Annotated in this window: 101 protein-coding genes and 3 pseudogenes (2 of these 104 running past the window's edge); 50 read left to right on the top strand and 54 right to left on the bottom strand. The window is 65.1% G+C overall.

From position 1 onward, the window contains the following. On the top strand, positions 1-267 hold the 3' portion of the coding sequence (locus NH14_RS05325) for a MarR family winged helix-turn-helix transcriptional regulator (protein WP_035520961.1). The gene continues 183 nt to the left of window position 1, outside the view; 267 of the gene's 450 nt are visible here — the last part of the coding sequence; its start codon lies beyond the left edge, outside the window; the stop codon is at positions 265-267. A gap of 19 nt (positions 268-286) precedes the next feature. On the opposite strand, the gene NH14_RS05320 is transcribed toward NH14_RS05325, so the two are convergent. From NH14_RS05320 to NH14_RS05305, 4 genes are all read right to left on the bottom strand, one after another. Next, positions 287-739: an acyl-CoA thioesterase gene (locus NH14_RS05320; protein ID WP_035521714.1), complete on the bottom strand. Its 453-nt coding sequence runs from the start codon at positions 737-739 to the stop codon at positions 287-289. 31 nt (positions 740-770) lie between these two features. Continuing rightward, complete coding sequence (locus tag NH14_RS05315; protein ID WP_035520963.1) at positions 771-2291, bottom strand: indolepyruvate oxidoreductase subunit beta family protein; 1521 nt, start codon at positions 2289-2291, stop codon at positions 771-773. A 15-nt stretch (positions 2292-2306) separates the two neighbouring features. Next, positions 2307-4481, bottom strand: a complete 2175-nt coding sequence (locus tag NH14_RS05310; RefSeq protein WP_035520965.1) for a thiamine pyrophosphate-dependent enzyme — start codon at positions 4479-4481, stop codon at positions 2307-2309. 116 nt (positions 4482-4597) lie between these two features. Continuing rightward, positions 4598-5188 (bottom strand): BPSL1445 family SYLF domain-containing lipoprotein, encoded by a 591-nt coding sequence (locus NH14_RS05305; RefSeq protein ID WP_035520968.1) that lies wholly within the window; start codon positions 5186-5188, stop codon positions 4598-4600. A gap of 365 nt (positions 5189-5553) precedes the next feature. Between NH14_RS05305 and NH14_RS05300 the strand changes: the two genes are divergently transcribed. The 3 genes from NH14_RS05300 (at position 5554) to NH14_RS05290 (ending at position 10343) form a co-directional block, all read left to right on the top strand. Then, positions 5554-6036, top strand: a complete 483-nt coding sequence (locus NH14_RS05300; protein WP_035520970.1) for a hypothetical protein — start codon at positions 5554-5556, stop codon at positions 6034-6036. Between the two features lie 213 nt (positions 6037-6249). Further along, entirely contained in the window at positions 6250-6912 is a 663-nt protein-coding gene (locus NH14_RS05295; RefSeq protein WP_035521716.1) for a response regulator, read from the top strand. Further along, positions 6912-10343, top strand: a complete 3432-nt coding sequence (locus NH14_RS05290) for a hybrid sensor histidine kinase/response regulator (protein WP_035520972.1) — start codon at positions 6912-6914, stop codon at positions 10341-10343. Before NH14_RS05295 ends, NH14_RS05290 begins: the two co-directional genes overlap by 1 nt. A gap of 58 nt (positions 10344-10401) precedes the next feature. On the opposite strand, the gene NH14_RS05285 is transcribed toward NH14_RS05290, so the two are convergent. After that, positions 10402-10740 carry a hypothetical protein gene (locus tag NH14_RS05285; protein WP_152617030.1) on the bottom strand — a complete coding sequence of 113 codons (339 nt, stop codon included), beginning with the start codon at positions 10738-10740 and terminating at the stop codon, positions 10402-10404. Positions 10741-10961: 221 nt separating this feature from the next. On the opposite strand from NH14_RS05285, the gene NH14_RS05280 reads away from it, so the two are divergent. The 4 genes from NH14_RS05280 (at position 10962) to NH14_RS05265 (ending at position 16213) form a co-directional block, all read left to right on the top strand. Then, positions 10962-11327, top strand: coding sequence for a DUF2946 domain-containing protein (locus NH14_RS05280; RefSeq protein ID WP_035521718.1), 366 nt, complete (start codon positions 10962-10964; stop codon positions 11325-11327). A gap of 241 nt (positions 11328-11568) precedes the next feature. Beyond that, complete coding sequence (locus NH14_RS05275; protein ID WP_084224938.1) at positions 11569-13977, top strand: TonB-dependent receptor; 2409 nt, start codon at positions 11569-11571, stop codon at positions 13975-13977. A gap of 104 nt (positions 13978-14081) precedes the next feature. After that, on the top strand, positions 14082-15671 hold the full coding sequence (locus NH14_RS05270) for a PepSY-associated TM helix domain-containing protein (RefSeq protein WP_035520976.1): 1590 nt from the start codon (positions 14082-14084) through the stop codon (positions 15669-15671). A gap of 119 nt (positions 15672-15790) precedes the next feature. Continuing rightward, positions 15791-16213: a hypothetical protein gene (locus NH14_RS05265; RefSeq protein WP_176329250.1), complete on the top strand. Its 423-nt coding sequence runs from the start codon at positions 15791-15793 to the stop codon at positions 16211-16213. Positions 16214-16243: 30 nt separating this feature from the next. Here the strand turns inward: NH14_RS05265 and NH14_RS05260 are convergent, their stop codons facing one another. Both NH14_RS05260 and NH14_RS05255 read right to left on the bottom strand, forming a co-directional pair. After that, entirely contained in the window at positions 16244-16954 is a 711-nt protein-coding gene (locus tag NH14_RS05260; protein ID WP_035520980.1) for an SDR family NAD(P)-dependent oxidoreductase, read from the bottom strand. 68 nt (positions 16955-17022) lie between these two features. After that, positions 17023-17937, bottom strand: a complete 915-nt coding sequence (locus tag NH14_RS05255) for a sterol desaturase family protein (RefSeq protein ID WP_035521721.1) — start codon at positions 17935-17937, stop codon at positions 17023-17025. 265 nt (positions 17938-18202) lie between these two features. On the opposite strand from NH14_RS05255, the gene NH14_RS05250 reads away from it, so the two are divergent. From NH14_RS05250 to NH14_RS05235, 4 genes are all read left to right on the top strand, one after another. Beyond that, positions 18203-19171, top strand: a complete 969-nt coding sequence (locus tag NH14_RS05250; RefSeq protein ID WP_035520982.1) for a hypothetical protein — start codon at positions 18203-18205, stop codon at positions 19169-19171. A gap of 406 nt (positions 19172-19577) precedes the next feature. After that, a complete protein-coding gene (locus NH14_RS05245; RefSeq protein ID WP_035520986.1) occupies positions 19578-20291 on the top strand; it encodes a response regulator in 714 nt (237 codons plus the stop codon). Positions 20292-20312: 21 nt separating this feature from the next. After that, complete coding sequence (locus NH14_RS05240) at positions 20313-21677, top strand: ATP-binding protein (protein ID WP_035520988.1); 1365 nt, start codon at positions 20313-20315, stop codon at positions 21675-21677. A gap of 198 nt (positions 21678-21875) precedes the next feature. After that, a complete protein-coding gene (locus NH14_RS05235) occupies positions 21876-22637 on the top strand; it encodes a DUF4410 domain-containing protein (RefSeq protein ID WP_035520990.1) in 762 nt (253 codons plus the stop codon). 1 nt (position 22638) lies between these two features. Here NH14_RS05235 and hpnR read toward each other — a convergent pair whose 3' ends face one another. Next, a complete protein-coding gene (hpnR, locus tag NH14_RS05230; protein WP_035521723.1) occupies positions 22639-24183 on the bottom strand; it encodes a hopanoid C-3 methylase HpnR in 1545 nt (514 codons plus the stop codon). 360 nt (positions 24184-24543) lie between these two features. On the opposite strand from hpnR, the pseudogene NH14_RS33380 reads away from it, so the two are divergent. Together NH14_RS33380 and NH14_RS33375 are read left to right on the top strand one after the other, a co-directional pair. Beyond that, positions 24544-25137: pseudogene (locus NH14_RS33380) on the top strand (uracil-DNA glycosylase family protein); the annotation flags it as partial. Between the two features lie 57 nt (positions 25138-25194). Next, the gene (locus NH14_RS33375) at positions 25195-25560 is read left to right on the top strand and encodes a DUF488 domain-containing protein (RefSeq protein WP_167556475.1); all 366 of its coding nucleotides are present in this window, start codon (positions 25195-25197) and stop codon (positions 25558-25560) included. A gap of 52 nt (positions 25561-25612) precedes the next feature. On the opposite strand, the gene NH14_RS05215 is transcribed toward NH14_RS33375, so the two are convergent. Next, entirely contained in the window at positions 25613-25822 is a 210-nt protein-coding gene (locus NH14_RS05215; RefSeq protein ID WP_035520992.1) for a hypothetical protein, read from the bottom strand. A 452-nt stretch (positions 25823-26274) separates the two neighbouring features. Then, on the bottom strand, positions 26275-26736 hold the full coding sequence (locus tag NH14_RS05210) for a universal stress protein (RefSeq protein WP_035521727.1): 462 nt from the start codon (positions 26734-26736) through the stop codon (positions 26275-26277). Positions 26737-27174: 438 nt separating this feature from the next. On the opposite strand from NH14_RS05210, the gene NH14_RS05205 reads away from it, so the two are divergent. Then, positions 27175-29601, top strand: coding sequence for a phosphoketolase family protein (locus tag NH14_RS05205; RefSeq protein WP_035520994.1), 2427 nt, complete (start codon positions 27175-27177; stop codon positions 29599-29601). 20 nt (positions 29602-29621) lie between these two features. On the opposite strand, the gene NH14_RS05200 is transcribed toward NH14_RS05205, so the two are convergent. Together NH14_RS05200 and NH14_RS05195 are read right to left on the bottom strand one after the other, a co-directional pair. Then, entirely contained in the window at positions 29622-30593 is a 972-nt protein-coding gene (locus tag NH14_RS05200; protein ID WP_035520996.1) for a hypothetical protein, read from the bottom strand. A 226-nt stretch (positions 30594-30819) separates the two neighbouring features. Beyond that, on the bottom strand, positions 30820-31215 hold the full coding sequence (locus NH14_RS05195; protein WP_084224944.1) for a transposase: 396 nt from the start codon (positions 31213-31215) through the stop codon (positions 30820-30822). Between the two features lie 223 nt (positions 31216-31438). Here NH14_RS05195 and NH14_RS05190 point away from each other — a divergent pair, with 223 nt between their 5' ends. After that, a complete protein-coding gene (locus NH14_RS05190) occupies positions 31439-32266 on the top strand; it encodes a DUF72 domain-containing protein (RefSeq protein ID WP_035521001.1) in 828 nt (275 codons plus the stop codon). A 9-nt stretch (positions 32267-32275) separates the two neighbouring features. Here NH14_RS05190 and NH14_RS05185 read toward each other — a convergent pair whose 3' ends face one another. Beyond that, entirely contained in the window at positions 32276-33874 is a 1599-nt protein-coding gene (locus NH14_RS05185; protein WP_035521003.1) for an RNA polymerase factor sigma-54, read from the bottom strand. 307 nt (positions 33875-34181) lie between these two features. Between NH14_RS05185 and NH14_RS05180 the strand changes: the two genes are divergently transcribed. Continuing rightward, a complete protein-coding gene (locus NH14_RS05180; protein ID WP_035521005.1) occupies positions 34182-34544 on the top strand; it encodes a BON domain-containing protein in 363 nt (120 codons plus the stop codon). A gap of 82 nt (positions 34545-34626) precedes the next feature. On the opposite strand, the gene NH14_RS05175 is transcribed toward NH14_RS05180, so the two are convergent. After that, positions 34627-35679 carry an aldo/keto reductase gene (locus NH14_RS05175; RefSeq protein ID WP_035521007.1) on the bottom strand — a complete coding sequence of 351 codons (1053 nt, stop codon included), beginning with the start codon at positions 35677-35679 and terminating at the stop codon, positions 34627-34629. Positions 35680-35843: 164 nt separating this feature from the next. On the opposite strand from NH14_RS05175, the gene NH14_RS05170 reads away from it, so the two are divergent. Then, positions 35844-40364, top strand: coding sequence for a DEAD/DEAH box helicase (locus tag NH14_RS05170; protein WP_084224946.1), 4521 nt, complete (start codon positions 35844-35846; stop codon positions 40362-40364). Positions 40365-40473: 109 nt separating this feature from the next. Here NH14_RS05170 and NH14_RS05165 read toward each other — a convergent pair whose 3' ends face one another. Continuing rightward, a complete protein-coding gene (locus NH14_RS05165; protein WP_202031601.1) occupies positions 40474-40815 on the bottom strand; it encodes a YcgJ family protein in 342 nt (113 codons plus the stop codon). Positions 40816-40844: 29 nt separating this feature from the next. Further along, entirely contained in the window at positions 40845-43460 is a 2616-nt protein-coding gene (locus tag NH14_RS05160; RefSeq protein WP_084224948.1) for a heavy metal translocating P-type ATPase, read from the bottom strand. 83 nt (positions 43461-43543) lie between these two features. Here NH14_RS05160 and NH14_RS05155 point away from each other — a divergent pair, with 83 nt between their 5' ends. After that, positions 43544-44002: a Cd(II)/Pb(II)-responsive transcriptional regulator gene (locus NH14_RS05155; protein WP_035521010.1), complete on the top strand. Its 459-nt coding sequence runs from the start codon at positions 43544-43546 to the stop codon at positions 44000-44002. A gap of 97 nt (positions 44003-44099) precedes the next feature. Here NH14_RS05155 and NH14_RS05150 read toward each other — a convergent pair whose 3' ends face one another. Continuing rightward, entirely contained in the window at positions 44100-45560 is a 1461-nt protein-coding gene (locus NH14_RS05150) for a M20 family metallopeptidase (protein ID WP_035521012.1), read from the bottom strand. A gap of 189 nt (positions 45561-45749) precedes the next feature. Here NH14_RS05150 and NH14_RS05145 point away from each other — a divergent pair, with 189 nt between their 5' ends. After that, entirely contained in the window at positions 45750-46070 is a 321-nt protein-coding gene (locus tag NH14_RS05145; protein ID WP_035521014.1) for a superinfection immunity protein, read from the top strand. 201 nt (positions 46071-46271) lie between these two features. Further along, positions 46272-46901 (top strand): LysE family translocator, encoded by a 630-nt coding sequence (locus NH14_RS05140; RefSeq protein ID WP_035521016.1) that lies wholly within the window; start codon positions 46272-46274, stop codon positions 46899-46901. A 21-nt stretch (positions 46902-46922) separates the two neighbouring features. Here the strand turns inward: NH14_RS05140 and NH14_RS05135 are convergent, their stop codons facing one another. The 4 genes from NH14_RS05135 to NH14_RS05120 form a co-directional block, all read right to left on the bottom strand. After that, positions 46923-47204: a YodC family protein gene (locus NH14_RS05135; RefSeq protein ID WP_052147718.1), complete on the bottom strand. Its 282-nt coding sequence runs from the start codon at positions 47202-47204 to the stop codon at positions 46923-46925. Positions 47205-47508: 304 nt separating this feature from the next. Beyond that, the gene (locus tag NH14_RS05130; protein ID WP_035521019.1) at positions 47509-48075 is read right to left on the bottom strand and encodes a carboxymuconolactone decarboxylase family protein; all 567 of its coding nucleotides are present in this window, start codon (positions 48073-48075) and stop codon (positions 47509-47511) included. A gap of 24 nt (positions 48076-48099) precedes the next feature. Further along, entirely contained in the window at positions 48100-49458 is a 1359-nt protein-coding gene (locus NH14_RS05125) for an aspartate aminotransferase family protein (protein WP_035521021.1), read from the bottom strand. A 70-nt stretch (positions 49459-49528) separates the two neighbouring features. Further along, positions 49529-50578 (bottom strand): C45 family autoproteolytic acyltransferase/hydrolase, encoded by a 1050-nt coding sequence (locus NH14_RS05120; protein ID WP_035521023.1) that lies wholly within the window; start codon positions 50576-50578, stop codon positions 49529-49531. Between the two features lie 249 nt (positions 50579-50827). On the opposite strand from NH14_RS05120, the gene NH14_RS05115 reads away from it, so the two are divergent. Further along, positions 50828-52030, top strand: coding sequence for a M91 family zinc metallopeptidase (locus NH14_RS05115; RefSeq protein ID WP_052147719.1), 1203 nt, complete (start codon positions 50828-50830; stop codon positions 52028-52030). Positions 52031-52113: 83 nt separating this feature from the next. Beyond that, a complete protein-coding gene (locus tag NH14_RS05110; RefSeq protein ID WP_035521025.1) occupies positions 52114-53619 on the top strand; it encodes a DEAD/DEAH box helicase in 1506 nt (501 codons plus the stop codon). Between the two features lie 11 nt (positions 53620-53630). Here NH14_RS05110 and NH14_RS05105 read toward each other — a convergent pair whose 3' ends face one another. Next, the gene (locus tag NH14_RS05105) at positions 53631-54491 is read right to left on the bottom strand and encodes a MurR/RpiR family transcriptional regulator (protein ID WP_035521027.1); all 861 of its coding nucleotides are present in this window, start codon (positions 54489-54491) and stop codon (positions 53631-53633) included. A 599-nt stretch (positions 54492-55090) separates the two neighbouring features. Between NH14_RS05105 and NH14_RS05100 the strand changes: the two are divergent. The 3 genes and pseudogenes from NH14_RS05100 to NH14_RS05090 form a co-directional block, all read left to right on the top strand. Next, positions 55091-55390, top strand: a pseudogene (locus NH14_RS05100) (GMC oxidoreductase); the annotation flags it as partial. Positions 55391-55870: 480 nt separating this feature from the next. Beyond that, entirely contained in the window at positions 55871-57163 is a 1293-nt protein-coding gene (locus NH14_RS05095) for a D-amino acid dehydrogenase (RefSeq protein WP_035521736.1), read from the top strand. A 179-nt stretch (positions 57164-57342) separates the two neighbouring features. Next, positions 57343-57942: a short chain dehydrogenase gene (locus tag NH14_RS05090; protein WP_035521031.1), complete on the top strand. Its 600-nt coding sequence runs from the start codon at positions 57343-57345 to the stop codon at positions 57940-57942. Between the two features lie 153 nt (positions 57943-58095). Here the strand turns inward: NH14_RS05090 and NH14_RS05085 are convergent, their stop codons facing one another. Next, positions 58096-58413 (bottom strand): hypothetical protein, encoded by a 318-nt coding sequence (locus NH14_RS05085; protein WP_035521032.1) that lies wholly within the window; start codon positions 58411-58413, stop codon positions 58096-58098. Positions 58414-58869: 456 nt separating this feature from the next. On the opposite strand from NH14_RS05085, the gene NH14_RS05080 reads away from it, so the two are divergent. Continuing rightward, positions 58870-60639 (top strand): ATP-binding response regulator, encoded by a 1770-nt coding sequence (locus NH14_RS05080; protein WP_052147720.1) that lies wholly within the window; start codon positions 58870-58872, stop codon positions 60637-60639. A 165-nt stretch (positions 60640-60804) separates the two neighbouring features. On the opposite strand, the gene NH14_RS05075 is transcribed toward NH14_RS05080, so the two are convergent. Continuing rightward, entirely contained in the window at positions 60805-61131 is a 327-nt protein-coding gene (locus tag NH14_RS05075) for a response regulator (protein WP_244143451.1), read from the bottom strand. Positions 61132-61353: 222 nt separating this feature from the next. After that, positions 61354-61638, bottom strand: a complete 285-nt coding sequence (locus NH14_RS05070; RefSeq protein WP_035521033.1) for a DUF2442 domain-containing protein — start codon at positions 61636-61638, stop codon at positions 61354-61356. A 224-nt stretch (positions 61639-61862) separates the two neighbouring features. Between NH14_RS05070 and NH14_RS33370 the strand changes: the two genes are divergently transcribed. Continuing rightward, a complete protein-coding gene (locus NH14_RS33370) occupies positions 61863-62204 on the top strand; it encodes a hypothetical protein (protein WP_237179513.1) in 342 nt (113 codons plus the stop codon). A 292-nt stretch (positions 62205-62496) separates the two neighbouring features. On the opposite strand, the pseudogene NH14_RS05055 reads toward NH14_RS33370, so the two are convergent. Continuing rightward, positions 62497-62586: pseudogene (locus tag NH14_RS05055) on the bottom strand (cold-shock protein); the annotation flags it as partial. Between the two features lie 275 nt (positions 62587-62861). On the opposite strand from NH14_RS05055, the gene NH14_RS05050 reads away from it, so the two are divergent. Then, positions 62862-63101, top strand: a complete 240-nt coding sequence (locus NH14_RS05050; protein WP_035521034.1) for a DUF2442 domain-containing protein — start codon at positions 62862-62864, stop codon at positions 63099-63101. Positions 63102-63231: 130 nt separating this feature from the next. Here the strand turns inward: NH14_RS05050 and NH14_RS05045 are convergent, their stop codons facing one another. Then, complete coding sequence (locus NH14_RS05045) at positions 63232-63771, bottom strand: Uma2 family endonuclease (RefSeq protein WP_035521035.1); 540 nt, start codon at positions 63769-63771, stop codon at positions 63232-63234. A 319-nt stretch (positions 63772-64090) separates the two neighbouring features. Here NH14_RS05045 and NH14_RS05040 point away from each other — a divergent pair, with 319 nt between their 5' ends. From NH14_RS05040 to NH14_RS05030, 3 genes are all read left to right on the top strand, one after another. Then, entirely contained in the window at positions 64091-64303 is a 213-nt protein-coding gene (locus NH14_RS05040) for a hypothetical protein (protein ID WP_035521036.1), read from the top strand. A gap of 402 nt (positions 64304-64705) precedes the next feature. After that, on the top strand, positions 64706-64903 hold the full coding sequence (locus NH14_RS05035) for a hypothetical protein (RefSeq protein ID WP_052147788.1): 198 nt from the start codon (positions 64706-64708) through the stop codon (positions 64901-64903). A gap of 322 nt (positions 64904-65225) precedes the next feature. Then, a complete protein-coding gene (locus tag NH14_RS05030) occupies positions 65226-65504 on the top strand; it encodes a hypothetical protein (protein WP_035521040.1) in 279 nt (92 codons plus the stop codon). 71 nt (positions 65505-65575) lie between these two features. Here the strand turns inward: NH14_RS05030 and NH14_RS05025 are convergent, their stop codons facing one another. Continuing rightward, positions 65576-65908 (bottom strand): hypothetical protein, encoded by a 333-nt coding sequence (locus NH14_RS05025; protein ID WP_035521042.1) that lies wholly within the window; start codon positions 65906-65908, stop codon positions 65576-65578. A 355-nt stretch (positions 65909-66263) separates the two neighbouring features. Between NH14_RS05025 and NH14_RS05020 the strand changes: the two genes are divergently transcribed. Together NH14_RS05020 and NH14_RS05015 are read left to right on the top strand one after the other, a co-directional pair. Next, a complete protein-coding gene (locus NH14_RS05020) occupies positions 66264-66431 on the top strand; it encodes a hypothetical protein (protein ID WP_161790821.1) in 168 nt (55 codons plus the stop codon). A 506-nt stretch (positions 66432-66937) separates the two neighbouring features. Continuing rightward, positions 66938-67168 carry a hypothetical protein gene (locus tag NH14_RS05015; protein ID WP_035521046.1) on the top strand — a complete coding sequence of 77 codons (231 nt, stop codon included), beginning with the start codon at positions 66938-66940 and terminating at the stop codon, positions 67166-67168. Positions 67169-68338: 1170 nt separating this feature from the next. On the opposite strand, the gene NH14_RS05005 is transcribed toward NH14_RS05015, so the two are convergent. Beyond that, positions 68339-69145, bottom strand: a complete 807-nt coding sequence (locus tag NH14_RS05005) for an RMD1 family protein (protein ID WP_035521048.1) — start codon at positions 69143-69145, stop codon at positions 68339-68341. An 84-nt stretch (positions 69146-69229) separates the two neighbouring features. Next, on the bottom strand, positions 69230-69469 hold the full coding sequence (locus NH14_RS05000; RefSeq protein ID WP_152617032.1) for a hypothetical protein: 240 nt from the start codon (positions 69467-69469) through the stop codon (positions 69230-69232). Positions 69470-69753: 284 nt separating this feature from the next. On the opposite strand from NH14_RS05000, the gene NH14_RS04995 reads away from it, so the two are divergent. After that, entirely contained in the window at positions 69754-71118 is a 1365-nt protein-coding gene (locus tag NH14_RS04995; protein ID WP_052147721.1) for a HipA domain-containing protein, read from the top strand. A gap of 103 nt (positions 71119-71221) precedes the next feature. Here NH14_RS04995 and NH14_RS04990 read toward each other — a convergent pair whose 3' ends face one another. Continuing rightward, positions 71222-71974 carry a TerC family protein gene (locus NH14_RS04990; RefSeq protein WP_035521052.1) on the bottom strand — a complete coding sequence of 251 codons (753 nt, stop codon included), beginning with the start codon at positions 71972-71974 and terminating at the stop codon, positions 71222-71224. A 244-nt stretch (positions 71975-72218) separates the two neighbouring features. Between NH14_RS04990 and NH14_RS04985 the strand changes: the two genes are divergently transcribed. The 6 genes from NH14_RS04985 (at position 72219) to NH14_RS04960 (ending at position 78506) form a co-directional block, all read left to right on the top strand. Continuing rightward, entirely contained in the window at positions 72219-72476 is a 258-nt protein-coding gene (locus tag NH14_RS04985) for a hypothetical protein (protein WP_035521054.1), read from the top strand. Between the two features lie 32 nt (positions 72477-72508). Beyond that, entirely contained in the window at positions 72509-73492 is a 984-nt protein-coding gene (locus tag NH14_RS04980; RefSeq protein WP_052147722.1) for a hypothetical protein, read from the top strand. A gap of 116 nt (positions 73493-73608) precedes the next feature. Further along, positions 73609-74724, top strand: a complete 1116-nt coding sequence (locus NH14_RS04975) for an AI-2E family transporter (RefSeq protein ID WP_035521056.1) — start codon at positions 73609-73611, stop codon at positions 74722-74724. 38 nt (positions 74725-74762) lie between these two features. Continuing rightward, positions 74763-76343 (top strand): TolC family protein, encoded by a 1581-nt coding sequence (locus NH14_RS04970; protein ID WP_152617057.1) that lies wholly within the window; start codon positions 74763-74765, stop codon positions 76341-76343. Beyond that, entirely contained in the window at positions 76340-77464 is a 1125-nt protein-coding gene (locus NH14_RS04965) for an HlyD family secretion protein (RefSeq protein ID WP_035521058.1), read from the top strand. The genes NH14_RS04970 and NH14_RS04965 overlap by 4 nt, the downstream gene beginning before the upstream one ends. Positions 77465-77477: 13 nt before the next feature. Further along, positions 77478-78506: a DUF2955 domain-containing protein gene (locus tag NH14_RS04960; protein ID WP_035521060.1), complete on the top strand. Its 1029-nt coding sequence runs from the start codon at positions 77478-77480 to the stop codon at positions 78504-78506. A gap of 17 nt (positions 78507-78523) precedes the next feature. Here the strand turns inward: NH14_RS04960 and NH14_RS04955 are convergent, their stop codons facing one another. The 3 genes from NH14_RS04955 to NH14_RS04945 are packed head-to-tail and all read right to left on the bottom strand — an operon-like array spanning position 78524 to position 84464. Then, positions 78524-80110 carry an efflux transporter outer membrane subunit gene (locus NH14_RS04955; RefSeq protein WP_084224956.1) on the bottom strand — a complete coding sequence of 529 codons (1587 nt, stop codon included), beginning with the start codon at positions 80108-80110 and terminating at the stop codon, positions 78524-78526. A 1-nt stretch (position 80111) separates the two neighbouring features. Continuing rightward, a complete protein-coding gene (locus NH14_RS04950) occupies positions 80112-83312 on the bottom strand; it encodes an efflux RND transporter permease subunit (RefSeq protein WP_035521064.1) in 3201 nt (1066 codons plus the stop codon). Between the two features lie 12 nt (positions 83313-83324). Then, on the bottom strand, positions 83325-84464 hold the full coding sequence (locus NH14_RS04945; RefSeq protein WP_477638843.1) for an efflux RND transporter periplasmic adaptor subunit: 1140 nt from the start codon (positions 84462-84464) through the stop codon (positions 83325-83327). A gap of 442 nt (positions 84465-84906) precedes the next feature. On the opposite strand from NH14_RS04945, the gene ppk2 reads away from it, so the two are divergent. Both ppk2 and NH14_RS04935 read left to right on the top strand, forming a co-directional pair. Further along, complete coding sequence (gene ppk2, locus NH14_RS04940; RefSeq protein WP_407947118.1) at positions 84907-85674, top strand: polyphosphate kinase 2; 768 nt, start codon at positions 84907-84909, stop codon at positions 85672-85674. A gap of 64 nt (positions 85675-85738) precedes the next feature. Then, complete coding sequence (locus NH14_RS04935) at positions 85739-85999, top strand: RNA recognition motif domain-containing protein (RefSeq protein ID WP_331253408.1); 261 nt, start codon at positions 85739-85741, stop codon at positions 85997-85999. A gap of 47 nt (positions 86000-86046) precedes the next feature. Here NH14_RS04935 and NH14_RS04930 read toward each other — a convergent pair whose 3' ends face one another. The 3 genes from NH14_RS04930 to NH14_RS04920 form a co-directional block, all read right to left on the bottom strand. Next, positions 86047-86703: a response regulator transcription factor gene (locus tag NH14_RS04930; RefSeq protein WP_052147723.1), complete on the bottom strand. Its 657-nt coding sequence runs from the start codon at positions 86701-86703 to the stop codon at positions 86047-86049. Continuing rightward, a complete protein-coding gene (locus NH14_RS04925; protein ID WP_052147724.1) occupies positions 86700-87824 on the bottom strand; it encodes a PAS domain-containing sensor histidine kinase in 1125 nt (374 codons plus the stop codon). The genes NH14_RS04930 and NH14_RS04925 overlap by 4 nt, the downstream gene beginning before the upstream one ends. Before the next feature lie 466 nt (positions 87825-88290). After that, positions 88291-88659 (bottom strand): hypothetical protein, encoded by a 369-nt coding sequence (locus tag NH14_RS04920; protein WP_152617033.1) that lies wholly within the window; start codon positions 88657-88659, stop codon positions 88291-88293. A 404-nt stretch (positions 88660-89063) separates the two neighbouring features. On the opposite strand from NH14_RS04920, the gene NH14_RS33835 reads away from it, so the two are divergent. Together NH14_RS33835 and NH14_RS04910 are read left to right on the top strand one after the other, a co-directional pair. Beyond that, positions 89064-90503, top strand: a complete 1440-nt coding sequence (locus NH14_RS33835; RefSeq protein ID WP_035521071.1) for a DUF3300 domain-containing protein — start codon at positions 89064-89066, stop codon at positions 90501-90503. A gap of 11 nt (positions 90504-90514) precedes the next feature. Continuing rightward, positions 90515-91540 (top strand): DUF2950 domain-containing protein, encoded by a 1026-nt coding sequence (locus NH14_RS04910; RefSeq protein WP_084224960.1) that lies wholly within the window; start codon positions 90515-90517, stop codon positions 91538-91540. A gap of 20 nt (positions 91541-91560) precedes the next feature. Here NH14_RS04910 and NH14_RS04905 read toward each other — a convergent pair whose 3' ends face one another. From NH14_RS04905 to gltA, 10 genes are all read right to left on the bottom strand, one after another. Then, entirely contained in the window at positions 91561-93330 is a 1770-nt protein-coding gene (locus NH14_RS04905; protein ID WP_052147725.1) for a SulP family inorganic anion transporter, read from the bottom strand. 28 nt (positions 93331-93358) lie between these two features. Continuing rightward, on the bottom strand, positions 93359-93955 hold the full coding sequence (locus NH14_RS04900; protein ID WP_035521073.1) for a PqiC family protein: 597 nt from the start codon (positions 93953-93955) through the stop codon (positions 93359-93361). Continuing rightward, positions 93952-95574 carry a PqiB family protein gene (locus NH14_RS04895; RefSeq protein ID WP_035521075.1) on the bottom strand — a complete coding sequence of 541 codons (1623 nt, stop codon included), beginning with the start codon at positions 95572-95574 and terminating at the stop codon, positions 93952-93954. Before NH14_RS04895 ends, NH14_RS04900 begins: the two co-directional genes overlap by 4 nt. Continuing rightward, entirely contained in the window at positions 95567-96889 is a 1323-nt protein-coding gene (locus NH14_RS04890) for a paraquat-inducible protein A (RefSeq protein WP_084224962.1), read from the bottom strand. Before NH14_RS04890 ends, NH14_RS04895 begins: the two co-directional genes overlap by 8 nt. A gap of 14 nt (positions 96890-96903) precedes the next feature. Next, a complete protein-coding gene (locus NH14_RS04885) occupies positions 96904-97290 on the bottom strand; it encodes a response regulator transcription factor (RefSeq protein WP_035521078.1) in 387 nt (128 codons plus the stop codon). A gap of 148 nt (positions 97291-97438) precedes the next feature. Continuing rightward, positions 97439-98044 (bottom strand): hypothetical protein, encoded by a 606-nt coding sequence (locus tag NH14_RS04880; RefSeq protein ID WP_035521081.1) that lies wholly within the window; start codon positions 98042-98044, stop codon positions 97439-97441. Between the two features lie 12 nt (positions 98045-98056). Beyond that, positions 98057-98644, bottom strand: coding sequence for a BPSL1445 family SYLF domain-containing lipoprotein (locus tag NH14_RS04875; RefSeq protein WP_035521082.1), 588 nt, complete (start codon positions 98642-98644; stop codon positions 98057-98059). 143 nt (positions 98645-98787) lie between these two features. Continuing rightward, positions 98788-99246 (bottom strand): glycine zipper domain-containing protein, encoded by a 459-nt coding sequence (locus NH14_RS04870; protein ID WP_035521084.1) that lies wholly within the window; start codon positions 99244-99246, stop codon positions 98788-98790. A gap of 845 nt (positions 99247-100091) precedes the next feature. Then, on the bottom strand, positions 100092-102362 hold the full coding sequence (locus NH14_RS04865; RefSeq protein ID WP_035521086.1) for an amylo-alpha-1,6-glucosidase: 2271 nt from the start codon (positions 102360-102362) through the stop codon (positions 100092-100094). A gap of 164 nt (positions 102363-102526) precedes the next feature. Beyond that, on the bottom strand, positions 102527-103828 hold the full coding sequence (gene gltA, locus NH14_RS04860; RefSeq protein WP_035521759.1) for a citrate synthase: 1302 nt from the start codon (positions 103826-103828) through the stop codon (positions 102527-102529). Between the two features lie 310 nt (positions 103829-104138). Between gltA and NH14_RS04855 the strand changes: the two genes are divergently transcribed. Next, a complete protein-coding gene (locus tag NH14_RS04855; protein WP_035521088.1) occupies positions 104139-104540 on the top strand; it encodes a hypothetical protein in 402 nt (133 codons plus the stop codon). 99 nt (positions 104541-104639) lie between these two features. Here NH14_RS04855 and NH14_RS04850 read toward each other — a convergent pair whose 3' ends face one another. After that, a complete protein-coding gene (locus NH14_RS04850) occupies positions 104640-105284 on the bottom strand; it encodes an alpha/beta hydrolase (protein WP_035521090.1) in 645 nt (214 codons plus the stop codon). A 313-nt stretch (positions 105285-105597) separates the two neighbouring features. Here NH14_RS04850 and NH14_RS04845 point away from each other — a divergent pair, with 313 nt between their 5' ends. Then, the gene (locus tag NH14_RS04845) at positions 105598-107181 is read left to right on the top strand and encodes a DHA2 family efflux MFS transporter permease subunit (RefSeq protein WP_035521092.1); all 1584 of its coding nucleotides are present in this window, start codon (positions 105598-105600) and stop codon (positions 107179-107181) included. A gap of 36 nt (positions 107182-107217) precedes the next feature. Here the strand turns inward: NH14_RS04845 and NH14_RS04840 are convergent, their stop codons facing one another. Together NH14_RS04840 and NH14_RS04835 are read right to left on the bottom strand one after the other, a co-directional pair. Next, the gene (locus NH14_RS04840) at positions 107218-108462 is read right to left on the bottom strand and encodes an NAD(P)/FAD-dependent oxidoreductase (RefSeq protein WP_035521093.1); all 1245 of its coding nucleotides are present in this window, start codon (positions 108460-108462) and stop codon (positions 107218-107220) included. 40 nt (positions 108463-108502) lie between these two features. Beyond that, a complete protein-coding gene (locus tag NH14_RS04835) occupies positions 108503-109318 on the bottom strand; it encodes an ABC transporter substrate-binding protein (RefSeq protein ID WP_407947128.1) in 816 nt (271 codons plus the stop codon). Between the two features lie 141 nt (positions 109319-109459). Here NH14_RS04835 and NH14_RS04830 point away from each other — a divergent pair, with 141 nt between their 5' ends. The 3 genes from NH14_RS04830 to NH14_RS04820 all read left to right on the top strand — a co-directional run bounded on the left by NH14_RS04830 (position 109460) and on the right by NH14_RS04820 (position 112106). Next, the gene (locus tag NH14_RS04830) at positions 109460-110464 is read left to right on the top strand and encodes an ornithine cyclodeaminase family protein (RefSeq protein WP_052147726.1); all 1005 of its coding nucleotides are present in this window, start codon (positions 109460-109462) and stop codon (positions 110462-110464) included. Beyond that, entirely contained in the window at positions 110461-111108 is a 648-nt protein-coding gene (locus NH14_RS04825) for a helix-turn-helix transcriptional regulator (protein ID WP_035521095.1), read from the top strand. The genes NH14_RS04830 and NH14_RS04825 overlap by 4 nt, the downstream gene beginning before the upstream one ends. 74 nt (positions 111109-111182) lie before the next feature. Further along, positions 111183-112106: a glutaminase gene (locus tag NH14_RS04820; protein ID WP_035521098.1), complete on the top strand. Its 924-nt coding sequence runs from the start codon at positions 111183-111185 to the stop codon at positions 112104-112106. 136 nt (positions 112107-112242) lie between these two features. On the opposite strand, the gene NH14_RS04815 is transcribed toward NH14_RS04820, so the two are convergent. The 4 genes in view from NH14_RS04815 to NH14_RS04800 are tightly spaced (at most 13 nt apart) and all read right to left on the bottom strand, a layout consistent with a single transcriptional unit that may run on beyond the window. Further along, the gene (locus NH14_RS04815) at positions 112243-112575 is read right to left on the bottom strand and encodes a non-heme iron oxygenase ferredoxin subunit (RefSeq protein WP_035521100.1); all 333 of its coding nucleotides are present in this window, start codon (positions 112573-112575) and stop codon (positions 112243-112245) included. A 1-nt stretch (position 112576) separates the two neighbouring features. After that, entirely contained in the window at positions 112577-112933 is a 357-nt protein-coding gene (locus tag NH14_RS04810) for an SUF system Fe-S cluster assembly protein (protein ID WP_035521102.1), read from the bottom strand. Positions 112934-112946: 13 nt separating this feature from the next. Then, complete coding sequence (gene sufU / locus NH14_RS04805) at positions 112947-113402, bottom strand: Fe-S cluster assembly sulfur transfer protein SufU (RefSeq protein WP_035521104.1); 456 nt, start codon at positions 113400-113402, stop codon at positions 112947-112949. Then, on the bottom strand, positions 113399-114443 hold the 3' portion of the coding sequence (locus NH14_RS04800; protein ID WP_035521106.1) for a cysteine desulfurase. The gene runs 209 nt beyond the window's last position; only the last 1045 of its 1254 coding nucleotides appear in the window; the start codon falls outside the window, past its right edge; its stop codon occupies positions 113399-113401. Before NH14_RS04800 ends, sufU begins: the two co-directional genes overlap by 4 nt.

Genomic DNA, 114443 nt, shown 5'->3' with positions numbered 1-114443 from the left:
CAGATTTCCGTTACGAAACAGCCGACCGTGACGCGCCTGCTCGACCGTATGGAGGCGCAAGGCTATGTCAAGCGCATCCCCAGCGAAACGGACCGGCGCGTCACGTTCGTGCGCATCACGCCGCAAGGGCAGAAGCTGGTTTCCGAACTGATCGTGCAGGCGAGGCGGCACGAAGATCAGGTGCTCGCGCCGCTCGGCGCGCAAAAGGCCGAGGAACTGAAGGCCACGCTGCGCCTGCTGATCGAACTGCATCGCCCGCCGGCCTGAACGCCTGGCTCCACCCGCTTCAGTGTTCGCGCGCCCGCACCTCGGCTGCGGGCGCCGCGCGCCCAATCGCCTCGCGCAAATCGTCGGGAATCGGCATGGCCTTGTGCGTGTCGAGCGAGGTCGTCACGATGGTCTGCCGCGCGCTCATGCGCACGACGCCGTCGGTTCCCGTGCAGGCCCACGCGAGCGTCAGCGACGCATGGCCGATACGCTCGACGTCGAGCGAGAGCCACACCTCGTCGCCCATCTTGCTGACCGCCTTGAAATCGACTTCCAGATGCACCGTGGGCAGGCCCACGCGTCGCGCGCCGATCACGCCGTGATAGCCCTCGGGCAGCAGTGTGTCGATCCACGATTCGACGAGGTCGTTGAACAGCACGAAGTACTGCGGATAGAACACGATGCCGGCCGGATCGCATTCGGAAAAGTGAATCTTGTGCCGCTGGCTGAAAGTGGGCGCGCTGGTTTTCATCGCAATCAAGGTTTCCCGGATAACGCCGCGATTATGCCAGCGCGTGCCGCGCAAGCGCGGCGCGCAGTTTGTGGCCATGCTCGTCGGCCAGCGCCGCGTCGCGAAGCTCGCGCAAGGTCGCGGGCGCCAGTCGCGCGCCCGCATGCACGACCGCGCCCATCAGCGTCTGGTAGTTCGCGAGCCCGCGCGCATGGGTGTCGCTGTAGCCCTTCACGAGACGCTGGCATTGCGCGACCTCGACGGCCAGCGCCGGATTGTGCTGCGCCGACTGCACGATTTGCTGCAGCCAGGCCTCGATGCGCGCGGTCTCCAGTTCGTAGCGCAGCGTGCGGCGGCGCATGCCGCGCAGGCGCGCGACCGCATGGAGCATCAGGTAGCCGCGCAGCGAGCTTGTCTTGATCACGCGCCCCGCTTTCGTATGGCGCTCGACGAGCCGATGCACGGCGTGGGGCCTCGCGAGCCAGCGGCCGATTCCGGCGGGCAAGGTCTCGCAGATTTCCTCGATGCGCGGATGCATGAACTCGTTGATTGCGAGCAGTTGGTCCGCTTGCGCGCGCACCTCGCCGCGCACGCGCTCGAAACGCGAGGCGCGCGTCTTGAGGTCGGCCACGCGGATCGTGTCCTCGTACGACATCCACAGCGCGAGATGGCGCGCCGTCTCGCGCAGCAAGATCTCGGGCGCATCGGCAACCTTGCCGCGCAGCTTCGCGAGCCGGTCCAGATAGAGCGCCGCGTAGTCGGGGTCCTGATAATCGATCAGCCTGCGCACGCCCTCGACGGCGAACGACTGGACCTCGACCGGCAACTCCGTGCGCACGCGCTCGAGCAAGCGGGCCACTGCCGGGTCGCGCGGGGCTGGCGCGCGTTGCTGCGCTTTGTCTTGTGGCTGGTTCCGCGCTTCGTCCTTCGCGCCGTCCGCAGCTTCGTCCGCGCCCGCGCGTGCATGGCCCAGATCGAACGCGCGCAGGCTGGGTTTCACGCCCACGCCGCCGCGCTCGATGGTTTCCTCGAACTGGCGGCGGCTGAACGGCAGCACGCCGGTGCCCGCGAGCGCGCCGAACAGCACCGCGCTGATCACGCTGCCGCTCGCTTCGGCCGCTTGCGCCATGTCGAAGCGCACGAAGCGCTTCGCGGCCTGGCCCGCGTGAGCGATCAGCGCGCGGTCGTCCACGCGACCATCGCCCATGGCGGTTTTCTCGGCGATCGAATACACGCGGTGCGTCGATGCCACGAGCGTCGTGCGCTCCGGCGTCACGAGCCCGCGCTGCACCGCGCGGCCCGCCTCCATCAACTCGGAAGCAAGCACGACGTCGACGTCGCCGGGCAGCGGCATCAGCGCCAGAATGGGTGCGCGCGCTTCGGTCTCGTCGCGCGCGAACAGCTCGACGTAATAGATGGTCGCGCCGGTGCGCTGCGCGACGCCCGGCACCGAGGTGGTCTGCGCGTAATAGCCGTTGTGCTCGCCCAGGTCGACGATCCAGTCGGCCAGCACGCCGCCGCCCTCGCCGCCCATGGCGAGAATCGCGATCTTGATCGGTTGTGCTTGAGTCATGATCTCTCCCTGCGCTCAGAACGCATAACGCGCGCGGCGGCGCGCTTCGCGGCGCTGCAGCCAGCCGATCACGGCGTTGCGCAGACGCTGGCGCAGCTTGTCCATTTTCGAAGGATTGCTGATGATCTGTGCGCGGTAGAACGACGGGCACAGCACGGCCGCGTGTGAAACCTCGCCGCATAGGCCGCAACCCACGCAACTGTCGAGCACGCTTGCCACCGGATCGGTGCGCAGCGGATCGGGGTTGGGCTTGATCGAAAGCGACGGGCATCCCGAGAGGCGAATGCACGAATGGTCGCCCGTGCAGGTGTCCGAATCGACGCCAAAGCGCTCGCGCACCACGCGCTCGCCGGCGGCAATCGCCTTGCGCTGCTTCGGCTTCTCGCGGCGCTGCTTGTTCAGCATGCATTCGCTCTGCGCGATCAGCACCTTGGGCCCTTTCTCGCCCGTGGTGAGCGCTTCCCTCAGCGTCGCCATCATCGTCTTGAGGTCGTAGGTGCGGCGCACGGCCTTGACCCATTTCACGCCCACGCCGCGCACCGCCTGCTCGATTTCGTGGCCGGTGCTGCGCGTGGGGTTGAGCGCCGTCGACGAAAGAATGTCCTGGCCGCCCGTGGCCGACGTATAGCTGTTGTCGACGACGATCGTGAGGTTGTCGCTCTTGTTGAAGACCGCGTTGGCAATGCCGCTCGTGAGGCCGTTGTGCCAGAAGCCGCCGTCGCCCATTACCGAAATGGCGCGCTTGTCCGCGCTCGCATTGAGCGCCGATGCGCTCGCGCTGCCAAGGCCATAGCCCATGGTGGTCGCGCCCAGGTTGAACGGCGGCAGGATCGAGAACAGGTGACAGCCGATGTCGGCGCTCACGTGGTGCGGGCCCAGTTCGCGCTCGACGAGCTTCATCGCCGTGAAGATCGGGCGTTCGGGGCAGCCCGTGCAAAAGCCGGGCGGGCGCGCGTGCACGCTGGCATCGAGCGCGGGCACGGTTTCTCCAGCAGGCATGGCTTCTTCGACAGGCACTGCCTTCACCGGAATCACCTTGCGCGGCGCCGCTTGCGGCTCTAGCACGCCATAGCGCTCGAAGAACGCGCGCAGCCCCTTCATGACCGTGGCCGTGTTGTATTCGCCGGCGAGCGGCAACATGTCCTTGCCGTGTAGCGCGGCGCTCACGCCGCGCTGGCGCAGGATCGTGCTCGCGTTCTGCTCGACGAAGTTCGGCTGCCCTTCCTCGATCACGAGAACGGCGCGCTTGTCCGCGCAGAATCGTTCCCACTCCGAATCGATGAGCGGATACGCCACGTTCATCACATAAAGCGGAATCGCCGATTCGCCATAGACATCGGCGAGCCCCAGCCGTTCGAGCGCGCGCAGCACCGTGTTGTAGCTGCCGCCCTGCACCGCGATGCCGATATCGCGCGTGTCGGCCGAGAAAAATTCATTGAGCCCGCGCGCTTCGATGAATTGGACGGCGGCCGGCCAGCGCTCGTGAATCTTCTCGCGCTCGTGCAGAAAGCTCGCGGGCGGCAGCACGATGCGCTCGACATCGCGGACCGGGTGCTCGAGCGCGTCCTTGATGGTGAAAGCGGAGCGGCGGTTATCGGACGCCACGAACTGGCCGTGCACGTGGCACGCGCGAATGCGCAATTGCAGCATGACGGGCGTGTGGCTCGCCTCCGAAAGGTCGAAGCCGTCCTTCACCGCCTGCACGATCGAGGGCAGATTGGGACGCGGATCGAGCAGCCAGATTTGCGACTTCATCGCGAATGCATGGCTGCGCTCCTGCATGATCGAGGAGCCCTCGCCGTAGTCTTCGCCGACGATGATGAGCGCCCCGCCCGTCACGCCGCCCGAAGCGAGATTCGCGAGCGCGTCGGACGCGACGTTGGTGCCCACCGTGGCCTTGAAGGTCACCGCGCCGCGCAGCGGATAGTTGACGGAAGCGGCCAGCGACGCGGCGGCGGTGGCCTCGCTCGCGCTGTTCTCGAAGCGGATGCCGTGATCGCCGAGGATGTCCTGTGCGTCCGCGAGCACGTCCATCAGGTGCGAGATCGGCGCGCCCTGGTAGCCCGCCACATAGGCCACGCCCGATTCGAGCAATGCCTTCGTCACGGCGAGAATGCCTTCGCCGCTGAACACCTCACCCGCGCCGAGGCGCAGCTTCTTCACTTCCTCGACAAACGACCGCTCCGCCATACCCGCCCCCTTCCATGATCGCCCTTTGCCGCCGCGCGCATTCGCGCCGCGTGCTGGGGCAGTATAATTTAGATCTAAATATTTCCAAAATCATGGATAACCCGGGAAGGCGGCCCTCAGATCACCAGCCGCGAGACCTTCACGCCTTCGAGCGAGACGCCGGCCATCAAGCCGGCGTTGGTCAGCACGAATGCCTCGACCGGACTGGTCGCCGTCGAGGTGTCGACATTGCCGTTCGCCCCCACGGTGACGAGCGCAACCGTGGCGTCGGCGCCCGCCGACCAGCCCTGGCTGTTGACGAAATCGTTGAGCGCGCCCTGGTTCATGAACGCGAACACGATGGCCTTGGATTGCGCGCCGATCTGCAGGCCGAACGAGCCTCCCAGCGTGCTGTAGTAGCCGTCGGTGCGCCCGTTCACGCGCAGCGCGCCGGTGCCGTATTGCGCGCCGAACCAGAACCCCGCTGAAATCACGCTTGGGAACACGAGCACGCCGCTCGCCTTCGCCAGCAGTTCGCGCGACCCGGTCACGGTGCTGTAGAGGCGCGCGAGCGTGGCGTCCACGCTCGCATCGATGGAATTGCGGCGCGCCGCGTTCTGGCTGGCGCTGTCTCCCGAACCCAGCGGGGTTGTCGTGCAGCCGGCGAGAGCGAGACCACTTGCGGCAAGCGCGGCGCTGGAGCTGAGAAGAAATTGACGTCGGCGCATTGAGGTATTCCTGTCTGAAGGGTTCTACGAAAAAGCGCGCGCGCAGATGCTGCGCGAAGCGCCACCAAACAGCATGCGAGGCCGCTTGAGGCAGATCGAGGCAGCCCGCCGCCCTTGGCGCTATAGGACAATGCGCCGCGCATCGAGTTCGCGCCCTCCTATCGAAAGATCACGGCGCCGCTACCCGCCGGCCTGTAATGGCGCAACGCAACATCCCTGCCTGTCGGCCCTCGGCCCCCCTTCAGCGCCGTCATCCCATTTCTCGAAATCGTCCGATTTTCTCTGTCAGCACGGATCGATACAGTCGAGACATAACGCGATCGACGCACCACCCGGCTCCGAGCCATCTTGAATCAGGCACCGCCATGTTCCCACCTCCCACCCTTCGCCGGACCTGGTCCGTTGCATCGTGGATCCTGCGCGCTTGCGAATGGGCGAGCGACATCGGGATCTATCTTCTGCCGTTCTTCTACGTGGGCTTCTTCGCCATGCTGTTTCTGCTCTGGCACGAGCCCACCGCGACCTTCTGGCTGATGGCGGCGTGCGGCGCGCTCAGTTGGGCGATGGCGGCGGGCGCCATCGTGTTCTGGCTCGCCAACGCGAAGCCTGAGCGCATTCTGGTGGCTCGCCACGAGGAATCCGCGCCTGCGAGGCAGTCGCGCTTGCGCCCCGTGCCCCTGCAGTTCGCGCAAATGCCCACGCGCTCGTGCAGCCAGGCGTGCTCCACCTCGTCGGGCGGCGACGCCCGCTTTTCGGTCGCCTGCTTCCACTCGCGCTGCCAGGTCGCCAATAGCGTCAGCGGCGATGCGCATGACATCGGCGGCGAGCACCCGCAAGCCAGGCGCTGATCCTGTCTCGCGCCCTGTCCGCTACGCACAGTCCTGCATCATTCAGACACGCTGAGAGGCCATGTTCCGACGCAAAATCCAGAGACACCCTACAATATTTCGGATAAACCACTGACATATAATGAGATAGGCATGATGCATCGCCGCGGAGTCCATGGCTCTGCCGCGATGTGCCTCCTCCACACTGCGAATCCAGGCAACAAGCTCACGCTCATGACGAACGCGACACAAAAACTGCGGATCGTGGTGGCCGACGATCACCCTGTCGTGCTCACCGCCGTAACCGACTACCTGGACCAGTTACCCGGACACAAGGTCGTGGCGACCGCCGGGTCAGGCGCCGAGCTTCTCGATACATTGCGCAACACCCCTTGCGATCTCATCGTTACGGACTTTTCGATGCAGGGCGAGATCGAGGACGAAGACGGGCTGCGTCTCATCAGCCGCTTGCGCCGGCTCTATCCGGATATTCCCCTCGTGGTGTTCACGATGCTCACCAACGGCGGCATTCTGCACGAACTCGCCGAACTGGGCGTGGCCGGCCTCGTCGGCAAGGACGAACCGATTCCGACGCTTGCGCAGGTCTGCCAGCGCGCGCTCGTCGAGCCGGGCACGACGCTCTCCGCGCGCATTGCCGAGCGGCTTGCCACGGAAGGCTCGACCGCCGATGAATTCCGCCGCACCAACCCGCTCTCGCCGCGCGAACTCGAAGTCGTGCGGCTGTTCGCGCTCGGCCTGAGCGTCACTGAAATCTCCAAACGCCTGAGCCGCTCGGTCACGACCGTCGCCACCCAGAAGCGCGCGGCCATGCGCAAGCTCCACCTCGAATCGAATGCCGATCTGATCCGCTACGCGAGCGAAAACGGATTCGCATAATGGAACGGCGCATCGGCTCGGTGGCTTCGCCTCTCGACGCGCTCAACGCCCTCGAGCGCAATCTGAAGCGCGAGCGGCGCGTCTTCGCAATGCTGATCGGGCTGCTCGCCTTTGCGGGGCTGATAGCGGCGTTGGTGACGGCACTCAGCATCGGCGCGGGCGCGCTCTCGAACCAGGCCGCGAAAATGCGCTCGGTCACGGCGCAAACGAACGAACTGCTCGGTCGCCGCTATAGCTTCCTGCAGAGCGCGCGCCTGCTGATGACGCTGAACGAGGCGGGCATGTTCACGCAGCAGCGCACCCCCGCGCCGCGCCGCTGCGCGCCGGCCTTCCCGGGCCTGACGGAGTCGCCCTCGCTGCAGTCGTTTTGCGATCAAACGGCACAAATGGCTTCGTACGTCGAATCGGACTCGCCCATGCTCTTCGTGCTGCTCGACGGCAGTGCCGCGTGGGGATATCAACTCACCTCTGAGCCGGGCAGCGTAAGCGGCGAACCATTGCATGCAGGTGCCGATCACGCGCGCCTGCTCGCGGAAACCGTGCTCCTGCGCATGAATGCGCGCGGCATCGACCCGCTGGGCGCGGGCCGCTGGCGCGATGTCATCTGGTTTCGCCCGCCTCCCGGGCTGGGCTTTTCTCCGCGGCTAGTGATGGGCGCGGCGACGGTTGTCAAGGACGGCAAGCCTTATGCGCTCGTCATCACGAGCGTCGACCTGGCCGATCTATCGCAGACCCAGAACGCATCGGACATCGCGCCGGCCCTGTTCGACAGCGACGGCACGATGCTGGCCAGCACGCTGTCCGCGCCCGTCGCGCAGTATGTCGATCGCATTGTCTCGACCTTGCCGGTCGAGCGTTTTCATCTGCTGCCGCGCTTCGGATGGGCGCTGCGCGAGCAGCCGCTCGAACACCAGTTCGGCCATTACACGCTCGCGCTGCCCTGGGACGCCGTGTTCGCGCTGATTCGCGTACCGCTCGCGATCATCCTGCTGATGACGGCGGCGCTGGTCGCGCTGCTGGTGGCGCTCTCGCGCTACTGGAACCGTCACGTGCTCGAACGCACCTACGGCGAAGCCACGCGCGCGCTCGAAGGCGAGCTGCTCAACCACCTCCTCGTGCATGCCACGCCGGTCGGCTTGTGCATCGTGCGCCAGCGCGACTTCGAAATCGTGATCGCGAACCAGATCGTGCGCAACGTGCTCGGTCTCGACGACCACGCCACCCGGCTGCCCGCCGCGCTGTGCGTCGAGTTCGAGAAGCACATGCCGTATGCGCCGTCGACGCCCGGCGACACGCCCATCTACGTCCTGCCGTTCTCGCTCGTGCGCGACGGCGGCGACAGCGTGCATCTCGAGATCACCTACGCGCCCGCCTCCATGAACCGCGAGGACGTCATGCTCTGCGCCTTCGCCGACATGTCGAAGCACCACGAGGCCGAGCGCCTGCTGCGCGAAGCAAAGCGCACGAGCGATGATGCCGCGCGCAGCAAGGTGAGCTTCTTCGCGGCGATGAGCCACGAAATCCGCACGCCGCTCTCGTCGCTCGTCGGCAATATCGAACTGGTGGCGCGCGGGCCGCTCGCGCCCGAGCAGCAAGCGCGCGTGCAGGCCATGCAGGTGTCCTCCTCCGAGCTGCTGCAGATCGTGAGCGACGTGCTCGATTTCTCGAAGATCGACGTCGGCGCGATGACGCTTACTGAGGAACCCGAATCGATTGCCGCGCTGCTCGTGCGCATCGCGCTCGCCCATGCGCCGCTCGCCTCCCGGGCGCAGCTGCCGTTCTATCTCGTGGTGGACCGCGCGATTCCCGCGCGGCTCTATTTCGACTCCGTGCGGCTCGCGCAGATCGTCAATAACCTCTTGAGCAATGCGTTCAAGTTCACGCATTCGGGCAAGGTCGTGCTGCGCGCGAACTGGCGCGGCGGCGCGCTCGAAATCAGCGTGGCCGACTCGGGCGTGGGCATGCCCGACTCCCTCAAGGCACGCCTGTTCCAGCCGTTCACGCAAGGCGACGAGCACCGGCTCACCGAGGCGCGCGGCACCGGTCTCGGCCTGTCGATCTGCGGACGCCTCGCGAAACTCATGCGCGGGCGCTGCGAAGTGGAAAGCACGCTCGGCGTGGGCACGCGCGTCATCGTCACGTTGCCGCTGCGCGTGAATGGCGAGACTACAGCGGGTGAGGAATGGACCTTGCCCGAAGTGCATCCGGCCATGCTGTGCCGTGCGCCCGAGAATCACGAATGGCTCACGAATCTCTTCGACCCCAAGGTCAGCGCGCCCACCTGGCTGAGCACGAACGAGCCGCCGCCGCGCGAAGGCGCATGGGACTACCTGCTGGTGACGAGCGAGTATTCGGCCGACGATGTGCAACGCCTGTGGGGCAGCACGGCCAACGTGATATGGCTGAGCCAGGACGGGCCGCTCGTGCCGCTTGCCCGCGAAGACGGCGGCGTGGAAGTGAGCCTGTACAGTCTCGCGGGCATTCGCACCGCCACGCAAATGCTGCGCGCGAAGCCCGGCGCGGCGGGGCATGGGGGCACTCAGGCGGCGTCCGCGGCGGGGACTGCTGCGGCCGCTCCTTCACAAGCGCCACAAAACAGCGAATTCCGGCGGCTGAACGTGCTGATCGCCGAAGACAACCTGCTCAACCGCAGCCTCCTGCGCGATCAGTTGCGCACGCTTGGGGCGAACGTGACCGAAGCGAAAGACGGCGAAGAAGCGCTCGCGCGGCTCGAGGACGTGCACGTCGATGTCATGCTCACCGATCTCAACATGCCGAAGATGAACGGCTATCAGTTGCTGCAGGCCGCGCGCGCGAAGCACGCGGCACTGCCCATCTACGCGGTGAGCGGCAACGCGCTGCCCGAACAGATCGCACAAGGCCGCCTGTCCGGCTTCACCGACTATCTGAGCAAGCCGGTGCCGCTCGCGGCGCTCGCGCGCGTGCTCGCGGACGTGGCCGAGCATCTGCCGGCCCCGGCGCATGACGCCACTGCTCGGCCCGCCCCCGTCCAGCCCCGGAACAGCAACGAAAACACCGCAAGCACCGCAAGCACCGCAAGCACCATGAGCGACATGAGCGGCATGAGCGGCATGAATGCCGAAACTGGCGATGACGCCGACTTGCCGCGCTTTCCCGCCTTGTCGCCCGCGCTCGCGCAGCTCTTTGTCGAGCAGGCCGATCACGATATCGCCGACTATGCGCGGCTTGCGGCCACGCACGATTTCCAGGGCCTGCGCGACTGGGCCCATCGCGTCTCGGGCGGCCTTGCCGTGCTGGGACCGTCGATGCTCAACGAAGCCTGCCTCGAGTTGCGCGCGACAATGCGCGAAGCCGGCCAGTGGACCGATGAAGTGGGCGCTTTCTCGGCGGAGGTGGTGGCCGAACTGGAGGTGCTGCGCGAGCAGGCCGCGATGCGCGATTCAGCGTGAATCCGCATGAAGCTGCATGAAGCTGCGTGAATCGGGCCAGGCCCGCCGTGCTGCGAACTCAAACGTACTTCTGAAGAAACGGGGGAGTTGTGGGCTGCGCCTGCTCGGGGCAATCGCCTTGCAGATTGCGCACGCACCACTGGCGCAGCACGCTTGACTCCAGCGGGCAGCCGATGGGGCTGTGCGGCGTTGCATGAGTGCGCGCTTCGAGTCGCAGCGCATACCCGTCGGGCAAATCGATGCCGCAACGGGGCGCACGTACGCCAATCTCGCGCGAGTGCGGTGCCGGGTTCAGCGCGGCGGCGTCATCAGGGCGCGATGCGCGCACGCCGCAAGGCTCGGCGGTGCGGGCCATCCATCTCAGGCTGGGCGCCTGGCGCATTGAAAAGACGGGCATGATCGTTCGCCGCGCGAAAGGCGGCGCCATAAGCGTTACAGACAGTGCCCATGGTCGCTCGCCGCACCGGTGCGAGCCATAGAACACCTTCGAAAACGTCGCATCGGTTCGACTTCCGCACTCGATACGCCACGGCTTATGACCGTATTCAGCATGCCGGCAGGCGCCCGCAATGCGCGTGCATCATGGTAGACTGCGCCGCGCATTTCGCTCATTCCGTCATGAATCCACGCAAGCACAAACTGCTGACCACATGGCTTGGCCTCGTTGCCATGTGGCTCATCGTGCTCGCGCCACTCGTGAGTCAACTGGTTGCCGCGCACTACGCGCACGTGCCCGACGCCGCGCTCTGCTCGGCGATCCAGCCGGCTTCCGGCGAGCCGCATCTCTCGCATGCCGATGCGTTCGGCGCGTGCGGCTACTGCGATCTGCTCGAACATCATGTCGCGATGCCGGGCGTTCCCGTGCCCGAACCCTCGCGCGCCCTCGTGGCGACGCTCGATCGCGTCGCGCCGCTCTCCACCCGCCATACGCCGTTCGGCGCCTTCCCTTCGGGCAGGCCGCGCGATCCACCGTTCGTTTCCTGAGCCCAGCCGTCACCGGCCACCGGTTCGCGTTTTTCCCGCACTCACGCCCGCGTTTCGCGACTGCACGCGCCGATCCATGATCGGGCGTTGACTCTCGCGTGGCGGCTCGCAACGAGCCGCGCCCGTCGCCGTGTGTGCGCTCAAACGCGCGCTTTGATACGCGCAGCACGCGCCATCCCGCTCGCGGCGATTGCGCAGCGCTCACGTGGCCGCACGTTCAACGCCTTCGGGAAACTTCATTATGTTCACGCCCGCTCCGCGCGGCGCGCGCATTCGCTCGCACCTGCATGCGTGCTCCGGCGCGCCCGTTGAACCCTGCTTTAAGCCTTATTTCAAGCCTTATTTCAAGGCTTATTTCGGCCTCGCGCCGCTCTCGCTGCTCGCGCCGCTTGCATCGCTCGCCCCTGCCGCATCGTTTGCGGCCACGGCCGAAGCCACGCTGCCCACCGTCACCGTGAGCGCCGCGAGCAACGGCACGAGCGCCGCCACCACGCCCGCCGTCGATCCGAACCTGCCGGCCAGCGTGGAGACCGTCACGCCGCAGCAGTTCGACCACTGGAACGTCGTCAACACCGAGGACGTGCTCAAGTACATGCCGAACCTCGCGGTACGCAAGCGCTTCATCGGCGACGTCAATTCGATCATCGCCGTGCGCGGCACGAGCAACACGCAAAGCGCGCGCGGCCTCGTCTATGCCGATGGCCTGCTGGTTTCGAACCTGCTCGGCAACGGCTACGCGTTTCCGCCGCGCTGGTCGATGGTGTTTCCCGAACAGATCCAGCAGGTGGATGTGATCTACGGGCCGTATTCGGCGCTCTACGCGGGCAACTCGCTCGGCGCCACGGTGCTGATCACGACACGCATGCCGAAGCAGTTCGAAGCCACCGCGGACGTCAAGGCGTTCACGCAGCACTTCAGCCTCTACGGCGTGAACCAGAATTTCAACGGCAGCGAGATGAGCGCCTCGGTGGGCGACACGATCGGCAAGTTTTCATACCTGCTCGGCGTCAATCACCTGGAAAATACGAGTCAGCCACTGCAATTCGCCACGCTCGCGCAGTCGAAAACGCCCGCGAAACCCGGCGACATTCCGGTGCACGGCGCGTACTTCTACAACAACCAGACCAACGCGCCCACGGCCGTGCTGGGCGTGAATGGAGAAGGCATCGAGCACACCGTTCAGGACCAGTTCAAGCTGCGCATGCAATACGACTTCACGCCCACCGTGCAAGGCGGCGTGACGCTCGGCTACTGGCATCGCACCTACGACAGCCAGACCTCGACCTTCCTCTACGACGCCAACGGCAACCCGGTGTACAGCGGCAAGATGTCGATAGACGGCTACGAGTACAACATTCCGGCGGCGGCGCTCGCGCCCAGCCGCGGCTCGAACGAAAACTGGCTCTATGGCGTCTCGCTGCGCACGCATCAGGCGAGCGGCTGGAACGCCGAGGCCATTGCTTCGTACTACGACGTGAGCTACAGCGTCGCGCGCAACGCCAATGCGGGCGGTCCCGGCGACGGCCCCGGCACGATGACGCTCGGCGACGGCACAGGCTGGAAGACGCTCGATCTCAAGGCGACGTGGACGCCCGAGCGGCCAGACGCGGGCCTCGCCGCGCACTGGCTCAGCTTCGGCTACCACTACGACAACTATTTCACCGATAACCAGACCTGGAACACGCTCGCCTGGCGCGATGGCGGCGCGGGCAGCTTCGCCAACGCATTCGCCGGCAAAACCGAGACGCAGGCGTTCTACGCACAGGACGCGTGGCGCTTCCTGCCGCGCTGGAAGCTAGTCTACGGCGTGCGCTACGAAGACTGGCGCGCCTACGACGGCTATCAGGCGCTTGGCGCATCGAGCGTGCCCTATCCGAACGCGGGCGATCATCACTTCTCGCCGAAGGCCTCGCTCTCGTTCGACGTCACCGACGACCTCACGCTGCGTGCTTCCATTGCGCGTGCGTATCGCTTTCCCACCGTGAGCGAATTGTTCCAGGGGCAGGTGAATGGTTCGTCGATCGTCAACAACAACCCGAACCTGCGCCCCGAAGACGATCTCTCTAAGGAACTCACCGCCGAATGGGCGCACTGGAACGGGCTGTGGCGCTTCACGCTCTTTCAGGACGACGTAAAGAATACGATCTTCAGCCAGACCGACACCACGGTGATTCCGAACGTGACGAGCTTCCAGAACATCGGCAAGGTGCGCTCGCGCGGCGTGGAGACGAGCTACCAGGGGCAGGACGTGATCTGGCACGGCCTCGACCTTGCGGCGAACGTGGCTTACACGCAGTCGAAGATTCTCGAGAACGCGCAGAACCCGGCGAGCGTGGGCAAGTACTTCTACCGGATTCCACTGTGGCGCGCGAATCTCGTCGCGACTTACCGCTTCGATGCGCGCAGCGCGCTCACGCTCGCGGCCCGCTATTCGGGACGCCAGTACAACACGCTCACCAACGTCGACACCAACCCGAACGTGTTCGGCGGCACGAGCACGTACACGGTCGCCGACATCAAATACACGTTCCGGCCCACGAAGAAGAGCGAGATAGGCGTGGGCATCGATAACCTGTTCGACGCGCGCTACTTCGTCTATCACCCGTATCCGGGCCGCACGTATTACGTCGAGGCGAAGCTCGGGCTGTGAGCGAGCGCCTGTAATCGTCACTGCCGCACTCGCGGCTTCAATCACCATTACTGCTGGTCCAACGCGCCGCCCGTGGCGACGCACCGGACCGCGAGGAGCATCCGATGTCCGCCACGCTGCCTGCCTCCGCCACGCGCGCCGCCCGCACTGCCGGCGCCGTTCATCCAGGCTATCGCACGCTATGGCGCTGGCATTTCTATGCCGGCCTGTTCGTCATGCCGTTTCTGATCGTGCTCGCAATCACCGGCACGATCTATTGCTTCCAGCCGCAGATCGAGCCATTGCTGTATCCGCACCGGCTCGTGGTCGCGCCCGCCGCGACGCCACGCTTGCCCGCCGACGCCCTGCTCGCGCGTGCGCGGGACGCGATGCCGCCCGGCGTGCGCCTCGTGCGGGCGCATGTCGAAGCGAACCCCGCGCGCAGCGCGGAGTTTGTTTTCGCGCGCGACGGCGGTGTCAAGGAGAGCGTCTATGTGAACCCGTACAGCGGCGAAGTGCTCGGCACGCTCGACGTGGAAAGACGCTTCATGCAGGTGGACCGCATGCTGCACCGCAAGCTGCTGCTCGGTAAAACCGGCGAACTGCTGATGGAGTTGGCTGCCTGCTGGACGCTCGTGATGATCGTCACCGGCGTCGCGCTATGGTGGCCACGGCAGGCGCGCGCGCGGGGTTCCTCTGGGGACGCGTCCGCGTTGGCAACCGGGCTCGCCGCAATACGCGCCGCGCTGTGGCCGCGCTTCGGCGCAACGGGCCGGCCGTTCTGGAAGAGCGTGCACAGCACCATCGGCATCTGGCTTGCGGTGGGCGCGCTCTTGTTCGTCGTGAGCGGCCTGCCGTGGACGGGCTCGTGGGGCAAACAGTTCAAGGCGCTCGCGACGCGCGCGAGTCTTGGCGCACCGCGCGGCGCATGGGGCGGCGGCCTGCCGCTGCATTCGACGCTGCCGGGCGGGCAGGCGCATGCAGCGTCCGGGACCCGCGCCGATCACGCCGATCACGCCGATCACGCCGATCACGCCGATCACGCCGGCCAGGCGGAGCACGCGGGCCACGACATGGCGTCGATGCCGGGCATGGTGATGGACGACCTGCCGCTGCCCAACGTGCCATGGGCCGTGGGCGCAGTGCCGGTGCCGCAATCGCCCGCGGCGCGCACGCAGCCCGGCTCGCGCTGGACGCTCGACCAGGTGATCGCGCAAATGCGCACGCTCGGCGTGCAAAGCGGTTACGACGTCGCGCTGCCCGCCACGGCAACGGGGGTCTACGTCGTTTCGTACTTCCCTGCCGACCCGAAAGAGGAGCGCACGATTTATATCGACCAGTACAGTGGCAAGGTACTCAAGGATATCCGCTACGGCGATTACGGCGCGGTCTCGCAGGCCATTGCGTATGGCACGTCGCTGCATATGGGCCGCTACTTCGGCCTCGCGAACCAGTTGATCTGCGAGGCAATCTCGCTCGGGCTCGCGGCGCTTGCCACTACCGGCTTCGTCATGTGGTGGCTGCGCCGCCCTTCCCGTCGCGCGGGTGGGCTCGGAGCGCCTGCGCGCGAGCGCGCCGCGCCGCCCATGCGCGCATGGAAGGCCGGCCTCGCCGTGCTCGGCGTGATCTTTCCGCTGATGGGCGCGACGATCGTGGCCGTGTGGGTGCTCGACCGAATCGCTTTCGGCCATACGAACAATCTTTCGCCATCCTGACGATTTGGTGAGCGCGCGATCTCCAGGTGATGGTCGCCCCCAAATCGCCACCCAAGCGGTGTCAAGCGCGCTGCGGTAATCTGAGGACACAATTGCTCTTGATCCCCACCCGCAATCCGGTGTCTAAGCAATATTGGAATCAGGGCGAGGAGCCGTGCTCCCGCCCCGATCGTCAGGAGGCCACTGTGTTCCGGCTCATTTCAGCACTGGCGATGGCCGCAGCGCTTGCAGGCTGCGTCGCGCCCTACCCGGGGTATCCCGGCTATTACGACCCCGCGTACGGCTACGGCTACGGCTACGGCTACCCCTACGCTTACGGCTACCCCTATGGCGGCTACCCCGCGTACTACTACGGGCCGAGCTTCGGCTTCGCCTACTGGGGCGGCGGCGGATGCTGCTACCACGGTTGGCACGGTGGTGGCTGGCATGGCGGCGGTTGGCACGGTGGCGGCGGTGGCTGGCACGGCGGCGGTGGCGGCTGGCATGGTGGCGGAAGCGCCACCTGGCAAGGCGGCGGCGGTGGACACGGCGGCCGGCACTAGCCCCGCGTCAACCAGCGCATGCCTCACGCATCACACCCGCCCATTCACTGCGATCTCCGCGCCCGTCACCGCGCTGGCGCCCGGGGAGATCAGAAACGCAATCACCGCCGCGATTTCATCGGGCTGCACCCAGCGTGCGAAATCGGCGTCGGGCATATCGGCGCGGTTTTGCGGCGTGTCGATGATGCTCGGCAAAATCGCATTGACGGTCACGCGCTGGTCCTTGAGTTCCTCGGCCAGCGCCTCGGTAAGCCGCGCCACGCCCGCCTTCGAAGCCGCATAGGCGCCCGTGCCGAGCCCGGCTTTGCGCCCCGCTCCCGCGCCGATATTCACGATGCGCCCAGCACCCCGCGCGAGCAGATGCGGCAGCGCCGCCTTCGACGCATTGAGCGCCGTCTTCACGTTCAGATCGAACATCAGGTCCCACGTGCGCGCGTCGCCGTCGGCGATCGTCTCCCAGCGGAACGCGCCCGCGACGTTGACGAGCGCGTCGAGTCCGCCAAGCGCCTGGCTTGCCGTCTCCAGCGCCCGCTTCGCCGCGCCCGCGTCGACGAGGTCGATCCCGCCGATGCGCACCGCCTGGGCCAGCTCTGCGGGCCAGGCGTCGTCGCCGGGCGCCGCGCCCCGGCCGATCAGCGCCACGCGCGCGCCGCGCGCCGCGAGATATTGCGCGCTCGCCATGCCGAGGCTGCCGAATCCGCCGGTGATCGCCACCGCCTTGCCATTCACTGAGTCGTCCATCTTGAGTTCCTGCGAGTTGTGGGTTCGGCTCATGCCGTACCCTGGTTGGAAATTGCGCCAGCAGCGTATCAGACGCGCGTCTCTGGCCGTACCGCTGCCAGGCTGCGCCTGCGCAGCGCCTCCGTGGTTTCGCCCGCGCCGTCCGCGCGCCAGCCCGGCGGCAGGATAACGTGGCGCACCGCGGTCCACCAGTCGGGCGCCGCGGCGATGTCGCGCGCAAGGCTCGCCCAATGCTCGAACTCGACCACCACCGGATTGCGCGAGCGCGTGGGCGTGACGAGGCCGTAGCGGCACGGCTCGTCGGCGCGCTCGGGCACATAGGTGCCGAACAGGCGGTCGAATACGATCAGCACGCCGCCATAGTTCGCGTCGAGGTAATCGACATTGGACGCATGATGCACGCGATGCGCCGAAGGCGTATTGAACACGTATTCGAGCCAGCCGAGCTTGGGCATCCAGGTGTTGTGCAGCCAGAACTGATAAAGCAGATTGAACGAGAGCATCGCGACCGCAATCTCGGGGCGCACGCCGAGCCAGACGAGCGGCGCGAAGAATACGACCGGACCGGCGAGCTTGCTGGTCCACCCGAGGCGATACGCGGAAGACAGCGTGAGCTGATTGGGCGAATGATGCACCGCGTGCGACGCCCAGAAAACGCGCATGCGGTGCGAGGCGCGGTGGTAGCAGTAATAGCAGAACTCCTGGCCGAGAAAGATGAGCAGCACGAGCAGGAAGTTATCGATCGTGAGCGTGAAAAGCCGGTGCGCCCAGGCGAAATGAAACACTGGCGTAGCGAGCGAAACGGGCAGGAGCGCGAACAGCTTTCGTCCGACGAGATCAGCGAGCGAGAGCCAGACTTCGGACCAGTCGAACGGGACCTGGCCGTTACAGCGTTTGCGAAACGTGAGCACCACGGCCTCGATCAGCGAGGCCGCGACGATGAAGAGCGTTACGTACGACGAAAGTTTTCCTGTGGAGAGCATGGTAAGCACTGTGCGAATGAAAGCGCGTGGCGCGGTGTTGAAAAGGACGCGTCGTTCGCTGCTGCCTTGCGTGTCGCGTCGGATGAAGCGCACTTTAAAAGCGCCGGACGCGCAGAACCACTCACAAAGTATGTCGCCGCATGTCGCGCGCGCACGGTGTAACACCGCGACATGGTTTTGCACGGGACTTGCGGCGGGGACCGCCCTATAGTTCGTTCCGCTGACACGCCGATGCGTGCACCGAACCGAACCGCAAGGATCCCAAATGAAATTGCTGCCCCGCTCCCTCCTCGCCGCCACCGTCTTCACCCTCGCCAGCGCCCCGGCCTTCGCGGGCTGGGCGGGCCACGGCACCGCCTACACGCCGCACGGTACGTATAACGGCGCGCACTATGCCTCGTGCGGCGGCGGCAGTTGCTCGCATGCGGGCGGCGTGGCCGGTCCGCGGGGCGGCCTCGCCACCAACACCGGCACCGTCACGCGCACCGCGCCGGGACAATTCTCGAACAGCGGCACAGCCGTCGGCCCGAACGGGCGTTCGGTCGAGCATGCAGGCGACACGAGCTGCGCGGGCGGCACCTGCTCGCATACCGGCACGATGACGGGCGAGGACGGCCGCAGCGCATCGACCTCGGGCAGCGTAACGCGCACCGCGCCGGGCCAGTATTCGTCGAGCGGCACGGTCACGGCCGCGAACGGCAACAGCGTGAGCCACAGTGCTTCGACGAATTGCGCTGGCACGACCTGCTATCGCTCGGGTACGGACACCGGCACGGCCGGTGGGACCGTTACGCATTCGGGCAGCGCCACGCGTGTCGCGCCGGGTGTGGTGACGACGTCGGGCGGGTCAATGGTCGTTCGCGAAGGGACGGTCAGCACGGGCGGCACTACGGTCGTCCAGGGCGGCGCCACGGTGGCAGTTCCGCCGGCCCCGGTGGTCGTCGCTCCCACGCCTGCGGCCAGCACGGTCTATGTGGCTCCGCCGCCCGCGCCGAACACTGTCGTCGTCGCTCAGGCGCCCAAGACCGTGTATGTAGCGCCCCCGCCGCCGAAGCCCGTTTATGTCGCGCCGACCGCACCCAAAGTCGTGTACGTCACGCCGCCTGCGCCCAAGGTCGTGTACGCGGCCAGACCGCTGCCGCGCGCCGTCTACGTGGCGCCCGCGCCGCGTGCCGCGGTCTGGGTGCCGGCGCACTGGGTCGGTCGCGTATGGGTGCCCGCGCATTGGGCTTGACTGATGATGCGGTCGGCAACCGCGCGTCGTGCTAACGCGCAATCCTGTTCACGCCGGCGTGCGCAATGCGCGTGGGCCACGCCTGAACGTTCGCGAGGCGACGTTCGGGCCGCACCAATTCGCGCGGGGCCTGTTCACATTCATAACTGGCTTGCGAACGTACCTTGCCGGTCGCAGTGCAAGGAGCAAGCAGCGCCGCTTGGCCGAACCGTACAAGCGACGCGCGATGCCGCAATGCGGCCGGCAAGGTACGTTCCCCAAGTTTCACAATTTTATTTCAAGCCCTGGTATCGCAGGAGCCGGCGCAATCAAGTAGCATCCCTGATCATTCCAATGCAATTCGAATTCGGCCGCGCGCCGGATGCTTCGAAACATCGACACACCGCACCGCCACAGGAGGCGGCTCATGGAGCATGCAAACCGGATCCTCGTGCTCGACGACGAAGCCGAGCTGCGCAACATGCTGCAGCGCTTCCTTAGCGGGCACGGCTTCGAAGTGCGCGCGGTTGCCGACGGCAAGCGCCTCGACCGCATGCTGCAACGCGAGCGCTACGACCTGCTGGTGCTCGATCTGATGATGGAGCCCGAGGACGGCCTGAGCGTCTGCCGCCGCCTGCGCGCGGAGGGCCACACGCTGCCGATCCTGATGCTCACAGCCAAGGGCGATGCTGCCGACAAGGTGATCGGCCTCGAAACCGGCGCCGACGACTACCTCGCCAAGCCCTTCCTGCCCGACGAACTCGTCGCGCGCGTGAAGGCACTGCTGCGCCGCCAGAAGATGGCCGCGGGAGACCCCACCGTCACGACGCAGCGATTGCGCTTCGGCAGCTTCGTCTTCGACGTTGGCCAGCAAACGCTGCTGCGCGATGGCGTGCCCATCGAAATACATTCGGCGCAGATGCTTCTGCTGCACGCGCTCGGCTCCTCGCCGAACCGCGCCGTGAGCCGCGAGAACCTGCTCGCGCGCGCCCGCGGGCGCGACCACGCCGCGCTCGACCGCAGCGTCGACGTGCAGATCCTGCGGCTGCGCCAGATCGTCGAGGAAGATCCCGCCAAGCCGCGCTTCATCAAGACCGTCTGGGGCCTCGGCTATATGCTGGTGGCCGGCGTCGAGTCCTGAGCCTTGCAGCGTCCATCACTCATGCGCACGCCTTCGCGCTGGCTGCCGCGCTCGCTGCCGCGATCGCTCCTCTCGCGCAACATCGCGCTGCTGGTGGCGCTGGTCGCGCTCACCCAGCTATGCTCGTTCGCCGCGCTGCTGCATTTCGTGCAGCGCCCGCGCATCGAGCGCGCCTCGATCATCTTCGCCGACTACGTGAAGCTGCTCGACAGCACGCTCGCCGCCCTGCCGCCCGCCGAAAGCCGCGCGAGCGCCGCGCGCCTGAACGACCATCGCACAGCTCCCGCCGCGCACGTGGCGAACCTCGATTCCCCGGGCGTGAGTCCGCTCCATGTTTTTCAGACATGGCAGCGCGATGTCTTTATCGCGGCGCTGCAGCGCCATCTGCCCGCCGACATGCCGGTGCGCTGGGAATCATCAGACGAAGAGCGTCTCTGGATCCGCATGCACGCGGCGGGCGAGCCCATCTGGGTGGCGATGCCGCTGAGCGCCGATGCGCGCGCAAGCGGCATCGCCACGGCCATCGTGTTGTCGATCGGTCTCGCGCTGCTCGCGGCGTTCACGGGCTGGCTGATCCAGATGCATCTGAACCGCCCGCTCGGCGATCTGGCTCACGCGGCGCGGCGCGTGAGCGCGGGTGAAGCGCCGGCGCCGCTGCCCACCGACGGCCCGACCGAAATCGCCGAGGTCAGCCAGGCCTTCAATCAGATGACCGCCGCGCTGCAACAGGCCGAAGCGACGCGCGCGCTGATGCTCGCGGGCGTGTCTCACGACATCCGCACGCCGCTCACGAAACTGCGCCTCGCCCTTGCGATGGCGCTGCCGCGCGGCACCAACGACAAGCTCGTCGATTCCGCCGAGGGCTATCTCGACCATATCGATACGATCCTCCAGCAGTTCATGGATTACGCGGGCAGCGGCGAGCGCGAAGCGCCGCAGCCTGGCGACCTCAACGCGCTCGCGGGCCAGCTCGTGGCCGACTTCGCTGGGCTCGGCCACGAATTCGACTTCGAGGAAGGCGCGCTGCCCCGCTTCTCGTTCCGGCCCGTGGCCGTCATGCGTCTGTTGATGAACCTGATGCAGAACGCCGTCGTCTACGGGCGCACGGGCCTGTGCGTGCGCACCTGGCAAGCGGACGGCCACGCTTGCGTGGCTATCTGCGACCGTGGCGGCGGCATCCGCGCCGAAGAACTCGAGCGGCTCAAAGCGCCCTTCAGCCGTGGCACCAATGCGCGCAGCCATGCGGGCGGCACGGGCCTCGGGCTCGCAATCGTCGAACGAATCGCGCGGCAGCACGGCGGCTCGCTCACTTTCACCGACCGTGCAGGCGGCGGACTCGAAGCCGTGGTGAAGCTGCCGATTCAGGACGCCGCCGCGCGCCGGTGACATCGAGCGACATAATTCGCGCGTGGCGCAGCCATGCACTCCCCTCCATACTTGCGCCTGTGCCGAGTGACACACGCCGCAACCTGAATCATCAGGCGAATGCAGGCAAGCCGCTCAGCCAGTCCTAACGAACCGAATATGATATTTCGATATCCTTATTACTAGTCGATATCGAATCCAGCATCCAGGCGACCCGACATGAATACGATCATCCGCTCCCTCCTCAAAAAGACCCGCCGTTTCGCCGGCGCTGCGCTGCTCGCGGGCTCGCTCCTCGCGTCGGGCTGCGCCTCGGCTGCGAGCCCGTTTCAGGCCGCCGGTCCGCTGCCGCAAGTGCATGCCGAGGTTATCTACGTCTGCGCGTTCGAGATCTCGCCCGAGCTCGTGAAGCTCGACAGCGGCATGGCGCAGCGGCTCAATACGATGGCGAGCGGCGAAACGTCTGCGCAACAACAACAGCAAGTAGCGCTCGCGGCGCGCGAGAAGCTGGCCGACAACATCGTCGCGCAGTTGCAGAAGATGGGTCTGCCCGCGGTGCGCGTGGACGGCCCCGTGCCGGCGGGCCGCGACGCCATCGTGGTCGAAGGCCGCATCGATAGCGTCGATGCGGGCAGCCGCCGGCGCCGCGCGCTGATCGGACTCGGCGCCGGCAAGAGCGAAGTGGATGCCACCATCAGCGTGTCGTACCTGCCGGCCAACGGTGCGCCGCAATCGCTCGCCAACTTCGAGACCAGCGCGAACAGCGGATATATGCCCGGCATGGCGGAAACAGCGGGCGCAGGCGCGGCGGCGGGCCATCTCGCGGCATCGGCGGCAGCGGGCGCGGGACTGCACGGCGCATCCGCATCGAAACGCGACACGATTGCCGCCGACGCCGGCAAGCTCGCGAACTCGATCGCGAAGCAACTCGCGCAGGCGGCCGCGCAATACGGCTGGGTGCCGGTCAGCAAGGCTGGTTGATTCAGCCCATCCCCATGCGGGTATCGTCGACGAACTTTTCGGTGGCGTCGTCGAGCTTGCGACCGCGCCGCCCGGTTGGCCCGTGAATGTAGATCGTCTTCATGTCGCCCCCGCTCTCGCCGAGTGCGGCGGGCGGCGGCGTCATCTCGTAGTGGACCTCGCGCGCATGATCGGCGAGTTGCAGGCGCGGATCGAACACCGAGTTGAACTTCCACAGCATGCGCACGAAATTGGTCTGGCCGCGCAGCAGCAAACGCATCGCCTGCCCCGCCGCACCGCGAAACGCGGTCCAGCCCATGTGCTTGCGATTCAAAACTTGTTGCGTGCGCACCAATTCCGCATAGAACTCGGGCAGCGGCAGCTTCGTTGGCACTACCGCGTGCTGGATGTCGTAGAGCCGGTAGTCGAGGCTCGTCAGACGCCGCGTCTCGTGCTGCCAGTTCTCCGTGCCAGGATACGGCGTGTTCACGCTGATGTTCACGATTTCCGGAATCTCCATGCACCACTGGCGTATCGTCTCGAAGCGCCCATGGTCCCAGTCCGGATCGGCAATCAGGTTAATCGCGACCGTGATGCCGAGCGAACGCGCGAATTCGAGCGCCTCGAAATTGCGGTCGAGACTGATGCGTTTGCGAAACGCCTTGAGGCCCTCGTCGTCGATCGCTTCGAGCCCGAGGAACATGTATTTCAGGCCGATCGCCTGCCACGCGCGGAACACCTCCTTGTTGCGCAGGAGCACGTCGCCGCGCGTCTCCAGGTAGTAGCGCTTCTGGATGCCGCGTTGGCGGATCGCGTCGGCAATCGCCATGCCGTGCTCCGCGTGCACGAAGGCCACATCGTCGACGATAAAGACGCCCGGCTCGCGCAGCGCCGCCAGTTCCTCCACCACGACCTCGGGACTGCGCGTGCGGTAGCTGCGCCCATAGAAGGTCCACGCGCTGCAGAACGTGCAGTCCCACGGGCAGCCGCGCGCAAACTCGATCGAGGCGCACGGGTCGAGCGTGCCAATGAAATATTTGCGCCGGTGCCGCAACAGATCACGCGCGGGCCGCACGGGATCGAGCTGCTCGACGAAGCGCGGCGGAGGACCCGACCCTTCGCGCGTCACCACGCCTGGCACCGCGAGCAGATCGCCGCCTTGCGCAACCGCTTCGAGCAGCACGTTGATCGACGCCTCGCCCTCGCCGCGCAGGATGCAGTCGATGGCGCCCTCAGCGTGACGCAGCAAATCGTGTGCCGTGAACGACACGCTATGGCCGCCCACGAACACGAAGCACGTGGGCAGCGCCGCCTTCACGGCCTTGGAGAGATCGACGATCTCGGGAATATTCGCCAGATAGTTGCCCGAGAAACAAAGCGCCTCGGGGCGCCAGTCGCGCACCATGCGCATCAGGTCGCGATGGGTTTCCACCTGCAGGTCGATGAGGCGTACCTCGTGCCCCGCGTCGCGCGCCGTGCCGGCGACCGATTCGAGACCCAGCGGCTCGAGCCGAAGAAACACGCGCGTGTACATCAGCCCGCTCGGGTGGACGGCCAGCAATCTCATGAAGCCTCCTTGCGAAGCGCCGACCCGAAGCGATGCGCGGATCGTGCGATACGTATGATTCGTGCGATTCGTGCGATTCGTGCAAACCGGCGGCGGGGCGCTCGCGGTGTCGTTCACGGTTGTCGTCGCGCCGTCGCGGCTCGAAACATGCGGCCAGCGCGTCCCTGACACTGCTGCTCCGTGCGAGTCTACGCGCCTTCGCGCATCGGCGCTCGCGCTGTGCGTGGCCGTCGTCCGTCATGCCGGCACCCGGACCGGCACGAGGTGGCCACCGAGGTGAGCATCGAGGTGATGCATGCCAGGCAGCGGCGCTTTGATAGACTGGAATTCCCGCACACTCATTCGCCAAAGCGCTGTCCCATTGTGTCCGCTACCCGCTCGCTCCCGCGCCTGCTGACCGAGATCCGCGCTTGCCGCATCTGCGCCGACACGCTGCCGCTCGGCCCGCGCCCGGTGCTGCAAGCGAGTGCGAGCGCGCGGGTCCTGATCGTGGGCCAGGCCCCCGGCGCCAAAGTCCATGCTTCGGGTATTCCATGGGACGATGCGAGCGGCGAGCGCCTGCGCGAATGGATGGGCATCGACGCCGCCACGTTCTACGACGCCGCGCGCATCGCCATCGTGCCGATGGGCTTTTGCTATCCGGGGCGCGGCGGCGGCGGCGATAATCCGCCGCGCCCCGAATGCGCGCCGCTCTGGCACACACGCCTGCTCGCGCTGATGCCCGGCGTGCGCCTCACGCTGCTGGTCGGCCAGTACGCGCAGCGTTATTTCCTCGGCAACCGCCGCAAGGGCTCGCTCACCGAAACCGTGGCAGCCTGGCGCGACTACGCGCCCGGCTACGTGCCGCTGCCTCACCCCTCGCCGCGCAATACGCCGTGGTTTCAGCGGCATTCGTGGTTCGCGCGCGACGTGCTGCCCGCGCTGCGCGAGCGCGTTGCCGATGCGTTGTCGGCGCCGCTATCGTCCGCGCAGCAGACGAATGCGAATTTGCTCCACAAGGAGAAGCGCAACATGACCCTGCCGGCAATCACCATCCAGCGTGTCTACGATCCGCTGCCCGAGGACAGACAGTCTTGCTTTTTGGTCGACCGGCTATGGCCGCGCGGCATGAGCAAGGAAAAACTCGCGGGCGTGACCTGGGCGAAGGACGTCGCGCCGAGTACGGAACTGCGCGAGTGGTTCCACAAGGACCCGCAACAGTGGGATGAATTCACGCGCCGCTACGTCGCCGAACTCGACGCAAACCGTGCCGCATGGGCGCCGCTTGCCGAGGCGAGCAAGGCGCATCCGGTGGTGCTGCTGTTCAGCTCGCACAACACCGAAGACAATAACGCCGCCGTGCTGCGCGACTATTTGATGAAGAAGCGGCGCAAATAACGGCGCGCGCAGGGACCAAGCGGGGTTCAACAAGGCCGCGCGTTTGCGCCTGTTATCGTGCGTCGACACCGCTGTCTTGCGTCAGCCGGCGCAACAATTCCTTGCCGCGGGTCGTGAGGCGCGGGGCGCAGCCGTCCCCGCCTTCGTCCATCTCCACGAGATGGTAGCGCTCGAGCGCCAGAAATTCGGAATCGAATGTTTGAAGCGGCGCATTGGCGTCGCGAATCAATAGCAGCGCTGCCAGTTCGTGGTGACTGAGCATCGAATTTCTCCTGTTCAGGGCTCGCTGTGGAAACCAGCATAGCGAGCAAAACGTACAGTTTCGCTACAGTCGTGTTTCTTCTTGTTACTTACGCGAACTACGCGCCGGAGCGGAAAACCCGCTGCGCGTCGCACAATGGTTAAAGCATGTTATACGTCTGCGGAAAATTAAATCGGATTCCTGATTACATGCAGAATCTGAATGGGAGCGCGAAGGATGTACCGGCCAAACCGGGTTATCGCGCCGCCAGTTGCAAATGATAAAAGGAATGCCCGGCGCCGCGTGACCCTGCACGGGTGCAAGATTTGATCGAAATCGTATTTTGAGATATTTGTACCTCGGGTGGGCGCATTGAAGCCTGGGCGCGCAGGTATTTTCAGACGAAAATGCGAGTGCGGCGGCGGGCGCCGCCGCGCCCGCGCGCCTTCCTGGAAGGGGGCGTCAAGCCGGTGTCAAGCCGCCTTCGGTTCATCCTCGCGCACCAGCATGACCGGGCGATCGGCCATGCGCAGGAACGATTCCGCGACGCTGCCGAGCAGCAGTCGCTTCACGCCCGACAAGCCGCGCGTGCCCATCACCACGAGGTCCGCGTCCTCTTCCGCTGCGATGCGGTAGATCACCGCCGCAATGTCCTCGCCCATCGCGTCGGCGGCGCGCGCCGTGCCTTGCACGCCGCCCGCTGCGAACACCGTCCTGGCCTCCTCCAGCGCGGCCGTGGCGAGATCGGCCTCGGCCTTCTGGCGCTTGGGCTCCTCTGCGAATCCCGTGCCGACATCGACGAGGCGCGCCGGATGCTGCACCACGCAAAGCGCCTGAACCGCGGCGCCCGTCGCCTTGGCTATTTTCACGGCCTCATCGAGCGCGCGGCGTCCACTGCGGCTGCCGTCGACGGCCACCAGAATTTGTGTGTACATCATCACCTCCAGGGCAAGGCCCATGATGCGCGGCATCCGGCATGCGAGGTCCCGGTCGCGGGAGCCGCGCGCGACGGCCTGCCCGCCGTTGCGTTGCGCGCGAGTTGCATACGTGCGGCATGCGGATTGCATGCCGGTTGCGTGATTCGCTCGCGCAATCGAAAAGCCATGCTTTGGCGTACTTTATCGCCGTCATGCAGTTGGGGACGAAAGCCCGCCTCGCGCTGTGTCGACGCGTCGCTCTCCGGTCTCATGCAGCGCTTGCGTTTCGGGTCCGGGAAACGCGTGCCACGCGATGCACGAGGGACGCATCATCCATGTTAGGCGCTCGGCGCGCGCATCGCGACCTGCGCGTGCGCACACGCGTAGGAAGCGTTCCCAGCGATCGTGGCACCATGGTCGTCGCACGCTCTTCCCTTCGTGCGACAGGAGCATCGAATGAGTGCAAACCGCCCTTCCTCCCGTCCGCCGGTTTCCGACGAACTGTTGCAGCGCATGGACGCCTGGTGGCGCGCCGCCAACTATCTCTCGGTCGGCCAGATCTATCTGCTCGCCAATCCGCTGCTACGCGAACCGCTGCAACTCGCGCACGTGAAGCCGCGCCTGCTCGGCCACTGGGGCACCACGCCCGGCCTCAATTTTCTCTACACGCACCTGAACCGCATCATCAACGAGCGCGATCTTGACCTGCTCTTCATCGCGGGACCGGGGCATGGCGGGCCGGCCGTGGTCGCGAACACCTGGCTCGAAGGCACCTATAGCGAGACCTGGCCGAACGTGCCGCAGGACGAAGAAGGTATGGCCGCGCTCTTCAAGCAGTTCAGCTTTCCCGGCGGCATCCCGAGCCACGTTGCGCCGCAGACCCCGGGCTCGATCCACGAAGGCGGCGAACTCGGTTACGCGCTGTCGCATGCCTATGGCGCGGTGTTCGACAACCCCGATCTGATCGCCGCGTGCGTGGTCGGCGACGGCGAAGCCGAAACGGGGCCGCTCGCCACCTCGTGGCATTCCAACAAATTCCTCAATCCGGTGACGGATGGCGCCGTACTGCCGATCCTGCATCTGAATGGCTTCAAGATCGCCGGGCCGACCGTGCTCGCGCGCATCGGCGACGATGAACTCGCCGCGCTCATGAAAGGCTACGGCTACGCGCCGATTTTCGTGGAAGCGGAGGATCCCGGCGTCGCGCACCGGCTGATGGCCACGGCCTTCGACAGCGCGTTCGACCAAATCGCGCGCATCCAGCAGAGCGCGCGCGAGGCAGTTGCAGCCGATCCGCAAGCGCACATCGAACGCCCCCGCTGGCCGATGATCGTGCTGCGCACGCCCAAGGGCTGGACCGGCCCGAAGAGCGTCGACGGCCTGAAGACCGAAGGCTCATGGCGCTCGCACCAGGTGCCGCTTGCGAACATCGCGAAGCCGGGCCATCTCGCGCTGCTCGAAGACTGGATGCGCAGCTACAAGCCCGAGGAACTGTTCGACGCGCAAGGCCGGCTCGCGCCCGAGATTGCGGCGCTCGCGCCGCGCGGCGAGCGCCGCATGAGCGCGAACCCGCGCACCAACGGCGGCGGCCGGGTGCGCGAGCTGCGCGTGCCCCCTTTCGAGCGCCATGCGGTGGACGTGCCCGCGCCGGGCCAGGCGGACGCCGAAGCCACCCGCGTGATGGGCGCGTTCCTGCGCGAGGTGATGCGCGTGAACCAGCCCACGCGCAACTTCCGCATTTTTGGTCCCGACGAAACCGCTTCGAACCGCTGGGCCGATGTCTTCGACGTGACAGCGCGCACGTGGCTGGCCGAAACCACGCCCGACGACGTCCAGCTCGCGCCAGACGGCCGCGTCATGGAGATCCTGAGCGAGCACACCTGCCAGGGCTGGCTCGAGGGCTATCTGCTCACGGGGCGCCACGGCTTCATGTCGTGCTACGAGGCGTTCATCCACATCGTCGATTCGATGTTCAACCAGCACGCGAAGTGGCTGAAGGTGATCCGCGAGATTCCGTGGCGGCGGCCCCTGCCCTCGCTCAATTACCTGCTGACCTCGCACGTGTGGCGCCAGGACCATAACGGCTTCAGCCATCAGGACCCGGGCTTCATCGACTACGCGGTCAACAAGAAGGTCGATACGGTACGCGTGTACCTGCCGCCCGACGCCAACACGCTGCTCGCCGTGACCGATCACGTGCTGCGCACCTGGAACCGCATCAACATCATCGTGGCGGGCAAACAGCCGCAACCGCAGTGGCTGGACATGGACGCAGCGATCCGCCATTGCGCGGACGGCATCGGCATCTGGCAATGGGCGAGCAACGACGAAGGCGGCGAGCCCGACGTGGTGATGGCATGCGCCGGCGACGTGCCCACGGTCGAGACGCTCGCGGCGGTCGACCTGCTGCGCGGCTGGCTGCCCGATCTGAAGATGCGCGTGGTGAACGTGGTGGACCTGATGACGCTGGAGCCGGCGGACCGCCACCCGCACGGTCTGTCCGACGCCGACTTCAACGCGCTCTTCACCACGAACCGGCCTGTGATCTTCGCGCATCACAGTTATCCGTCGCTGATCCATCGCCTGACTTACCGGCGCGCCAATCACGCGAACATCCATGTGCACGGCTTTATCGAGGAAGGCACGACCACCACGCCGTTCGACATGACGGTGGTGAACAAGCTCGACCGCTACCACCTGTGCGAGGCCGTGATCGACCGTGTGGATGGGCTCGCGCAACGCGCCGCGCATGTGCGGCAAACGCTGCACGACAAGCTCGCCGCGCACCGCCGCTACGTGGACGAGCACGGCGACGACATGCCCGAGATCCGCAACTGGCGCTGGATGCGCGCGAGTCCACCTGCGCCGGGCGGCGGCGACTGAGGCCGCGCCGCGCGTCCGGTTCAGCGCGGCGCGAAGCGCCCGAACACGCGCACGAACCCCGTGACGAACAGGTCGAGCCGTTCCGAATCGAGGCTGTCGATGCCCGCCGCGCCCACCCGGCCGCTGCCGCCGGGGAACGCGCGGCACAACTCGTCCGCGCCGCTCGGACGCGCGAGCGGCGCGCGCACGCTCACCGCGTAATTGCCGTCGGGATTGACGCTCAGCACGGCGTGGGCGCAGGTCGGCTCCTCGAGCGCGAGGACATTGGCGAACGCCCCGCGCACACGGCGCGCCCAAGGCTCGTCGGGGAGCACGCATACGGTGCCGTACTGCACCATGAACAGCGGCGTGACCTGCTGCGCGCGTTCGAGATCTTCCTGGCGGCACGCCGAAAGACGCGCCACGACCGGCTCCGCCGCAATGAATTCGAACGGATCGGCGTACGGCTTGAGCAACCCGTAGAGCTCAGCCGGGGCGATGAACAGGTCCTCCGCGCTGTCGCCATAGGCGTTGTAGTTGATCGACTCGCCCAGTTCGCATAATTGCGCGACTTGCGTCTCGTTAAGCCCGGCTTCGTGCGCGAGCTCGTGCGCGGTAGCCTGCAGGTTGTCGCCGAACGCCGCCGCAATCGCCCACCGGCGATGCTGGCCGCGCAGGTGACGGTCGACCAGCACGCTCGTGCAGACCTGCGCCGTGGTGTCGATGTGCGCGGCGAGATTGACGTTCATCGGCAATTCGCCCGCGTGGTGATGATCGAAATACTCGATGCGGACGCCCTGATCGAGCAGCGCGCAAAGCGCTGCGCGGTTGGTGTCGAACGAAATGTCGAGCACCGTGAGCGAGTCGCCGGGCTGCGCCGGCACGCGCTTGATGAGCGCAATGTCGCGCTTCGCTCCGGTGACGAGCGTGGCCTCGCGCGGCCGGGAAAGGCGAAGCTGATGCAACGCGCAGATGCCGTCCGCGTCGCCGTTGAATACGTCGAAATGCGCCATGTTCTGTGGATTCCGTTGCGTGGAGCCTCACAGTATCGCGCACCAGACGCGGATCCCACAAAGGGCGGATTTGACCGACCACAGTGAAGAACGATTCGTTCACCACATCACACGACTTCGCGCCCCGTAGTTCGCACACGGAATTCACGCGGAATTCACGCAGACGAGCGGGCAAGGACGCAGCGCCGAAAACCAGGTAGGCCTACGCAAACCTGCAGGCAGCGGCTCAGGTGCGCGCTACCGGCCAGCGCAGCGTGAACGCCACCGGGAAGCGCGGCGCCTTGCGGCCCGCCGGTGCGCGCCACGGCTGCATGCGCGCGCTCATGGCCGCGCACATGGATACGCCTTCTTCGCCGTAGAGCTGCTCCATGGCCTGTTGCACGAGGCCGGCGTCGAACCACATCTTGAAGCGGCGATGGCAGGTGCGGAAATCGGGGTAGCGCTCGGGCAGCTTCGACCAGACGGAGCCCGTTGACAGCACCCACAGGATGGCTTCGAATACGGCGCGCGAGCAATGCGCCGGACGACCGCGGCGCGGACCGCTGGTGCGGATGTCACGGAAAAGCGGTTCGACGCTGCGCCACTGGGCGTCGTTCAGTTCCATTGAGGGACGAGGCTGCATCTGATATTCCAAGTGAGGTTGTCTGACACACAGCTAAATTAGCCCCACGCCTGATAGGAAAGTATCGGACTTTGCCTAAAACGATCTGAAAATCCGCAATGTGATGCAGGTAGTGCCGCCTTGCACATGCATACCGGCGCTTTCGAAGCTTTGCTATTGCAACTGCGGCAACTGCGGCAATCGCGCTAAACTGCGCCACTCCAGACTCGACGGCGCAATTCCCATGGCTCGCTACCCCGTTTTGCCCGCGAAAACCGTGCGCATTCGCATCGGCATCGGCGGATGGATTTACCCGCAGTGGCGCGGCACGTTCTATCCCGCAGGACTCGCGCGGCGCCTCGAACTCGACTATGCGAGCCGTCACCTGAGTTCGCTGGAAATCAACAGCACCTATTACGGCGCGCAGCGCCCCGAGAGCTTCATGCGCTGGCACGACGAGACGCCCGACGATTTCGTGTTCTCGTTGAAGGGGCCGCGCTTCGCGATGAACCGCCGCGTGCTGGCCGAGGCCGGCCCATCGATCGAGCGCTTTCTCACGAGCGGGGTGCTGAATCTGCGCAACAAGCTTGGCCCGATCAACTGGCAACTGATGCCTGGCAAGCCGTTCGATCCAGAGGACTACGCACGATTTCTCGAATTACTGCCCGCCGAAGTCGACGGGCGGCCGTTAAGGCATGCGCTGGAGGTGCGGCACGAGAGCTTCCGCACGCCGGAGTTCGTGGCGCTCGCGCGGCGGCATGGGGCGGCCATCGTAGTGTCCGGCGATTCGGATTATCCGCAGATCGCCGACGCATCCGCGCCCTTCGTCTACGCCCGCATCATGGGGACGACCGCTGCCGAGCCGCTCGGCTATTCGCCCGCGGCTCTCCACAGCTGGGCCGCGCGCGCGCTCGCATGGGCGCGCGGCGAGAGCCCCGGCGACCTCGCCACCTTCGCCGCGCCGCTCGCGGCCAACACCGGACGCGACGTGTATCTCTACGTGATTAGCGGCTTCAAGGAACGCAATCCCGCCGCCGCGCAGGCGCTGATCGAGCGCCTGCGCAAGGCTTGACTTAAAGAATCAAAGCTGTCGGCGCATATCGGCGGCCGGCACCTTCATCATCTGGCGATACTTCGTGACCGTGCGGCGCGCCACGCGCACGCCCTGCCGTTCCAGCTCCTGCGCGAGCACGACGTCCGAAAGCGGATCGCGCGGATTCTCCGCATCGATCATCTCCTTGATAAGCGCGCGCACGGCCGCAGCCGAACAGGTCCCGCCCGTGCGCGTCTCCAGCTCGCGCGGGAAAAAGCGCTTGAACTCGAAAATGCCGCGCGGCGTGGCCATGTACTTGTTGCCGGTCGCGCGCGACACGGTCGATTCGTGCAGGCCGAGTTCGTCGGCGACGTCGCGCAGCAGCATCGGGCGCAGCGCGATCTCGCCGTACTGGAAGAAGGCCTTCTGCCGCGCGACGATGCATTCGCCCACTCGCAGGATGGTCTCGCAGCGCTTGTGCGCGTTGCGGATCAGCCAGCGCGCTTCCTGCAACTGCTGCGCGAGCGGCGAGCGGCTCGTCTGGTCCGAGCGCGCGAACAATTCCGCATAGAGCTTGTGGATGCGCGCGCGCGGCTCGATGGCCGGGTTCACGCTCACCACCCAGCGGCCGCGCACCTGGCGCACGATCACGTCCGGCACCACATAGCCGCCGTCCGCGCGGCCATAGTGATTGCCCGGCTTCGGGTCGAGGCTGCGCACGAGCGCGGTCGCGGCTTGCAGCGACTGCGCGTCGCAGTTCAACTGGCGTTGCAGCTCGCCATGCTCGCGGCGCGCGAGACGCTCCAGATGGCCGGTCACGATCCGCAGCGCCAGTTCGCGGTGCGGCGTGTCCTCGGGCATCGCGTCGAGTTGCAGCGCGAGACATTCCGCGAGCGAGCGAGCGCCGATGCCCGGACGGTCGAGCGTCTGCACGACGCGCAGCGCGACGCGCAGGCGGTCTTCGTCGAGCGCGCCTTCCGCGCCATCGACGTCGGCCAGCTCGGCCAGGTCCTGACGCAGATAACCGTCATCGTCGAGCGCCTCGATCACGACCTGGGCCGCCGCGCGATCGAGGTCTTCCAACGGCGAAAGTCGCAGTGCCCCATGCAGTTGTTCGCGCAGCGAGATCGGCACGCGCACCCAATCGGCGGCATCCGATTCGCCGTCCTCCGAACCGCGATAGCCCGACGGCGCGCGCGTCGCGCCAGGCAACGGCAGGTCGGCGGCATACGCCGCGCCTTCGTCGCCGTAGCCGGACGCTTCTTCGCCATAGGCGGAGGCCGGTTCGCCGTAACCGGCTTCGTCGGCGTACCCGGCCGGCTCGCCGCCATAACTCGCGGGGTCCAGCGTCATGCTGCCGTCCGCAGCGCTTTCCATGCCGCCGTCGAGATCGCCCTCGGGTATATCGGCGGCCACTACGGGCGCCCCAGGCGCGGCAGCGCCGATCCCGGCCGCGCCTTCGGCAGCCTCGGCGGCTTCACCGGTTTCCTGGGCGGGCGGCACATATTCGAGAAACGGATTGGTATCGAGCGCTTCGCGCAATTCCTGCTGGAATTCGAGCGACGATAGCTGCAACAGGCGCACGGCCTGCTGCAGACGCGGCGTCAGCGCGAGGTGCTGGCGTGCGTGTAACGCGATGGAAGCCATGGCTTTGATGTTCTCTTTGGATTGACGTGAATGACCCCGCTTACGCAACACCCATGCCAGCTTTTACAAGCACTTGTTTTATAACGGGATCGCGTTTTGCGAGGCGCAATTCCAGCACCTGCTCCTCGCCGCATCCCCGGACGTTTTTACAATCGCACGAGAAAAATTGCGCGCCGGATTGTGCCCCGGCTTGCCGGCCGGGCCGTGGCGCTGGCCGCCATGCAACGCCGTTTGCACCACGATTGACGCAATACGGCATGGGCCTTGCGAAACTGGTTGGCCAATATCAACGGAACAGGAGAAACGCATGAAGCGCATTCCGATGCTCAAGACCGTTGCGGGTGTGGCCTGCATGACCTTCGCGCTCGCCGCCGGCGCACAGACGACCACGACAGCGCCTTCGACATCGCCTTCGGCGACATCCCCGGCCAGCTCAGAGAGCTTGGGCCAGCACGTTGACGACTCAACCATCACGACCAAGGTGAAAGCCGAGCTGCTGGCCGCGAAAAACGTGAAGTCCCAGCACATTCACGTGAAGACCCGCAAGGGCGTTGTATCGCTCACCGGCACGGTGCCGAGCGCCGAGGACAGAGACAACGCCAAACAGGTAGTGGAAAGCGTGTCGGGCGTGAGCGAAGTGAAAAACCACCTGAAGGTGGCTGCGCAGTAACGCGCCTTGCGCGCGAGGCGGAATAACGTGGGGTAGCGCGGCGGCATGCCGCGCGCCGTGCGCCCCACCCCCTCGCGCGTCCTCAGCGTTCTTCGCGCTGCGCCTGGCGCAATTGCTCCAGGCGCGCCTCCCCTTGGCGCGCGAGCATCCAGCCCGGATATTCGGCGGGCAAGCGGCTCACGTCGTCGAGCATCGCGAGTTCTTGCGCGGAGAGCTTCACCTTCGTGGCCGCGACGTTGTCGTCGAGCTGATCGGTGCGCTTCGCGCCGACGATCACCGTCGTCACCGCACGCTGGTGCAGGAGCCACGCGAGCGCGATCTGCGCCACCGAAACGCCCTTGCTTTCGGCGATCGGGCGCATCACGTCGATGCAATCCCATGCGCGCTCGCGCTCCACGGGCGGGAAGTCGAAGGTCGTGCGGCGGCTGCCCACGTCGCCCTGGCGGTCGCGCCCATATTTGCCGCTCAGCAGGCCGCCCGCAAGCGGGCTCCACACCATCAGCCCAAGCCCTTCGCTCGCGAGCATCGGCACGATCTCGCGTTCGAGGTCGCGGCCCGCGATCGTGTAATACGCCTGCAGCGTCTCGAAGCGCGCGAGCCCATGATGATGCGCGATACCGAGCGCCTTCACGATCTGCCACGCGGCCCAGTTCGAAACGCCCACGTAACGCACGTAGCCTTGCTGCACGAGCGTGTCGAACGCACGCACGGTCTCCTCGATGGGGGTGACCGGGTCGAAGCCGTGGATCTGGTACAGGTCGATGTGGTCGAGCTGCAGGCGGCTCAGGCTCGCCTTCACGCCCTCCATGATGTGATAGCGCGTCGCGCCGCGCTGATTCGGCGACGCGCCCATCTCGCCGAGCACCTTGGTCGCCACCACGACCTGATCGCGCACCACCTTGAGGTTCTTCAGCGCCTGGCCCGTGATCTGCTCGGAAATGCCCTGGGAGTAAACGTCAGCCGTATCGATGAAATTGATGCCCGCATCGAGCGCGCGGCCGATCAGACGCTCGGCTTCGGCCTGCTGCAGATCGCCGATCTGGTTCCAGATGCCGGTGCCGCCGCCGAAAGTCATGGTACCGAGACAAAGTTCGGAAACAAACAGGCCGGTGCGGCCAAGAGGTTGCATTCGCATAGGAAAACTCCGACGTGAGCCGAGGGAAGATCCAACGGGCCAGAGGATACTGCTAAACGCTCCAGGCGTGCCGGTGCTGCGCCGCGTGCCCGAACGCCCGCCGAACCCGTACTCCAGCAGCCGCGCGAGAAACCTGCCAGACTGCTTTTTTGCGCCCCGCACCCATGAACCTGCTTACGCCTGCCACCGCCCTGCCCGAGTCTGCCGCGCCCGGCGCGACAGGCCCGTCGAGCACATCCAGCCCCGACGATCCACTCACCTTGTTCCATCCGGCCGTGGCCGCGTGGTTCCGGAGCAGCTTCGCCGCGCCCACCCCCGCGCAGCGCGCCGCCTGGCCGCTGATCGCGAACGGCCGCGCCACGCTGGTGGCCGCGCCCACCGGCTCGGGCAAAACGCTCACGGGCTTTCTCGCCGCGCTCGACGCACTCGTGCGCGAGGGCCTCGCGAACGGCGGCGCGCTGCCCGACACCACGCTCGTGGTCTATGTCTCGCCGCTCAAGGCGCTCTCCAACGACATCCACCTGAATCTGGAGCGCCCGCTCGAAGGGATCCGCGCGGAGCTGGCGCGCCAGAATCTGCCGCCCGTCGAGATCCGCACCGCCGTGCGCACCGGCGACACGCCGCAGCCCGAGCGCGCCGCGCAGCGCTTGCGCGCGCCGCATATTCTCGTGACCACGCCCGAATCGCTCTACGTGCTGCTCGGCTCGGAGTCGGGCCGCCGCATGCTCGCGCTCGCGCGTACCGTGATCGTCGACGAAATTCATGCGCTCGCGGGCAACAAGCGCGGCGTGCATCTCGCGCTCAGTCTCGAGCGCCTCGATGCGCTGTGCGGCCAGCGTCTGCTGCGCATCGGCCTGTCGGCGACGCAAAAGCCGATCGAAACGGTGGCGCGCTTTCTGGTCGGCATGGGCGCGGACGCCCACGCGCCGCCGGCCTGCGCCATCGTCGATGCGGGCCACGTGCGCGCGCGCGACCTCGCGCTCGAAGTGCCGCCCGTGCCGCTCGAAGCGGTCATGGCCAACGACGTGTGGGAGCGCGTGTACGACCGCATGGCCGAGCTGGTCGCGCAGCACCGCACGACGCTCGTGTTCGTGAACACGCGGCGCATGGCCGAGCGCGTGGCGCGCCATCTCACCGACCGCCTCGGCGCCGAGGCCGTGGCCGCGCATCACGGCAGCCTCGCGCGCGAGCAGCGCTTCGACGCCGAGCAGCGCCTGAAGCGCGGCGAATTGCGCGTGCTGGTGGCCACGGCCTCGCTCGAACTCGGTATCGATATCGGCGACGTCGATCTGGTCTGCCAGATCGGCTCGCCGCGCTCGATCGCGGGCTTCCTGCAGCGCGTCGGGCGCTCCGGGCACCAGGTCGGCGCAATGCCGAAGGGGCGGCTCTTTCCGACCTCGCGCGACGATCTCATCGAATGCGCGGCGCTGCTCGATTGCGTGCAGCGCGGCGAGCTTGACCGCCTCGCGCCGCCGAGCGCGCCGCTCGACGTGCTGGCGCAGCAGATCGTCGCCGAGGTGGCGTGCTCGGAATGGCAGGAAGACGCGCTGTTCGCGCTCGTGCGCCGCAGCGCGCCGTTCGCGCAGCTCGAGCGCGCGCGCTTCGACGCGGTGCTGCGCATGCTCGCCGAGGGCTATACGAGCCGCCACGGACCGCGCGCCGCGTATCTGCATCGCGACGTGGTGAGTCATACGCTGCGTGCCCGGCGCGGCGCGCGCCTCGTCGCGCTGACCTCGGGCGGCACGATCCCCGACAACGCCGATTACGCCGTGCTGCTCGAACCGCAGGGCGTGCAGATCGGCACCGTCAACGAGGACTTCGCGGTCGAAAGCCTCGCGGGCGACGTGTTCCAGCTCGGCAACGCTTCGTACCGGATCCTGCGCATCGAGGCCGGACGCGTGCGCGTGGAGGATGCGCAAGGCCAGCCGCCGAACATCCCGTTCTGGCTCGGCGAGGCGCCGGGCCGCAGCGATGAACTCTCGTTCGCGATCTCGCGCTTGCGCGGGCAGATCGAAGCGGCGCTCGGCGAAGGCGGCACAGCCCCGGATGCCATCGACCGCGCCACGGCATGGCTCGCCGCCGCGCTGAACCTCGACGATGCGCCCGCGCGCCAGATCGTCGAATACCTCGCGCGCGCGCGCGCCGCGCTCACCGTCCTGCCGACCCAGGACACGCTCGTGATGGAGCGTTTCTTCGACGAAGCGGGCGGCACGCAGCTCGTGATCCACGCGCCGTTCGGCAGCCGCGTGAACCGCGCGTGGGGCCTTACGTTGCGCAAGCGCTTTTGCCGCCAGTTCAACTTCGAATTGCAGGCCGCGGCCACCGAGGACGCCATCATCCTCTCGCTCACGCACGCGCACAGCTTCGCGCTCGACGAAGTGTGGCGCTATCTGCATTCGAACAGCGCCGAGCATCTGCTCGTGCAGGCGCTGCTCGATGCGCCGCTCTTCGGCGTGCGCTGGCGCTGGAACGCCACCACGGCGCTCGCGCTGCCGCGCCAGACCGGCGGACGCAAAACGCCGCCGCAAATCCAGCGCATGCGCAGCGAGGACCTGCTCGCGGCAGTGTTCCCAGACCAGGTCGCGTGCGTCGAAAACCTTGCGGGCGAGCGCGAAATTCCGCGCCATCCGCTCGTCGATCAGACGCTCGACGACTGCCTGCACGATGCGATGGACTCCGAAGCATGGCTCGCGCTGCTGCGCCGCATCGAGTCGCGCGCAGTGCGGCTCGTGACGCGCGAGTTGCCCGCGCCCTCGCCGCTCGCGGCGGAGATCCTGAGCGCGCGCCCCTATGCGTTTCTCGACGATGCGCCGCTCGAAGAACGGCGCACCCAGGCGGTGCTGTCACGCCGCTTTCGCGACCCCGAGTCCGTCGACGACATGGGCGCGCTCGATCCCGAGGCGATCGCGAGCGTGCGCGAGGAGGCCTGGCCCCAGGTGCGCGACGCCGATGAACTGCACGACGCGCTCAACACGCTCGGGGCGCTGGCCGAAAGCGAGGCGTACGCGCACGGCTGGGGCGCATGGCTCGCCGCACTGGCCGCGGCCGGGCGCGCGACGCGCATGCCGGTCGCCGACATGCCGGCAGCCGAACACGACGCACTGTGGGTGAGCATCGAGCGGCTCGCCTGCGTGCGCGCGATCTATCCACAGGCGCATTGCGAGCCGCCGCTCGCCGCGCTCGCCAGCGTCGATGATCAGCGCGATGAACCGTGGAACGAGGACACGGCGCTCGTCGAGATCGTGCGCGCGCGGCTCTCTGGATTCGGACCCTTGACGGTTGCGCAGGTCGCGCGGCCGCTCGCGCTGGCGGCGAGCGTGGCCGCGCTTGCGCTCACGCGGCTCGAAGCCGAAGGCACGGTCATGCGCGGCCGCTTCACGCATGGCGCGCCCGAGGAGGAATGGTGCGAACGCCATCTGCTCGCGCGCATCCACCGCTACACGGTGCGCAAGCTGCGCCGCGAGATCGAGCCGGTCGAGCGGAGCGATTTCATGCGCTTTCTGTTCGAGTGGCAGCACCTTGCCGCCGATGCGCACGGCTCGGGCCGCGAAGCGCTTGCGGTAATGCTCGGACAACTGGAGGGCTGGGAGGCTTCGGCGCTCGCGTGGGAGGACGAGATTCTGCCCGCGCGCATCGACGATTACACGCCGATGCTGCTCGACGAGCTGTGCCGCTCGGGGCAGATCGCCTGGGCGCGGCTGCCGGCGCGCGCGGCGGCGTCGACGGTGCGCAGCACGCCTGTCATGCTGCTGCCGCGCCGCGAACTCGCGCGCTGGACGGCGCTCGTCGAAACGCCTGAAGCCGCCGAGCTTTCGGCGCGCGCGCGACGCGTCCACGAGGCGCTGCTGCGCCATGGCGCAATGTTCTTCGACGAGCTGGCCGCCGATGCGCATCTGCTTGGCGTGGAACTCGAAAACGCACTGGGCGAACTGGTAGCCGCAGGGCTCGTGAACGCCGACAGCTTCGCGGGACTGCGCGCGCTCGTGCGTCCGGCCGCGAAGCGCCATGCGCAACGCCATTACGGACGACGACGCCCGCGCGGCTTCGGGCCGCTCGCGGGCGGCATGGGCGACGCCGGGCGCTGGGCGGTGCTGCGAAGAGTTGCGCTGCCGCAAGCTGAGGATTCCCAGGCGGCGCGCGCGGCGAACCCGACGCCGTTGCGCCGCCCTCCCGCAGATGCAGACCTGTTGGAGCACGTCGTGAACGTGCTGCTGCGCCGCTATGGCGTGGTGTGCTGGCAACTGCTGGCGCGCGAAGCGCCGTGGCTGCCGCCGTGGCGAGACCTGCTGCGCGTGATGCACCGCATGGAAGCGCGTGGAGACTTGCGCGGCGGGCGCTTCGTCACGGGCCTCTCGGGCGAGCAATTCGCGCTGCCCGCGGCCGTTGCGCTGCTGCGCGAAGTGCGGCGGCGCGGCAGTGCGGGCAACGTGGCAAGCGGCGCGCGGAGCGAAGAAGCTGCGCTGGTCTGCATTGCCGCATCGGATCCGCTCAATCTGGTCGGCACCGTGCTGCCCGGGGAGAAAGTGCCGGCGGTCGCGGGCAACCGCATCGTGTTTCGTGACGGGGTGCCGGTTGCGACGCTGGTTGCAGGCCGCTGCGAGTTTCTTGGCGATTTCGACGCGGCCATGCAAGGTGTGCTGCGCACCGCTCTGGCCCGCTTCGGGGACGCTTCGTCGCGCGTTTGACCCGTGTTCGTGCGGCGGCTGGTTTCGGTGCCACCGTGAAGTGGACTGGTCGAACGCTTGCCGGTTTGGCTGTTAGTTGCGTAAATGGTTCGACCGACGAGATCGCCAGCTACTGTGTCGTCCCCGGCCTGTTGCCGAAAAGCAGCTTCGTGTACTTCCCGGACACGGCGCCGCTGCGCTTGCCGTCCGCGCCGTAGTAGCGATCCTGTCTGCACAAGCGCTCTTTCACGTCGCAGAAGACGCCGTTGGCGAAAGTGAACTCGGTAAGGTCGAAATCGCCTTGGGAAAACACCTTCTCCGCAGCGCGCTGGCCGAGGTATTTCTCGGTCAGCGCACGGGAAATGCCTTGATCGTTGGCGCAGATGTACCGGTCGCACAGCACGCCGCGCTCGGGCGAACGAAGGATCTTCTGCCAGGCATGCGCGGGGATAGCCACGCCGGCACACAGCATGAGCAGCAGCCCGAAGAACGATGTCTTGCTCATGCGGCACTCCTGTTCGACGCGTTCCCCACCAGACGCTGCCCGGCAAAATGCCGCCGCACCCGCAGCCCGTTGGCGACCACCAGCAGGCTCGCGCCCACGTCCGCGAACACGGCCATCCAGAGGGTTGCCTCGCCCGCCAGCGCCAGCACGAGAAACACCGCCTTGATCCCCAGCGCGAGCGCGATGTTCTGCGTGAGCACGGCCGCCACCTTGCGGCTCAGCCCGATGAACGCCGCGATCTTGCGCGGGTCGTCGTCCATGATCGCGACGTCGGCGGTTTCGAGCGCCGTCGCCGTGCCGGCCGCGCCCATCGCAAAGCCGATGTCGGCGCGCGCGAGCGCGGGCGCGTCATTCACGCCGTCGCCGACCATCGCCGTCATGCCGTGCTGCGCCGAGAGCGCCGCGACCGCATCCTGCTTGTCCTGCGGCAGCAGATTTCCGCGCGCGTCGTCGATGCCGAGTTGCGCCGCGATCGAGCGCGCCGTCGTCGGGTTGTCGCCGGTCAGCATCACCGGCGTCACGCCCAGTTGCTTGAGAGCGCGCACGGCGGGCACGCTCTCGGGCCGCACCGCGTCGGCGACTGCGAACACCGCCACCGGCTCGCGCGGCGAGCACAGCACGATGGCGGTCTTGCCCGCCGCTTCGAACTGCGTCAGTTGCGCTTCGAGTTGCGGCGAACACAGCCCCAGCGACTCGACGAGCCGATGATTGCCCAGATGCCACGCCTCGCCGCCGATGCGCCCCGTCACCCCGAAGCCGTTGAGCACAGAGAAATTGTCGATCGGAGCGAGTTGCGCCAGCGCCGCCTCTGCGCTGCGCTCGCGCCAGCCCGCCACGATCGCGCGCGCGACCGGATGGGTGCTCGCATCGTCGAGGCTCGCGGCCAGGCGGAGGGCCTCGTCCGCGGACAGCGCCGCCAGCGCGAGTGTGTCGGTGAGCACCGGAGCGCCGCGCGTGAGCGTGCCGGTCTTGTCGAGCGCGACCGCCTTGAGCAGGCGAGCGCGTTCGAGCCACACGCCGCCCTTCACGAGCATGCCGTTGCGCGCGGCCGCCGCGAGGCCGCTCACGACCGTCACTGGCGTCGAGACCACGAGCGCGCACGGGCAGGCGATCACGAGCAGCACGAGCGCCTTGTAGAGCCACGCGCTCCACGCGCCACCGAACGCGAGCGGCCCCGCAATCGCAATCAGCGCCGCGAGCACCACGACTGCGGGCGTGTAGTAGCGCGCGAACTGATCGACGAAGCGCTGGGTCGGCGCGCGCTGCGCCTGGGCTTGCTGGACCGCCGCCGCGATGCGCGCGAGCGTGCTGTCGCGCGCGGCGGCGGTGACGACCGCCTCCACCACCCCATCGACGACGATGCTGCCCGCGTAGAGCGCATCGCCCTCGGCCTTGTCGACGGGCAGGCTTTCGCCCGTGATGGGCGCCTGATCGAGCGCCACGCGGCCCGCGGCCACGCGCGCGTCGACCGGCACGCGCTCGCCCGTGCGCACGCGGATGCGCTCGCCCACAGCCACGTCGGCCACGGCGCGGGTGCGCCATTCTCCGGGCTGCTGCGTCGATTGCTGCATCCACACCTCGGCGGTTTCGGGCGCGAGCGCCGTGAGCGAGCGGATCGCCTGACGCGCGCGTTCGAGCGACAGCGCCTCGATCTCCTCGGCGAGCGCGAACAGGAACACGACCATGGCCGCCTCGGGCCACTTGCCGATGATGACGGCGCCCGCGACCGCGAGCGACATCAGGAAATAGATGTTGATCGTGAAGTTCTTGAGCGCGACCCAGCCCTTGCGCAGCGTCGGCAAGCCCGCGCACAACAGCGAGACCACCGTGCAGACGAGCACCGGCACGCCGGTCTCGTGGCCCGTGCTCCAAGCGAGCACCTCGGCGGCGGCCGCCGCGATGCCGCTCGCGGCGAGCAGCAGCTTCTGGCGCAGCGCGAGGCTGGGGCCGCGCGCCGGCGCTTGCGCGCTCGCGCCGGATGGGGCGGCATCGTCGAGCAGGCGCGGCGCCATGTCGAGCGAGCGCAGCGCAGCTTCGACCGGCTTCGCGTCGGGCAGCCGGTGGTAGAGCGTCAACTCGCGCTCGAGCAGGTCGAAGTCGAGGCGCACGACGCCCGGCATCGGCTCGAGGCGTTTGCGGATGAGCCGCTCCTCGGTCGGGCAATCCATGTTCTCGATGCGGTAGCGCGCGCGCTGCGCGCCCTCGGGTGCGTCCGCCGGCGCAGCGCGCGTGGATTGCAGCGCGCCGGCGCCGGCGCAGCAGGAGGCAGCTTCGGGGCCGTGGTCGTGTGAACGGTCGTGGCCGTGCGAATGGTCATCGCCATGATCATGGCCGCAGGCCTGGTCGTGATCGTAGCCATGGTCGTGTGCGTGATCGTGCGCGTGGTCATCGCCGTGGTCGTGACTGCATGCCCCGCCGTGCTCGTGGCCGTGACCGTCCGCCTCGCGCGCATCGGCATGCGCGTGATCGCAGCCGCCCGCGTGCTTCTTGTGCCCCGCCTCATCGAGCAACGCCGCCGATTCCGTCGAGCCCGACGCCGCCGCGCCCCGCCCGTCTTCGCGCGCCCGCAAACGTTGCGCGAGCACCCACCGCGACCAGAAAGCCTGGACCATGGCCGAATTCTCCCAAAAGTGACAGAATCATTAGACAGCCTGTAGCCGCTACAGGGTCAAGGCATTTTTGGAGAACTGCGACCATGAGAATCGGCGAACTGGCGCGCCTGGCGCATTGCGACGTCGAAACGGTGCGCTTTTACGAACGCGAAGGCCTGCTGGACGAGCCGGAGCGCGAAACCAACGGATACCGCAGCTACACGGGCGCGCACGCCGCGCAGCTGAACTTCATCCGACATTGCCGCTCGCTCGGCATCGGCCTCGCCGATATCCGCACGCTACGGCGCTTCCAGGCCGACCCGGGCCAGCCCTGCGACGAAGTGAATCAGCTGATCGACTGCCAGATCGCGCGCATTCACGAGCAGGTCGAGTCGATGCGCTTGCTCGAACAGCAATTGCGGACGCTGCGTGAGAGCTGCCATGCGCACCACTCCAGCAGCGCCGAGTGCGGCATCATGAAGAACCTCGAACAGCCGATCGACGAGGAAAGCTGCTCGTGCCACGCGGAAACCCCGCACGGCGAGGCGGCCGCCAAGGGCTAAGGCACGAGATCGCGCCGAAACCCGGATCACGCGATTACGCTCCGGATTTCAACTGCCGGGCCTCTCCAGGCCCGCGTTCACCCGCTCACTTGCCGCATCAAGGCGCTGAAGCGATCACCTCGGCCACCGTGGCGGTGAGCTTCTTCGCATACGGCACATGCAGGAACTCGTTCGGCCCATGCGCATTCGACTTCGGGCCGAGCACGCCGCACACCATGAACTGCGACTTCGGGAAGCCCGCCTGCAGCACGTTCATCAACGGAATCGTGCCGCCCTGGCCGAGATATGCGCAGCCCGCGCCGAAATGCGTGCGCGACGCCGCATTGAGCGCCTGCGTGAGCCATGGCGCGAGTTCCGGTGCGCTCCAGCCATTGGCCGCGCCCGTATCTGGCTTGAACGTGACCTTCGCGTTATAGGGCGGGTCGAGTTCGAGCAGCGCCTTCAGTTCGGCGACGGCCTTCGACGCCTCCACCAGCGGCGGCAGCCGTAGCGAAAGCTTGAACGCCGTGCGCGGGCGCAGCACGTTGCCGGCATCGGCGAGCGCGGGCAAACCCGCCGCGCCGGTTACCGAAAGCGAGGGCCGCCACGTCGAATCGAGCAGCGCCTCCTTCGGGTCGGTGGTCTTGGGCAGCACGGGGCGGCCATCCTGGCCGCACGCCCAGGGCAGGCCCTTCCAGACGCTGTCCCCAAGAATTTTGGCCGTGGCCTCGGCCTCGGCGAAACGCGTGGACGGAATCGCGCAATGAAAGCCCTTGGGCAGCAGAGTCCCGCTCGCCGCGTCTTCCAGGCGCTCGAACAGCTGGCGCATTACGCGGAAGCTCGATGGCGCAATGCCGCCGTACGAGCCGGAATGGATGCCCTCTTCGAGCACCTCGACCTCCAGATCGCCCGACACGAGACCGCGCAGCGAAGTGGTAAGCCAGAGCTGGTCGTAATTGCCGGCCCCGGAGTCGAGGCAGACCACGAGCCCGACCGTGCCCAGCCGCTCGCGCAGCGCGTCGACGTAAGGCAGCAAGTCGTAGCTTCCCGACTCCTCGCAAGTCTCGATAAGGCCCACGCAGCGCGGACGCTCGATGCCCTGGGCGTCGAGCGCGGCCAGCGCCGTGACGCTCGCGTAAATGGCGTAGCCGTCGTCCGCTCCGCCGCGCCCGTACAGGCGGCCATCTTCGAGCTTGGGCGACCAGGGCCCGAGGTCGTTGCGCCAGCCCGCGAATTCGGGTTGCTTGTCCAGGTGGCCGTACAGCACGACGGTCTCGCTGCTGCCCGAGCGCGTGGCCGGCACCTCGAAGAAGATCACCGGCGTGCGGCCTGGCAGCCGCACGATTTCGAGCTTCAGGCCGCGCACGGGCTGCGTTTCGGCCCACTTCGCGGCGTCTTGCACGACGCGCTCGAGATAGCCGTGCTTCGCCCAGTCGGCATCGAAGGCGGGGCTCTTCGCGGGCACCGCGATGTAGTCGGTCAGCGCGGGGACGATTTCGTCGTTCCACTTGCGCTCCACGAACGCGCGCAAAGCGTCGTGATCCAGTTGCCGGATGTCCTCTGTGGTGTCTGAGCTCATGGTGCGAATACCGTGCGGGGAAAGCTTGAATCATAGACCCGAACCCCTTTTGCAGGCAGGCCTTCGGCGCAAACGGAACAGCGCGTTGGCCTTCCGGCCAGGCGCGATCAGGCGCAACCAGGCGCGCGAGGCCGATCCGCGCGACAATGAACACTTGGGCAATGAATGCCCTGCTGGGGAGGACCGGACATGGTCAGCCATTCCGTCGTCGAGATCGTTGTTCTGCTGGCGGCGGTCGCGCTCTATTTCCTGCCCGCGATCATCGCGGAGCACCGCCTGCGCGACGATCTGCTGACGATCGCCCTCTTCAACGCGGTGCTCGGCTGGACGGTGTTCGGCTGGCTGCTCGCGCTCTACTGGTCGCTGCAGCCGAACCCGCCGAAGAATATCGGCGGCAGCGTGAAGGAAAGGCAGCGGCGTCTGGGCATGCTGCTCTTCTCGCGCCAGCTCGACGACCGCGCCCACGCCCGCGAGGCCCGCGAAGCCGAGCGTGGGCGTTCGTCGCATTGAGCGCCGCATCGGGGTCCAGATCGGGATACATAGCGAAACCCGCTTCGCGCGCGCGGCCTGGCCGAACGGCCAATCCTCACACTGGGCCGGACACGTGCGCCGTTTGCATGAAATAATCGCACCAATAGCCGCCGGGCACGCGGATACCCCTCGTGCGCCACCTTTCCCGACCGCTTTGCCCACAGAACCACGGAGCCTGCCATGCATGTCGCCCCGCTGCTCGCCTTTGCCGCCGTTGCGCTCGGCATGGCGCTCACGCCCGGACCCAACATGATCTATCTGATCTCGCGCTCGATCTGTCAGGGCCGTAAGGCGGGGCTCATCTCGCTCGGCGGGGTCGCGCTCGGCTTCGTGTTCTACATGTTGTGCGCCGCGTTCGGCATCACGGCCCTGCTGATGGCCGTGCCGTTTGCATACGACGCGCTGCGCCTCGGCGGCGCCCTCTATCTGGCCTGGCTCGCGTGGCAGACGCTCAAGCCGGGCGGGCGCTCGCCGTTCCAGGTCAGGGAGCTGACACCCGACCCACCGCGCAAGCTTTTTCTCATGGGCTTCGTCACCAATTTGCTGAACCCGAAAGTGGCGATTCTTTATCTCTCGCTGCTGCCGCAGTTCATCGACCCGGCCAAGGGCAGCGTGCTCGCGCAATCCATCGAACTGGGCGCGGTCCAAATCGCGCTCTCAGTCACCGTGAACGCCGCCGCGGCCATTACGGCGGGCACGATTGCATCGTTTCTGTCCGGCCGCCCGAAATGGCTGGCGATTCAGCGCTATCTGATGGGAACCGTTCTGGCCGGACTGGCTGTGCGGATCGCAGCGGAAGGACAGCGCTAAAAGGATGAGCGAATACCGGGATTAAGCGCGCCGGTTGGCACGGGTTGCCGACCGGCGCAGTTTGGCCACAGCCGCCGAAATCAGGCGCGGCTCGATTTGCACCATGTCTTGCGCAAACATGTCCTGACGCAATTCACCTCGTTCGTCGAACCATTGGCAGATCAGCCAATGCCCCTCCGCGAAGCCAACCGGTCCAGCATGCATGACGGTCATGCGCGGCCCGCCCGACTTCAGGGTGACCACATCGCCCACGCCTGCCGTGGCGGGTTGGTTTTCTGCAAGCTCAATGTGCGTATCCCGCATGGCGCTGCCTCGCAAATCAGGTCGCTCAGCGAATAATCCCGGCAAAGGTCCCCCGCTCCCGCACGCAGAACCTTTTTTAATGATAATTTAATTCAGCCGACCGTTAATAAGTCCCGCAAGATTAACAACGCGGATTAAATCGCGCAAGCGATTTATATTATTTGTATATACAAGACTTATTGCGGCAACGCACCAGCGCGATTTAATCAGCGCACACAGAGAAAATCCCGGCGCGCGGAAATAAAAAAGCCACCTGCCTTGAACAGGTGGCCAATCCATACTCGCACGCGCAGGCGCCAGCGCTTTATTCCGGAAACGGCAGCGAAGTCTGACCTTCGGCGCGCATGCCGAACACATTGAGCGTCATCGCCACCAGCGCGTAATAGCCGAGCAGCCCGACGAGGTTGATCGTAGTCTCATGCCCGAAGCGCTCCACCGCGCGCGCGTAGGTCGCATCGGACACGCGCTTCGTGTCGTAAAGCTCGGTCACGAAGGCGTGGATGAGCGCGTCGTCTGGTTCGTCGAAGACCGGCTCGGCGCCGGTGCGGATCTGCTCGGCCAGCGCCTCGGGCACGCCCGCCTTCAGTGCGATCGGATAGTGGATGTACCACTCCGCCTGGGCCTGCCAGCGCACCGCTGTCACGAGTATCGCCAGCTCCGAAAGGCGCAGCGACAGCCCCGTGTTGTAGCGGCAGAACGCACCCAGACGCTGCGCGTGCTGGGCAAGCTCCGGGCTGTGGATCCAGCCGAGAAACGGTCCGTTCAGGTTGCCGCGCGGGCCCGAAAGAATTTCGTCGAGCACGGCTTTCTGTTCGGGCGCCGCGCTCGCCGCGTCGAAGGCAGGCAGGCGCGGGTTCGTGGATTGGGTCATCGGTCAGGCTCCGGAAAAAAATGATCAGGCGGCGCGCGTTGCGCCGGCCACGCCCGTCGCGCTCAGCGCGGCGCCAATCGCGGCTGCAAGGCGCTCTTCGAGCGTATCGATATCCCCGGCCGTGCAGATGAACGGCGGCGCGAGCAGCACGTGGTCGCCATGCTTGCCGTCGACGGTGCCGCCCATCGGATAGACCATCAGGCCGCGCGCGAACGCCTCGCGCTTGATCGCGGCGTGCAGCTTGAGCGCCGGGTCGAAGGTGGCTTTGGTCTCGCGGTCCTTCACGAGCTCCACGCCCACGAACAGGCCGCGCCCGCGCACGTCGCCCACATACGGATGCTCCGCGTAGCGCTCGCGCAGGCGCGCTCGCAGTTGCTCGCCGCGCGCGAGCACGTTGTCGAGCAGCTTTTCGTCGGCGATCACGCGCTGCACTTCGAGCGCCGCCGCGCAGGCCGTGGCGTGGCCGATATAAGTGTGGCCGTGCTGGAAGTAGCCGCTGCCGCTCACGATGGTCTCGTAGATGCGCTGGCTCACGAGCGTCGCGCCGATCGGCTGGTAGCCCGCGCCGAGGCCTTTCGCGATCGTCAGCAGGTCGGGCGCCACGCCGTCTTCATCGCAGGCGAACAGATAGCCCGTGCGGCCCATGCCCGACATGATTTCGTCGAGGAGCAGCAGCACGCCGTAGCGGTCGCACACCGCGCGGATCTTGCGGAAGTATTCGCGCACCGGCGGCACCGCGCCAGCCGTTGCACCCACAACCGTTTCCGCAACGAATGCGGCCACGTTCTCGGCGCCGAGTTCGAGAATCTTCTGTTCGAGTTCATCGGCGAGGCGCTGCGCGTAGGCCTCGTCGGTTTCGCCTTCATGACGCTCGCGGTATGCGTAGCATGGGCTCACGTGATGCGATTCGATCAGGATCGGCAGGAACGGCTCGCGGCGCCATGCGTTGCCGCCGATCGCCAGCGCGCCGAGCGTGTTGCCGTGGTAGCTCTGGCGGCGCGCGATGAAATGGCGGCGCGTGAGCTCGCCCTTCTCCACGAAATACTGGCGCGCGAGCTTGAGCGCGGCCTCGATCGCCTCCGAGCCGCCCGAGACGAAATAGACATGGTCGAGCCCCGCGGGCGCGGCGGCAATCAGATGCTCGGCAAGCTGCTCGGAAGCCTCGGTCGTGAAGAACGAGGTATGCGCGTACGGCAGTTGCTGCGCCTGGCGCTTGATCGCGTCGATCACGCGCGCGTTGCTGTGGCCGAGACACGAAACGGCGGCGCCGCCGCTCGCGTCGATGTAGCGTTTGCCGGTGGAATCGATGATCTCGATCCCCTCGCCCGCCACCGCGACGGGCAAGGTTTGCTTCGGCATCCGATGGAAAACTTTCGTGGACATGGGCTTTCTCGCTGATTTTGCTGAATGCGGGTTGATGCGTTGAAGTGAATCCGGGGAATCCGGAGATGCGTCAGCCGCGCCCGACCTGCAGGCCAAGCGTGCGCACGCCGTCTTGCCAGACATCGAGCGTCACGCGGCGCGGCTCCACGCGCATGCAGGCGGTGGCGAGCGTGTTTTCGTCGTCGGGATCGTGGGGATCGTCGCGGTAGATCGGCAGGCCCGCGCCCGCCCGGTCTTGCAGGGTGCGCACGAAGTCCGCGCCGTTGGGCCGTTCACCTGATGCAGACCCAAGCGCGGGCAGCAACTCGGCGAGCCGCGCCTGGCGGTCGCGCGACGAATCGGTGACGATCTGCGCCTCATTCTCGCAGCCCGCGTGAATCAGGTGGTTGGCGTGACCCGAGGGTGCGCCCACCTCAACCATCGACGCGCGCTGCGCCGTGGCTTCCACGCTATAAATACGCACTGCGCCGGCCGTGTCAGTGCCGCCGATCGTGTGGTGAAAGCCGCTCGCGCGCGGCGTGTCGTGCAGCAGCGCGAGGGCGTCGGCGAGCGTGGCCGTGTCGAGCACGGCGCGCGCGAGGATCATGCGCGGCACGCCCGCGCGCGGCTCGCGGATGCGCAAGTTGTTGATCGCCTGCGCGATGCCCGCGTGCGACGCCGCGAAGGTGTGGCCGGGCAGCGATCCCGGGTAGTAGAAGCTCGCGAAGCCGGGCTTGCCCTCGGGCTCGATCTCGACCACGGCGCAGCGCCCGCGCAGATACGGATCGCCGTCTTCGTTATGGGCGATCAGGCCGGCCTCGGGCGTGCGCACCGCCAGCGTCGTGCAACCGTCAGGCGCGTTGTGGATCAGCTCGCCGCGGCAATTCCACAGAAACAGATCGTGCGCGGGCCAGCCGAGCGCCGCGGCCATCGCGTCGATTTCCGCGACCTGGGCCGGGAAATACCGTTCGGCCGCCGCGCGCAGTTCCTGCGCAAACGCGCTGCCCCGCCAGCGGCTCACCGCCGCCCATGCGCTGCTCTGCGCCATATAGGCCTCGAATACGGGCTTTGCCAGTTCGCCGAGCCGTCGCCCGATGGCCTCGGGCGAGCCGCCCATCCGGTAGGTCTTGAGTTCCTGCATCGAAATTCTCGAAGTTCTCGTTTGAATGCTTGCAACGGGTGATGGGGGGATTTATACGCTATGCAACATGTGTTGTCAAATTATGCATAATCGACAACGAATGATATGTTCACAAACGCAATCAGGAAAGCCGCCTCGCGGGCGGCTAAAAACGGTTCTTCGCGGATTTCCGGGAAACTCGCCGTCGTCAAGATCGGCTTGAATTTGGTTTGGATTGAGATAGCCTGAGTTGTCAGGGCGGATCTGTTGATGGATCAGCGCTTGACCGCGTACATGAATCCACTCCTCGCGAGGTTTGCTATGACGCTCAGGACCGAAACAAAGATCGAGGGGCGGCTTTACCCTCCCCTCAGCGACGAAGAAAAACGCAATTTCCAGCGCAGCGTCGAGGAATCGCTGGCGCAGATCCGCTCAACCGATATCGGGTCGAGTTTGCTTGACGATATCGAACGTGCGGGTCACGAAGTGCTGATTTTTCAGGCCGCACCCGTCGTGGGCAATAAGTGCAGGCAGAAAGATGCTTCGATAATCGCCTGCCAGGCGGCCTGCTACAAGGAAGTGCTCCATTTCCCGAGCCTCGCGGACAAGGTATCGAAACAGGGACAAGGCCACCCTGCCATGAAAAAGCTCTACAAATTTTGCGTGCCGCAAGCCAAGGGTGGAGAACAGGAAGCGTACCGGCATACCACTTCCACGCACCGCCTTCCTCTCGCACACAAGACGCCCGGCGAACAGCGGGAAAGCGAGGAAGAAGCGAGCCCAAACAAGGTGAGTTCCCTCCAGCGCGGGTTGATCGGCTACCACATCATGGACTATCTGACGCCGGGGTCGGGCACCGGGGCCGACGTCCTTTGGGATCCGGCCTCGGATGGCGTTTGCAAGGATCTGCCGGCTGAAAAACGTGCAGCCTGGATGGATCGCCCACCCTGGATCGCGTTGGCCCACGAACTGATCCACGCATGGCGCCTCGTGACCGGCAGATGCGTCTTTGAGCCGGGAGGGATCGGGGACTATTGGGAGGAGGCGATGACGGTCGGCCTCCCGCCCTATGACGGATGCCGTTACACGGAGAACCGCTTCCGTCACGCAAAGGCGCTCCCGCTGCGAACTTACTATGGAGAAACGACGCTTAGCCGCAGCAAAGCCGCTGCGGCCAAGCACGGTGCCGCCGAATCACGGCTACTGATAAAGGTTGTCGGTAGCGGCCCCAACGACCCCTTGGTCTTCGATTTCGACATCCGCTCAGCCCAAAAGCCGGATGAAGTCACCCATGGAACGACCGACACTCGGGGACGCGCCACGGCCGGCGCAACCGATGGGGAAATACGGTTTCGCGGCTTCGGTGCTTTCGGCCGCGTCGAAACGCAGTGGCAGAAAATCTCGATCGGCAGGCAGATGACTTTGCAGTTTGGCCGCTACAGCTTCATTTGCGAGCCTTTGGTCAAGTCATAAGCGCTTCTTGCGTCACCGATCTTTGTCGAGCCTCGATCCGCGCGGTAGCCGCTAAAATCGCACCTTTGCCCCGGAACACACCCATGTCTTTCGCCTCGCTCGGCCTGATCGATCCCTTGCTGCGTAATGTGCAGGACCTCAATTACCAGACACCCACGCCGGTGCAGGCCAAGGCGATTCCTGCCGTGCTCGGCGGCAAGGACGTCATGGCCGCGGCGCAGACCGGCACGGGCAAAACAGCGGGCTTCGCGCTGCCGCTGTTGCAGCGGCTGGTGCAACACGGCCCGGCGGTATCGAGCAACCGCGCGCGCGTGCTCGTGCTGGTGCCCACGCGCGAATTGGCTGAACAGGTGCTGCAAAGCTTTATCGCTTACGGCAAGGGCCTCGACTTGCGATTTCTGGCTGCCTACGGCGGCGTGAGCATCAACCCGCAGATGATGAAGCTGCGCAAAGGCGTGGATGTGCTCGTCGCCACTCCGGGCCGTTTGCTGGATCTCAATCGCCAGAACGCCGTGCAATTCGATCAGGTCCAGACGCTGGTGCTGGATGAAGCCGACCGCATGCTCGATCTCGGCTTTGCGCGCGAACTCAATGCCGTCTTTGCGGCCCTGCCCGCCCGGCGCCAAACCCTGCTGTTCTCCGCCACCTTTACCGACGATATCCGCGCCATGGCGGCGAACATTCTGCGCGGCCCCATCGATATCAGCGTCAGCCCGCCCAACGCCACGGCCAGCAAGGTCAAGCAATGGGTGGTCACGGTGGATAAAAAGAACAAGCCTGATCTCTTCATGCACCTGGTGGCCGAGAACAAGTGGGACCACGCGCTGGTGTTCGTCAAAACCCGCAAAGGCGTGGATTACCTCGCGGCCATCCTGGACGAAGCGGGCTATGCGATCGACACCATCCACGGCGACAAACCGCAACCCGCGCGCCTGCGTGCGCTGGAGCGCTTCAAGGCGGGCGAAGTCAACATGCTGGTCGCCACCGATGTGGCCGCGCGCGGGCTGGATATCGACGATCTGCCGCTGGTGATCAACGTCGATCTGCCGATCGTCGCACAAGACTATGTGCACCGTATTGGCCGTACCGGCCGCGCGGGCGCCAGCGGCGTGGCGGTGTCCCTCGTGTGCGCCGATGAAGCGCCGCAACTGGCCGCGATTGAAGCGCTGATCCGGCAAACACTGCGTCGCGAAGAAGAGCCAGGATTCGAAGCCGAGCACCGCGTGCCGGAAACCAGCGCGACTGGCCAGATCATCAAGAAGCCCAAAAAGCCCAAGAAGCCCAAAGTGCCGCAAGCTGCGCCCGCCGCCGTGCAAATGCCGGGCAAGAAGCCGCGCCAGCAAGGTGGCGAAAACAATCGCATGCCGGCGGCGCAGCGTGATATGCCCGCGGGTATGGACACGAGCCTGATCGCCGGTAGCCCTTTCAGCATGCAAAAGCCACGCAGCAAGCCCGTTGCGGGCTCACGCAAGCCTGCTGGCAAATCGGCTGGCAAATCGGCTGGCAAATCGGCTGGTAATTCGACTCGGAAAGCGCCTGGTAAATCGGCTGGCAAGCCCGCTGTCGGCCGCGGTAAACGCCAACCCTGATCAGCGCGCCGTCACGGCACGTAAGCGCCGCGCGCGTTGAGCGTGCGCTCGGACTGTTCGAGCTGCGCCACGGCGCCCGCGCCCTCCAGCGCGAGCAGGTGCGCGACGAGCGACTCCGCCAGCGCCGTCGCCGCCACCAGCGAGGGGAAGAACGATGGGCTTTCGTGCGTGAAGATCAGCACTTTGTCGGCGTTGAGGGCGATGGGCGCAACGGCGCTATCGGTAATCGCGATTAGCCGGCTGCCCTTTTCGAGGGCAGCCTCGGCCACGCGCACGGCTTCCACCGAATACGGCGCGAAACTCACCACGATGGTCGCGCTGTCGCGCTCGATGGCGAGCAATTGCATTTCGAGTGTGCCGGCCTCGCCGCCCAGCAGCGACACCGAGGGCCGAAAGAGCCGGTAGCCGTACACGAGGCCGAACGCCACCGCGTAGCACGAGCGAAAGCCCGCCACGTGCACGTGCTTCGCTTTCTTCAGCACGCGCGCGGCCTCGACCATGGTGCGCGCGTTTTGTGCGGCGCTGGCATCGAGATTGTGCTGCTGGGCGGCGAGCAGATCGCGCGCGAGCGCGTCCTTCGCACTGCCCGCCACGAGCGAGCGCGCGCGGCTCGAAAGCGGCTCGGGGCGCGTGCGCACGCGCGCGACGAACAGATCGCGCAACTCATTCCAGCCCGGAAACCCAAGCTGCTGCGAGAGCCGTACGAGCGACGCGGGCTGCACCTGGGCGCGCTCGGCGACCTTGCGCATGGACGACACGGCGACTTCGTCGGGATGATCGAGCAGGAAGGCAGCGCCCGTCTGGAATTGCGGGCTCAGATCGGAGAATCGTGCGCGAATGAGCACGGCAAGCTGGTCGAAGCTTTCTGGCATGCGGATGGCGAATGGCTAACGGGCAGTGAACGACAACAAATGTTACCACTGGTGTTGCGAAACGTTGTCAAAACGCTTTCACTGTGGTGATTCGCAAACGAATCCTGTCCTGTCGTAATTCAACCTGTCCCAGCAATATCTCGCAAATTGAACTGGCCTGAGGCTCACGACACCAAACAAGGATTCGCAATCCAAACTGGCCTGACAGCCGTAACCTATTGATTCGAAAACACGCATTGCGAACCTACCGTGAGGTATCGAACATGCATGAAGAAGCGCCTCATGGCCGTTGTAATATTTACAAACGAGAGCACCCTCCCCGAACGCAAACTAGGCCGATGCAAGACCGCCGTAAAATCAATGGGTTAGCTGAAGCACTCACAAACAAAACTGGCCTGCGCAAATGCAGTTGCAAACGATATCCGGCCCGACAAATTTTCTATAATTTACTGATTTTAAAGGACTTTCTCCAGCGTTCCATAACAATGCCGGTTGCCGACAGAAAGTAAGTACGAGGCGCAGCCGTTTTGCGCGGAGCCGAGTAAACCTGAATTGAGCTCTGACAACAGTTAGTCGAGGCGACTGGCTACTCAGTCAAGCAGTTGGGTAGACGAGACGCAATCGCGGCAGTCAAAGCCATAAGAAACGTGGTTGGCCAGGAAGCATGGGATAGCTTGCGCGGCGAAGAAGTCACGCCTGGCGCAAGCATCAAGACCGATGAACAGATTCTCGCCTACCTGCGCGACACCGCTGGAACGAACTATCATCCGAGCTGCACCTGCCGCATGGGCAACGGAGATGACGCCGTCGTCAACGCAGAAGGCGGCTTGCACCTCCTCGGCTTAATCACTTCGACGGCGGCGCATTGCCTCGCCCGCCACCCGACGGCTTCCCTGTAGTGCTAGACCAATTCCCACGCGGGAAACCTGTGCTTGGCCGGACACCACAGCTTCGCTGGATACCACCACCACTCCTTCCGCCCCCATTACTGCCGCTACGACTGCCACCATCGCTGCTTCCTTTGCTCATGCTTTGTTCCTTGAGTGAACCCAGTTAATACCGGCAGGATGAAGTATCAGCATAAGGGACATGGTTGTTGGTGGCACACCGCGCGCGGTTTGCGTTTTTGAGCGCTGCGCGCACGACCGGCAAACGCTGCTTCCAGCTTCGGTAGCGGAAATTCCACGATTATCTTGCACAACAAGTCCGTGATGAGTGACTCCCCCCTTTCCCCGGATTAGTGCTCGCGAGCTGCGCTGCCAGCCCCGAAGCCCACGGGACGGTAAGAGAATATGATTTTCCAATCCACTGCGATTCTCGCGGTTTGGCAGATTTTCTTTCTGTGGCTGACAATATCTCTGGCGTCGGCGGAGACTGATATGCGAGTCCTTGTACTGGGCAGTGGAGTTGTTGGGGTGACAAGCGCGTTCTATCTTGCGCGCGCTGGCCACGATGTCGTCGTCGTCGACCGGGAACAGGGTCCTGCACTCGAAACGAGCTTCGCGAATGCTGGACAGATTTCGCCTGGCTACGCAGCGCCGTGGGCTGCGCCAGGCGTGCCGCTTAAAGCAGTGAAGTGGATGTTCCAGAAACACGCGCCGCTTGCAATTCGTCCGGACGACGAAGACAAACAGTTTCAGCTTCAATGGATGTGGCAGATGCTGCAGAACTGCACGGCCGAGCGTTACGCCATCAACAAGAACCGCATGGTCCGACTCGCGGAATATAGCCGCGATTGCCTAAAGGCGCTGCGGGCCGAAACGGGAATTCAGTACGAGGGTCGCACGGGCGGCACACTGCAGGTCTTCAGAACGCAGCAGCAGTTTGACGGTGCGACCAAGGACATCGCAGTTCTGAAAGAAGCGAACGTCCCGTATGAGTTGTTGTCCCGAGACCAACTCGCTCGGGTGGAGCCGGCACTTGCTGCCACCGCGCATAAGTTGACCGGCGGACTGCGCTTGCCCGGCGATGAAACGGGCGACTGTCAACTATTTACGACGCGACTCGCTGCACTGGCTGCGCAGGCGGGCGTGACCTTCCGCTACAACACGCAGGTCGATGGTCTTGTGGTCGAGGGCGGCAAAGTCGTCGGTGTACGCCATGGTGCCAAGCTCATCCACGCAGATGCGTTCGTCGTCGCATTCGGGTCCTACTCGACGAACTTCCTGTCCGGCCTCGTCAAGATTCCGGTCTATCCTCTCAAAGGCTATTCCATCACGGCTCCTGTCGTCGACGAAGCACGCGCACCGGTCTCAACAGTGCTGGACGAGACGTACAAGATTGCCATCACACGCTTCGAAAAGCGCATCCGCGTCGGCGGCATGGCTGAAATCGTTGGCTTTGACAAGCAACTGCGCGAGGCGCGTCGCGAGACCCTGGAGATGTGCGTCAACGACCTCTTCCCTGGCGGCGGCGATACATCGAAAGCGACCTTCTGGACCGGGTTGCGTCCGATGACGCCGGACGGAACGCCGATTGTCGGCCACACCGCAGTGCCGAACCTCTATCTCAACACCGGCCATGGCACGCTCGGCTGGACCATGTCCTGCGGCTCGGCGCAGCTTCTCGCAGACCTCATATCCGGGCAGAAGCCTGCCATCCAATATGACGACCTGAATGTTTTTCGCTACGCGAAAGAATCGGAAGCACCGCGCAATTTTCAGCTGAGCTGAGCGTTGCGCCACGGTGGTCATCCAAAGGCGGCACGCATGGCGAGCCCAGCCCGCCATGCAGCGCGTCCGATGTGCGGCGTTCGCATTGCGTCCGACAGTAGTAGGATAATCGTTCGTCTTCACGCCACGTGCGATGCTTCGCGCCGCGCTGGCCTGACGCTTCCGGATAAGGAGGACGTATGCGCATTCTGATAGTTGGCGCAACCGGACTACTCGGCAAGGAAATCGTTTGCCTGCTCTCGTCCGAGCACGAGGTTATTGGTGCCAGCCGCCACGGCCCCGACCTGTCCTTGGACCTCGCCGACAAGGCGTCCATCGCCTCAATGTACCAGCAGCTCGGAACCGTTGATGCCGTGATTTGCGCCGCAGGTGCGGCGAAATTCGCACCGCTTGAATCGCTGACGGATGAAGACTTTGCGTTCAGTCTGGCCAACAAGCTGATGGGCCAAGTCAATCTCGTGCGATGCTCGGTCGGCCATGTTACGCCAGGCGGGTCCCTGACTCTAACCAGCGGCATTCTCTCCCTGCATCCGGTCACAGGAAGTGCTGTTGTGGGCATCGTGAATGCGGGGGTCGAGGCGTTCGTCCGGTCCGCAGCTCTCGAACTACACGGCAAGGCACGGGTGAACGTCGTCAGCCCTGGCTGGGTTTCAGAAACACTTGCCGCGATGGGGCAAGCGTACTCGGCAGGTACTCCCGCCGCGGTGGTAGCCCAGGCGTACAAGCGAAGCCTGGTCGAGGCCATCACGGGACAGGTCATTCCAGTCAAAAAGCCGTGAAAGCGGCGCCGCCAGCGTTCAACGCGCTTCCGTAGCAGCAATGGCGTTCGACTTCAGTCTTGCAGTTTCGACTCGTAGCGAGAGGGCGACTGGCCCCGTTCAGGCTCAAGGGTAACAAGTAACGACACGGGAAGCGACTTCGCCCATAGGCGTTCACCAGTCGACGGCACTTGCAAAAAGTTTAAGGCTCGGTGGTTGTGTCCGAAGCCCGCCACACCTGACGAGCAATGCATCTATATGGTCCAGTGCGGGTATAGGGTCACTCATCGAAATCAGCGAGCGAGCCAAGTCCGTATGGGCGTGAAAGTAGCTGTCCCCCGATACGACCGGCTCCATAAACGCCAGGAGCTGCGTGATTTCAGTGAGCAGTTCCCCCCGAACCACAGGCAGACATTCCAAGGCACGCCTGCGAAGCACGGCGGCCAGCACAAGATAATCGCTCGGTCCGATTTTGATGTAGATATCATCCATTCCAATTTCGCCCACGATGCCTGCAACAATTCGGAAAGTGTAGTCCGACCCGGTGGCAGGCGGCCTGTCCGAAAGGCTGGAGTTCTCGACAGGGCAAGAATCAGGAAGTGCGGCAAATAGAGGGCTCTTCGATAATACCGCAACGCGCCGCCCGACCGACGATACGCGGGACACCGACAACTCACAGCGTCAATGCGCTGCGCCGCAAGTAGCTTGCGTCCGAACTGCGCAAGTTTTTAATGGGACGACAGTAACCCTTTTACTCGCGAGACTCCGGGTCGCCGAGAGCGCGGTTGATTGCAAAGATGGACGCGTGAACTCGCCGTCGGTGCGCGCGGTGAAACAAGAGTGCTGCGCTGCCACATGTCCATGTCGCGATAGCCCGGTAGAAATTGCCGAACTACAATTAACGCGGATTGGCCTTTTTCCCGCAGACGTACATCCACAAGAGGTGGCATGCCCAAAGAATCCCGTTCAGGCGAGCCAAATCACATCCAGCGCTTCGGTGCGCCGGTGACTGAGAAGCTCGATGCGCGTCGGCGCCGTTCCCCGGACTTTGCCGCAGAAATCGAGGCGCTGCATGTTCTGACCCGGGCGCTGAACGTATCGGATACCGAAATGCTCCAGACGCTCGTCGACATCGCGCTGAAGCTGTGCAACGCTGGCAGCGCCGGCATCAGCCTGCGAGAACGTAATGCGCGCCAGCCCCAAACGTTCCGCTGGGTGGCCCTGGCGGGACAGTGTGCAGGCCTCGTTGGGCACCTCCTTCAATCCGACGACAGCCCGGCGGCGGTCACGCTTGAACTGGGCTCGCCGCAGCTGTTCGCATTCCCCAAACGCCAGTTCGATTGCCTGGCAATCGTCACCCCGGAGGTCACTGAAGAGCTGGTCGTGCCGGTTCCCGGCACACCCGAGCCGTGGGGCGCGCTGTGGGTCATGGCTCATGATGAGCACCTCCACTTTGACAGCGAACACCGCCGCATCCTGACGAGCCTTGCGAACTTCACGTGTGCTGCATTGACCATCAAGCAGGCGAAAGCCGATGCGGAAGCACGCGCTGAGGATGCGGAAGCCGCCAGGAATGCGCTCTCCGCGGTCGAAGCGCATCAGGTCGATTTCATCGCGACGCTTGGCCACGAACTGCGAAATCCGCTCGCCCCAATTGACACCGCACTTGCGGCAGCGCAAAAGCTGGCAGCCGGCAATGCTGCCGTGCTATCGGCGCTGGCCGTCGCCAACAGGCAGGTGCGGCAACTGAAGCGCCTCGTGAGTGACCTGCTTGACACGTCACGGATACGGCACGGCAAGCTGTCGGTCCGCCCAGCCATCGGACTGCTAGGAGACATTGTCAAGGACGCGATGGCCGCCGTCACGGAAGAGGCAGAGAGACGTCAGCAACAGCTGCATGTGACGCTGCCCGCGTATCCGGTGACGGTCTTTGCGGACGCGGCCCGTCTGACGCAGGTCGTCTCAAACCTGCTGTCGAACGCCGTGAAATACACGCCAACGGGTGGTGAAATCACGCTCCGGGTGGACGCCCCCGACCCGGGTACGATACCCGAGGACGATTCGACGCTGAGAGAAGCAATCATCACCTTGCGTGACAACGGAATGGGCATCGCGCCGGACGTGCTGCCGCACATCTTCGACATGTTCGCCCAATCGCCGTCCGCGCGAACGCGCGCCCAAGGCGGCCTGGGTGTTGGTCTGTCCGTTGTCAGATATCTGGTGAACGCCCACAGAGGGGAGATTGCTGTCCGCAGCGAGGGTGAAGGTACGGGTACAGAAGTCACGGTGCGGCTGCCCATCGTCTGCAGGACACAGCTCGAACACGCGGCGGCAACCACGCACGGCATATCTCCAGCGCGCATTTTGCTTGTCGACGACAATGCAGATGCCACCGAAGCACTCGCGATGTTGCTGACACTCGACGGTCACGAGGTCAAACGTGCGCAAACCGGACTGGAGGCGCTCTCGATAGTCGAGTCGTTCATGCCCGATATTGCGCTCATTGACATCAATATGCCAGGCATGGATGGGCACGAACTGGCGCGTCTGCTGCGTGAGCGTGAGCAGTGCTCGTCGACCCGTCTGGTTGCACTGAGCGGTTACGCCTGGGCGACCTCGGACCCGGCAGCCGGCGAGAGCGGATTCGACTGCCACCTCATCAAGCCGCCCTCGCTTGAGGACCTCGCCGATGTCTTGCGTGGTTTGCCCGACCACTAATACAGCCAGGGGCTGCGGGACGGCCTGCCCCGACACCGTGACGCATCACCCAATTCCCTGCCCTCATCCGGTTCGGAATCAGCGCTGCCAGACCAATCACTCCATCATGAATGCAGCTGGGACGACCTGATTGACCGTGAGGTATCCAGCAGCGTACTGACCACTTCAATGAGACGCGCAATCGGTATGGGTTTCCGCAAGAAGACGTCCCACAACCGTTCCCTTGAACCAGGTGGCTGCGCGGCCGAGAGCATGACAACAGGGAATGGTGGCCGTCACTTTGTCTGTCTTAAGCCAGCGGCATAGACCAATACCATCGACACCTGGCATCATCCAGTCGGTCACGATGAGGTCGGGTCGCTCGGCTTCGGTGATGGACTCGGCGGCTGCTCCAGTGAGCGCGGTCAAAACCCGATATCCTTCGGCCTCCATAACTATCCGAAGCGGTTCCAATATTTTCCGGTCATCGTCAACAAGGAGAATCGTGTCCACGGTAACTGGGTGTACTGCCGAGGGTACCTACATATACCGCAGCAACATTCGTTCCCATGCATGTTGTAACTGGTTTGGTAATCGAGCAATGCGCCCTCCGAACTGTCGTGAACGGAGTTTGCGCCGCCGTGAAAGGTCGTCCGCCGCGAGGCACGGGAGCACGTGCTCCGCGATTACCTCGCGATGGGTGGCCATGCAGTTGAACCTGAACGCTTAGCAAAGTCACCCGGGTGGCCACGCCGGGAAGTCTCCCTCTCGCGAATCACACTGGCGAGCCGCACTTTTGCCCAGGAACGAAGGTAGCGCCGGGACGTTCACGTCCTCATTGATTTCCGGCCAGAACAATTGCTGATGGTCCATCGAGATGGCGAAGTGTTCCCGCTCCGCTGCCGTTGCGGCCTGGAGAACTGGAAACCAGTCCAGTGGGAATGCAACGGCCCCGCCATCGGACATGTCGAGAAACAGCTGTACGCCGTCGAAGCGCACGCCCACCGCAGCAGCTTCCATGGCCGCCTCCTGCACGGGATGCACCGTAGGTCGTGCAGGACAGTCACGCACCGCGGTCCCACTTGAACGACTTCGGAACCGCCGACTCAAAAGAACAGGGCCGTTCGGCCTCACGTATAAGCCTCAGCGTATTGAACCCCATAGAAAGCGGACTCGGCGCTCGTCCATACCTCGTTGCGCCGTCGCTCGTCGTTCGAACTGGACTCGAGGCGAGGAGAACGCAGATGAACAAGCTCGTTCGTTTTCTGGTCGCTGTCGGGCTTGCCGCGGGGTCGGCCAGCTTCGCGCAGGCGGGTGGTGTGTCTGTAGGCATCGGCGTCGGCATCGGTGTGCCGGGCTCCGTGTATTTCGGTCCGACTGTTGTCTATGCGCCGCCGCCCGTCATCTACGGGGCGCCGGTGATATATGGCCCCTGGCCCGGATACTATAGTTATCCCTATTGGTACGGCGGATATCGAGGCTATTATGGCCGCGGTTACTACGGCCCTGGTTACTATGGGCCTGGTTACCATGGACGTGGTTACCATGGACGTGGTTACTACGGGCATCCCGGGTGGCGCTACTAGAGCGGACGAGTGACCGTTTCCGCAAGTGTCGCACGAGAAAGTTTGCTGCCAGTAGTCGTGCTTCCTGGTCGCCATGCTGTCGACGGGAACTGGGGTCACGGTGAGCGCACCTCGTCCGATGGACTACCCCGATACAAGTCGGCTTTCGAGACCTTTCGAAGGCCGATGGCGGGCTCGCTACGCGACAGCTCACGTCGCCTCTCGGCGTTGTTCAGCTACTTGCAATTTCCGTTTCATACTGCGCAGTGCTTGGCTAGCCCCTTCACACGCGCTGTCAATTCCGTTTGTCGACTCACATCGGCTGGATGTTGGCGGCCTGCTTGCCCTTCGGGCCCATTTTCACATCAAAGCTGACCTTCTGGCCTTCCTGCAGCGACCTGAAACTTCCCGCGGTGGCTGATGATTAAGCAATGCGGATTGTTTGAACCCTAGCTCGAGGGGTCGAGCCCCGGTTCCTTTTTGTTTTCGTGTCGAAATTTCGTACCCACATGGCAAAGGGTGGGATTCTCGCACTGCCACAAAGTAACCTACACAGCGCGTGCCCGCGTGACAGCCACGAGTACACCAGAGAAGCCGCAATGCGCGGCTTTTTCTTTGCTTGGGTGGCAGTCAGCAGCGACCTATCCTGTAAGTCCACCTGCCACCAGGAGACTCGCCATGCAACCCCATGCAATCGACGTGGCCTTCGATGGTCCAATGATGTACATCGACCTGTCTGACGGCCGCGCTATCCAACTGCCCCTGCGCCTGTTCCCAATTCTTGACGATGCGTCCAGCGAACAGCGCGAGCACCTCGCAATTTCTCTGGACGGTCAGCAGCTGTTCTGGCCCGAGCTTCACGAGGACATGAGCGTCACGGCCCTGCTCAACGCTGCCGCGCGCAAGACGATGCATTGAATTCTTTAGAACACGCTTGGAGATGGCGGTTGCGGCCTGCGGCGCAGCCGCCCGACAAAGCTGCTTCAGCCGCTAACGAATGCGGCACGCCTCACCTCCACGCCGCATGGGTAGCTATGACAGCCGCGATTTAGCAGCGGGAAGACGTGGTGAATTCGTCGAAGTACATTCGCTCGAGTGAAAGCGTTATGCCAAACGCTGAGGACGGCTGCGGCCCATTCGCTCCATGGAATTGCACTTCTCCATGCTGGTCGACAACGATGACCTCTTGGGCGCCACCTTCCAGATACGCCGTGACTCTTGGGCCGATGTCCTCCGGAAACTCGCGGTCGAGAAGCACCTCGACGCACAAGTCCGGCACAAACGGCATTGGGTCCGGACCTTCCCGGTCATACCCTTCCCACTTTTCAGGCGGCATCCAAACCACGTCAGGTACGCGAATGCCGAATGACGGCGTCATCACGGCGACCGCCATTGCCGCCACGTGGCCAATCTGCTCGGCGATTTGGCAGTAAACGTCGGTCAGGACAATCTGGCGTCTTGCTGACGGTTGAGGATGCAGCACCGTTTCACCTCGACCATCCAGTTCGCAGCATGACCCCGAATCAGAATTGCGGTGAATCCGACGCCAGGTTGCAACGAGTCCGTCCAGCTCGAGAAGAGTAGACACAACGACAAGCCTCCAAAGGGGAACCCACTAAGGGTAATCCCTTTACCGGCGCGTGAGAAGCGATAAACAATTGTGCGTCGCACAATCGACTCATGCGGCGTGCATGAGATGTGCTATTTTGCCGTTATCGGGCCTGATGATTAGGCCCAGCGCTCCTCGCGACAAGATGACCGAGGTCTGGGTCTGAGTTTTGCCCCTATTTATGCTGCATAGCAGCATAAAGACTGCCCGAGGGGCGTGACGACGAATTATCGCGGCTGACGAAGGCGGATTCGCTTGGGTGCCGTGCTACCGTATTCGATTGAAAACGAGAAGTGAAATGAAACTCGATGAGGAGACCTTCCGGCGGCTGCGCCGGCTTGCCCCGGTACTGGACGACATACTCAACGCAGGAGAAGTCGAACATGCAGACCAGGCGGCGAATCTCGCCGCACTCGCGCAACTATGCTCGACGCTGTCCGACACCTACCACTCCATGCATCCTGATGAGCCGGCGCAAGCTAGCGTCGACGGGCACGAACAGCAAAAATAGCACCGTGTTCTCCACGCTCGCGAGTGTCCTCGCCTTTTTCGTTGTCGCGCGACACCGACGCCCCTTGCTGAGCCGCGGCCGATGGTAGCGCCGTCATAAGCTATCCATGCGAAATCATGGCCATTGATGCGTATTCAGCCCGCTAACTAACATGTAGACAGACTAGAACGCCTGGCGACACACGTCCGGAGCGCGGGTGTTGCCCTTCTGCGGATTCGATGCGGCGAAGTGTTCGTCTGAATCCAACATCGCGTCGCTCTTTATCCCGCGATACGCTGGACGCCGATTGCGCCGGAAGCCCGGTAAACATGGGCACCCGGACGAGGCCGCGCCCATCGGCACAGTCTTTGCATGACAACGCCTGCCCGATTCTCTCTCGCCGCCCATCCAACGGAGGCCAACGTGCTGGCAACGAAAGCATTTACCGAAACCTGTGTGATTGACGGCATTGCCGTCACACTCACGTTCTTTCCTGACACCGGCGTATTGCGAATCACCGACGCCTTTGGTCGCCGAATTAGGGAGACGCGGTGGTCTTCGTCTTGGGACAACCTCATCACGACGCTCCGCGAGGTCACCGCCCTTCTGGCGAAGTGCTAACGAAATGGGATACGCTCGAAGCATGGCGTCCACAGCGTTCTGTCGGTCTCGACATCTAGCGAATCGTTTTAGCGAGTGGGCAATCTAAAATACACCAGCCCGTCCCTTGGCGAGCAATAGTTGTCAGAGGATAGCGCCCACAGCCATACGGTGCGCACGCGTCCACCCTGAGCCGGAGGCGATGCAGGCAGCCCACGCAATTGCCAGTGGAACAACGTGGACGACTCGGTTGCGCCACTCCTCCGTACCATACCGCGGGACCACCGTCGGTACACAGTCTCCGTCGGTGAACTTGTAGCGCCGACCAATTCCGAGGAAGGCCATGGACCAAGCAGCGTATGAAGGCGCAATCAATCGGTTGATTGCGGCGGCAGAATTAGTGGCGGCTGGTGCATCGGAAGAGCAGAGGCTGAGGGCTCTCGAGATGGTGGCATTCTTCAAGCTTCGACGGGGACCTTTCGGCGAGCCAGGTGTTCCGCAGATTTCGAACGAAGAACTGTTCAGGGAAACCGCGACGGCGGCGCTCACGATGGCGGGACGCAAGGAACTCCTCGCGGCAGCCGCGCTTCTCGACCAAGCGCGGACGCTGGTCGGGGGCTAGCACTCGAGATACAGCAGGACAGCGCTCGGGCCGACTGAATTCAGTTGTGCTAGCGACCCTTGGCGCTCCACTCACGCCCCAGCACCGCCCGTTGGGTCGGGCCGTAGTGGCGTCGGCAGAACTGGCGATGGCCCCCACATCTCGACCTTAAAATTAGTCGCAAATGTGCGGAGTTCCTGCTCCAGCGTACGCCATGGCCCGTCCGCGAATGCCGCCCAGTCGCTCGTAGAATTCCAGCAACTGGTCGTTCGAATCTGCGGTGTGCCGAGCATATTGCGGTGTGCCCGGAGCTCGACCAGGCCGGCCTGCTGAATAGTCATTGCCGCTGCCTTCTTCGCCCATTCGGCATAGGACTCCAGATTCGCGCCTGGCTGCAGGTCGTACGTATTCGTCACCTCAATCATGGAAGTCTCCTCAACGATGGATTTGGGTTCCCGCTGGCGCCTGTACGCTACCGGTTCGCCCGTATGACTATGCGCTGCGTCTCTGATACTGCCGTCGTTCACCGCAGTCGGTCAAGCAGCGCTCCGGGCGATGACTCCAGCAATGGCGCCGATGGCTTCGGTGTGTTCGAACTCCCCTTGATAGAGGCATCACGAAGCGTGCGCCAGGCTGTCGGGAAACGGCTTTAGGTCCCCGACCGTCGCACGCTGGGATACCTGGTCTGCTTTGCCAGTTGAGCGTGACGGCCGCGGCCCGGTAAGTGCCGGCCACTTACGTGAAACTCGAGTCTCTGGAAAGGCACGTAGCGCAGAGGTAGTGAACGTCCTGGACGACCGGCTTCCGATAGTCGAGGAACCAGCCACGGGTCAAGTTGAAGAGCTGCACAAGGTCTGCCTCGGCCTGGGGAAAGGGCAAGTCGAGCGCGTTGATGGCGACCACCAGGCAAGCTTCGATGAGTTGCGCACGCTCAAGCCAATCACATGAGGCGCCGTTGGAACTTAACCACATCTGCGCCGACTCGATGAGATGGTCGGTGCGCAATCATTCGCCACTGCGAGTAAATGCGAAGAGTTGCCCGACGACAAGGAACGTGAGTAGCTCCGCCTTCGTTTCGTCATCCAGCTTATTCATTTCTCGCCTTCCGCTTTCGGCGTAGCTGCACTGCCCTTCGACGCACGTGGCGGCATGGGGACGCCTCAGCATGCATTAGCTCCGCCGGGAATAGATTCAGGAATGAGCGCTTCGTCCGTGGAGCTGCTGCTGAGCCAGCCCTCGTAATCCGTTGGGCGCACAATGACCACCTAGCGCTTTTCATCACCAGGTTTGTGAAACCTACGCATGAGGGGACGGTCGCTCGAGTTCACCGCAGCCGCTGACTTCTGACCAATTGATACAGTCAATCGCGGGTCATCGGCTGGTTGACAGATTATTGTCACACCATATCGACAGCGCTGCAGGGCTTTCCTTACGGCACACAGAAAGTGACAGATATGAACGCAGACTATCAAGAGACGAAAAACGTACAGGTCACAGTTGACGGTGTAGTGCGCGAAGGCCGCTTTCGCGTCACGAGCGGCAGCGTCATTGTCTATTACGAAAGCGAAATCAAGTTTGCGCCACATGGCATGAATCGCCCGGAAGCCGTCGCACGATGGCTGCTGAGCGACCTTTGCCGGAAGGCCGACGCGAGGGCAATAAAGAACGGGACGCGTGGTGATTAGCTGCAGGCGAACGCTCGGTTGCGCTGCGGATACGTGGCCAGTCGAAGTGGAATGCGGGCCGGCCATCGGCGGCACACGGCCCGCAACGGTCCTCCAACACCTCGCGGCGCCAACGGCCCACTCCCGAAGCAATCCAGTCGTTCGCTCATGCAGCTTTTACTGTGGCGAGGCAGGAGGTCCCATCCTGTACTGCTGTTGCCACTTCATGTTGTTCAGAACGCCGCTCCTCACCAGGTCATCGCAGCGCGAGCGCTCGGTCAAGCCGCGCCGCATCTCGGACCGGATAACGTCATGTACTGTCACATTCGGTTGATATACAGGACATGAAATCCGCGTAGGAGATTGATTTGGACGTTCGAAAGTCAGTGTTACACGTCGAAACTGCAACGAAACATCCATTTGAGAGCTGCTTCATTGACCTCGGCGGGCACTCCGCGGAACGGGCGCTTACTGTGCTCACTGCCGCGGTGCACGCTGCGCAACGCGAAATGAATGCCTTTGACTGGATTACAGATGCGCTTCCCGGTGCGACTCTCAAGCCGGCCCTGGCATTCGGCACCGTTGGTGAACTATATCGGTCATACACAAGACCAGCTGAGCTGTGCCGCCTGCAAGCAGTGCGGCGCGCCTGACCCCGGCCTGGACCGAAACGTACTCTTGACGAAAGGTCGCTGGGGCCGCGGGACTAGGAGTCCATCGCACGTGCTTGGGATGGAAGCGCAGTTACATATTCAATTCCGGGGAGGTCGAACATGTGGGCCAGGCTGTGAAACTCGCGGCGCTCGCACAACTATGCTTCACCCTGTTCGACGCTTACTGCTCGATGCATCTTGAGCAGTAAGCGCTCCTATCAATCGCCCTGAGTTCGCACATCCTGGCGAAGCTGCCGGTACACCTCATCGACCAACAAATTGGCCAGCCCTTTGAATACTGTTTCCTGTCTCAAGGCTTGGTCGGTCATTGCACCGTGATTTTCCAGGGCATCTACCACGGCATTATTCAGCTTGGTTTCATAAGCCCGTTGCTGAAGGCGTCCACCGTATCGTTCGCCTGCGCCTGCTCTTGGAGCGAAGTGTCATCTAAGGTGCTACTCATTGATGCCGGCCGCGTCTTCGCATTTGCCGGGCAAGGATTCTGCGGGCTGCACGATGGCCGGCCTGGCGAAAGCGCTCAGAAAAAGAACTTATGCGCAAGGTCCGCCATACCAATCACGATTTCAAGGGCAATAAGCCCTATGACATACCATTCGAGGCGGTGAACGTGCTTGGTTTCCGCGATTTCGGCCAAGGTTTGCGCAGTTCCCGAAATTAGTTTCAGCTTGCGTTCAAGCGCGGCTTGTCGCTCGTGCAGTTCGTATTCGTCCTCCAATAGTGCATAGAGGCCGCCGAGCTCCGGGTGTTCCCAAAGGGTCTCCGGCTTGTCACCGATTTCAGCCCGGCCGACCATGCGGTGTTCGATTAGGAGCATCCCGCCAATTTTTGAGAGTAGCGTTTTGGCGTCCGCGCTCACCTTTCCTGTTCTTGCCAGCTCCGATGCCAACGGAATGATGCTATCGAACTCGCTCGCGGTCTTGTCTTCGTACATGGACAGCACAAGGCTCTTGCTGAGGCTGTCCGCTATCACCTGGGCCTTTTCCAACGTCAGCGCATCGAGCCAGACTGCACCGCCTTGCACCCCAACATTCGCCTTGCCGGTCTGGATGGCGATTTCTTCGAGCTGAGGTCGCCCGTAGGCGTTGACCAGCAACTGAGCTAACGACGAGAGAAACCGTTGTTCATCACCAAGCGACACACCCAAAAGCACGACGACGCCGTACCTGAAAAGAACGGCGATGCCGTCAGCCCCCCCTACAGTTACCGTTAGCGGCGTGGTGGCGAGTGAATCGGTGATTTTGAAGTTCTTGAGTTCAATCCGGTCGGCGATGAGATGGGCACGCGCCTGTACCTGCGGAAGTGAACTGATGGCGAGATTCGACATTGGGTCACTTCAATTCGTTGAAGTCATCGAAAGTATAGGTGTGAATCTCAGCGGTACGTCACGTTTCGACCGACAACACTTCATTCAAAACTCGTCGGGAAGAGTTTCGCTTGCAGGCATCGCGTCGAATCCAAACAGCATGCGGAGCAGGCGAACCTTGTCGGCGGTCCCTTCGAGCTTCGGCCGAATACGAGCCTTCAAGTCATCGAAATGCTGTTCCTTGAGGCGCAATTTGCGTGTGTAAAGTGCAAACGCAAACTCGCAGGCGGCCTCGCCTTGTCGGCGGTTGTGTTGCTCGAAGATGTTGGCCAGCAAGTCCAGCATGAACTGGCTGGCGCTGGCCTTCCGCGAGTAGTCCAGCTCGCTGGGTCGCGCGCATCGCAATAGTGCTGCCTGAATTGCCCCATCGTTGTACCGTGTAAAGTTCTCCGGATTGAGGATGACCTGCTGGAACGCGTCCGTGGCGAGCCGGTCGTCGAGAACGGGCAGTCCGTCGGGGCGGACAAGCTCTTCAAAGTGCTCGCCGGGCTGGGCCTCAAGGTGCTCGTGCTCACGCCCAACCAGGCGGAGGACGCGCTGGCGGCGCTGCAGAGCAAGGGGAGTATCTGATGGACGAGCACTTCCTGCGCGTCATGACGAATGGTACGGTCGTCGGGCAGCTTGGCCACAATGCCAGGGAGATGCAGTACAGCTTCCAGTATGAGCAGGCCTGGCGGGACAGCCGCGAGGCATTCTCCCTATCGCCGCATATCTTGCACACGGGGGAGCCGCCGGTGCCGGGGGCAGTGCACCGCTTTCTCGAGAACCTGCTCCCCGAAGGCCGCGCGCTTGAGGTCGCGTCCTACGTCAACAACGTGACAAAGACCAACGTGTACGGACTGGTGCGCGCGCTGGGCGCCGAGCCTGTCGGTGCGTTCAGTTTCCTGCCGCTCGACGCGCATACCGCGCAGGCAGAGGCGATTCGCCGGGCGATTCCGCTCGAGGAGCTTAGCGCCCGTATAAAGGAGCGCGACACCGTTCCGTTTCCCGTGTGGGACCAGAAGGTACGGTTGTCGGTGGCGGGCTTCCAGGACAAGCTTCAGGTGATGGTCGAGGGCGAACGGATATCCCTCGTGGACGGCAGGCTCAGTTCGACGCACCTGCTCAAACCCGAGTCGCGCAGCCCACACTCGCCGTTTCTGGTTGCGAACGAGCACTTCTGCATGTCGCTCGCACGGGCAATCAACTTGCCCACCGCAGCAGTCGAGATTCGTCGCATCCCTGAGCCGATTCTACTTATCGAGCGGTTTGACCGCATCGTCAGATACGCGTCCGCGAACGACCCGAGCAGCATCCACTCCGTTGACCGGGTGCACGTCATAGATGGTTGTCAGGCACTGGACGTACCGTCAGGGCTCAAGTACGAACGCAACTTCGGCCACAACAAGGGCGTCGCGAATATTCGCGACGGAGTGAGCTTCGAGAAGCTCTTCGCGCTCGAAAAGCACTTTGAAAACCCGGCGGCCACAAAATCCTTCATGCTCCGATGGGCCATCTTTCAGTTGCTCATCGGCAACAGTGACGCCCATGGCAAGAACCTGAGCTTCTTTCAGCGCCGCACGCGCCTCGCACCCGCGCCGATGTATGACCTCGTGTGCATCAACGTCTATGGCGACGGCGGGAAGGTCGAACAGGAGATGGCAATGGCGTATGGCGATGTCTTCTTGCTCGATGAGATAACGCCTTACGCACTGGCGGACTTTTGCAGTCGAATCAAGATGCCGCCTGCCCTTGTTGCGCGCGAAATGAAGCGTCTTGCAGACGTCGTATGCAAGTTCGCGCGTGTGCGGGCGGAATCGCCGGTCTACGTCGGGGAGGAGCGAGCGATGGTAAAGCGCATTGCTGATTTCGTCTGCCGCCAGGGTGAGCGGCTGATGCGCCTGGCGCCCGAGGTGCCGAAGGTCGCCCCGGAATTGCTCCGGGAGCGCCGATGACCGATTCGCGCACGCGCACGTTTTCCCTCGCGGGTACGCAGATTTCACTCAAGAAAGCGGGCACACGCACAGGCAGGCGTCCCCCCGCTACGGCGAACCTCGCTCACCCCGCCTGCTTCAACCGCCTGCTCCGCCTCGCCCGCCGCGCCAGCATATTCATGCCTTCGACGAACGCCGAGAACGCCATCGCCGCATAGATATAGCCTTTGGGAACGTGAGAGCCAAAACCGTCGGCAATCAGCGTCATGCCGATCACAAGCAGAAAACTCAGCGCCAGCATGACGATGGTGGGATTCAGTTCGATGAATCGCGTCAGTGGCCCAGCCGCGAACAGCATCGCCGCGACCGCCACGATCACCGCGATATACATGATGGCCAAGTGCTGGGTCATGCCGACCGCGGTCACGATGCTATCGACGGAAAACACCAGATCGAGCAGCAGGATCTGGCCGATTGCCGCGCGCACCGTGAGCCCGGCCGGCGCGTCGCCGCCCGCTCCAACGTCTTCGTCATGGGCGACGTTGTGATGAATTTCCTTCGTCGCTTTCCAGACGAGGAAAAGCCCCCCGCTGATCAGCACGAGATCGCGCCACGAAAAGTCATGATCGAACAGCGACACCGCTGGCTGGGTCAATTGCGCGATCCATGCCACGGCGCCCAGCAACGCAAGGCGCATCACGAGCGCGAGCCCGATGCCGATCCGCTGGGTGCGGGTTCGATGCTCCGGCGGCAGCTTGTTGCTGAGAATGGCGATAAAGACGAGGTTGTCGACGCCGAGCACGACCTCCATGACCACGAGTGTCACGAGGGCGGCCCATGCTGAGGGATCAGAGAACAATGCGGCGAGGTCGTCCATGCGCGGTGAGCCGTCCAGGGTAGCGAAGAGATCGATTCTACGGTCGTGCGGCCACGGCGAGTATGTGCAGCATATTGCAATCGCACAATGGGACCAAAGTCGTATTTTTCCGGTGCTTCAAAGCCGGCTATGTCCGTGCCACAATTTTCCGGCGCTCGCATGCCACGACGTCGTATGCTCCGTGTGAGCGCGGCCGCACGCCGGCCGGGACTCTCCGGCCCCACCCTTCGACGGGAAACGCATCATGAGTACAAACAATCGTGGGCTCATTGCTACATTCGCCGCGTTGCTTCTGGCGGCGTCGCTCGGCAATGCGTCGGCAACCGAACAGGCGCAGCAGCGCCGTGCGGGCCGCGACGTTCGCCAGGATACACGCCAGGGCTCTCGTCACACCAAGCAGGAATGCCGCGCCGCCAATCAGACCAGCAATGCGCAATGCCGGCAGGACAAGCGGCAAACCAAGCAACAGGGCCGCCAGACGGCCCGCGACATTAAATATTGACGTGAGCGATGCGCGCGCAACGGAGGGGCTTCATGCGTAGTAGACCAGCCAGGCCGGCACGGCGCCTGGCCTGCTCCTGCTTGCTCGCGGTCCTGCTGCTGCCCTGCCACTCGAATGCCCAGACGGCCGCTGGCCCGTTATCGGGCAACACCGTCGTTGGCGGCAACGTGAAGCAGCATGCGGACGCCGTGCTCGCCATCATGACCTACACCACCGTTCCCGACGTCACGACCAGCAACCTTTCGGTCAATAGCGGCTCGACCGGCAATCCGGGCTTCGGTCAGACGCAGTTCGGCGGCGGCTTCACGCTCAGCAAGTCGTTTCCGCTGTATCTGGAAGGCACGCTCGCCTATAGCCGCTACGATCCGATTTTCATCGCGAGCGATGGCACCCAGCAGCGCGCGATACCGACCAAATGGAACACCTTCAGCGGCACGGTGGGCATCGGCTGGGACTTCCGGATCGCGGACGAACTGGTGTTCCGTCCGATCCTGAACGGCACGCTCGGGCGCGTTTCCAGCGATCTGAAAGTCGGGCAGACGATCTTCAATCACGTCACCGACCGCAACCTCGAGTTTCTCGAGAATGGCTCGCTCGATGCGTATGGCTACGGCGGCTCGCTGATGCTCGATTACGAGCACTATCGCGAGAACTACGAAATCGACGCTGAATTACGGGCCACCGATATCTACTTGCGCAGCTTCGGCGGCAGCTCGGCGGCCGTGCAAGGTTCGGCGATGGCGCAGCAAATAAGCCTGTGGACCCGCTGGCGCGCGCCGACCGGCTGGCATGCGCTGGACCGGCCGATCCGCTACGTGCTCGAAGGCGCCTACTCGCACTATTTCGGCGACAGCGCCGGCGTGCTGGGTTTCAACGACCTCACGTCGCTCGGCGTGGGCCTCGAGCTCGACAGCAGCAAATACCCCATCATCATCACGCGTACCCGCGCGATGGTGCGCTATGTGTTCGGCCACAACGTGCACGGCGTGTCGTTCGGATTCGCGATGAGCTTTTGATGCGCCATTCGCGCGCGAGGATATGAGACTAAAGTCCGATTGCCTCACATCGGTGTCGATCAGATAGTGAAGGATCGCCCAATGAGCATGCACCGCTTCCGTAACAGGAGAAAAAAATGCTCACACCGTTTGCCCAACGGGTCTTGTCCAGACAGCTGCTCGATGTCCTGATTCGCGCCGGCCTCGTGGCCGTGCTCGTCGTGTTCTGTTACCGGATCTTCAGGCCGTTCTTCGACCTCATGGTCTGGGCGCTGATCCTCGCCGTCACGCTCTATCCGCTTCAGGTCAGGCTGCGCCGTCCATTCTCCAATCGCGACGGTCTGATTGCGACGCTGATCGTGCTCATCTCCTTCGTGGTCATTCTCGCGCCCACCTACATGCTGGTCGTGGCGCTCGCCGACTCGATCGAGCACGCGATAGCCGTGTTCAGGACCGGCAGCGTGCGCATTCCGCCGCCCGCCGATTCGGTTGCGAGCTGGCCGCTGGTCGGCAAAACGGTGTACGCGAGCTGGCTCCAGGCCTCCACGGACCTCACCGGCCTCGCGCAGCGGTTCACGCCGCAAATCAAGGAGGCGGGCCGGGCCCTGATAGGCACCGCGACCGGTCTGGGCGCGGCGCTGCTCGTCTTCTTCGCGGCGCTGATCGTGGCGGGCATTCTGATGGCCTATGGCGAAAAAGGCCACGACAGCGCAGTGCGAATCTCCACACGCATCTTCGGGCCGGGCAACGGCCCCCAGGTGGCCGACCTGTGCACGGCCACCATTCGCGCGGTGGCCCAGGGGGTCGTCGGCATCGCGTTCATCCAGATGCTGCTGATCGGCATCGCATTTATCGTCATGGGCATTCCCGGCGCCGGTCTGCTGGCTCTTGCCGTGCTGCTGATCGGCATCATGCAGCTGCCCGCCACGCTGATTACCGTGCCCGTCATCATCTTCGTGATCGCCACCGAGGGCGCGAGCACCGCCACCATCGTCTTCTCTGTCTATGTCTTCATCGCGGGTCTGGCCGACAACGTGCTCAAGCCCTTGCTGCTAGGCCGCGGCGTTGCGGTGCCGATGCCCGTGGTGCTGATCGGCGCGCTCGGCGGCATGGTGACGGGCGGCGTGATCGGCCTGTTCATCGGTCCGGTGCTGCTCTCGGTCGGCTATCAGCTGTTCTGGCGATGGGTGGAGCAGCCACAAGCGGAGGCGCAGGCAGAGACTGCGCAGGCTCAGGAACAGCCGCAGCCTTGAAGCTGGGAGCCGTGTTGCCCGTCACGCGCCCGATCACGATGGCGATGCTGCTCTGCACAGGCTGCCTGAGCGCGTGCATGCGCGTGGGACCGGACTTCAAGGCTCAGCACGAAGCCTGGAGCGAGCACTGGAGCAGCGCGGCGATCGAGCAGGTCACCCAACAGGTCTCACAGCAGGTCTCACAGCAGGCCGCGGAACCCGACGTGCGCCAATGGTGGCTGATTTTCGGCGACCAGAATCTCGAAAGCCTGATGGACGCCGCCGACGCCAACAATGGCGACATCAAGATCGCCGGCCTGCGCGTGCTGGAGGCCCGCGCCCAGCTCGGCATCGCGCTCGCGGGGCGCTACCCGCAGGTGCAGCAGATCAATGCCGACGTGTTCGCCTCGGCGCGCAAGCGCTCGGATGGCTTCAACCCGCGCTCGGGTGTCTACGCGCAGTACGGCGCGGGCTTCAGCGTCGGCTGGGAACTCGACTTCTGGGGGCGCTTCGCGCGCGCCATCGAATCGGCCGATGCCAACTTCTTCGCGGCCCAAGCGAACCGCGAGGCCGCACTCGTGCTGTTGCACGCGCAACTCGCCGACACGTATTTCACGCTGCGCACGGCCGAGGCCCGGCTGCGCATCGCACGCGAGAACGCGCAGTTGCAAAAGCGCAGCTACGAGATCACGGAAAAACTGTTCAAGAGCGGCGAGACCGACGAGCTGGACCTGCAGCAGGCAAAAACGCAGTATCTCGGCACCCTCAGCAGCATTCCCGAGCTCGAAAGCCAGATCCAGCTCTCGCGTCACGCGCTGTCCGTGCTGACAGGCCGGCCGCCCGGTCCGCTGCCCGAACTCGACGCGCAGTCCGGCAAGGAAGGCGTGGTCCCGCTCGTGAGCCGCGCCGTGCTGCGCGACGTGCCCGCCGATCTGCTGTTGCGCCGCCCCGATGTGCGCGCGGCCGAATATCAGATGGCGGCCCAGTCGGCGCTCATCGGCGTGGCTGAGGCCGACTTCTATCCGTCGGTGTCGCTGCTCGGTTCGCTTTCGTGGAGCGCGAGTTCGCTCGCGGGCTCGCCGAATACGCTTGGCGTGCTGCTGGGCCCGAGCGTGACCTGGAACGTGTTCGATCACGGCAGGATCACCAACAATGTGCGCGTGCAGGACGCCCGGCTCCAGCAGTTGACCGTCGCCTACCAGAACACCGTGCGCGAGGCGGCGCGCGAAGCCGATGATGCCGCCACAGCGCTGATCGCCGCGCTGCGCCGCGAAACGATTCTGAACGACGCGCAAACGGCCGCGCGGCGCTCGCTCACGCTCGCCAACACGATCTATCGCGAAGGGTATTCGGACTTTCAGCGCGTGCTCGATGCGCAGCGCGCCCTGTTCACCCAGCAGGACGCCTACATCGTCAACCGCAGCAACGCGGTGGGCAGTCTGATCGCGCTTTACAAGGCGCTCGGAGGCGGCTGGTACACGGCGCAGCCGCTCGTCGACGCCGCGACCCGCGCGCAGATGCAGCAACGCACCGACTGGGGCGATCTGATCGACGATGCGAGCGCCGCTGCTACCGCTCGTTCAATTTCCCCTTCGGCTGCACCCTCAACCGCCGCTCCCGCCCAAGGTGCGACCCGATGAGCGATACCCCCACCAAACCCCCGCACGCCGTGCAGGCACAGGAGCAAGCCGCCGAACCTTCGGGCAAGGCGCTGAAATGGATCGTCGGGCTGATCATCGTGAGCTTGATCTGGTATCTGCTCGCCGACCGCTTCACGCCCTATACGCAGCAGGCGCGCGTGCAGGCCTTCGTCGTGCCGGTTGCCGCCGAAGTGGCGGGACGCATCACGCGCGTGGTCGTGCACAACAACCAGGAAGTCAAGGCCGGCGACGTGCTGTTCGAAATCGACAGCGATCAATACCGCGTCGCCGTCGACCGCGCGCGCGCCGACTACGAGACCACGCGCCGGCAGGTCGGCGCGAGCACGGCCGGCATCGATTCGGCGCAAGCCTCGCTGCGGGCGGCGCTCGCGAACGAGGTCAAGGCGCGCCAGGACAGCGAGCGCCTCGAGCGGCTCTACCGCGAAGACGAAGGTACGGTCTCGCTGCGCCGCATCGAGGTCGCGCGCGCCACGCACGAGCAGGCCCAGAGCCAGGTGGAGGCCGCGCGCGCCGAAGTCGAGCGCGCCCGCGAGCAGCAAGGCGGCAGCGAAGCGCAGAACGCGCAGTTGCGCAGCGCGGCGGCGGCCGTGAAGAAGGCGGAACTCGATCTCGCCGATACGCGGATCAAGGCCCGCACCGGCGGCGTCATCACCGATCTGCGCGCGGAAGTGGGCCAGTTCGCGCCGGCCGGCAACCCGGTGATGACGCTGATTGCGATCCGCGACGTCTGGGTGAGCGCCGACATGACCGAGAACAATCTCGGCCGTCTGCGGCCCGGCACGCCGGTGGAAATCTCGCTGGACGCGCTGCCGGGCGAAGTCTTCAGCGGCAAGATCCGCAGCATCGGCTATGGCGTGAGCACAGGCCAGAGCACGCCGCCCGGCAGTTTGCCCACGGTGCAGAACAGCCGCGACTGGCTGCGGCCCGCGCAGCGCTTTCCGGTGATCGTCGAGTTCGACCCGAACGAACGCACGCGTCTGCACGACATGCGCGTGGGCGGCCAGGCCGAGGTGATGGCGTTTCCCACCCGGACCAATCCGCTCAATCCGCTGGGCCGCGTGTTCGTGCGCGTGATGAGCTGGCTTTCGTACATTTACTGACCATGCGCTGATCATGCCGACCCTGCCGACAGCAAACAGGCTCTGGATTCCCGGCCTCCGTGCGCTGCGCCTCGCCGCCGGCACGGCGCTGTGTCTCGCGATCAGTTTCGCGCTGGATTTCCCGATTCCCGTGGTCGCGCCGGTGTTCGCCGTGTTTCTGCTCGCGACCCAAACCCGGCCGCTGTCGCTCAAGACCGGCACGGTGCTCGTGCTGGTGGTGGCGTCGACCACGGGCAGCGGCCTGCTGCTGGTGCCGCTGCTGCGTCACTACGCGTTCGCGGCCGTGATGATCGTCGCGGTCATGCTGTTTCTCGCCTTTCGCTACGGACTGCGCGGCGGCAACAATCTGCTCGCCACCTTTCTGGTGGCGGGATTGACGATGATCTCCGCCGCAGGCACGAGCGACTTCCAGCTGGCCGTGACCGTGGTCGGCGCGCTGGCGAAGGGGCTGTTGCTGGCCGTGGCGGTGGCGGCGTTCACACACCGCTTGCTTCCCGAGCCGGCGGACGCGCCGCAAGCGCCCGCCGCGCGCGCGCTGCCCGACGGCGAGGCAAGACGCATCGCGCTGCGCGCCGCGCTCGTAGTGATGCCGGCCTACCTGCTCGCGATGACCGATCCGGCCAGCTACATGCCGATCATCATGAAGTCCGTCAGCCTCGGCAGGCAGAGCTGCACCACGACGGCCCGCACGGCGGCGCGCGATCTGATCGGCTCCACGCTGCTGGGCGGCCTGCTCGCGATCGCGTTCTGGTTCTCGCTCCGGCTGTTCGTGAACCTGTGGATGTTTTTTCTGTGGATGGCGCTGTTCGGTCTGCTGGTGGGCCGCAAGCTGTATCGACTCAGCCCGACGCGCTACTCGCCGGGGTTCTGGCTGAACAGTCTCATCACCATGATCATTCTGCTCGGGCAGTCGGTGCAGGACAGCGTGGCCGGCAAGGATGTGTACACGGCCTTCGCGGTGCGCATGGGGCTCTTTCTGGCGGTCACGGTCTACGCTTGCCTGATGCTGCTGCTCTTCGAGCAACGCCGCGGCGCGGGCTGAGTGCCCGCACGGCGGCGCTATCCTCCCGCTGCGCTCGCCGCATCCACCGCATCCACCATATCGGCCGCGTGCCCCTGCTGCGCTTGCGGCGCCTGCGCTTCCGATGCGGGACTCGCGGGCGCCGGCATCGTCATGCGTTCGGCCTGCGTGACCCATCCGCCGCCCATCGTCTTGTAGAGGCTGACGTACCAGGTCAGCACCGCCGCCTCGGTTTGCGTATAGGAAAGCTCCGCGTTGAAGAGACTGCGCTCGGCGTCCAGCACCTCGATATAGCTCGTGTAGCCGCCCTCGTAGCGCTTGCGCGCGAGCCGCGCATAGGTCGTCAAGGCATCGACCTGCCGGCCCTGCGCGACCAGTTGCGCCTGGGTCTTTTGCAGCGCGATCAGCGCGTCCTCGACTTGCTGGAACGCCGTCTGCACCGACTGAAGATACGCATAGAGCGCTTCCTGCTCGCGCGCTTCGGCCAGATGGACCTGCCCGGTGATGTTGCCGCCGGTGAAAATCGGCTGCGTGATCGCGCCGCCCACCGACCAGATATAGGCCGGCCCCGTGAGCAGGCTCGAAAACACCGTGCTGGCCGCGCCGATCAGCCCCGACACCGAGATGGTCGGAAAGTACAGCGCGCGCGCCGCGCCGATCTGCGCATTGGCCGCAATCAAGTTCTGCTCCGCCGCCAGCAGGTCCGGACGCCGCACCAGCAGGTCCGACGGCACGCCGGCGGGCACGGCCGGCAATTCGATCGACTGCAGGTCGCGCCCGCGCGGGATCGGGCCAGGGTTCTGCGCGAGCAGCACGGAGAGCGCGTCCTCCTGCTGGGCAATCTGCATCTCGATCACCGGAATCGTGGCGAGCGCGGATTCGTACTCGGACTGGCTTTGCGCCAGTTCCATCTGTGACACTTCCCCGTGCTTGAAGCGCAGCGAGAACACGCGAACCGACTCGGCGCGGCTCGTGGCCGTGGCCTGCGCAATTTCGAGCTGCCGGTCGAGGCTGCGCAGATTGAAGTACGAAACCGCCACCGACACCACCAGCGTGAGGACGGTGTCGCGCCGCCCTTCCACGGTCGCCGCGAGTTCGGCGCGCGCGGCCTCGGTCTGGCGGCGCGTGCGGCCGAACAGGTCGATGTTCATCGAGGCCGCCAGCGTCGGCGAAAACAGGTTGTAGACCGGATCGACGTTCGCCGGCAGCGGCACGCCGCCAAGCATCGACGAGCGCTGGCGCGACGCGCTGAAGCCCGCCCCCACCTGCGGGTAGAACGCGGAACGCGTGATCTGCAACTGCGCGGCGAATTCGTCGATGCGGGCCGCGGCGATCTTCACGTCGCGATTGCGTTCGAGCGCCGTATGGATCAGCTGATCGAGCACCGGGTCCTGGAATTGTTCCCACCACACCGTATTGGCCACGTCGGCGACTTCGCCGCTCGCAAAGCGGTAGGTCGCGGGCACCTCGATGTTCGGGCGCACGTAGTTCGGACCCGGCAAACAAGCGCTCAGGGTGAACACCAGCAACGGCGAGAGCCGGCGAGCAAGGGTGGACAAGCGAGTCGACAGGCGCGCGGAAACACGAGCCGAAACATGGGCGGAACCACGGACAGGCGCGCGCATCTCAGCGACCCTCGCGCGGTGCGGAAGGCGTGCCCTCGGGCGCCCCGCCACCGGCCGAACCACTTGCGCCTGGCTTCACCTTGCCCTTGCTCTTGCGCGACGACAGCGTTTCGAGCAGGTAGTAGAACATCGGGATGAAGAACACCGCGATCACGGTCGCGCCGAGCATCCCGCCAATCACGCCCGTGCCGATCGAGTGACGGCTGTTGGCCGACGCCCCCGTGGCGATCGCGAGCGGCACGCAGCCGAGAATGAACGCGAGCGAGGTCATGACGATCGGCCGCAAGCGCTCTTCGGACGCCACGATGGTTGCGTCGAGCACCGAGGCGCCCCCCTCGCGGTTCATCACCGCGAACTCGAAGATGAGAATCGCGTTCTTCGCGGCAAGCGCAACCAGCATGGTGAGCCCGATCTGGAAGTAAATATCGTTCTCCAACCCGCGCATCAAAATGGCGAGCAGCGCGCCGAACAGCGCGAACGGCACCGCCATCAGCACGCCGACCGGCAGCGACCATTTTTCGTACTGCGCCGCGAGAATCAGGAACACCATCACGAGCCCGAACACGAACACCGCGCCCGAGGTCCCGCCCGATTTGCGCGCTTCATAGGCCTCGCCGCTCCATGCCACGCCGAACCCGCTCGGCATCTGCGCCGCGATTTCCTCCAGCGCCGCGATCACCTGCCCGGAGCTATAACCAGGCGCGGCGTTGGCCGTGACCAGCACCGCGGGGAAGTTGTTGAAGCGCGTGAGCAGGTCCGGCCCCGTCACGTAGCGGTAATTCGCCACCGCGCGCAGCGGCACCATCGTATTGTTCTTGCTGCGCACGTAGATGCGGTCCAGATCGTCGGGCTTCAGGCGGTTGGTCGGATCGGCTTGAAGAATCACCTGCCATAGCCGGCTCGATCGATTGAACTGCGACACGTACAGCGAACCGAACATGGTCTGCATCGCGCTATACACATCCTCCACTGGCACGCCGAGCGTTTCGGAGCGCTCGCGGTCCACATCGACTAGCAGTTGCTGCGAATTGGGATTGAAGGTGGTCGTGACGCGCGCGAGTTCGGGCCGTTGGCGCGCCCGCGCGATGAACTGGCGCACGACCTCCGCGAGTTGCGAAATGGTTGCGTCGCCCTTGCTCTGAATCCACACCTCGGTGCCGCCCGTGGTGCCCAGACCCGGAATCGAAGGCGGGTTGACCGGAATGACGACGCCCTCCTTGATGGTCGACAGCGACTTGTACGCATTGACCAGCACCGCGCGCGCATTCTGCTCCTTCGCGTGCCCGCCCGAATAGCGTTCGTCGAAGCCCTTGAGCCCGACGAAGAAGGTGCTCGCGTTGTTCTTGTTCTGCACGTCGAGCAGGCTATAGCCGTCGACAGTGGCAATGCCGCTCACGGCGTCCTGCTTCATGAAGTACGACGCCACCTTGTCCGACACCTCTGCCGTGCGGTCGAGACTCGCGGCGTCGGGCATCGTCACCGCGCCGAGCAGGTAGCCCTGATCCTCGGGCGGCAGGAACGCGGACGGAATCGCCTTCATCATCACGACGGTCACGGCGATCATGCCCGCGAACAGCACGAGCGAGAGCACCCAGCGCCGGATGACGCCATGAACGAGGCCGATATACCCCTTGGTCATGCGCCCGAACGCGTTCTCGAACCAGCGGAAGAACCCCTTCTTCTCGTGATGGCTGTGCTTGAGCAGCAACGACGCGAGCGCGGGCGACAAGGTCAGCGCGACGATGCCCGAAATCACCACGGAAATGGCGATGGTGATCGCAAACTGCTTGTACAACTGCCCGGTGATCCCGCTCACGAACGCGACCGGAACGAACACGGCGCACAGCACCAGCACGATGGCGACGACCGGCCCTGCCACCTCGTCCATGGCGCGCTTGGCGGCGGCCTTTGGATCGAGCTTGTGGACCGTCATGTTGCGCTCGACGTTCTCGATCACGACGATGGCGTCGTCCACCACGATGCCGATCGCGAGCACCATGCCGAACAGCGTCAGCATGTTGATCGAAAACCCGAGCAGCGACATGCCCATCGCCGTGCCGACGATCGACACCGGCACCGCCAGAATCGGAATCAGCGTCGCGCGCAGGCTCTGCAGGAACACGAACACGACGATCACGACCAGCACCAGCGCTTCGAAGAAAGTGTGCACCACGTCCGAGATCGAAGCGCGCGTGAACTCGGTCGTGTCCATCGCGATCTTGTAGTCGAGCCCCTCGGGGAACGACTGCTTCAGTTCATCGAGGGTGGCGCGCACCTGCTTCGACACGTCGAGCGCATTCGCGCCAGGCTGCTGATAGACCGCGATGATGGTGGCGGGCTTGCCCTGGTAGCGGCTGCGGATCGAGTAGTCCTTCTGCCCGAGCTCCGCCCTACCTACGTCCTTCAGCCGCACGATCGCCGCGCCCTCGCTGGCCGCGCGCAGGATGATGTTGTCGAACTCCGAGGGCTGGGCGAGCCGTCCTGGCGTCGTGACGGCGAACGACTGCTCGACGGGCGAGCCCGTTGGCGACTGGCCGATGCGCCCCACCGCGAACTGCTGGTTCTGGTTCTGCACCGCCTTTTGCACGTCGGCCACCGTGATGCCCAGTTGCGCCATGCGGTCGGGCTTGAGCCAGACGCGCATCGCATAGTCTGGAGTCCCGAAGATGCTCGACTGGTTCGCGCCCGGTATGCGCTTGAGCGCATCGAGCACGTAGATGTTCGCGTAGTTCGCGATATAGGTGCTGTCGTAGCGCTCGTCGGGCGAATAGATCGCGATCACCATCATGAACGCCGACGACTTCTTCTGCACCTGCACGCCCTGCGCCTGTACCGACTGCGGCAGCTGCGGGAGCGCGAGATTGACGCGGTTCTGCACGTCGACCTGCGCGAGCTGCGGGTTGGTGCCGATTTCGAAGAACGCGTTGATCGTCAGATTGCCAGTCGATGAACTCGACGAGTTCATGTAAATCATGTTGTCCGCGCCGTTCACCTGCTGCTCGATCGGTGCGGCGACGTTATTGGCGACCACATCCGCGCTCGCCCCTGGGTATGACGCGCTGATCGTGATCTGCGGCGGCGTGATGTCCGGGTATTGGGCGACCGGCAACGCCAGCATGGTCAGCGCGCCGCCAAGCGTGATGACGATGGAGATGACCGACGCGAAGATCGGCCGGTCGATGCAGAAGTGGGAGATGCTCATCGACGCTTCCGGTCAGTTGGCTGCAGCCGTTGCCGGCTGTTGGGCTTGATCGGGTTTCGCAACGATCTTGACGGGGGTGTCGGCCACGACGCGTATCGCGCCATCGACAACGACCCGTTCGCCGGCTTTCAGGCCGTCGAGAATGAACCAGTCGTCGCCGTGCCACTCGCCCACCTCGACCACGCGCTGACGCGCCTTGCCATCCTTGCCCACGACCCAGACAAAATGGCTCTTTGCGCCCTGCAGCACGGCGCGTTGCGGCACGAGAATGGCGTTGGGGCGGATCGCGCCCGAGATGCGCGCGCGCACGAACTGGCCGGGCCGCAGCAGGCCATCGGGATTCGCGAACACCGCCCGCACGAGAAACGTGCCGGTTTCGGTGTTGAACGCGGGATTGGCGAAGTCGATGTTGCCGTGTCCCTTGTAGGTCGAGCCATCGGCCAGTTGCAGCGACACGCTAAACGCATTGTTTTCAGGGAAACGCAACTGTCCCGATGTAACCTGGTCCCGGTATCGCAGTTGCTGGTTTTCCGAAATGCTGAAGTTGACCCACATCGGGTCCAGTTGATAGACGTAGGTCAGCAGCCCGTTCTGCGTCGCGGTGACGTAGCTGCCGTCCTGTTGCCGCGCGAAGCTCGACAGGCCAGTCAGCGGCGACTTGATCGTCGTGTAGCTCAGATTGAGCAAGGCCGTGTCGACCTCGCCCTGAGCGGCGATCACCGCGGCCTTCGACTGCTTCTCGTTGCCGACGGCATCGTCGAGATCTTTCTTGCTCAACGCATTTTCCGCCGACAGCGGTCTCACGCGCGCGAGATTGGCCTCGGCCACTTCGAGGCGCGCCTGCTGCTGGGCCAGTTGCCCCTTGGCGGTTCGCAACGCGGCTTCGAAAGGCTTCGGGTCCATCTGGAACATGGTCTGGCCGGCCTTGACCATCTGCCCTTCCACATACATGCGCCGGTCGAGGAAGCCGTCGACGCGTGCGCGTATCTCCACCTGGCGCGAGCTTTCGGTCTGCGCGGTGAAGTCGAAATCCACGGGGGTGTCGTGCGGCGCCACCGTCGTGACGGTGACCTCGACCTGGGGCGCGGGCGGCAGCGCCTCTTTCTTGCTGCACCCTTGGGCCAGCCCCAGAAGCGCAATGGCGACGGCCATCGCGAACATGCCCAACGGGCGGGACCGGCATGCCGATGCCGGCGCCGTTCGCCATTGCAGCGGCTCTCTTTCATGCATGCACGCACGCGCCATCGTTGCCTCTGAGTGCTTGAACGTACCCACCAGGTCATGCCTGCACGCAGGGCAACTGCGCTGCGCGGCAAACCTGCCGCTGATTCGCCGAGAGCCAGTATGTCCATGCGCCATACCGTCAACAATCGGACTTTGGTCCTAGGCCGGGTCCTGGCCGCCTGGCCGGCCGTACTGGAACTTTGAAAGAAACCGTCCGCGCGGCTCAATAGGACCAAGGTCTTATGGTGCGGCCCCTGACCCGCGGTTCATGCTCATGGGAAGAACATGCGCAGGCCATTTTCCCGGGAGTGAAACGATGTCTGGACGCTCGAGCCATGCAAAAAGCCCGGAGGCCAACTCCGGGGAGAAAATGAGCAACAAGGATTATTTGAAGGAGTTGCACCGGCTTCATATCGAACTGGTCAAAATGCAGCAATGGGTCGTCAAAAGCGGCGCGAAGATCTGCATCGTCTTCGAGGGGCGCGACGGCGCAGGCAAAGGCGGAACGATCAAGGCGATCACCGAGCGCGTGAGCCCGCGTGTGTTCCGCATCGTGGCGTTGCCGGCGCCCACCGAGCGCGAAAAAACCCAGATGTACGTGCAGCGCTATCTCCCCCACCTGCCGGCGGCCGGCGAGGTCGTGATCTTCGACCGGAGCTGGTACAACCGCGCGGGCGTCGAACGCGTGATGGGATTCTGCACGCCGAAGCAGACGGACGAATTTCTGGCTGCCGTGCCGTTGGTGGAGAAAGCCATCATCGGCTCGGGCATCATCCTGATCAAATACTGGCTCGAAGTGAGCCCCGAGGAGCAGACGCGCCGTCTCGAAGGCCGCATCCACGACGAGCGCAAGATCTGGAAGCTGTCGCAGATGGATCTCGATTCGTACAGCCGCTGGTTCGATTATTCGCGGGCGCGCGACGAAATGTTCGCGAAGACCGACCTCGAATTTTCGCCATGGCACGTTGCGCGTTCGGACGACAAGCGGCGCGCGCGGCTGAACATCATCAACCATCTGTTGGGCCAGGTTCCCTACGAGGCCGTCCCGCGCGCCAAGATCGTGCTGCCGAAGCGGCAGAAAGCATCGGGCTACGTGGAGCCGGAATACGCCTATAAGTACGTGCCGGAAACGTTCTAGCCGCCCCATGTACACGAACGGGCTGAGCCGTTGCCAAGCGGCGCCAGTCCCCAATGCGAGGACAATGATGAGCCATTTGTGGATTGGAAATATCGAAGCCGACGTGACGCCGGAAGAGATCAAGGAATTCCTCGGCAAATATGGTCTGCCGCCGTTCGACAGTATCCAGTACGTGCCCGGGAGCGGCGAGCGGCCCGGCGTGATCCTGAGCTACGAGAACGTCGACGCCGAGACGCTGCGCAAGTTTCAGCCGCGCATTCACAACATGTTCTGGAAAAACCACTCGATCGTCGTCCAGGTCATGCCGACGAGAAGCGAAGAGTGAGCGCCGGATGTTTGCAAACGGCGTCTGCAAACATTCGGGCGCGCCACTCACGAATGAGGTTTGAGCGCCGCCCGTTCCGGCATCGTAAATGCGGGTCCGCAGATGTCGGCGCGGTCGGCGAGACGGACCAGTTCCGCGAGCGACTCGGCCCGCATTTTCTCCATCACCCGCGCGCGGTGGATCTTGATCGTCTTCTCCGCCGCGCCTAGCGCATCGGCCACGAGCTTGTTCGGCCGCCCCGCCACGACCAGCGCCATCACCTCGCGCTCGCGCGGCGTCAGCTGATCCACGCGGCGCTGGATTTCCGCGCGTTGCGCGCGCTGCTCGAACAATTGCCGCGCGAGCGCCAGCGCGCGTTCGGTCGCGTCGAGCAACAGGCTCTCGTCCACCGGCTTCACCAGAAAATCCGTAGCCCCCGCCTTCATCGCTTCGATGGCGGTGGGCAGTCCGCCGTGGCCCGAAACAAAGATAATCGGCACGCGGCCGAGCAGCCGCTGCTGCAACGCAATGCCGCTCAGGTCGGGCAGCTTCAAATCGAGCAGCAGGCAGGCAGGCGCGCTGGTCAGGTCGGCGCGCTCGAGAAACTCGGTGGCGCAACTGAAGGTTTGAACGGCATAGCCCGCCGAACCGAGCAGACGCGCGAACGCCCTGCGGATCGAATCATCGTCGTCGACGATGAACACAACGGAGGTGGATGCATTCATGGTCGTTCGCGCACGCCAGTATTCATGGCCACGCCCTCTGCGGGAAGCTCGATATGAAAGGTCATGCCACGGTCGCGATTGCGCTCGGCCCACAGGCGCCCGCCGTGCCCCATGACGATGATCCGGCTGATCGACAGTCCAAGGCCCATGCCGTCCGGCTTCGAAGTCGAGAACGGTTTGAACAGGATGGCTAACTGCTCGTCGCTCATGCCAAGGCCTCGGTCGCGCACCGCAATGCGCACCCCGTTGCCGCCCGGCATCGCGCCGACGTCGACGAACACCGCGCGGTCGCCCGAGCCGCAGTCCAGCACGGCATCGAATGCGTTGATGATCAGATTGACGAGCACCTGCTGCAATTGCACCGCATCGCCTTGCAGCAACGGCAAGCCGTTCTCGATGTGCGAACTCAACCCCACATCGCACTCCCGGCCCCGGCGGTGCAGATGTTGCATAACGTCGCGCACGAGGCGCGCCATGTCGATTGCGCCCATCTCCGCTTGCTCGCGTTTGCCGAAGCGCCGCATCTTGCGGATGATGGCGTGCGCACGCGTGCTGTCGGACACGATCTCTTCGAGCAACTCGAACAGCTCGGCCGTGTCGGGCGGCGTGCTCGACAGAAAGCGCCGGGCCGCCTGAGCGTTGCTGAGTATGGCGGTGAGCGGCTGATCGACTTCGTGCGCGAGCGCCGAGGCCATATCGCCAATATCGGAGACCGGTTCGTGATGCAAACGTCCCCGGTCGTCGCCTTGAACCCCGAACCCCGGCGCGCTCGCGGCGGCGTCGTGAGCCGATTCGATCACCACCACCGCGTACTGTGCGCGGTCGATTGCAAACGAAACGGATCTCGTGACCTGCACGTCACACTGCTCGCCGTTCTTGTAGCGCGCGATGGCCGCCCGCGTCGTGCTGCCCGCGGCGGACGCCGCCCACGACCTGCCAACCGGCGAAACGATCTCCTTGTCCTGCCGCGCAAGCACCAGGGCGCCGACCGGCATCGCGACCAGTTCCGCCAGGTCGTATCCGAACAGCAGCGCGGCTCGCGCATTCGCGCAGACAATGGTTCCTTGCGCATCGACCGCCAGCGCAGCGGACGGGACGACGTCGATCACGCTGCAAAGCATGTGTCGCGCCTCCGGTTCGACATCGCGCTTCGCACGCGCCCCCTGTGGCGATTTGATCAAAGATGCCCGGCGAGTGAAATAGCCTGTTACCCGGGCAAACCATAAAAACATATCCGCGCCGGCTTGCACCGGACTGGACTGCCGAAAAGTGCCTTTCCCGTGTTCCGCGTTCTGGCTATACATGGTGCCCTCCGAACGCACAATCCCGCCTCGAGTTTGCGACATTGCGGCCAGCGCCCTTCCCCGGACGCCATGCAGCCCGACGCGAACCCCAGACGCCCGGATGCGCGAGATCTCTCCATTACCTGCATGCAGACGGCCACATCTTTACGTCTTCACAACCGCGGCTACTACTGTGGTTTTAATGCCCGGCAAAACTGTGCGGCCCGGGTATGGAGAATAGAAGTATCGAAACGTGCGTGGCGTGCGTGGCGTGCATGCCGGAAGCGAGCTTCGCGGCGCCGCCTTAATTGCACGCGTGCTTAATACCCCTCACGAGCACGCGTAAATTATAAATTGGAAAAATGACTTTTTTGTAAACTTTATTACTTGTTCCGGCAATTTTTCCCGATTCATCCGCTATATGCATTGCACATTGATTGGTGCGTCGATCTGCGCGTTTGATGCTTATGGCGACGATGCCGGCATGGCGCTGCCGGCCCCCTTGTGCTGTTGGGAATGACTGGGCGGCGGCTGCTGCTTGCTCGTTCTCGCCTTGTGCTCCGCCTTGCGTTGTGCATCCTGCATCTGTTTCATGCCCGGCGCACCCATTTGCGCGTGAGCCGGTCCAATGCAGATCGATGAAATAGCCAGCGTCGCCAGCAATAGCCGCCACCGGGCGCGAGACAGGATCATGAGATCACCTCATTCGATAAGCGCCGCGATGCGAGTCTGGAGCGGCACGGACTCTATCACTTTACTTAATCGATACCGGAATTCAAACACACGTTATACCCAGTTCTCTTCAAAGCAACACAAGGCAATCGCGCCGGAATGGACGGCACCATTTTCATATGAACAATCCGCAATTCTTCTGGGCTCTTCATAAACCAAAGTCAGCGCGCATAGACGAAATTGATTCGCGATACGCGTATATAAATAGTCAATAGGACTCTGGTCCGATTGCTCCAGCGGGCCGCAATTGCGAGCATGCGACGATAACCTTCCTGGGCTGCGTCATGCCGCGACCCGCGAATCAGCGGAATCAACGGGTTCGACTGGACAATGGGAGAAGTGGCCATGATCGGGTGGACTAAGCGAATCTCCGGCGCGATGCGTCTGTTGTTGCTGGCGTTATTGAGCGCCGTGTCGTGCGTGGCGCTCGCGCAAGAGCCGGCGCCTTCCGCAACCTATAAACCCGAAGAGATCGAGGCGCTTGTCGCGCCTATCGCGCTCTACCCCGACTCGGTGCTCGCCACGGTCCTGATGGCTTCGACCTATCCGCTCGAAGTCGTCCATGCGGCGCGCTGGGCCAAGGAGCATCCGAAGCTCAAGGGCGACGAAGCGGTGAAGGCGGTGCAAGACCAGCAATGGGATACCAGCGTGAAATCGCTGGTTGCGTTCCCCCAGATCCTGGAGCCGATGAACGACAAGATCGACTGGACGCAGAAGCTCGGCGACGCCTTCCTGGCTCAGGAAAAAGACGTGCTGGACGCCGTGCAGCGGCTGCGCGCCCGCGCCCAGGATGCCGGCAACCTGAAGTCGAACGAGCAGCAACAGGTGATCGTCGAGCAGCCCCAGCAACAAGGCGGGCAGTCTGTCGTGCGCATCGAGCCCACCAACCCCGAGGTGATTTACGTCCCCGCCTACAACCCGACCGTGGTGTACGGCGCATGGAGCTACCCCGCCTATCCGCCGACCTATTGGCCCCCGCCTCCCGCGTACTACCCTGGCGGCGCGCTCATGACCGGCTTCGCGTGGGGCGTCGGACTCGCCGCGGCGGGCGCGATATTCGGCAGCTGCAACTGGGGCGGAGGCGACGTCAACATCAACGTCAACAAGGCCGCGAACATCAATCGCAATTTCGACCGCACCAAAGTTCAGAACGGCAAGTGGAACCACGACCCCGGCCATCGCCAGGGTGTCGCGTACCGCGACAACGCCTCGCGCGAGAAGTTTGCGCGTAACGTGCCGGGCGGCGATGCGCGCCGCGACTATCGCGGCCGCACGGGCGGCGCCGGCGGGCCGGGAGGCGTGGGCGGGCCCGGGAAGCCTGGCGGTATCGGTGGCGCGGGTGGCGTGGGCGGACCCGGGAAGCCTGGCGGTGTCGGCGGCGCGGGTGGCGTGGGCGGGCCCGGGAAGCCTGGCGGTGTCGGCGGCGCGGGTGGCGTGGGCGGGCGCGGGAAGCCTGGCGGTGTCGGCGGCGCTGGCGGCGTGGGCGGACCCGGGAAGCCGGGTGGTGTCGGCGGCGCTGGCGGCGTGGGTGGGCCAGGAGGCGCCGGTAGCGCGGGCAGACCGGGCGGCGCAGGCGGTGCTGGCGGCCCCGGAGGGCGCGGCGGCGGCTATGCCGGCGGTGGACGCGACAACGCCTTCCAGGGCGTGGGCGGCGGCGGCGCCACGCAACGCGACATCAACCGTGGCAGGTCTAGCGTAGGCTCCTCGGGTTTCAATCGTGGCGGTGGCGGCGGCGGCGGCAACATGCGCGCAGGTGGCGGCGGCCGTGGCGGCGGCAGACGCTAGGGAGAACGAACATGAAAGAACGATCGCCACTTCAGCCATCCCGGCCGATTCAGTCGTTTCAGCGGCTTCGCCCTGCCACTCGCCTCGCCATCGCGGCGGCGTTGACGGTTGCGCTCGCAATCAATCCCGCGCAGCCGTTCGCGGCCACGGCGCAAGCTTCATTCGCCACGCCCGAAGCGGCCATGAGCGCGTTCGGCGATGCGGTTGCCGGCAACAACGAAGCGGAACTGAGGAAACTGTTCGGCGCGGACTTCCGCCGGCTCGTGCCGCCGAACGGCGCGCAAATCAGGGAGACCTTCGTCGACCAGTGGAAGGTTTCGCATACGATCAAGCCAGACGGCGAGAACCACGCCCATATCGCGGTCGGCAACGACGGCTGGACATTCCCGATACCGCTCGTCAAGGACGCGCACGGCTGGCATTTCGACATGGCCGCGGGCGCCGAGGAAATGCGCGTGCGCCGCATCGGCCGCAACGAGCTTGCGGTCATCCAGACGATGCTCGCGATCTACGACGCGCAGCGCGAATATGCCTCGTCCTACCACGATGGCAGCGATACGTATGTCTACGCGCGCCGTCTCGCCAGCACGCCCGGCAAGCACGACGGACTTTACTGGCCCACCGCGGACAACGAAGACCCGAGCCCGCTCGGAGAAGCGTTCGCCACCGCGGGCACGCGCATGAAAGAGAGCAGCGGCTATTACGGCTATCACTACAAGCTGCTGACCTCGCAGGGGCCGCACGCCCCGGGCGGCGCCTACGACTACCTCGTGCGCGGCCAGTTGTTCGGCGGCTTCGGCGTGATTGCATGGCCGGTCAAATACGGCGACACCGGCGTCAAGACCTTCATGGTGAGCCACGACGGGCAGGTCTACGAGCGCGACCTCGGCCCCGACAGCGCGGCCAAAGCCGAAGCAATGACGTCATTCGATCCGGGCCCCGGCTGGGCGAAAGAGCAAGACACCCAAGCGGATACGCAATCGGCCACACCATCCGGCACACCACCGGCCACACCCGCCGGCACAAACTCGCAATAGCGGCGCGCCCCGCCCTCGCGTCAGGGGCGGGGCCCGCCGCGATGGCCCGCTTGCGGATCGGCGGCCGTTGTGCCGAGGTAATCGTCGACCGCGCTGCCCACGGTCGGATGAAAGCGCTCGCTGCCTATCAGCGCCATCAGCTCGAAACGCTTGAGCTTGTCGCGCACGGGGTCCTTCATCTCGGCAAAATGCAACGCGACGCCGCGCTCATCCAGCACGCGAACGAGTTCGCGCAGCATGTCGGCAGAGGTCACGTCCACGCTGGTCACGGGCTCGGCGGCCACCACGATGCGGCGCACCGGCGTGGGCGAGGTATCGACCGCGTGCAACAGGCGCTCCTGAAACAGCTCCGCGTTGGCAAAAAACAGCGGCGCGTCCCAGCGGAACAGCACGAGCCCCGGAATCCGCACGGCGTTCGGGTAGCGCTCGATGTCGTGGTATCCGCGCACATCTTCCACGCGGCCGAGAATCGCGTAATGCGGCCGCCAGCCATCCCACAGGAATTCGATGATGGCGATGACCACCGCGATGCCGATGCCGGGAATCGCACCGAACACCGCAACGCCCGCGAAGCACACCATGGAAAGCCAGAACTCCCATTGCTGGATGCGGTAGATGCGCTTGAGGTCGACGAATTCGAACAAACCGATGGCGGCCGCAATCACCACGGCGGCGAGCGCGCTGTTGGGCAGATAGCGCATCAGATTCGGCGCTGCGAGCAGCAATGCCGCGCAGGCTAGCGCGCCCACCACGCCGGTCAGCTGGGTTTGCGCGCCCGCGGCTTCCGCGACCGGCGTGCGCGACGAGCTGCTGCTGATCGGGAAGCCATGAAAGAAGCCCGCGGCCAGATTGGCGATACCGAGGCCCACCATCTCCTGGCTCGGATCGACGCGGCTATGGAAGCGCGCCGCGAAGGTGCGCGACAGCACACTGGTGTCCGCGAACGATATCAGCGCGACCGCGCAGCCGCCGAGGACGATCCTGGTCAGATCGGCGCCGCTCGCCCATGGGATGGCGAACGACGGCAAGCCCTGCGGAATCTTGCCGAGCACCTTGACGCCGTGACTGTCGAGATTGAACACGCTCACGCATAAGGTTGCGACCACAACGGCTATCAGAATGCCCGGCACCTTTTCGAAGCGCTTGAGGAACAGGATCAGCACGAGGCTTCCCGCGCCCACCGCGAAGCTGTACCAGTTGGCTTTGCCATCTGAAAGCGCCATGGCGAGGCTCACCAGGTCCCGCAACGGCCCACCCTCGTCGACGGAAATGGCGAACAGCTTGGGCAACTGGCTGACCAGCACGGCAATGGCGATGCCGTTCATGTAGCCATAGCGAATCGGCTTCGAGAGCAGCTCGGTCACGAACCCGAGGCGCAGCAATCCCATGAGAATGCAGAACGCGCCGGACACAATGGCCATCATGCTGGCGACGGCGATCGCGCGCGCGGGATCGCTGCCGGCCGTCGCCGCCACGACGGCCAGAATCGGCGCCGCGAGCGCGGAGTCGGGCCCGAGGACCAGAATCCGGCTCGGCCCGAACACCGCATAGGCCAGCAACGGAATGATCGTCGCGTAGAGGCCGTAGACGCCGGGAACGCCCGACGCCTCGGCGTACGCGATGCCCACCGGCACGAGCATGGTGGTCAGGACGAGCCCCGCCGCTATGTCGCGCGGCAACCAGCCGATGCGGTATTCCTTGAGCGTGAGGAGGCCAGGCAGCCAGCGCAGCCATCCTTGCGTCCCGTTCGCGGGACGGGTGCCGTTGGGACCGGTTCTATCGGGTTGCATAAGCGTAATCCATGGCGCCAGACGTCATTTAATGGACCTGACCGGTGCTAATGGCAGCGGCAATATCCGTACTGATCACCCCGAGCGCCCGCTCATGCGCCGCCACCAGCGCGCCATAATCGCGCCCGTCGACCGCTTCGCGAGCCACGGTTTGCCCCAGCACGGGCGCGCCATTGCCAGGCGGCCGCACGCTCCATTGCGCGTCGATAGTCACGGCCTCGCCAGGCACACTATCGATGCTCACGACATCCACGCGCACATGCCACTCCGATGAAGCGCTCGCACCCGCCTCGACCAACGACACCCGCGCCGTAGCCAGGCGCTGCCCAAGATCGGCGGCAAGCACGCGCGCGATATTCGTCCTCAGCGGCTCGGCCCAGCGCGCGAATTCGTTCAGCTCGATCCGGTTGCCGGCGCCGCGCGTGACGATCTGCGGGCGGTCGACGATGTCGGGCACGGTAACCGGACTCACGACGATGTTCATGGTCGCGCGCGCGGGCGGGTCGGTGCGCTGCGCATCGCCGTGCATGAGATAGAACGTCGGCGAGGGCGAACGGCAGCCCGCGCCGGCAGTCAGCGCGATCAGCACAAACAGGCAGGCAACGGGCACGCGTGCGCGAATCATGGGCTGTCTCCCGGCTTGCCGCGCACCACCGCCTCCGGATGCCGCTCAAGATAATCCGTGAGGTTGCGCACCGAGGCCGCGGTGCGAGCCAGTTCGCGCATGGCGTCGCTGGTGTTCTGCTGCAATTGCGTGTCGGGCTGCAACGCGGAATTCGCCGCTTCGAGCGCCGAGCGCGCCGACGACAAGGTGCCTTGCGCCTCTGGCACCACGTCGGCGCCTAGCTTCTTGATCACGTCGTTGGTGTTCTGCAGCGTTTGCTGCGCCTGCGCGCCGAGCTGATCGAACGGAATGCCGTTGAGCTTCGCGAGCAGCCGTGTCAGCGACTCCTGCAGCGATTGAAGCGTACGTGGAGCCGTCGGCAACTCGGGCGGCGATTTGGTCCAGTCGATCTTCGCCTTCGGCGAGTCCGGGAAAATGTCGAACGCGAGGTAAAGCTGCCCGGTCAGCGGATTGCCCGAACGCAACTGGAAGCGGAAGCCGCTGGCGACCAGGAAATCGGCCAGCTCGCGCGGCGACGACGCAATGCGCCCGGCCGGCTTCGGACCGTTTTGATAGCGCGAGGTGAAGCGCTCCGGATACAGGTTGATCTCCACAGGCACGCTGAACTGGCGCTTGACCGGATCGAAGCGCGTGAAGATGCGCGTCACCTCGCCGATCTCGACGCCGCGGAAATCGACCGGCGCGCCCACGGTCAGACCGCGCACCGAGTCGTAGAACGTCACGATATAGGTATCGACGATGCGGTCATGCGGCCGCATCGCTTCCGCGTGCGTTTCGTACAGATCGAAGCGCGTGTTTTCGGCGGCCTCGGGCGTGTTGCGGTCGGAGTCCGGCGTCTCGAAGGCAATGCCGCCGATCAGCATCGACACGAACGACTGCGTATTGATCTGCACGCCATCGGAGCTGAGCGACACGTCGAGCCCGCTCGCATGCCAGAAGCGCGTATCGCTGCGCACGTAGCGGTCGTAGGGCGCGTTCACGAACACATGCATCGTCACGCCCTTGCCGCTCGGGTCGAGTTCGTACGAGGAAATCTGCCCCACCTGCAGACGGCGGAAGAACACCGGAGAACCGGCGTCGATCGAACCCATGTCCGCGCTGCGGAGCACGAATTCGCGGCCTGGAATGTCGCTCGGAAACACCGGCGGCACTTCGAGGCCGACGAAGTCGTGGCGGGCCTTTTTCGAATTGCCCTCGTCCATGCCGACGTAGGAGCCCGACAGCAGCGTGCCGAGACCCGACACCGTGCCGCCGGAAATGCGCGGACGCACGACCCAGAAGCGCGTGTTGTCGACCAGCATGTCCGCCGCATCCTTCACGATCTCGCCGGTCGCGATCACGCGCTTGTGATCGCGCGACAGCGTCACCGACTTCACGATGCCGATGTCCACGTCCTTGTACTTGATTTTGGTCTTGCCGGCCTCGAGCCCGTCGCCGCTGCGAAAACTGATCGTGACCGTCGGCCCCTCTTCGAGCACCGCCTTCACGGCGAGCCAGCCGCCGATCAGGAGCGCGACGATCGGCACCAGCCAGACCAGTTGCATGCGCCAGTGCGAGCCCGCCACAGGTTTGGCCTGCGGGAGATCCGGCGAGGAGCCGCGAGAGCCGGGATCAGACATGGTCGAACTCCACGTGGTCCCAGATGAGGCGCGGGTCGAACGCGTTCGCGGCGAACATCGTCATGACCACGACGGCCCCGAAGGCGATGGCCGCGGGCCCCGCCTTGATCATCGCGAGCGCGCTGAACTGCACCAGCGCGACCAGCATCGTGACGACATAGATATCGAGCATCGACCAGTGGCCAATCAGCTCGATCATCCGGTAAATGCGCGCGCGCTCGCCGGGCAGCCATTTCGATGCGCGCTGCGCCGACCACGCCAGATAAGCGAGGCCGAGTATCTTCACCATCGGCACCGCAATGCTCGCAATGAACACGAGCACCGCGAGCGGCCATGAGCCCGATACCCATAGATAGGCCACGCCGCTCATGATGGTGTCTTTCTGCGTGCCGAACAGCGAGCTCGTGTCCATCACCGGCAGCACGTTCGCCGGCACGTACAACACGATCGACGCCACCAGAAACGCCCATGTGCGCGACAGGCTCGCGGGCTTGCGCAGATGCAGCGGCGTTGCGCAACGCGGGCACGCCACGGCGCCCGCGTGCGCGGGCATGCGCACCAGCAGCTCGCAGCAGTGGCACAACGCGATGCCGCAGGTCGCGCCGGTGAACCCGGGCAGCGGCGCTGCCGAGCCCTCCGATCGCTCCGGATCCTGCGGCGAAGGCATCGGAGAGATGCGGTGCCAGACGGCGGCCACATCGAGCGACGCGCCCGCGCCGGCGAGCACGATCATCAGCGCACCGAACGACCACAATGCGGTGCCGGTCACGACCGTGGCGATATGCGCGAGCTTGACGAGCGCGACCAGCAATCCCAGGATCAGCACTTCGGTCATGCCCCACGAGCGCGCCACGCCCATCACGCGAAACACGACGTTCGCGCGCCACGGCTTGCGCCCGAGCGCGAGCGGCACGAGCAGCCACAGCAGCGCCACGATCTGCGTGGCGGGCATCACCATCGTCGTGATGAACACCAGGCCCGAGATCGGCCACATGCCGTCGCGGTACAGCATCTCGACGGAACCCCATAGCGTCGCCTGGACGACATTGCCGTTGACCGCGAGGCCCACGATCGGATAGACGTTGGAGATGACGAACAGCACGAGCGCCGCCGCCGCGAGCGCGAGCGAACGCGTTCCGCTATCGGCATGATCGCGTTCGAGCTCCGCGCCGCAGCGCAGGCAGCGCAGCACGCCGCCATGCGGACAAGGCGCGCGCCGCTGCAGCAGATCGCAGTCGTGACACAGCAGCAATCCCCCAGGCGCGGGATGGCGATCGCTAGCGGACTGATCGGACTGATCGGACGGGGCTCTCATGGCGGCATACCGGCTCAAGCGTCCGGGGCCCCGTCGAGCACGGAGCGCACAGCGTCGATGAGGTCCGATTCGTCGAACGGCTTGCAAAGATAAGCCAGCGCGCCCCCTGCGCGCGCCTGCTCGCGCACGCGCGGCCCGTCGTAAGCCGTAATGATGATGACGGGCAGACCGGTGCCCGAGAGGCGCTGTTGCACGTCCAGGCCGCTCAAACCCGGCATCTGGAAATCGAGAATCACGCAGGCCGGCTGATACGGCGGCGTCGCCTGCAAGGCTTCGAGAAAGGCCTCGCCGCTCGTGAAAGCAACGGCCTCGATGCCCGCGGACTTCAACAGACGCCAAATTGCGCGCCCAACCGATTCTTCGTCGTCCACGATCGCCACAGATTGACTCGAAGCGCTCATTCGATCCACCAGGACGAAGCCGGTCCGGGCATTGGTCGCTTCCGAGCCATCAACGCCTGGCGATCTGCGGCTAGATGTAGGGTCGCGGCCGCGCATGGCATATAGAGCATGCGCGGCGCACCTGACTGCTTCTAATGCGGCTCCTTCGCTACTTCGCGTGAGCGGCCGTTTCAGCAGGCTGGACCGAGATGGCCAGCGCTTCCGTGTACACCGCCTCGACCTGGTCGCCCTTCTTGATGTTCGCCAGTTGGGCGGGGTCTTCGACCATCACGTCGACGGTGTTGCCCTCAGGCCCTTTGAGCGTGACGGTCTTGCTCTTCGGGTGCACGGCCACCACGTTCGCCACGACCGTCACTTGCCGGGAAACCGTACCGCCGGGCTTCGCACCGCTTGCCGCGCGCTCCATCGTGGGCGCCGGCGCATCGACCGAAGTCGCCCCGCCGCCGCCCTTCTTCAGGCTGAGCGAGAGGGCTTCGTGATACGTCGCGGTGACCTTGTCGCCAATCCTCAACTGATCAAAATTGCGGGCTTGCTCGCCGACCTGAACTTCGAAGGTCTTGCCGTCCGCGCGCTTGAGCCTGACGACGCGTGTCGCGGGGTCGACGTTCAGCACTTCCGCCGTCACCGTGTGCACGCCCGCGACCTTAACCTTGCCCGGCGCCTTCGCCACTGCCACGTCGGCTTGTCCCTGTGCGCATACCAGCTGAGCGACACCCATGAGCACCGTGGCGGCCAACAGTTTTAACTTCGGCATGGATCTCTCCGTCTACAGATTGAGCTTCGTCACTTTGGCGCCCGACAGCGACGCATCCGCCATCAGGCCCGTGTTGGTCATCACGAACGCGAGCACGGGCGCGGTCGCGGTGCGCGTATCGATGCTGCCGTTCGCGCCCAGCTTCACGAGCGAAACCTGCACATCGCCGCCGACCGACCAGCCCGCCGAATTGCGGAATTTGTCGAGCGCTTCCTGCGTCATGAACAGATAGACGATCGCGGTCGACTGGGCGCCCGCCTGGAATCCGAACGACGCCGCCGCCGTGCTGTAATAGCCGGAGGTCATGCCGCCCACGCGCAGCGAGCCTTCCCCATATGCCGCGCCCGCAATGAAGGCAGCCTTGACGACGGAGGGAAACGCGAGCACGCCGCGCGACTTGGTCACCAGCTCCTGCGCGCCCTTCACCGTCGTGTACAACCTCGACATCGTGCTGTCCACGGCGGCGTCGATCTGCTGGCGCTTCAATGCGTCGGTGGTTTCGCTCTGGCCACTGCTGGTGGTCGTGCTGCAACCGGAAATGGCCATGCTCACCGCAGCGGGCATCAGCGCAGCCTTAAGCACAAAAGTCCTTCGATTCATTAGCGTCCTCCGATTGGCTTCAAAAGCCCCGCAATACACGCTTCAGTCACGGGGCCGGCGTATCGTGCCGCCGCTACTGTGGTCCTATAATGTCAAATGCAAACGAAAGGACCTATCGGACCTTGGTCCTACATCTGCCTGACTTACTTGATCGTGTAGCCGCGCCCTTCCATGCAGGCGGCGAAGGCGCGATTGAAGGTATCCATGGCGCCCTGCGACTGGGCTTGCGCGTTGGCCTGCGCGTTGCGCTTGTTCTGGCGCGCCCGCGCGCCGCCGACCATCGTGCCGCCCACCGCGCCAATGGCCGCGCCCTTGCCGGCGTCGCCCGCAATCGCGCCGATCACCGCGCCGCCCGCTGCGCCGCGCGCCGCGCCGCCGACCCGCTCACCGCCGCCGACGGCCGGCCCGGAAGGTGCAGGCGCAGCCGACACCTGAGTGGGGTCGATGCCGGTATTGCTCTTGGCCCACGAGTAGCACGCGCCTTGATCCTTCTGCTGCTGCGCCTGGCTCTGGCCCTTCGCCGGGTAGACGATCGGCCCGGCGCTCGCGAGGCTCGCCGGCAGCAGTCCCGCAACAACGCATACACGGATGAGGCGTTTCATACACAGGCTCACGATGCCTCCCCGGCTCTATGCCAGGTAGAACGAACTATGATCGGAACAAAGCCGGCGCTCGCGGAGATTGCCGGCCGGTGCATACCCGGCAATCCCGCCGCGACGCCCGCCATGCGCGCAGGGTGAGACACCCGCCGCTCCTCAGCATCGGATGGCCGCCAGACCGGGACAATCGGACCAAAGTCCTATTGGCGTGTGCGACTGCGCCGGCCTGCGGGCGCCAAAGCGTGCGAGCGGGTGCCTTTGGAACAGAGGGCCAGACCGATGCCGATCAGAACGCGTGGCGCGTCCCCGCCGCCACCTGCGTCCCGCCATCCCCCAAAGTGGGGACGCTTGCTAAAATCGCTGGCGCACGGTCTGTTCAGAAGCGGGGATGAACAATCCCGCGAACGGGTGCAAATACGCGGTTCGTCCTCCTCGGGCGGCTCGTCTGGAAGTAGCGCGGGAACCGTCAACTACTCGGTCTTGAGCGCTACGTGCGGGATATACAACGGCGGGCCAAACAACTCGTGCATCATGCAAATCCAGAACACGGGCACCGTGCCAATCAGTTGTATTGTCAACTACTACTACCAGTACCCGGATGGCACAGGCGCGCTCGCGAGCGGCCAATCCGCACCATCGACCGGATATATAGCCGTGGGTGAAACAGGCAGTACAAGCGTCGGATTGTCGGATCGAAACCTGTCGCTCAACAGTTACAACGTGAGCTGTAGCGCCTGGCCGTTCAAGTGATCCGCAATTGACGTCAAGGAGGCGGGACTCGGCCATCGGCTCGAGTCCCGCCGCACTTCCGATCGATCAGGAACGACTGGATGTGTTGCAAGACGGCGTCACAGCACCGCAACCACCTTTATGTCGCTGCGATCCGCCGAAGCCACCACCTTGCCATCCACGCGCCGGAACGTGAGCGTGACCGTGGCGTTGCCCACGCGCAGATCGCCCACTTCGAGCCAGTCGATGCCGTCGGGCAGCATGGGCTGCTCGACGCGCACTTCGCGGCGCGTCGCGTCGATGCTCACGCCGAGGCACGCTTCGAGCATCATGAACGGCGAGCCCGCGGCCCAGGCCTGCGGCAGGCACGCCACCGGATACGCGGTGGGCGGCTCGCCGCGGCGCTGCGGGAAGCCACAGAACAGCTCGGGCAAGCGCATATCGAACGTGACCGCCGCTTCGAACAGCGCCTGCAACAGGCGCACGGCCGCCTCCTTGCGGCCGTAGCGCGCGAGCCCGCGTGCGCATAGCGCGTTGTCGTGCGGCCAGACCGAGCCGTTGTGATAAGCCATCGGATTGAAGCGCGCCTGGCCCGCTGCCAGCGTGCGCACGCCCCACCCCGTGTGAAACAGCGCCGATTCGAGCACGCCGGCCACGGCGCGACCGCGTTCGTACTCAGGCAGGCCGAAGGCGAGCAGATGCCCCGCGTTCGACGCGAGCACGCGGCACAGCTCGCCGTGGCCGTCGAGCGCGATGCCGTAGAACCCGGACTCCGCCATCCAGTACTTGTCTTCCACGCAACGGCGAATCCTGGCGGCGCGGCTCGCATAGCGCGCGGCCTCTTCAACGAGGCCGCGATGCGTGGCGAACTTCGCCATTGTCTCGAAGGCCGCGCTCGCATAGGCCTGCACTTCGACCAGTGCGATCGGGCCATCGGGGAAGCGGCCATCGGCATGGAACACCGAGTCGTGGCTGTCCTTCCAGCCCTGGTTCGCGAGGCCGCCTTCCGACTCGCGCTTGTAATCGAGCAGGCCGAGCGGATTGCGCTCGCATACGCCCGCGACCCAGGCCGCGGCGCGTTCGAGCGCGGGCCAAAGCTCGTCGATGAGCGACATGTCGCCGGTGCGCTCCGCATAGGCGCCCGCCAGCACGACGAACAACGGCGTTGAGTCCACGCCGCCGTAGTAGAGCGCGAACGGCACTTCGCCCGTGGCGGCCATTTCGCTCTTGCGCATCTCGTGCATGATCTTGCCGACCGCCGCGTCGCGGAACGCCGAGTCCTCGAGCGCCTGATGCGCCGCCAGGAAACGCAGCACGCCGCTCGCGAGCGCGGGCGCGAGCCACAGCGTCTGCAGCGACGTGATGATCGCGTCGCGGCCGAACGGCGTGGAGAACCACGGAATGCCGGCATAGGGATACGGGCCGGTGGGCAGATCGGTGGTGAGCAGGCCGAGATCGGCAATCGAGCGGTTGATCCACGCATTGAAGAGCGGATTGCTCGAACGCACATGCGCCGCCGCGCGGCGGCGCTCGCGCATCACGATGTGCGCGTCGACCAGCGCGGCGCGCACGGCCGCGCGGCCCACGCGCGATTCCTTCGAGTCGGCGAGGCAATTCGGCGCCTGGATGATGCCCGCGCTCCGCGCATCGGGCGCCGCGCCGGCGAGCGGCTCCACTTCGATAGCCACCGTGAGATAGACCGACACGCAAGCCTGCGCGGGCAGCGCCACGGTGAAGTCGGCGCGGTCGGCAAAGAGCTTGTCCGGCGTGGGCGAGAATTCGATGCGCACGCGCCGCGCGACTTTATCGAGGCCGATATATTCGAGCCGCACCTCGCCGTCTTCCACGCGCGGCGGCACGACCGTGCCCTGCCGCTCGCGCTTCAGGCCGCGCACTTCGAACATGTCGCGGAAGTCGCTCGCGAACGAGATCGACAGCGGCACGACTGCTTCTTCGGTGCCGTAGTTCGTGAGTTCGATGGCCTCGGTCATCATCGTGCCCGAGAGCACGCGCTCGCGCTCGACGTGAATCACGCCCTCGGGCGTGGTCGAGCCGCCGAGCGGCGGCAGCGGGCGGTTGGTCAGATGCGCGGTGAAAGCGGTGTTGTCGCTGCTCACGCTTCCCGAGAGCAGCGACGCCCTGCGCCCGCCGAAGGTGAGACGCAGCGAGGACAGCACGCGCGTGTCGTTGACGAAGAGACCATCGTCCACGCCGGTGATGTCGCCTTGCGAGTCGTTGACGATGAAAGTGTCGCCCGACTTGAGCACGTGCTGGTCCGCACTTGCGATCTCGGGTGTTTCAGGCGCGATAAATGCGCTATCGCTTTCGTGAACGGGATGGTCCACGCCGCCCTCGCGGGTGACGCCGCCGAGTGATTCGGGATCCTGCATCGCGTGCCTCCTGGTCGGTTCGCGCTTGCTCGATTGGCATGATTGGCTCGATTGTAGTGGCTCGAGCAGCAATCGTACGAAAGCTTTGTCCGAACAGGAGGCCGCAGGTTCGCGGCAAATTCGCCGCGGATTCGCGGTAGATTCACCCGCGGCGCGAGCCGAAATCAGCGCGTGGCGATCGGCGTCGCCTCGCGCGAGGCTTCGCCCACGAACAGCTGACGCGGACGACCGATCTTCTGCTCGGGGTCGGCGATCATTTCGTTCCACTGCGCGATCCAGCCCACCGTACGCGCCATCGCGAAGATGCAGGTGAACATGGACGTGGGGATGCCCAGCGCGCGCTGCACGATACCCGAGTAGAAGTCGACGTTCGGATACAGCTTGCGCGACACGAAGTATTCGTCTTCCAGCGCGATCTTTTCGAGCGCCATCGCGAGCTTGAACAGCGGATCGTCGTGCAGGCCGAGTTCATTGAGCACTTCGTGGCACGTTTCGCGCATGAGCTTCGCGCGCGGATCGTAGTTCTTGTAGACGCGGTGGCCGAAGCCCATCAGCTTCACGCCCGAGTTCTTGTCCTTGACCTGCTTGATGAACTCGGGGATGTTGTCGACCGAGCCGATCTCTTCGAGCATGTTCAGCGCGGCTTCATTTGCGCCGCCGTGCGCCGGGCCCCACAAGCAAGCGATACCGGCCGCGATACATGCGAACGGATTCGCGCCCGACGAACCCGCGAGACGCACCGTGGATGTCGAGGCGTTCTGCTCGTGGTCCGCGTGCAGGATCAGGATGCGGTCGAGCGCGCGCACGAGCACGTCGTTGACCTTGTATTCCTCGGCCGGGTTCGCGAACATCATGTGCATGAAGTTCGCGCTGTACGAAAGGTCATTGCGCGGGTACACGAACGGCTGGCCGATCGAGTACTTGTACGCCATGGCGACCAGCGTCGGCAGCTTGGCGATCATGCGGATCGCGGATACGTCTCTGTGCTGCGGGTCGTTGATGTCGAGCGAGTCGTGATAAAACGCCGAGAGCGCGCCCACCGCGGCGACCAGAATCGCCATCGGATGCGCGTCGCGGCGGAAACCACGGAAGAAGAAGTGCATCTGCTCGTGAACCATCGTGTGGTTCGTGACCATCGCAACGAATTCGTCCTTTTGCTGCTGCGTGGGCAGCTCGCCCTTCAGGAGCAGGTAGCAGGTTTCGAGGAAGTCGGCGTTCTGCGCGAGATTGTCGATCGGGTAGCCGCGATAGAGCAGCTCGCCCTTGTCGCCGTCGATGTAGGTGATCGCGGAGTTGCATGCCGCCGTCGACATGAAGCCCGGGTCATACGTGAACATGCCGGTCTGGCCGTACAGCTTGCGGATGTCGATCACGTCCGGGCCTGTCGTGCCCTTGTAGACCGGCAGTTCGACGTCTTCTGAGCGGCCGGGGATCGTGAGTGTGGCGTGGGTCGTTGCATCGATCATGACTTGTCCTTGCATGGGTATTTCCGGCCGCTTATCTGCAAAATTCGTGCAAAACGCGTGCAAAACTCGCACAAAACTCATTGCGACCGTCTGCCGCATTTTACGGCGCAGTGCAGCATCCATTGATAGCGATCCTCGCAACAATGCCTCTCCCGACAAGCAATATTGCAGGCTTTCAACAGCCTTAACATCGATTATTGCAACAATATTTTGCCTGTGCAGCGCAACATAGGCCCGTTCCGCTCTGACATACTGCCTCGCACGCCGGACCTCTCCGGCCGATACGCACAACATGATGAGGAATGAACAGATGAACATTTCGGTCGATACCCTGTTCGCAGAAAACGAGCTTGCGGAAGACGCTGCCGTCACCGCGCTCAATCACCAGGACATCGTGGTCGCGCTCTCGGCGGCGCTCGCGTCCGAGCGCGTGGCGGTGCTCCACATGCTCTACCCGCGCACCGACGCGCGCACGCACCGCAGCCTCGACGCTCTCGTCGATGTCCTGCACGGCCACGGCCTGCACGAGGTCGCGCGACTCGTCGCTCAGGAAGCGCACTACCTGGTGTTCAAGGATCCTGTTAAGGCATGGAAGGCGTTTCACGAAATCCGCAACGACTCGCTCGCCATTGGCGTGCATCTCTACTACGCCGGCCTCGTGGGCGAAGCGGCCGAGCACAAGCTCGACGCGCATGCGCACGGCCGCGAGTAACTCCAGTAAGTTCGGAGTGCCATACTTCTGGACTATTCCGGAAAGACCGCGCAGCGGCCATCATGTGGCCACACTGCGCGGCATCGTGAAGCGAAAGCGCTATCCCAGCGCCCGCACCAGCGCGTCGCGCCCGAGCATCGCTCCTTGCGCCGTGATCGTATGTCCTACGCCCGGCAGCGCGTACGCCGCCACGGCATAACCCGCGTCGCTGAATGCGAGGGCGGCGCGCTCCAGCTCCATCACCGGAATCACTTCATCGTCCTCGCCGTGCACGAGCGTGATGGGCGTGCGGCTCTTCGCGACGACCGGCGTGGCAAGACGTCCCGCATAGGCGACCACAGCCGCCGCGCCCTCGGGCTGCGTCGCCGCGTGGTAAAGCGACATGATCGACCCCTGCGAGAAACCGACCAGCGCGAGGCGATCGAAGCCGAGCCCCCAGTGCGCGAGCTCGTTGGCGAGGCGCTGCTCCAGCACCGGAGCCGCAGCGGCCACGCGCGCCGCGCGGTTGGTCTCGTTCACGTCGCGCAGCGTAAACCACTGCCGTCCGCCAAAGCCGCCGTCGAACGGCTCGTGGCCGTCGAACGAAGCGAACGCGACGCCGGGCAGCGCATCGCGCCAGGCGTCGGCTAGCGGCATCAGATCGCGCGCATTGCTCCCCACGCCGTGCAGCAGCACGACGACCGCACGCGCCGCGCCTTCGGCCGGTGCGAGACGCCAGCCGCCATCGAATGGTTCCCAGCTCATTGTCTTGCCCCCCTGTCGTCAAACTGCCGCCCTTTTGCCAACACCCCCTGCCGCCAGGCCGGCCTGCTGCCAGCATACGCCGCCCTTGCGACCCGCGTATGTCCGCTCACTGAACCGCCGGTAAAACGAAAGGCAAGTGTAATGACATCAGCGACGGCGCGGCCAGACGATGCCCCTGCGCCGCCTGGGGATGCTTTCACGCCCTCCCATGCCGTAGCGCGATTGCAGGTATCCTTGCCGCAAATCCGGTCGGCCGTGCGAGCCCGCGGCGGCCTCATTGCCCCTGCAGCCCCGGAATTCGCGGAGAAGAAGCTTGAGCCAACCCGCCGCCCCCTCGTCCTCGCCGTCCGCGCCGCCACCCGCGCCGCCGCCTCTCGAAGGCGGCAAGCTGATCCTCGCGACCATCGCCGTCGCGCTCGCAACCTTCATGAACGTGCTGGACACCTCGATCGCCAACGTGGCGATCCCGACCATCTCGGGCGACCTCGGCGTCTCGGTGGACGAAGGCACGTGGGTCATCACGGTGTTCGCGGCGGCCAACGCAGTCTCCATTCCGCTCACCGGCTGGCTCACGCAGCGCTTCGGCCAGGTGCGCCTGTTCGTGGCTTCGATCCTGTCGTTCGTGCTCGCTTCGTGGCTGTGCGGCGTCGCGCCCACGCTGCCGATCCTGCTGGTCGCGCGCGTGCTGCAAGGCGCGGTGGCGGGGCCGCTGATTCCGCTTTCGCAAGCCATCCTGCTCGGCTCCTGGCCGCGCGACAAATCGGCCACCGCGCTCGCGTTCTGGGCGATGACCACAACCGTGGGTCCGATTGCGGGCCCCGCGCTGGGCGGCTGGATCACCGACAGCTACAACTGGTCGTGGATCTTCTACATCAACATTCCGGTTGGCCTGTTCGCGGCCTCGGTCACGTGGTCGATCTATCGCCACCGCGAGTCGGCCACGCGCAAGCCGCCCATCGACGTGGTGGGCCTGGGGCTGCTGATCGCGTGGGTCGCCTCACTGCAGATTCTGCTCGACAAGGGCAAGGACCTCGACTGGTTCGCCTCGCCCGTAATCGTGACGCTCGGGATCACCGCGATCGTGAGCTTCGCGTTCTTTCTGGTGTGGGAGCTCACCGCCGAGCATCCGATTGTCGATCTGCGGCTCTTTACGCAGCGCAACTTTCTTGGCGGAACCATCGCGATCTCGGTGGCCTATGGGGTGTTCTTCGGCAATCTGGTGCTGCTGCCGCAGTGGATGCAGGAATACCTGAACTACCGCTCGGTGGATGCGGGCCTCGTGACCGCGCCGCTCGGCATTTTCGCGCTGCTGCTGTCGCCCGTGGTCGGGCGCATACTGCCGCGCACCGACGCGCGCATGATCGCAACCGTCGCGTTCGTGCTGTTCGCCGTGGTGTTCTTCATGCGCTCGAAGTACGTGATCGAGATCGACACCTGGCATCTCGTGCTGCCCACGCTGCTGCAAGGCGTGCCGATGGCGCTGTTCTTCGTGCCGCTCACGGCGATCATCCTCGCGGGGCAGCCGCCGCAGCGCATTCCCGCTGCTGCCGGGCTGTCGAATTTTGTGCGCGTGTTCTGCGGCGCCGTCGGCACATCGATCGCGACGACCTCATGGAACAACCGCACGATCCTGCACCACGCGCGCCTCACCGAGCAAGCTTCGGTCAGCAACCCCGTCTTCACACAGTCGATCGCGCAGACGCAGGCCGCGCTGCATCTGAGCGAGCCCTCGGCGCATGCGCTGTTCGATTTCCAGCTCTCGACCCAGGCCGCGATGATGGGCCTGAACGACATCTTCTATATCTCGGCGATCATCTTTCTGGCGATCATTCCGCTCATCTGGATCACGAAGTCGACGAAGGGTTCGGGGGGCGGCGGCGCGGCGGGCGCGCATTGAGCCTGCCGCGTTGTTCGCATGGCCGCGTTGCCCGCGCTACGCGAACCGACTCGGCAAATAAGGCCTCGGATCGGTAAACGGCGTCTCGCCCATGATCTGCTCCGCCACGAGCCGCCCCGACACCGGCCCCAGCGTGAGCCCGTGGTGGTTGTGCCCGAACGCGAACCACAGCCCCGCATGGCGCGGCGCGGGTCCGAGCACCGGCCGCATATCGGGCGTGCACGGGCGCATGCCCATCCATGGCGCGTCGTCGAGCCGCTTGCCTAGCCCGAACATGGGCCGCGCCGCGCGCTCGGCCGCGTCGAGCTGCGCGTAGTTGGGCGGACGCCCGCGCTCGGCCAGTTCCACGCCGGTGGTGAGCCGCAGGCCGCGCTTCATCGGCGCGACCACATACCCGCCCTCGATATCCACCACGGGACGCGTGAGCGGCGCGGCCGCCTCGCTCGCGTAATGCATGTGATAGCCACGCTTGGGGCGCAGCGGCACGCGATAACCAAGCGGCGCGGTCACGAGATCCGACCACGGCCCGAGCGCCACGACAGCCAGTTCCGCCGACAACGGCCCAGCGTCGGTTTGCACCTGCCAGCCGCTGCCCTGCGCGCGCAGCGTGAGCGCATCGCCCTTCGCGAACGTGCCGCCTTCGCGCAGGAACAACTGCGCGTAGCCTTTCACGAGCGCGCCGGGGTCGGCCACGCTGGCCGGATCCATCCAGTGCAGCCCGCCCGCATAGCCCTCGGCGAGCGACGCCTCCGCCGCGCGCAAGCCCGCCGCGTCGAGCGCCGCCATGTGCAGCCCATGCTGCGCGGCCACCCGCTGCGCGTCCTCGCGCTCGCGCTCGAACTGCGCGAGTGAGCGATACGCCTCGATCCAGCCGACCGGGCGCACGAGCGGGCGCAGCTCCGTTCTTGCAATCAGCGCATCGTGCTCTGCCACGCTGCGCTCGATGAGCGGCAACATATCGCGCGAGGCACCCGCGAGCCGCGCCGGCGCCGACTCGCGCCAGAACGTCGCGAGCCAGCGCGCGTACGCGGGCAGCGAGCGCACGTCGTAGCGCAACATCGTCGAGTCATTGCGCATGAGCCGCAGCAGCATGCGCCAGTCACGCGGAAAACCATACGGCACCACCGACGACGCCTCGATCAACCCCGCGTTGCCGAAGCTCGTTTCCTCGCCCGGCTCGCGCCGGTCGACCAGCGTGACGCGCACGCCGCGCGCCTGCAGATGCAGCGCGACGCTCACGCCGACGATGCCCGCGCCCAGCACGATTGCGTCCTTGCTCATGCGGCTCCTCTGGAAGTCATGGATGGGGTTCCGGCGCGCATCACTTCGCGATGATGTCGCGGCCGAAGTACTTCATCGACAGTTTGGCGAGCGTGCCGTCCTTGCGCAACGCGTCGAGCGCCGCGACCACCTTCGCCTTGAGCGCCGCATCGGTCTTGCGCATGCCGAAGCCGGTGCCCTCGCCGAGCGTGGCGGGGTCCTTGAGCGGCGCGCCCGCGAAATCGAAGTCCTTGCCTTGCGGCTTCGACAGAAAACCGTCGGTGGCAGTCTGCACTTCCTGGACCGCGCCGTCCAGACGTCCCGCGGCCAGATCCGCGAAAATCTGGTCCTGGTTCTCATACGTGACGATCGACACACCCTCGGGCGCCCAGTGCTTGCGCACGTAGTCTTCCTGCGTCGACCCTTGCAGCACGCCAATGTGCTTGCCCTTGAGGCTCGCCGGCGTGGGCTGCAGCCCCGAGCCGCGCTTCGCGACCATCTGGATCGGCATCACGTAGATGGCCGGCGTGAAGTCGATCTGCTGACGCCGCTTCTCGGTGATGTTCATCGCCGAATTGATGGCGTCGAACTTGCGCGCCTCGAGCGCCGCGATCAGGCCGTCGAAGCTGTTCTCCACCCACACGCACTTCATCTGCAGACGCTGGCAGACCGCGTTGCCGATGTCGATGTCGAAGCCCTGCAGCTCGCCCGACGCCGTCTTGCTCTCGAACGGCGGATAGGACGCCTCCACGCCGAAGCGCAAGGTTTGCGCGCCCTGCGCGCTCTGTGCATGCGCCACGCCCGCCGTCATGCCGAGCCCCGCGCCCAGCAAACCGGCCAGGCCCGCAAGGCGGACCGCTCGCGCGTAGCGAATCATCTTCGTGTTCATCGTCGTCACCATAGTCGTTAAGAGGTCGGGCGGCGCCGTTCGTGAAGAAGTCCCGCGCCACGATGCAAATATAGACGAAAAATAAAAATAAAGTCTAGAATGGACAAAAATGTCTACATGGAGCACAGCATGTCCGATACGTCCCTTTCCTGCGCGAGCGCTGCCGCGCCGTCTTTGGCACCGTTCGTCGCCGACGCCGAGCAGGTGCGCGCCGCGCTGCCCGCCCTCGACGTGCGCGGCGTGCTCGCTGAAATGTTCGCCGCGCTCGGCCGTGGCGAGGCCGTCCAGCCGCCGCAGACGCTCGCGCTGTTTCCGCAGGACGCGGGCGACTTCATCACCTACCTTGGCGTGCTGTCCAGCGCGGGCGTGTTCGGCGCGAAGCTTTCGCCGTATATCGCGGGGACTCAGGGGGCCAAGCCCATCGTCACGGCCTGGACCGCGCTGATGTCGATGCAGTCCGGCCAGCCGCTGATGTGGTGCGACGCCGCGCTGCTCACGACCGAGCGCACGGCGGGCACGACGGCGCTCGCCATCGACCAGCTCGCGCCGCGCGGCGCACGCCGCCTCGCCGTGATCGGCGCGGGCGCGGTGGCGCTCGCGCACATTCGCCACGCCGCGCCGCTGCGCGCTTGGGAAAGCATTCGCGTGTACGCTCCGGGGCTCGCCGGCGACGGCGATCGCGCCGCGACCGTGCGCGCCGCCGACACCCGCGTGAGCCTCGCCACGACGGCGCGCGAATGCGCCGAGGACGCCGACGTCGTGATGCTCTGCACCTCCTCGGGCAAGCCGGTGCTCGCGCTCGACGCGCTCACGAAGCCCGCGCTCGTCACCTCGATCAGCACCAACGTCGCGCAGGCGCACGAAATCGATCCGGCCGCGCTGCCCGCGCTCGACGTGTATTGCGACTACCGCCGCACCACGCCATCGAGCGCCGGGGAAATGGTGCTGGCCGCGCGCGAGCACGGCTGGTCGCCGGACGCGATCGTGGGCGACCTCGCCGAGCTCGCGAACGACGCCTGCCCGCGCCCGGACTACGCGCGCCACGTGTTCTTCCGCTCGATCGGCCTCGGCCTCGAAGACATCGCGATCGCCTACGCGCTTTACACGCATCTGCGCGGAGCGGCTCGCTCATGAAGAAGCCACCCGCCTCGCCGAAGACGCCGCGCGAGCGGCTGCTCGAACGCTACGCGCACGTGGCGGACAGCATCACGACGCTGTTCTTTCCGTTCGCCGAAGTGGTGATCCACGATCTCGCGGATCAAACCGTGGCGTACCTGTCGAACAACCTCTCGAAGCGCGAGATCGGCGACGACTCGGCGCTCGAGGACGTCGAGGAAACCACGCGCAACAAGCTGCTGGGCCCCTACGAAAAAGTGAACTGGGACGGCCGGCGCATGCGCTGCGTGAGCACGGCGCTGTTCGACGACGCCGGGCACGCCATGGGCGTCATGTGCATCAACTTCAACATCGCCGCGTTCGACGACATGCACGCGACGCTCGACCTGTTCCTGCGCGGCTCGGGCGTGATCGCGCAGCCCGAGGAGCTGTTCAAGGACGACTGGCAGGAGCGCATCAACACCTTCCTGCACGGCTGGCTGCGCGAGCGCCAGGTGGCGCTCAACTCGCTCACGCGCGAGCACCGGCGCGAGCTGGTGGAGGCGCTGTATGCCGAAGGCGCATTCAAGGGCAAGAGCTCGGCGAACTATGTGGCGAAGGTGCTGGGCATGGGGCGCGCGACGGTGTACAAGCACTTGCGCGAGATGAAGGGCGACGCCTGACGACGAACCGGACACGCAAACCGCCGACGCCGTGCGCTATCATCGCGTTCCCTGCTCACACGCATCATCGGTCAATGGACAAGCCGGACTATCAAGCGATCCTCGAACAGATCTATCGCGACATCGCGCCATTGCGCACCGCCGGCCGGGTCGCCGACTACATTCCCGAACTCGCCAGAGTGCCCGCCGAGCGGTTCGGCATGGCGATTGTCGCGCTCGACGGCACGGTGTATGCAATCGGCGACGCGCACGAGCGCTTCTCCATCCAGAGCATCTCCAAGCTGTTTGCCTGCACGCTCGCGTTCCAGCTGCTCGGCGACGCGCTCTGGGACCGCGTCGGCCGCGAGCCCTCGGGCAATGCGTTCAATTCGCTCGTCCAGCTGGAGACCGAGCGCGGCAAGCCGCGCAATCCGTTCATCAACGCGGGCGCGCTCGTGGTCACCGATGTGCTGTGCCGCCGCTTCGTGGGCGCGGAAACGGCGTTGGTGCAATTCGTGCGCCGGTTGACGGGCGCCGCCGATCTCGATTACGACCTTCGCGTCGCGAGTTCCGAACTCCAGCATGCCGAGCGCAACCGCGCGATGGCGCATTTCATGGCGAGCTTCGGCAATATGCAGATGCCGCCGGAGACGGTGATCGAAGCGTATTGCCGCCAGTGCGCAATCGAGATGAACTGCGTGGAGCTTGCCACCGCCGCGCTCTTTCTCGCCAACGGCGGCGTCGCGCCGGTCTCGGGCGAACGCATCCTCGACGCGAGTTCCGCCAAGCGTCTTTCGGCGCTGATGCTGACCTGCGGCACCTATGACGCCGCGGGCGACTTTGTCTATCGCGTGGGGCTGCCGGCGAAAAGCGGCGTGGGCGGCGGCATCGTTGCCGTGCTGCCGGGGGAGATGGCCGTGTGCGTCTGGTCGCCGGGTCTCGATGCGAACGGTAATTCGCTCGCGGGGGTGAAGTCGCTGGAGTGGTTGACCACGCGGACGGGACAGTCGATTTTTTGAGGGGGCTCGCCCATGCAAGAACTCTGTATTGCGCGGCACCGTGCCGGTGGCCAGCGTGCAATACAGCAAGGTGTTCGAGGCGAGCGCTTAAGGTGGAAACTGCGGTGGAAACTGCGACCGCACTCGCGGCGGCGGCTCAAAACCCGCTCTCATCCCACCGCGTATCCCGCACCTGGACCACGCCGCCCTCCACGCGCACCGCGAATACCGCAACATCCTCATAGGCCGGCGGCGCCAGAACCTTGCCGGTTCTAATGCAAAAGCGCGCGCCATGCCGTGGGCAGATCACCTCGTCGCCCTCCACCGCCCCGCCGGTCAGCGCCCCGCCATCGTGCGTGCAAACGTCTTCGATCGCGTAGCAGGTTCCGTCGAGATTGAACACCGCGACCTGCGCGCCCTCGACATTCACGCTGCGCACCGCACCCGGCGGAAATTCGGCGCAAGGCGCCACGTCGACCCAGTCGGCCATATCAAAGCATCCCCAATTCCAGACGCGCCGCGTCGGACATGCGCGCTCGCGTCCACGGCGGATCCCACACCAGTTCGACCCGTACCGCGCTCGCTCCCGCCACGTCCAGCACACTGTCCTCCACGATCGACGGAAAGGTTTGCGCAACGGGGCAACCCGGCGCGGTCAACGTCATGCGGATCGCCACCTGGCCGGTTTCGTCGTCGACATCGAGCCCATAGACGAGCCCCAGATCGTAGATGTTGACCGGGATCTCGGGATCGTAGACCGTGCGCAGCGCATCGATCACGCGCGCGCGAAATTCGCCGCCGCTGCCTTGCGCATCGTCGCGCTCGGGCAAGTCGTCTGTGGGTTTCATGGTTCGCCTCGCGTCATTCCGTGGATACCGTGTCGCCTTCGTCGCGCAAGGCGGCGCGCAATGTGTGCCACGCGAGCGTCGCGCACTTGATGCGCGCCGGAAACTCGCGCACGCCAGCGAGCACCGCGAGCTTGCCGAGCCCGGTTTCGTCATCGAGCGGCCGGTCGGCGGGCGCTGTCGCCATGGCGTGAAAGCGCTCGAACAGCGCGTCGACCTCGGCCTCCGTGCGGCCCTTGAGCGCCTCGGTCATCAGCGAGGCAGAAGCGGTCGCGATCGCGCAGCCCGCCCCCTCGAAGCCGACATCCTTGACGATGCCGTCCTCGACGCGCAGATACAGCGTGATGCGGTCGCCGCACAGCGGGTTGTATCCTTCGGCCCGGCGATTCGCACCCGCCAGCGCATGGCAATTCCGCGGCCGCCGGTAGTGGTCGAAAATCGTTTCCTGGTACAACTCACGAAGGTCGCTCATAGCGGAAACATCTCCTGCACGCGCGCAAGGCCCGCGACGAGCGCATCCACGTCGGCGCGCGTGTTGTAGAGCGCGAACGATGCGCGCACCGTCGCTGGCACGCCATAGCGCGCCATCACCGGCATCGCGCAATGATGGCCGGTGCGCACCGCCACGCCGCCCTGGTCCAGAATCGTGCCGATATCGTGGGCGTGCGCGTGCGCCATCACGAACGACACGATGCCCACTTTCTCCTTCGCGGTTCCAATCATTCGCAGATTCGGCACCTCACGCAACGCGTCGCTCGCGTAAGCGAGCAGCTCGGCCTCATGCGCACCCGCGACTTCCACGCCGATCGCACTCACGTAATCAAGCGCCGCCGCCAGCGCAACCGCGCCCGCGATATTCGGCGTGCCGGCCTCGAAGCGCCACGGAATCGTGTTGTATTCGGTCTTTTCAAAAGTCACGCTGCGGATCATGTCGCCGCCGCCCTGCCACGGCGGCATCGCTTCGAGCAGGCCGGCCTTTGCGTAGAGCGCGCCGATGCCGGTCGGCCCGTAGACCTTATGCCCGGAAAACGCATAAAAATCGCAATCGAGCGCGGCGACGTCGACCGGCAAATGCGCGATCGCCTGCGCGCCGTCGATCAGCACCGGCACGCCGCGCGCGTGTGCGAGTTCGATCAGCCGCGCGATGGGATTGATGGTGCCGAGCGCGTTCGATGCGTGCGTGATCGCGGCCATGCGCGTGCGCGGGTTCAGCATCCGCTCCCACGCGTCGATATCGAGCGTGCCGGTGTCGTCGATGGGCACGACCTTGAGCGTAGCGCCAGACTGCGCACAGACCATCTGCCACGGCACAATATTCGAGTGATGCTCCATCGCGCTGATGAGAATCTCGTCGCCGGGCTTCACGCGGGGCCGGACATAGCTCTGCGCCACGAGATTGATCGCCTCGGTTGTGCCGCGCACGTACACGATCTCTTCGGCGCGCGCCGCATGGATGAACCGCGCGATGCGCAGGCGTGCGCCTTCGTAGGCATCGGTGGCGCGCTGCGAAAGC

Source organism: Paraburkholderia sacchari (genome assembly GCF_000785435.2).
Lineage (GTDB): Bacteria > Pseudomonadota > Gammaproteobacteria > Burkholderiales > Burkholderiaceae > Paraburkholderia > Paraburkholderia sacchari.
Note: the sequence above shows the minus strand (reverse complement) of the source record. Positions and strands in the feature narration are given on the sequence as shown.

Excerpts from the sequence above, each read along its gene's own strand:
- NH14_RS05160 (WP_084224948.1), bottom strand. The coding sequence starts at position 43,460 with ATGGTCCAGGCTTTCTGGTCGCGGTGGGTGCTCGCGCAACGTTTGCGG.
- NH14_RS04810 (WP_035521102.1), bottom strand. The coding sequence starts at position 112,933 with ATGAAACCCACAGACGACTTGCCCGAGCGCGACGATGCGCAAGGCAGC.
- NH14_RS05030 (WP_035521040.1), top strand. The coding sequence starts at position 65,226 with ATGGACCAAGCAGCGTATGAAGGCGCAATCAATCGGTTGATTGCGGCG.
- NH14_RS05025 (WP_035521042.1), bottom strand. The coding sequence starts at position 65,908 with ATGATTGAGGTGACGAATACGTACGACCTGCAGCCAGGCGCGAATCTG.
- NH14_RS04945 (WP_477638843.1), bottom strand. The coding sequence starts at position 84,464 with ATGGCCGTCGCCATTGCGCTTCTGGGGCTGGCCCAAGGGTGCAGCAAG.
- NH14_RS05110 (WP_035521025.1), top strand. The coding sequence starts at position 52,114 with ATGTCTTTCGCCTCGCTCGGCCTGATCGATCCCTTGCTGCGTAATGTG.
- NH14_RS05085 (WP_035521032.1), bottom strand. The coding sequence starts at position 58,413 with ATGGATGATATCTACATCAAAATCGGACCGAGCGATTATCTTGTGCTG.
- NH14_RS04875 (WP_035521082.1), bottom strand. The coding sequence starts at position 98,644 with ATGAATCGAAGGACTTTTGTGCTTAAGGCTGCGCTGATGCCCGCTGCG.
- NH14_RS05235 (WP_035520990.1), top strand. The coding sequence starts at position 21,876 with ATGAATACGATCATCCGCTCCCTCCTCAAAAAGACCCGCCGTTTCGCC.
- NH14_RS04905 (WP_052147725.1), bottom strand. The coding sequence starts at position 93,330 with ATGCAACCCGATAGAACCGGTCCCAACGGCACCCGTCCCGCGAACGGG.
- NH14_RS04870 (WP_035521084.1), bottom strand. The coding sequence starts at position 99,246 with ATGAAACGCCTCATCCGTGTATGCGTTGTTGCGGGACTGCTGCCGGCG.
- NH14_RS04925 (WP_052147724.1), bottom strand. The coding sequence starts at position 87,824 with ATGCTTTGCAGCGTGATCGACGTCGTCCCGTCCGCTGCGCTGGCGGTC.
- NH14_RS04930 (WP_052147723.1), bottom strand. The coding sequence starts at position 86,703 with ATGAATGCATCCACCTCCGTTGTGTTCATCGTCGACGACGATGATTCG.
- NH14_RS04900 (WP_035521073.1), bottom strand. The coding sequence starts at position 93,955 with ATGATTCGCGCACGCGTGCCCGTTGCCTGCCTGTTTGTGCTGATCGCG.
- NH14_RS05305 (WP_035520968.1), bottom strand. The coding sequence starts at position 5,188 with ATGCGCCGACGTCAATTTCTTCTCAGCTCCAGCGCCGCGCTTGCCGCA.
- NH14_RS05150 (WP_035521012.1), bottom strand. The coding sequence starts at position 45,560 with ATGAGCTCAGACACCACAGAGGACATCCGGCAACTGGATCACGACGCT.
- NH14_RS04960 (WP_035521060.1), top strand. The coding sequence starts at position 77,478 with ATGCCGACCCTGCCGACAGCAAACAGGCTCTGGATTCCCGGCCTCCGT.
- NH14_RS04815 (WP_035521100.1), bottom strand. The coding sequence starts at position 112,575 with ATGGCCGACTGGGTCGACGTGGCGCCTTGCGCCGAATTTCCGCCGGGT.
- NH14_RS05295 (WP_035521716.1), top strand. The coding sequence starts at position 6,250 with ATGACGAACGCGACACAAAAACTGCGGATCGTGGTGGCCGACGATCAC.
- NH14_RS05080 (WP_052147720.1), top strand. The coding sequence starts at position 58,870 with ATGCCCAAAGAATCCCGTTCAGGCGAGCCAAATCACATCCAGCGCTTC.
- NH14_RS33370 (WP_237179513.1), top strand. The coding sequence starts at position 61,863 with ATGAACAAGCTCGTTCGTTTTCTGGTCGCTGTCGGGCTTGCCGCGGGG.
- NH14_RS04970 (WP_152617057.1), top strand. The coding sequence starts at position 74,763 with ATGGCGATGCTGCTCTGCACAGGCTGCCTGAGCGCGTGCATGCGCGTG.
- NH14_RS05180 (WP_035521005.1), top strand. The coding sequence starts at position 34,182 with ATGAAGCGCATTCCGATGCTCAAGACCGTTGCGGGTGTGGCCTGCATG.
- NH14_RS04975 (WP_035521056.1), top strand. The coding sequence starts at position 73,609 with ATGCTCACACCGTTTGCCCAACGGGTCTTGTCCAGACAGCTGCTCGAT.
- NH14_RS05315 (WP_035520963.1), bottom strand. The coding sequence starts at position 2,291 with ATGACTCAAGCACAACCGATCAAGATCGCGATTCTCGCCATGGGCGGC.
- NH14_RS04840 (WP_035521093.1), bottom strand. The coding sequence starts at position 108,462 with ATGAGCAAGGACGCAATCGTGCTGGGCGCGGGCATCGTCGGCGTGAGC.
- NH14_RS04880 (WP_035521081.1), bottom strand. The coding sequence starts at position 98,044 with ATGCCGAAGTTAAAACTGTTGGCCGCCACGGTGCTCATGGGTGTCGCT.
- NH14_RS04990 (WP_035521052.1), bottom strand. The coding sequence starts at position 71,974 with ATGGACGACCTCGCCGCATTGTTCTCTGATCCCTCAGCATGGGCCGCC.
- NH14_RS05130 (WP_035521019.1), bottom strand. The coding sequence starts at position 48,075 with ATGACCCAATCCACGAACCCGCGCCTGCCTGCCTTCGACGCGGCGAGC.
- NH14_RS05050 (WP_035521034.1), top strand. The coding sequence starts at position 62,862 with ATGCAACCCCATGCAATCGACGTGGCCTTCGATGGTCCAATGATGTAC.
- NH14_RS05205 (WP_035520994.1), top strand. The coding sequence starts at position 27,175 with ATGAGTGCAAACCGCCCTTCCTCCCGTCCGCCGGTTTCCGACGAACTG.
- NH14_RS05260 (WP_035520980.1), bottom strand. The coding sequence starts at position 16,954 with ATGGACGACTCAGTGAATGGCAAGGCGGTGGCGATCACCGGCGGATTC.
- NH14_RS05300 (WP_035520970.1), top strand. The coding sequence starts at position 5,554 with ATGTTCCCACCTCCCACCCTTCGCCGGACCTGGTCCGTTGCATCGTGG.
- NH14_RS05190 (WP_035521001.1), top strand. The coding sequence starts at position 31,439 with ATGGCTCGCTACCCCGTTTTGCCCGCGAAAACCGTGCGCATTCGCATC.
- NH14_RS04985 (WP_035521054.1), top strand. The coding sequence starts at position 72,219 with ATGAGTACAAACAATCGTGGGCTCATTGCTACATTCGCCGCGTTGCTT.
- NH14_RS33835 (WP_035521071.1), top strand. The coding sequence starts at position 89,064 with ATGATCGGGTGGACTAAGCGAATCTCCGGCGCGATGCGTCTGTTGTTG.
- NH14_RS04895 (WP_035521075.1), bottom strand. The coding sequence starts at position 95,574 with ATGTCTGATCCCGGCTCTCGCGGCTCCTCGCCGGATCTCCCGCAGGCC.
- NH14_RS05280 (WP_035521718.1), top strand. The coding sequence starts at position 10,962 with ATGAATCCACGCAAGCACAAACTGCTGACCACATGGCTTGGCCTCGTT.
- NH14_RS04890 (WP_084224962.1), bottom strand. The coding sequence starts at position 96,889 with ATGAGAGCCCCGTCCGATCAGTCCGATCAGTCCGCTAGCGATCGCCAT.
- hpnR (WP_035521723.1), bottom strand. The coding sequence starts at position 24,183 with ATGAGATTGCTGGCCGTCCACCCGAGCGGGCTGATGTACACGCGCGTG.
- NH14_RS05255 (WP_035521721.1), bottom strand. The coding sequence starts at position 17,937 with ATGCTCTCCACAGGAAAACTTTCGTCGTACGTAACGCTCTTCATCGTC.
- NH14_RS04935 (WP_331253408.1), top strand. The coding sequence starts at position 85,739 with ATGATGAGCCATTTGTGGATTGGAAATATCGAAGCCGACGTGACGCCG.
- NH14_RS05040 (WP_035521036.1), top strand. The coding sequence starts at position 64,091 with ATGAAACTCGATGAGGAGACCTTCCGGCGGCTGCGCCGGCTTGCCCCG.
- NH14_RS05285 (WP_152617030.1), bottom strand. The coding sequence starts at position 10,740 with ATGCCCGTCTTTTCAATGCGCCAGGCGCCCAGCCTGAGATGGATGGCC.
- NH14_RS05250 (WP_035520982.1), top strand. The coding sequence starts at position 18,203 with ATGAAATTGCTGCCCCGCTCCCTCCTCGCCGCCACCGTCTTCACCCTC.
- sufU (WP_035521104.1), bottom strand. The coding sequence starts at position 113,402 with ATGAGCGACCTTCGTGAGTTGTACCAGGAAACGATTTTCGACCACTAC.
- NH14_RS05200 (WP_035520996.1), bottom strand. The coding sequence starts at position 30,593 with ATGGCGCATTTCGACGTATTCAACGGCGACGCGGACGGCATCTGCGCG.
- NH14_RS05245 (WP_035520986.1), top strand. The coding sequence starts at position 19,578 with ATGGAGCATGCAAACCGGATCCTCGTGCTCGACGACGAAGCCGAGCTG.
- NH14_RS05270 (WP_035520976.1), top strand. The coding sequence starts at position 14,082 with ATGTCCGCCACGCTGCCTGCCTCCGCCACGCGCGCCGCCCGCACTGCC.
- NH14_RS04980 (WP_052147722.1), top strand. The coding sequence starts at position 72,509 with ATGCGTAGTAGACCAGCCAGGCCGGCACGGCGCCTGGCCTGCTCCTGC.
- NH14_RS04855 (WP_035521088.1), top strand. The coding sequence starts at position 104,139 with ATGAACATTTCGGTCGATACCCTGTTCGCAGAAAACGAGCTTGCGGAA.
- NH14_RS04995 (WP_052147721.1), top strand. The coding sequence starts at position 69,754 with ATGGACGAGCACTTCCTGCGCGTCATGACGAATGGTACGGTCGTCGGG.
- NH14_RS05115 (WP_052147719.1), top strand. The coding sequence starts at position 50,828 with ATGGATCAGCGCTTGACCGCGTACATGAATCCACTCCTCGCGAGGTTT.
- NH14_RS04830 (WP_052147726.1), top strand. The coding sequence starts at position 109,460 with ATGTCCGATACGTCCCTTTCCTGCGCGAGCGCTGCCGCGCCGTCTTTG.
- NH14_RS04950 (WP_035521064.1), bottom strand. The coding sequence starts at position 83,312 with ATGAGCATCTCCCACTTCTGCATCGACCGGCCGATCTTCGCGTCGGTC.
- NH14_RS05000 (WP_152617032.1), bottom strand. The coding sequence starts at position 69,469 with ATGCTGGACTTGCTGGCCAACATCTTCGAGCAACACAACCGCCGACAA.
- NH14_RS05170 (WP_084224946.1), top strand. The coding sequence starts at position 35,844 with ATGAACCTGCTTACGCCTGCCACCGCCCTGCCCGAGTCTGCCGCGCCC.
- NH14_RS04820 (WP_035521098.1), top strand. The coding sequence starts at position 111,183 with ATGGACAAGCCGGACTATCAAGCGATCCTCGAACAGATCTATCGCGAC.
- NH14_RS05320 (WP_035521714.1), bottom strand. The coding sequence starts at position 739 with ATGAAAACCAGCGCGCCCACTTTCAGCCAGCGGCACAAGATTCACTTT.
- NH14_RS04865 (WP_035521086.1), bottom strand. The coding sequence starts at position 102,362 with ATGCAGGATCCCGAATCACTCGGCGGCGTCACCCGCGAGGGCGGCGTG.
- NH14_RS05145 (WP_035521014.1), top strand. The coding sequence starts at position 45,750 with ATGGTCAGCCATTCCGTCGTCGAGATCGTTGTTCTGCTGGCGGCGGTC.
- NH14_RS05125 (WP_035521021.1), bottom strand. The coding sequence starts at position 49,458 with ATGTCCACGAAAGTTTTCCATCGGATGCCGAAGCAAACCTTGCCCGTC.
- NH14_RS05185 (WP_035521003.1), bottom strand. The coding sequence starts at position 33,874 with ATGGCTTCCATCGCGTTACACGCACGCCAGCACCTCGCGCTGACGCCG.
- NH14_RS33375 (WP_167556475.1), top strand. The coding sequence starts at position 25,195 with ATGACCCTGCCGGCAATCACCATCCAGCGTGTCTACGATCCGCTGCCC.
- NH14_RS05310 (WP_035520965.1), bottom strand. The coding sequence starts at position 4,481 with ATGGCGGAGCGGTCGTTTGTCGAGGAAGTGAAGAAGCTGCGCCTCGGC.
- NH14_RS05005 (WP_035521048.1), bottom strand. The coding sequence starts at position 69,145 with ATGTCGAATCTCGCCATCAGTTCACTTCCGCAGGTACAGGCGCGTGCC.
- NH14_RS05175 (WP_035521007.1), bottom strand. The coding sequence starts at position 35,679 with ATGCGAATGCAACCTCTTGGCCGCACCGGCCTGTTTGTTTCCGAACTT.
- NH14_RS05215 (WP_035520992.1), bottom strand. The coding sequence starts at position 25,822 with ATGCTCAGTCACCACGAACTGGCAGCGCTGCTATTGATTCGCGACGCC.
- NH14_RS05165 (WP_202031601.1), bottom strand. The coding sequence starts at position 40,815 with ATGCTGTGTGCCGGCGTGGCTATCCCCGCGCATGCCTGGCAGAAGATC.
- NH14_RS05195 (WP_084224944.1), bottom strand. The coding sequence starts at position 31,215 with ATGCAGCCTCGTCCCTCAATGGAACTGAACGACGCCCAGTGGCGCAGC.
- NH14_RS05290 (WP_035520972.1), top strand. The coding sequence starts at position 6,912 with ATGGAACGGCGCATCGGCTCGGTGGCTTCGCCTCTCGACGCGCTCAAC.
- NH14_RS05105 (WP_035521027.1), bottom strand. The coding sequence starts at position 54,491 with ATGCCAGAAAGCTTCGACCAGCTTGCCGTGCTCATTCGCGCACGATTC.
- NH14_RS04825 (WP_035521095.1), top strand. The coding sequence starts at position 110,461 with ATGAAGAAGCCACCCGCCTCGCCGAAGACGCCGCGCGAGCGGCTGCTC.
- NH14_RS05120 (WP_035521023.1), bottom strand. The coding sequence starts at position 50,578 with ATGCAGGAACTCAAGACCTACCGGATGGGCGGCTCGCCCGAGGCCATC.
- NH14_RS05135 (WP_052147718.1), bottom strand. The coding sequence starts at position 47,204 with ATGCGGGATACGCACATTGAGCTTGCAGAAAACCAACCCGCCACGGCA.
- NH14_RS04835 (WP_407947128.1), bottom strand. The coding sequence starts at position 109,318 with ATGATTCGCTACGCGCGAGCGGTCCGCCTTGCGGGCCTGGCCGGTTTG.
- NH14_RS05095 (WP_035521736.1), top strand. The coding sequence starts at position 55,871 with ATGCGAGTCCTTGTACTGGGCAGTGGAGTTGTTGGGGTGACAAGCGCG.
- NH14_RS05210 (WP_035521727.1), bottom strand. The coding sequence starts at position 26,736 with ATGTACACACAAATTCTGGTGGCCGTCGACGGCAGCCGCAGTGGACGC.
- NH14_RS04885 (WP_035521078.1), bottom strand. The coding sequence starts at position 97,290 with ATGAGCGCTTCGAGTCAATCTGTGGCGATCGTGGACGACGAAGAATCG.
- gltA (WP_035521759.1), bottom strand. The coding sequence starts at position 103,828 with ATGATCGATGCAACGACCCACGCCACACTCACGATCCCCGGCCGCTCA.
- ppk2 (WP_407947118.1), top strand. The coding sequence starts at position 84,907 with ATGAGCAACAAGGATTATTTGAAGGAGTTGCACCGGCTTCATATCGAA.
- NH14_RS05015 (WP_035521046.1), top strand. The coding sequence starts at position 66,938 with ATGAACGCAGACTATCAAGAGACGAAAAACGTACAGGTCACAGTTGAC.
- NH14_RS04850 (WP_035521090.1), bottom strand. The coding sequence starts at position 105,284 with ATGAGCTGGGAACCATTCGATGGCGGCTGGCGTCTCGCACCGGCCGAA.
- NH14_RS05140 (WP_035521016.1), top strand. The coding sequence starts at position 46,272 with ATGCATGTCGCCCCGCTGCTCGCCTTTGCCGCCGTTGCGCTCGGCATG.
- NH14_RS04955 (WP_084224956.1), bottom strand. The coding sequence starts at position 80,110 with ATGCGCGCGCCTGTCCGTGGTTCCGCCCATGTTTCGGCTCGTGTTTCC.
- NH14_RS05155 (WP_035521010.1), top strand. The coding sequence starts at position 43,544 with ATGAGAATCGGCGAACTGGCGCGCCTGGCGCATTGCGACGTCGAAACG.
- NH14_RS05090 (WP_035521031.1), top strand. The coding sequence starts at position 57,343 with ATGCGCATTCTGATAGTTGGCGCAACCGGACTACTCGGCAAGGAAATC.
- NH14_RS05275 (WP_084224938.1), top strand. The coding sequence starts at position 11,569 with ATGTTCACGCCCGCTCCGCGCGGCGCGCGCATTCGCTCGCACCTGCAT.
- NH14_RS05240 (WP_035520988.1), top strand. The coding sequence starts at position 20,313 with ATGCGCACGCCTTCGCGCTGGCTGCCGCGCTCGCTGCCGCGATCGCTC.
- NH14_RS05070 (WP_035521033.1), bottom strand. The coding sequence starts at position 61,638 with ATGGAAGCTGCTGCGGTGGGCGTGCGCTTCGACGGCGTACAGCTGTTT.
- NH14_RS04910 (WP_084224960.1), top strand. The coding sequence starts at position 90,515 with ATGAAAGAACGATCGCCACTTCAGCCATCCCGGCCGATTCAGTCGTTT.
- NH14_RS04965 (WP_035521058.1), top strand. The coding sequence starts at position 76,340 with ATGAGCGATACCCCCACCAAACCCCCGCACGCCGTGCAGGCACAGGAG.